The sequence below is a fragment of the Burkholderia sp. BCC0322 genome, assembly GCF_902833045.1.
Lineage (GTDB): Bacteria > Pseudomonadota > Gammaproteobacteria > Burkholderiales > Burkholderiaceae > Burkholderia.
Genome location: NZ_CADFDU010000013.1, coordinates 1 through 112,660, shown reverse-complemented (window position 1 = coordinate 112,660; position 112,660 = coordinate 1). Strand labels below are relative to the sequence as shown.

The window sequence follows — 112,660 nt, the reverse complement described above, 5'->3', positions numbered from 1 at the left end:
TAAGGAGCGCGGCGCCGCGGCGAAATACACGAAGGTCTGGAAGATTTGCCTATTCCTCTCTAACTGCGTGCAAACAGCCGTCAAAACGCGTTCAAGGTGCTACATTGCGAGCCAGATTCTCTTGCCGGACAGGACCACGCAGATGAGCTTCGAGCCCCTTTTCGCCGACATGGGCGACCGCGTGCAGCGCCGCATGGTCGAGCTGCATACGCGCCTCGCGCCGAACGAGGGCGAAACGTTCGCGGCGCTCGACGGCGTGCGCTTCATCCGCGTGAGCCGTCCGGGGCCGCGCATGCCGGTGTTGTACGAACCGAGCATCGTCGTCGTGTGCCAGGGGCGCAAGCTCGGCTATCTTGGCGAGCGCTCGTTCGTGTACGACGCGCGGCAGTATCTCGTGCTGTCGGTGCCGCTGCCGTTCGAATGCGAGACTTTCGCGAGCCAGGACGAACCGTTTCTCGCGATCTCGATCCGCGTCGATCTCGCCGTGATCGCCGAGCTCGCGATCCTGCTCGACGAGACGCTCGGTGCGGCCGTCAGCGAACCGGTCGGCGTGGATTCGACGCCGCTCGACGCGCCGCTGGCCGACGCGGTCGTGCGGCTGCTCGAAGCGCTCGCGTCGCCGCACGACACGCGCGTGCTGGGCCCCGCGATCATGCGCGAGATCGCGTATCGGGTGCTGACGGGCGAGCGGGGCGACGCGATCCGCGCGGCGCTCGTGCAGCGACATCACTTCGGCCGCATCGCGAAGGCTCTGCGGCGCATCCACGCGGATCTGAAGGCCGATCTCGACGTCGAGACGCTCGCGCGCGAGGCCGGGATGAGCCTCGCGGTGTTCCATGCGCAGTTCAAGCACGTGACGGCGACGTCGCCGATGCAGTACGTGAAGGCCGCGCGGCTGCACCAGGCGCGGCTGATGATGGTGCAGGACGGGGTCGGCGCCGGCGCGGCGGCCGCGCGCGTCGGCTATGCGAGCGCGTCGCAGTTCAGCCGCGAATTCAAGCGGCTGTTCGGCCGCAGCCCGGGTGACGAGGTGCGCTGGATGCGCGAAAGCGGCGCCCGGCCGGTCGCGGCGGACGTGGATGCGTAGGGCTGCATGGCGATCGGCCGTGCGTGGCGCTCAGCGCCGCACGACCTTGCGACGCTGCGCGCTGATGCCCGCGTAGTCGGGCAGCGCGTCGACGCGCTTGCCCACCGCCTTCGCGTATAGCGGCATGAGATCCGGCAGGCGGTTCAGCAGATCCTGTCGGCGGGCGTTGCTGTACGGGTGCGTATAGATGAAGCCGGTCGCCTTGTTCCCGCGTGTCGCGACCGCGAGCTTGTCCCACAGCGTGATCGCCGCGCGCGGGTCGAAGCCCGCGCGTGCGGCGATGTCGCCGCCGATCACGTCGGCTTCGGTCTCGTCGGTCGCGTTGTAGTGGAGCGCCTGCAGGCGTTCGCCGAGGTTCAGTGCCTGCGGCAGCGGCTCACCGACGCCGAACAGCGGCGGCAGCGCGGCCGCGCGCAGCGACGTCTGCGAGGTCGCGCTGAAGTTGCTGCGCGCGTGTTCGCGCAGCGCATGCGCGATGCCGTGCGCGAGCAGCACGCCGAGTTCGTCGTCGTTCAGGCGGACGCGATCGAGCAGGCCGCCGTACACGAGCACCTTGCCGCCCGGCAGGCAGGTCAGGCGAATGTCGCGCGAGCGAATCGCGTTGACGTCCCACGCCCAACTCTTCACGCGGTCGTTCCATTTCACCGAATACGGCGCGAGCTTCGCGACGATCGCGCGCAGGCGCTTCACGCGCGGCTGGTTCGCCGGCAGCAGGCGGTTGCTATCGGCGGCCGCCTGCACGATCTGCGCGTATTCGTTCGCGGTGAGCTGCTCGAGCAGCGGCGACGGAATCAGCGTGCGGAAGGCAATGGCGTCGCCGTAACGGACCTGCTGCGGCGTCTGCGCATAAGCCTTCGTCGACGCGGCGGCGCCGGTCGGTTGCGCAGGCTCGGCGGCGGCAGCCGGCTGGGCGGGGGCGGCGGGAGCCGAAGTCGCCGGCGGCGAAGCCGGCGCAGCGGCCGGCGCGGAACCCGCGGCGGTGGCAGCGGGCGCGCCGGCGTCGGTCGCATGGGCGAACCCCGCGGCGAGCGCCGCGGCGCCGACGCTCAACGAAGCCGCAACGCGCGCGAGGCGGTGCAGGCCGTTACTGCGCACGGCTGGCCTCGCCGTTGCGTGCGGTGCCGTTCCACGGTGCGATCTTGAACAGCAGCAGCATGCCGGGAATCGCGAGCGCGGTGCACACGATGAAGTAGTCGAACCAGCCGATCTTCGCGACGATGAAGCCGCTCGCGGCCGACGCGAGCGTGCGCGGCACCGACGCGAGGCTCGTGAACAGCGCGAACTGCGTAGCCGTATAGCGCGGGTCGGTCGTGCTGGCGATGTACGCGACGAACGCGGCCATCGTCAGGCCGGTGGTGAACGTTTCGGCGCCGTAGACGATCGCGAGCGCGACGGTCATCGGGCTGAATTGCGGCGCGACGGCAATGCCGAACACCGACAGCGCCGTGGCGATCGCATGGCTCGTCGACACGGTGAAGTCGTAGAGCATCGCGAGCACGGGCGAACCGGGGCCGAGCTGCGCGAGCCACGCGAAGCCGAGCGTCGACACCATCTGCAGCGCGCCGAAGATCCACAGCCCGCGGCCGATGCCGATCTTCACGAGCCAGACGCCGCCGATGATGCCGCCGGCGACGCTCGCGACGAGCGCGGTGGTTTTCGCGACGATGCCGATCTCGGTGCGCGAGAAGCCGATGTCGAGGAAGAACGACGTCGACAGCGTGGTGGCCATCGTGTCGCCGATCTTGAACAGGAAGATGAACGCGATGACGAGCAGCGCGCCGGCCCAGCCGTCGCGCTGGATGAATTCGCGGAACGGCAGCACGATCGCGTCGCGCAGGTTGCGCGGCGGCGCGCCGACCACCTCGGGTTCGCGCACGACGAGCGTCATCAGGATGCCCGGCAGCATGAACGCGCCGGTGATCGCGAACACGACGTCCCACGGCAGGTGGTCGGACAGGATCAGTGCCAGCGAGCCGGGGATCAGCGCGGCGAGCTTGTACGCGTTCACGTGGATCGCGTTGCCGAGGCCCTGTTCGGTGTCGCGCAGCAGTTCGCGACGGTAGGCGTCGATCACGATGTCGGCGCTCGCGCCGAAGAACGCGACGAGCGTGGTGAGCGCGGCGACCGTCCAGATCGAGTCGCGCGGCGACACGAAGCCGAGCGCGGCGATCGCGCCCGCGACCAGCACCTGCGTGAGCAGCAGCCAGCCGCGTCGGCGCCCCGGCCGCCAGCCGGGCAGGCGCGGGATGTAGCGGTCCATCAGCGGCGCCCACAGGAACTTCCACGTGTACGGGAACTGGATCAGCGCAAACAGGCCGATTTCCTTCAGGTTCACGCCTTCGGAGCGCAGCCATGCCTGCACGAGGTAGACGAGCGTGAAGAGGGGCAGACCCGACGTGAAGCCCAGGAACACGCAGATCAGCATGTGCGTGTTCAGGTAGGCGCGCCAGCCGGGGTGATCCTCGTGAGCGGTGAGTGCGGGCGCCTCGTGTGGCGTTTTCGACATGGACTGGAACTGGATAGCGTTGACTGATTGCGGCGACAGCGCAGGCGGCGGCGCGGGTAGCGCAGCGGCGCGGCCGCACATGCGTGCGGGCCGTCGGCGTTCGTCAACGGCTTCCCGGCTCAGCTGCGCTTGACGCGGTAGACAGCAAGACTACCACGCCAGTTCGCTCCCCATCGAATCGGCTGGCCTTCGTGCAGCACCACGCGGTCGAGGATCGTCACGCCGACTTCGGGCGCGAGCGCCTCGAAATCCTCGATCGTCAGCACCCGGACGTTCGGCGTGTTGTGCCACTGGTAAGGCAGCGACTTCGACACCGGCATCCGGCCGTTCAGCACCGACAGCCGGTGCGGCCAGTAGCCGAAATTCGGGAACGACACGATGCATTCGCGCCCGACCCGCGCGGTTTCGCGCAGGATCGCGGCCGTCTGGTGAATCGTCTGCAAAGTCTGCGACAGGATCGCGATGTCGAAGCTGTGGTCCTCGAACAGGCGCAGGCCGTCCTCCAGGTTCTGCTGGATCACGTTGATGCCGTTCTTCGCGCTCGCGAGCACGCCCGCGTCGTTCAGCTCGATCCCGTAGCCGGTCACGTCCAGTTCTTCCATCAGCAGCGCGAGCAGCGAGCCGTCGCCGCAGCCGAGGTCGAGCACCGTCGAGCGCGGCTCGACCCAGCGCGCGATCGTGCGGAAGTCCGCGCGCGCGGATAGGGAATTCAGCGCTTGCTGGTTCATGCACCCACCTCGTTGGCGATTCGTTCGTAATACGCGCGGATCAGGTTGTGATAGCGCGCGTCGTCGAGCAGGAACGCGTCGTGACCGTGCGGCGCATCGATTTCCGCGTAGCTGACCGTGCGCTTGTTGTCGAGCAGCGCCTTCACGATCTCGCGCGAGCGTGCCGGCGCGAAACGCCAGTCGGTCGAGAAGCTCGCGATCAGGTATTTCGCCTGCGTGTGCGCGAGCGCGGCGCTCAGGTTGCCGTCGAAGGCCTTCGCCGGGTCGAAGTAGTCGAGCGCGCGCGTGATCAGCAGATAGGTGTTCGCGTCGAAGTAGTCGGCGAACTTGTCGCCCTGGTAGCGCAGGTACGACTCGACCTCGAATTCGACGTCGAAGCTGAAGTTGTACGCGTCGAGCGCGCCGTCGGCGCGGCGCAGCGCACGGCCGAATTTCTCGGCCATGTCGTCGTCGGACAGGTACGTGATGTGGCCGATCATCCGCGCGACGCGCAACCCGCGCTTCGGCTTCACGCCGTGCGCGTAGTAGTCGCCGCCGTGGAAATCGGGATCGGACAGGATCGCCGAGCGCGCGACCTCGTTGAACGCGATGTTCTGCGCGGACAGCTTCGGTGTCGATGCGATGTCGATGCAGTGTGCGACGCGCTCCGGATACATCAGGCTCCACGCGAGCGCCTGCATCCCGCCGAGGCTGCCGCCCATCACGGCGGCGAAGCGCTCGATGCCGAATGCGTCGGCGACGCGCGCCTGCGCGTGCACCCAGTCCTCGACGGTGACGACCGGAAAGCTCGCGCCGTAAGGTTTGCCGGTCGACGGGTCGATGCTCATCGGGCCGGTCGAGCCGAAGCATGAGCCGAGGTTGTTCACGCCGATCACGAAGAAGCGGTTGGTGTCGAGCGGCTTGCCCGGCCCGACCATGTTGTCCCACCAGCCGGTGCTGCGCGGATCGTCCGCGTAGACGCCGGCGACGTGATGCGACGCGTTGAGCGCGTGGCAGACGAGCACCGCGTTCGAGCGCGCGGCGTTGAGTTCGCCGTATGTCTCGACGACGAGCTGATAGTTGCCGAGCGCGCTGCCGCTTTGCAAGCGCAGCGGTTCGGCGAAGTGCATGGTCTGTGGAGCGACGATGCCGATCGATTCCATTCGTTCCGCCTTATGACTGGGCAGCTAAATGGTGTCGGCGAGGCGCGGAGTCGGAGATGCGCGGCTGACGACCTCTTTAGCCGCATTTGTAGTGAACCGCCGGGACAAGGACACAACATCCACACCCCGGCCGGTTCGCGCGCCCGCAATCGAGTCAGCAAATCGGCGCGCTTCCGACCTGCCGCCAACGAGGCGGCAAGTCGGCAAAGTATAGCGGAAATTGCGGGGCGCGGATTCGGGCGCACACGGAGAGGCGCCGGCCGGCCCGGCAGACGCGCCGAGCCGGCCGGCACGGCCCGCGCGGAACCGAAGGCGCAGGCCGTGCCGCATCACCAGCGGTACTTTGCCGCCAGTTCGCCCTTGACTACCGCATAGTCGGACAGGTTCGCTTCCAGCCCCAAGCCGGCCGATATCACGAAGCGCTTCGACAATTGACCCGTCGCGCCGATCCGGAACGCCGCGCGATCGCGCGGCACGCTGAACGAGAACGCATTGCGGTCGAGCGTCAGCGACCGCGATCCGGGGCCATGCCACCAGTTCGCTTCGACGAACGGCCGCAGCTCGCGTCCGGACGGCATCGCGGTCACACCATGCACGCGCACGCCGAGACGGGTCAGCACGTCGGTCGAGCCTTGCCCGTCGATGCGGCCGCCAGGTGCATCGTGCGCGGCTGCGCGATAGTCGGACACGACGAGTTGCGCCTCGGGTTCGACGAAGAACCGCGTATCGCCGCGCTCGTAGAAGCGGATCGAATAGCCGGTCTCGACCGATCCCGTCACGGTGCGCGAGCGGTACGAATCGCCGGCGAGGCTGCCGCCGACGCTGTTCGCGTATGCGCCATACATGAACCACGCATCGACGTAGGGTCCGGACAGGATGTCGCGAGTGCCGTACCAAGTGCCGTACAGCCCGACGTTGTAGCCCGCGACGCTGCCGCGCGCGGTGGCGTCGGCCATGCGCTGTTCGACCGCGTTCCACAACGGGCGCGTCGACCAGTTCGTCTGGCTGCCATACATGCCCATCGCGCCGACCCGGACGCTGCCGCCGCGCCCGTCGTCGAAACGGAACAGGTCGGCGCCCGCGTGGATCAGGCGGCCGTTGCCCGATACGCTGCGATTGCCGCCCGACATCGACGTGAACTGGCCCTCGGCGCGTAGCCAGACGGCGCCGTCGAGCGGAGGTGTCACGCCGGAAGCTTCGCGCAGCGAACGGTCCTCGCGCTGATGCAGCGTATGGATCGCCATCGCGGCGGCGGCATCGGCGTTGGCCAGGTACGCATCCGGCTCCGGCGCGGCAGCGCGCGGCGGGGCCGGCGGGACGGTTTCCGGACTGACGGGCGGGGCGGGATCGAGGGGGCCGGGACCGGGGGCGGGTGCCGGCGGCTCGGGGTTGGCTGCCGAGACGAGGTACCAGTTCTCCTCGTGGCCGCCGGTGCCGCCGCGCTTGAGCATGTAGTCGTAACCGCCCGCCGACAGCGTGCCGAAGCCGTTTCGGTAGCCGTCCGATGCGGCGTCGAGCGCGAATGCCGACGCGTCGGTCGTCCCTCCGTGACGTGTCTCGACGATCGGAATGCCGAGTGTCGTCTGCGCGCCGTTGCCGCTCGTGCGCTTCACGACGATTCCCGTGTTGCCCGACGCATGACCGCCGTCGATCACGAGCCGGTCGGTGGGCGACGCGTCGTCTTGCAGCACCGTATGGATCACCAGCCGGCCATTGCGGGCCGCGTAGTCGCCGTTGACGACGAGTGTGCGCGGCGCGGGCGGTGTGCCGCTGTCCGGCGCGGCGAATGCGATCGTCGAGTCGTTCAGTGCGATGGAGCCGACTGACGAATCGGCGGTGACGGTCCAGCGGCTGCCCGTGTCGAGCGACAGCGTGCGCACCGCGTCCGTTGCGCCGGTCCAGACGGACGCGCCGGACAGCGCGACATCGGTCACGGCGGATGTCGGGCTGCCGTCGTCGGCCGGCTGGTTCACGATGTCGCCCGCCGCTTGCGCGCCGGTGTCGAGCGTCAGGCGCACGGGCGCGCCCGACTGGGCACGGATCGACAGCAGCGTGCCGGTGCCGCTGGCGGCGCGGGCGCCGTTCTGCAGCGTGATGTCGGCGTCGGACGCGTCGATGGCCGCATGCCGTTCGCTGAAGAGCGAGCCGCCGTCGGCCGTCAGCCTGCCGCCGTGGACGCTCGCGGCAGGCGCGGCGTCGCCGGTCGCGCGGGCATCGGTGCGCAGCAGGTCGATGCGGCCGCCGGCGCTTGCATGGAGCGCTGCGGCCTCGTTGCCGCGCGTCTCGACGGTTGCGTCGACGAGCGACGCAACCGACCCCGTGCCGGAGGACATCGCACCGCGCGCGCGCTCGCCGGTCGTCACGATGCCGCCGTGTGTCATCGTGACCCGGCCGCCGAGCCGGGCCAGTGCGCCGACCGAACGGGCGCCGGTGGTTGTCACCTGCGTATCGATCGCGTCGATGGTCGGCGTGTGGGTGTATTCCATCGATGCGTACAGCCCGTGTGCGCTGCGGCCGTGCGTGACGACTTTCGTGCGCGCGAGCTCGACGCGCCCTTCGCGGGTGTCCACGCCGAGCGCGTAATCGCCACCGGTTTCGAGGCCGCTGTCGCCGAATGCGACCGCCGACGCGTTCGGCAGGTACAGCGCCGACGCGTAGTCGCCATCGGTCCGGATACCCGTGTGATTCAGCGTCGCACGGACGCCGTCGTAGCTGATGGCCACGCCATGGGCAAACAGGCCGCTGGTGCGAATCAGCGTGTCGGCGACGTCGATGACGCCGCCAGGCACGTAGTTCGCCAGGATGCCATACGCCTCCTTGCCCCGCGTGACGATGACGCTGTCGGCGATGCGGAGCCGGCTGCCGGCGCTGTAGACGGACGCGCCGTGCGAATAATCGCCGTCGGTATCGATCGAGATGCGTTCCGCGCTCGCGCTGCCGCCGTATCGGATGTCGATGCCGGCACTGGAGCCGCCGCGGGTGCGGATTTCCGTATCGCTCAGCCTGACGCTCGAGCCGGCGCCTAGCGCGGCCGCGCCCGCCGCGGAATAGGCGGTGGAGAACACGCGCGTCTTGTCGGTCGTCACCAGCGTGCCGCCAGCGACGGCGGAAAGCACGGCCCTGCCCGGTTGAGTCGTCGAATATTCGCCCGGCTCGATTTCAAGCACGACACCGTCCGCCTGTTGCGGCCCGCCGTTGGTCACCTGCGCGGCCGACGGCCATGGCATTGCCGCCCCCGCGAGCAATGCCGAATGGGCGAGGCGTCGGGCTGCCCTCATCCGGGAATGTCGGAATCTGCGATTCACCATTTCACCTGAATTTATCTGCAATTAGATAAACCTAACCCGAAAGGCGATGGGGTGAAATTGGACGAGTTCGAATTCGCGGGGGGGGGGCATTCGCCGCCGGCGGAAGCAGGCGGGAATGTGCGAGCCGATGCGGCGGAGCGGCCGCACCGTCCGTCGTCGAATGCGCGAAACCGGTGTGCGTTGCCGGACAGGGGCCGGCGCGGCGTTACTGCAGGATCAGCCGCAAATGCGCGTCGGCCTGCTCGCCGGGCGATTTCTGGAACCCGCCTTTCGCGAAGCGGTGCCACCTGCCGATCACGTAGCTGACGAGCAGGCTCGCCCGTGCAGCCGGATCGTAATCGGCCGGCAGCGCGAACGGCGCCGCGCCGTCCGGCGGCGCATTTGCCTCCGTGCGCGCGACCCGCAGGCACTGCTTGACGGTCGCCTCGATGCGATCGAGCAACTGGTTCACGCGCTCGGTGAGGCGCTCGTCCTCGCCGACCAGCGCCTCGCCAGTCAGCACGCGCGTCATCCCCGGGTTCTTCGCGGCGAAATTGAGCATCGTCAGCGCGATCGTGCGGGCCTGCTGCACGCCGTTCGGCTCCTTCGCGACGATCTGGTTGACGAGGCCGAACAGCGACTGCTCGATGAATTCGATCAGCCCTTCGTACATCTTCGCCTTGCTCGGGAAATGGCGGTACAGCGCCGCTTCCGACACGTCGAGCCGGGCCGCGAGCGCGGCCGTCGTGATCTTCTCGCGCTTCGGTACCTCGAGCATCGATGCGAGCGTCTGCAGGATCATCACGCGGCGCTCGCCCGGCTTCGGGCGCGGGCGGGACGGCGTGGCCTGGTCTTCCGTTACGGCGTGGTCCTGCGGGTGAGTCGGCTGCATTTCTGTCGCCCCGATCGAGTGCCCAGTCGAAGCGATTTTAACGAACGAATCCGCTGATCGACGTAATGCGGGCGGCCGGTACCCGGTAGGTGGCCGGGAAGATGGCCGGTAATCCAGACCGTGCCGATGCCGAGACGCTTGTAGCGCTTCAGGTGGCCGCGCGTGTCCTCGACGAGGATCGCGTCGGTCATCCGCGCATGCACGGCGCGCAGCGTTCGGCGCAGCATCATGTGATCAGGCTTCGCGCGCCACGTGCGGCGGTCGCGCATGTGCTCGATCGCGATCACGCGCTCGAACAGCCGCTCGATGCGCAACTCGCGCAGCACCGCGCGCGCATAGTTCTCCGGCGCGTTGGTCAGCACGAACTTGCGGCCCGGCAGCGCGGCGATGATGTGCGCGAGGCCGCGCTCGGCGCGTACCATCGCGGGGAGATCGGCGAACGTATGGACCGCGCGCAGGAAGTCGTGCGGATCGATCGGGTGATGGCGCGTGAGGCCGAGGAGCGCGGCGCCGTAGCGCTCGGTATAGCCGTTGCGCAGGCGGTCGGCTTCGGCGCGCTCGACCTTGAGCGCATCGATGATGTATTGCGTCATCGCACGGTTGATCTCGGGAAAGATCGCGTGCGACGCGTGGTGCAGCGTGTTGTCGAGATCGAACAGCCAGACGGGCGCGCCGGCACGCGGCCGGCTGCGCGAGATGCGCCGGCGCCGCAGCGGGGCCGGCAGGTCGGGGCTGGCGGTCTTGCGGCGCGCGCTCAATGCGAGCGGATCATCGTGCCGAACGGCTGCTCGGTCAGAATTTCCAGCAGCACCGAGTGCTCGATCCGGCCGTCGACGATGTGCACCGACTTCACGCCGCTCTTCGCCGCGTCGAGCGCCGACGAGATCTTCGGCAGCATGCCGCCGGAGATCGTGCCGTCCTCGAACAGCGCGTCGATCTCGCGCGCGGACAAATCGGTCAGCAGGTTGCCGTCCTTGTCCATCACGCCCGGGATGTTGGTCATCATCAGCAGCTTCTCGGCGTTCAGCACCGTGGCGAGCTTGCCCGCGACGAGGTCGGCGTTGATGTTGTACGACAGGCCGTCTTCGCCGAAGCCGATCGGCGAGATCACCGGGATGAATGCGTCGTCCTGCAGTGCCTTCACGACCGCCGGGTTGATCGCCTCGACTTCGCCGACCTGGCCGATGTCGATGGTCTGGCCCGGGTTGTCGCGATCCGGCATCAGCAGCTTGCGTGCGTGGATCAGGCCGCCGTCCTTGCCCGTCAGGCCCACCGCGTGGCCGCCGAAGTGGTTGATCAGCGTCACGATGTCCTGCTGCACTTCGCCGCCCAGCACCCATTCGACGACTTCCATCGTCTCTTCGTCGGTGACGCGCATGCCCTGGATGAAGGTGCCGGCCTTGCCGATCTTCTTCAGCGCCTGATCGATCTGCGGACCGCCGCCGTGGACGATCACCGGGTTGATGCCGACCAGTTTCAGCAGGATCACGTCGCGCGCGAAGCCTTGCTTGAGCCGCTCTTCCGTCATCGCGTTGCCGCCGTATTTGATGACCACGGTCTTGCCGTGGTAACGGCGAATGTACGGCAGCGCCTCGGCGAGGATTTCTGCTTTCAGCGTAGGGGCGATCTGCGAGAGGTCGATGGGCTCGGACATGGCGGCGGCTCTGGCTGGGAACGGTTGAAACACGGCGAATTGTACAGGAGTGGCGCAGCGCAGCATCGGGTTTTTGGGCGGGCCGGAACACTGGCGGCGCGGCCCGGGCGCCGCACGCGGCGGCCCGCCGGCTATGGCGCGGCGCGATGTGCGCCGCGATACGGGCAGGGGTGCGGGCAGCGGTGCGACGGTAGTGGAGGCGGGGTGGTTCGCGAGCATTCGCGATGGCCATCGGCCGAACGGCCGGCGTGCAAAATCCGTTCGCCGCGCTATGCTTGTCGCGTAGGGCGGCTTCCCGCCCGCTCGAGCGCTTTAGCCATGACCGATTCTGCCGCCGACGCCTGTTCCGCCGCGCGCCGCGCGCGGTGCCCGCACTGCGGGCGCAGCTTCGACTGCGGCGCCCGCACGCAGCCGTTCGAATGCTGGTGCGCGTCGATGCCGGTCTTGCCCGGCGGCACACCGCGCGCCGTCGGCGCGCGTTGCCGGTGCCCCGAGTGCCTGGCCGACGAAATCGCGCAGCGGATGGCCGGCGCGGCCGGCTGACGGCATCGGCCGCGCACGCGGGGCGCCCCGTTCGCCGCGCGCCGATCCGGCCCCGCTAGAGGCGCCGCCCGCTAAACGGGTAAACTGCTTGGATGCAACGAATCACCACCACCGGGCGCGTCAACCTCAGTCACCTGTTCTGGCTCCGCAATCTCGCGATCATCGGCCAGCTGGTGACGATCGGCGTCGTGCAGACCTATTTCGGCGTGCATCTGCCGTTGCCGGCGATGCTGATGGTCATCGCGCTCGAAATCGTTTTCAACGCGCTGACCTGGGTGCGCGTGCTGCGTGCGCGGCCCGAGACCAATTTCGAGCTGCTCGGCCAGCTGTGGGTCGACCTCGGTGCGCTGTCCGCGCTGCTGTTCCTGTCGGGCGGCACGACCAATCCGTTCGTGTCGCTGTACCTGCCTTCGCTCGCGATCGCGGCGGCCGTGCTGCCGTGGCACCTGATGATCTGGCTCGCGGCGTTCGCGGTCGCGTGCTACGCGGCGCTCGGTTTCGACTCGGTGCCGCTCAACATGGACAATCCCGCGAACCTGTTCGACTACTACCGTACCGGGATGTGGGCGAACTTCATGGTCAGCGTCGGACTGATCGCCTGGTTCGTCGCGCGCATGTCGAATGCGCTGCGCCAGCGCGATGCGGCGCTCGGCGAAGCGCAGCAGCACCTGCTGCGCGACGAGCGGGCGGTCGCGCTCGGCGTGCAGGCCGCGACCGTCGCGCACGAGATGGGCACGCCGCTGTCGAAGATCGCGATGCTCGCCGAAGAGCTGCGCGACGCTGCACGCGCCGATCCGGGGCTGGCCCGCTATGAAGCCGACCTGAAGGTGCTCGAGGAACAGATGACGCTCTGCACCTCGGCGCTCGCGCGCCTGCGCAGCCGTGCGAGCGCGCCCGCAAGCCGCCAGCCGGTGGACGACTGGCTCGACACGTTCGTCGAGCACTGGCGCCTGCGACATCCGCACGTGCAGTTCGAGCTGCTCGGCGCGCGCCCGGCGGGCGTCGCGCTCGACGACACGGTCGCGGCCGGCCAGATCCTGACGATCCTGCTCGACAACGCCGCGCGCGCGAGCCCGCAGCGCGTGACGCTGGCCGCGAAGGTCGCGCACGTCGGCGCGGCCGACGAGATCGAATTCGAGGTATGCGACGACGGGCCCGGCATTCCGGCCTCGTTGCGTGAATCGCTCGGCGCGATGCCGGTCGACAGCACGCAGGGCGGGCACGGGGTCGGCCTGTATCTCGCGTTCAGCGCGGCCGCGCGGCTCGGCGGCGAGATCGAGCTGTCCGATGTCGTGCCGCGCGCGGCGGGCGGCAACGGGCGGGCCGGCGGTGCGGCGAATGGTCACGCCGCGGCAGGATCGGCACAGCGCGCGGGCCAGCGCCCGGCCGAACGGTCAACCGGCGCGCCGGACAGCCGCCCGGCCGGCACGGCCGCCGCGCGCGGCACGCGGGCCGTGCTGCGGCTGCCGGCCGTGCGCGTCGCGGCGTCGGCCGCCTCAACCAACACGTAGACGGAGAAACCACATGAGCGAGAACAATTTCCTGGTGATCGACGACAACGAGGTGTTCGCGGGCACGCTCGCGCGCGGCCTCGAGCGCCGCGGTTATGCGGTCCAGCAGGCGCACGACAAGGAGGCGGCGCTCCGGCTCGCCGCAGGCGGCAAGTTCCAGTTCATCACCGTCGACCTACATCTCGGCGAGGACTCGGGCCTGAGCCTGATCGCGCCGCTGTGCGACCTGCAGCCCGACGCGCGGATCCTGGTGCTGACCGGCTACGCGAGCATCGCGACGGCCGTGCAGGCGGTGAAGGAAGGCGCCGACAACTATCTCGCGAAGCCCGCGAACGTCGAGTCGATCCTGGCCGCGCTGCAGACCAACGCGACCGAAGTGCAGGCCGACGAAGCGCTGGAGAATCCGGTCGTGCTGTCGGTCGACCGGCTCGAATGGGAGCACATCCAGCGCGTGCTGGCCGAGAACAACAACAACATTTCGGCGACGGCGCGCGCGCTGAACATGCACCGCCGTACGCTGCAGCGCAAGCTCGCGAAGAAGCCGGTGCGGCAGTAAGCGGCGCGCCGCGGCCGTCGCGGCGGGAGTCGATGCGGCACGACGGGCGTGGCGGGGGGCGACGGGTGATCGGTATGCGGGCAGCCCGTGCCCGGCTGTCCGCCGGACGCACCAACGAAAACGGGCGACCCGTCGGGTCGCCCGTTTCGCATTCGCCGCCGTGCGCGTTACAGCACGTAGCGCGACAGGTCTTCGTCCTGCGACACTTCGCCGAGCGCCCGGTCGACATACTTCGCGTCGATCGTCACGCGCTCGCCGGCGTGATTGCCGGCCGAGAACGACACTTCCTCGAGCAGTTTCTCGATCACCGTGTACAGCCGGCGCGCACCGATGTTCTCGGTCTTCTCGTTGACCGCATACGCGATCTCCGCGAGACGGCGGATGCCGTCCTGGGCGAATTCGAGCTGCACGTCCTCGGTCGCGAGCAGCGCCTGGTACTGCTTGACGAGGCTTGCGTCGGTCGCGTCGAGGATCGCCTCGAAGTCTTCCACCGATAGCGAGTCGAGCTCGACGCGGATCGGAAAGCGCCCCTGCAGTTCGGGAATCAGGTCGCTCGGCTTCGCGAGGTGGAACGCGCCGCTCGCGATGAATAGGATGTGATCGGTCTTCACCATCCCGTACTTCGTGTTGACCGTCGTGCCTTCGACGAGCGGCAGCAGGTCGCGCTGCACGCCCTGGCGCGACACTTCGCCGCCGCTGCCTTCGTTGTTGCGCGACGTGATCTTGTCGATCTCGTCGAGGAACACGATGCCGTTCTGCTCGACGTTCTGCACGGCCTTCGTCTTCACTTCCTCGTCGTTGAGCATCTTCGCCGCTTCCTCGTCGGTCAGCAGCTTCAGCGCTTCCTTGATCTTCACCTTGCGGCGCTGCTTCTTGCCGCTGCCGAGGTTCGAGAACATCGAGCGGATCTGCTCGGTCATCTCTTCCATGCCCGGCGGCGCCATGATGTCCATGCCGGCCGACGGCTGCTCGAGGTCGAGCTCGACTTCCTTGTCGTCGAGCTGGCCTTCGCGCAGGCGCTTGCGGAACGTCTGGCGCGTCGCGTTGTTGTCGTCGTTCGCGTGTTCGGCATTGCCGCCGAAGCCCACCGCGCGCGGTTGCGGCAGCAGGATGTCGAGGATGCGGTCTTCCGCCTGGTCGGTCGCCTTGCTGCGCACCTTGCGCATCTCGGATTCGCGCGTCTGCTTGACCGAGATCTCGATCAGGTCGCGCACGATGCTGTCGACGTCGCGGCCGACGTAGCCGACTTCGGTGAATTTGGTCGCTTCGATCTTGATGAACGGCGCGTCGGCGAGCTTCGCGAGGCGGCGCGCGATTTCGGTCTTGCCGACACCCGTCGGCCCGATCATCAGGATGTTCTTCGGCGTGATTTCCTGGCGCAGCGGGTCGGCGACCTGCTGGCGGCGCCAGCGGTTGCGCAGCGCCACCGCGACGGCCTTCTTCGCCTTCGCCTGGCCGATGATGTGCTTGTCGAGTTCCGAGACGATCTCGGCAGGGGTCATGGTGCTCATGGTGCGGTCCTTACTCGATCGTTTCGATGATGCGGTTGTGGTTCGTATAGATGCACATGTCGCCGGCAATCTCGAGCGACTTCTCGACGATCTCGCGCGGCGACAGCTCGGTGTTCTCCGCGAGTGCTCGGGCCGCGGCCTGCGCATAGGCGCCGCCCGAGCCGATCGCGCAGATGCCGCCCTCGGGGTCGAGCACGTCGCCGTTGCCGGTGATCACGAGCGTGGTGGTGGCATCGGCCGTAATCAGCATCGCCTCGAGGCGGCGCAGCATCCGGTCGGTGCGCCAGTCCTTCGCGAGCTCGACGGCCGCGCGGGTCAGGTTGCCCTGGTGCTTTTCGAGCTTCGCCTCGAAGCGGTCGAGCAGCGAGAACGCATCGGCGGTGCCGCCCGCGAATCCGACCAGCACCTGGTTGTTGTAGATCCGCCGCACTTTCCGCGCGCCACCCTTCATGACGATGTTGCCGAGGGTTACCTGGCCGTCGCCGCCGAGCGCGACCTTGTCGCCGCGCCGGACCGAAACGATGGTCGTGCCGTGAAATTGCTCCATCTGCGTTCCTTGAGAAAAACGGGGAAGAGTCAGGCGGCGCGAGGCGCCGCTGCGTAACTCGCAGTGCGCCGGGAAGCGGCCCGGCGCGCGTCCGGTTCATTTTAGGGCGGGCGCCGGTATATCAAGAGGCGGGAGGCAAATCGGCGGACCGGGAACCGGTGCCGGAAAAACAAAAAGCGCGCGGCAGGCCGCGCGCTTTCGGGAAGCAGCGTGTCTGAGCGGAACGCCCGCTCGATCAGTCGCCGAACAGCTTCTGGCGCAACTCGCGGCGCTCTTGCGCCTCGAGCGACAGCGTGGCGGTCGGACGCGCGAGCAGGCGCGGAATGCCGATCGGCTCGCCGGTTTCCTCGCACCAGCCGTAATCGCCGGAATCGATGCGGGCGAGCGACTGTTGAACCTTCTTGAGGAGCTTGCGTTCGCGATCGCGCGTGCGCAGCTCGAGCGCGTGCTCTTCCTCGATCGTCGCGCGATCGGCAGGGTCGGGCACGATCACCGTCTCGCGCAGGTTCTCGGTCGTCTGGCCTGCATTCTTGAGGATGTCCGCCTGCAACTGTTCGAGCCGATTTTTGAAGAAGGCGAGCTGATCCTCATTCATGTAATCCTTGTCGCTCATCTTCAGGATTTCGGCTTCGGTCAAGAGTTTCTTCGTCATCTGCTTGCTTCTTCAATGTGCGGCAAATCAAGAGATATTGCCTGCACTTTGGGATTACCCGCAACCGCGTTTGCATTCATTTGCGATTTGCCGCCGCGGGGCCGAAAGCCTCTGGAAAACCGGTTCTCAAATACCAGGATAGGCCTGGCGCGGAGTTGTGCGCGCTGCGAACCGGTGTGCTGCGCGGCACATCGCATCGGCCGCGGCCGGGAGGCGGATTGGCGATCCGGCGCGGTTGCGATGCCCGGAAAACTGGTTCAGCAAGAACCGGGCCTGTTTGTTGCCGTACTCCAGCGGGCACGTATTGTAACTGAATCGCAAGCGGGCGCCGTATCGGGTCGATCCCCGTCGGCAGCGCCAATATCTAGAAAATATAACGCGCAAATCGCGAAAAAGCGATGACGGCGAAACCCTGCCCGAAAAGGGCGCTCCGCTGCCGCCGCAGCCGCCTGCGAGGCGGCCGCGCGGCGGCGTGTGCGGCGGTTGCCCGCGCGCGTCAGGCGAGGCAGGCGTCGAGGCCGTCGGTGATCAGGTCCTGCGGCAGATCGACGCCGATGAACACCATCTTGTTGGTCTTCTTCTCGACCGGCAGCCACTTCGCCGCGAGGTCGCTGCCCATCATCTGGTGCACGCCCTGGAACACGACCTTGCGGTCGACGCCCTTCATGTACAGCACGCCCTTGTAGCGCAGCATCCGCTCGCCGTAGATCTGCAGGATGCCGCCGAGGAAGTCTTCCAGCTTGTTCGGGTCGAACGGGCGGTCGTTGCGGTACACGAACGACTTGATCTTGTCGTCGTGGTGCGCGTGATGATGGTGGTGGCCGTGGTCGTGATCGTGCGCGCATTGACCGTGATCGTGGTGGTGGTGCGCGTGATCGTCCTCGGCGAGGAAGTCGGGGTCGATCTCGAGCTTCGCGTTCAGGTTGAAGCCGCGCAGGTCGAAGATTTCCTTGATGTCCGCTTCGCCGAAGTTCACGACCTTGATCGCGGCCTTCGGGTTCATGTGCATCAGGCGATGCTTGAGGCCGGCCACCGTCTGGTCGTCGACCAGGTCCGACTTCGTGATGAACAGGCGATCGGCGAAGCCGACCTGACGCTGCACGACTTCGTGCTCGTCGAGCTGCGCGTTCGCGTGCTTCGCGTCGACGAGCGTGATGACCGCGTCGAGCAGGAAGTCGTCGGCGATTTCGCTGTCGATGAAGAAGGTTTGCGCGACGGGGCCCGGGTTCGCGAGGCCGGTCGTCTCGATCACGATGCGGTCGAAGTCGAGCTTGCCTTCGCGCTTCTTCGCGGCGAGATCGCCAAGCGCGCGTGCGAGGTCGCCGCGGATCGTGCAGCAGATGCAGCCGTTGCTCATCTGGATGATCTGCTCGTTCGAATCCTGCACCAGGATTTCGTTGTCGATGTTCTCTTCGCCGAACTCGTTCTCGATCACGGCGATCTTCATGCCGTGCTGTTCGTTCAGGATGCGCTTGAGCAGCGTCGTCTTGCCGCTGCCGAGGAAGCCGGTGAGGATGGTGACGGGAGTGGCCATGTCAATCGCCTGTGGTTCGTGAATCGGGGTCAAAACCGGGATGTGCGTCGCGCCCGTGGCGTTGCCAGCCGGGGCGCACAACCATCCATTGAAACATACCTGTCAAGCTCTCGCCCGTCGTCCGAACGACAGGCGGGAGCGCGGATCCGCCGGGCGCGGGGCCGCGGCCGGAGGACGGTTGCGCGCGTAGATCGGGGCGATCAGACGATTTGCAACAGCAGGCCCTTCAGATATTCGCCTTCCGGGAAGGCCGCGAGCAGCGGGTGATCGACACCCGCGCCGAGACGCTTCAGGATGCGCGCGTCGACCTTCGCGTCGGCGGCCGCACCCGCGACGATCTTCTGGAACAGGTCCATGTCGATCGCGCCCGAGCACGAGTACGTGAACAGCAGGCCGCCCGGACGCAGCAGCTTGAAGCCGCTCAGGTTGATGTCCTTGTACGCGCGCGCCGCGCGGTCGACGCTGTCGCGCGTCGGCGCGAACTTCGGCGGATCGAGCACGATCAGGTCGAATCGCTCGCCTTCGTCGGCGAGGCGGCGCAGCGTCTTGAATGCGTCGGCGTCGAGCCAGGTCGCGCGTTCGGCGTCGAAGCCGTTGGCGACGACGTTCTGCTGCGCGAGCGCGAGTGCGTCGCCCGACGAATCGATCGACACGACGCGCTTCGCGCCGCCCTTGAGCGCCGCGAGCGAGAAGCCGCCCGTGTAGCAGAAGCAGTTCAGCACGTCGCGATCGGCCGCGTACTGCGCAACCAGCGCGCGGTTGTCGCGCTGGTCGACGTAGAAGCCCGTCTTGTGGCCGTTCGGCACGTCGACGTGATAGCGCACGCCGTTTTCGTTCGCGATCAGCGTCGCGGGCGGCGCGTCGCCGGCCAGCACGCCGGTCGTTTGTTCGAGCCCCTCCTTGTCGCGGATCGAGACGTCCGAGCGCTCGTAGACGTTCGGGCAGCCCGTGGCGCCGACGAGCGCCTTCACGATCGCGTCCTTCCATGCGTCGACACCCGCGGCCATGAACTGGCAGACGAGCTGGCCGCGCGGTGCGGCACCGGCTTCGGCGGTGTCCGCGACGTAGTAGTCGACGATCAGCCCCGGCAGCCCGTCGGCTTCGCCGAACACGAGCCGCACCGCGCCCGTGCCCGACACCATCGTCGTGCGGTGCGCGACCGCGCGCTGCACGCGGCGCTTGAAGAACGCGTGGTCGATCGGCTCGTTCTCGTCGAAGCTCCACACGCGCACGCGGATCTGCGATTGCGGGCTGTACGCGCCGCGCGCGAGGAAGCGGCCGTCGTGCGAGCGCACGATGACGGTCGCGCCGGGCGCGGGCTTGCCGTCGACGCGGTCGATCGCATTGGCGTAGATCCACGGATGGCGGCGCAGCAGCGATTTGTCTTTGGACGGCTTGAGTGTGACGGTTTGCATGATGAGATCGAAATGGGCCGTGCGCGAAGCCGACCGTGGCCGGTCGCCGCGCGCGGCGGGTAACACGGGAAGTGCGTCAGTCGCGCTTCTTCGCGCGCGGATGCGCGCTGTCGTAAATCTTCGCGAGATGCTGGAAGTCGAGCGACGTGTAGACCTGCGTCGCGGAGACGCTCGCGTGGCCGAGCAGTTCCTGCACTGCGCGCAGGTCGCCGCTCGACTGCAGCACGTGCGTCGCGAACGAGTGGCGCAGCACGTGCGGATGGACGTTGGCGGGGATGCCCGCGGTGAGCGCCGCGCGCTTCACGCGCTCGCGCACGACGCCCGGCGACATCCGATTGCCGCGCACGGACAGGAACAGCGGATGCGGATCGTGCTTCACGAATTCGCCGCGCACCGCGAGCCATGCGTTCAGCGCATCGATCGCCTTGCGGCCGACCGGCACCTTGCGCTCCTTGTTGCCCTTGCCGCGCACGGTGACTTCGGCTTCCGCGAGGTCGAGCCAGCCGGCCGAACGGTAGCCGTCGGCCTGCGTGTACATCACGTCGAGCCCGATCAGCTCGGCGAGGCGCAGCCCCGACGAATAGAACAGCTCGAGGATCGCGTGATCGCGGATGCCTTCGGTCGTGTTGGCGAGCGGCGCGTCCATCAGCGCCGATGCATCGTCGACCGACAGCGCTTTCGGCAAGGTCTTCGCGCGTTTCGGCGCGCGCACCGCGGCGACCGGGTTCGCGGGCATCTCGATGCGCTGCGCGAGCCAGCGGTAGAACGCGCGCCATGCGGACAGCCGGTGCGAGATCGACCGCGCCGACAGCCCGCCCGCGTGCGCGCGCGCAACCGCGCCGCGCATGTCGGCGGCCGTCAGCGCTTCGAGCGGCCGGCCGTTCGCGAGCTTCTTCAGCTCGTCGAGTTCGTGCGTGTACGCGCGCAGCGTGTGTTCCGACAGCTGCCTGACGTGCTTCAGGTTCGACAGGTAGGCGGCGATCGGATCGTCTGTCATCGCGTGCGGAAGGCTCAGTGCGGCAGCAGGCGCGTGAGCGCGGCGCTCGCGAGCGTCGCGATCTGCGCGAGGAAGTCGGTGGCCATCCCGTCGTGGAAGCGGCGCGGGTCGGGCGAGCCGAGTACGAGCAGGCCGAACGCGGGCGCATCGGCGCCGGCGAGCGGCGCGCGCAGTGCGAGCAGCGCGACCGACGCGGCCGACGGCGCGGCTTCAACGTCTTCCGCCGCATTCGCGGTCGCGGCGGCGACCGCGGGCGCCAGCCACTGCGCGGCTTCGAAGCCCGTGTTCGCACCGCAGTAAGGCGTCGACAGCCCGCTCGTGAACAGGCGCACTTCCTCGCCGACCTGGCGCGCGAAATCGGCCTGCGAGTAGGTGTCGGCGACGTCCCATACGCGCAGCGCCGTCTGCGGCACGTCGAATACTTCGGCGATGCCGTCGGCGATCGTGCGCGGCAGCGCGTACGGATCGCGTTCCGCGATCACGCGCGCGGTCCAGCGGCTGAACTTCGCGGACAGGCTGTCGTTCTCGTGGCCGTAGCGCACGAGTTCGGCGAGCCGGCGCTCGAGATGCTTGTTCTTGTCGCGCAGCATCTCCATCTGCCGCTCCTGCAGCGAGATCGCGGCCTTGCCGTGCGGGTTCGCGAGGCGGATCGTCGCGAGCAGTTCGGCGTGCTGCGCGAAGAATTCGGGATTGGCGAGCAGGTAGTCGGCGACTTCGCGATCGTTCATGTGGCTGGCGCGTTCAGTTATCAAGGACGTTGCAGGGTCAGGCGGCCAGGTCGATCTCGCCTTCGAACACGGTCGTGGCGGGCCCGGCCATCATCAGCGCGGCGGTTTCGTCGCGCGCGCCGTCCCAGCTGATCGTCAGCGTGCCGCCGTGCGTGTGCACGGTCACGGGCGAATCGAGCAGGCCGCGCCGGATGCCGGCCGCGACCGCCGCGCATGCGCCGGTGCCGCACGCGAGCGTCTCGCCCGCCGCGCGTTCGTACACGCGCAGCTTCACTTCGCTGCGCGACACGATCTGCATGAAGCCGGCGTTCACGCGCTCCGGGAAGCGCGCGTGGCGCTCGATCAGCGGGCCTTCTTCGAGCACGGGATACGCTTCGGCGTCGTCGACGACCTGCACCGCGTGCGGGTTGCCCATCGTCACCGTCGAGATCCAGCGCGTCGCACCGCCGACGTCGAGCGGCCACAGCGTGTCGCGGCCCTCGGTGCGGCCGTCGAGGCCCGCCGCGTCGAACGGCACCTGCGCCGGCACGAACACGGGCGCGCCCATGTCGACGACGACTTCGCCGTTGTCCTGCATCGTCAGCGTGATCAGGCCCTTCATCACCTGCACGCGCACGCTGCGCTTGTCGGTCAGGCCGCGGTCGCTGACGAATTTCACGAAGCAGCGCGCGCCGTTACCGCAGTGTTCGACCTCGCCGCCGTCGCAATTGAAGATCCGGTACTTGAAATCCACGCCGTCGACGGTCGGTTTTTCGACGAGCAGCAGCTGGTCGGCGCCGATGCCGAAGTGGCGGTTGGCGAGCGCACGCACCTGCGCTTCGGTGAGCGGCGGCAACGCGCGCGAATAGCCGTCGAGCACGACGAAGTCGTTGCCCGCGCCGTGCATCTTGGTGAACGAGAGTTTCACTGGGTCCGGATTTCCATGGCGAACAAGGCGGTCAGCGCGGCGCGCGCGACGCCGCGCCATGTCGGGCGGCCTCGTTCGTCGTGCTGATCTCAACCGCAAATGATACATGCAGCCGACAGGGGCGTCCTGCGCGGGCGCGGGCGATCGATGGCTCGCGCGGCAGGTTGCGTTCGATCGGGGGCGGGCATGCGCGAAAGGCGCGCCGAAGGGGGCGAGCGCGCAGGCACGCGCGACGGCGCGCCCGCGGGTTGCGTGCGGCAGGGTCAGTAGAGGCTCGGCTCGCCGGGCGGGCGCGTCTTGAAGCGCTTGTGGACCCAGTAATACTGTTCGGGCATCAGCGGAATCTGCTCCTCGAGGAATGCGTTCATCCGCCGCGCGTCGAGATCGTCGTCGCCGGTCGGGTAGTGATCCCACGGCTTGAATACCTTCAGACGGTAACCCTTGTAGTTCGGCAGCACCTCGCCGATGAACGGCACGACCTGCGCGCGGCCCGTCTTCGCGAGCCGGCCGACCGCCGTCAGCGTGCAGGCAGGCACGCCGAAGAACGGGACGAACGTCGAATTGCGCAGCCCGTAGTCCATGTCGGCGCCGAGCATCACCGGCTTGCGGTCGCGCAGCCAGCGCAGCACGACGCGCGCGCTGTCCGCGCGCCCGACCATCTCGGCGTCGAAACGCCCGCGCGCCTGCTTCGCCGCTTCCTCGAGCACCGCGTTCGAGAACGGCTGGTAGAGCGACCCGCAGCGGCGGTGCAGCGAACGGTTCAGCCAGATCGAGCCGGCCTCGATGCCGACGAAATGCAGGCCGAGGAACAGCGTCGGCGGAAGGTCCGGATCGTCGAGGTCGACCGCGCTGTCGACCTGGATCAGCTTCGCGAGTTTTTTCTCCGAGCCGAACCACTGCACGCTGCGCTCGACGTAGCTGCGGATCGCATGGCGGAAATGCTGCCCGGCGACTTCCTCGCGGCGTTCGTCGCTCCAATCCGGGAAGCAGAGTTTCAGATTGGTGTGTACGATGCGCTTTCGCCGGCTGGGGATCTTGTAGAGCAGCCAGCCGAGACCATCGCCGAACCGTGCGGTCAGGCCGTACGGCAACAGGGCGAGCAGTTTCAGCAAGCCAATGGCGAGGTGCGTGGCTAGACGACCTAGCATGCGAAACCTCCGTGGGACCGGCTGGCCGGCGCTTTGCGAACAGGGTGGTGAAACAGCGGAAGATGCAGCACGGGCGGCGCTCTGTGACAATTCAGGAAAGCCGCTATAATACGGGCTTCGCCGAGTTAACTGACAACTTGCGGGGCGAAGCTGGTTAGCGTGACACGCGCTGTCCGGTCCTGGTAATCCGCTAAAGCGTCGCCGCTTCAGGCCCAACGAAGCTGGCTACGTGAAACCAACCGTAACCACACAGGAGCCTGAAAAAGTGGCAAACGATTATCTCTTCACGTCCGAATCCGTCTCCGAAGGCCATCCGGACAAAGTCGCGGACCAAATCTCGGACGCGATTCTCGACGCCATCCTCGAGCAAGACAAGTATTCCCGCGTCGCGGCGGAAACGCTGTGCAATACGGGTCTCGTCGTCCTGGCCGGTGAAATCACCACGACGGCCAACATCGACTACATCCAGATCGCGCGCGACACCATCAAGCGCATCGGCTACGACAACACCGACTACGGCATCGACTACAAGGGTTGCGCGGTGCTCGTCGCGTACGACAAGCAGTCGCCGGACATCGCCCAGGGCGTCGATCGTGCACACGACGACAACCTCGACCAAGGCGCGGGCGACCAGGGTCTGATGTTCGGTTACGCGTGCGATGAAACGCCGGAACTGATGCCGCTGCCGATCTACCTGTCGCACCGCCTCGTCGAGCGCCAGGCCAGCCTGCGCCGCGACGGCCGCCTGCAATGGCTGCGCCCGGACGCGAAGTCGCAGGTGACGGTCCGCTACGTCGACGGCAAGCCGCATTCGATCGACACCGTCGTGCTGTCGACGCAGCACGCGCCGGACATCGAGTTGCCCGCGCTGCGCGAAGCCGTGATCGAGGAAATCATCAAGCCGACGCTGCCGGCCGACCTGATCAAGGGCGACATCAAGTTCCTGGTGAACCCGACCGGCCGGTTCGTGATCGGCGGCCCGCAGGGCGACTGCGGCCTGACCGGCCGCAAGATCATCGTCGACACGTACGGCGGTGCCGCACCGCACGGCGGCGGCGCGTTCTCGGGCAAGGATCCGTCGAAGGTCGACCGTTCGGCTGCGTATGCAGGCCGCTACGTCGCGAAGAACATCGTCGCCGCCGGCCTCGCGTCGCGCGCGCTGATCCAGGTGTCGTACGCGATCGGCGTCGCCGAGCCGACCTCGGTGATGGTCAACACGTTCGGCACGGGCCGCGTGTCGGATGCGGTGATCACGAAGCTCGTGCGCGAGCATTTCGACCTGCGTCCGAAGGGCATCATCAAGATGCTCGACCTGCTGCGCCCGATCTACGAGAAGACCGCTGCTTACGGCCACTTCGGCCGCGAAGAGCCGGAATTCTCGTGGGAAGCGACCGACAAGGCGCTCGCCCTGGCCGAAGCGGCCGGCGTCGAGCCGACGGCACGCGTCGCGTAAGCGTCGTTCGCCTCAAATGAAAAACCCCGGCTTAGCCGGGGTTTTTTTATGGGTTCCGATCGCCGGGGCAATGGGACAATCGGGCCGCAGCGCGACGGCGAGCGTCGCGCACAGTGCCCGCCGGCGTGCGCTCAGCGTGCGCCGAACCCGAACCAGCCGTTGCTGGCCGCGAGGCGGCGCGGGCGGTTGATGCGGCGCTGCGGGCCGAGCGTGCGGCGCAGCGCGAGCGCGCGCAGCGACGACGGCTTCTGCAGCAGCGAGCGCAGGCCGGCGCGGCGCGAGAACGCCTGCGCGCTCATCATCGAGAAAAATGCGTGGAACCACGCACGGATACCGTCCAGCCGGCTATGTGCGGGCGCACGCTCGGCCAGCGCCCGCGTGCGTGCGCGGTGATGGCGCAGCGAGCGGGCAGGAGCGGGCGGCACAACGCGCTTCGCAGCGCGGCTGAGACGGGAAGTCAGACGGAATGGCATGTGAACGATGCTTCGCTTGTATGGATGGCGCCCTTGAGAGCGCACTGGTATGAACGGCCTCGGATGGCGCAACGGATCTTACCGAAACTCGCTGCGCGCCGCGCCCGCCAGAATTGACAGGCCGCGACAGGCTACAGGGGATTCATGACGGGCAAAAGTCGCGAGAAACCCTTGTGCCGCAAGGCGTGTGCCGCATACCGCCTGTCGGTGAGGCCGGCGCCGCGCCGCACAGTTCCCTTGAGCCGGATCAAATCTACGATTGGCATGCCCCTGCGCACGACAATGGCGCTGTTCGCGGCATCCGGCGCCGATTTACAATCGTCACATTCACACAATAAACGTCTGGCATCCCATGTCGTCTCCATTGCAGTCGGAATCGATCCGCGCGCAAGTCGCGGAATTGCGCGAGCGCGGCTTCGTCGTCGCGCGTGGCCTCGTCGGCGAGGCGCAGTGCGCGGCGCTCAGGCAGGTCGCGGAGCGCCAACTGCGGGAGGCGGCCGAACCGATCGAGTTCGAGGCGGACCTGCGCTACCCGGGCGCGCCCGAGTCCAAGCATGCGCCGGGCGGGCATACGGTGCGGCGGTTGCTCGATGCGTATTCGCGCGACCCGGGCTTTGCCGAGCGCGCGATCGCACCCGAAATCGGTGCGTGGATGCGGGCGTATTTCGGTGAAGAGCCGGTGCTGTCGCGCGCGCATCACAACTGCATGATGACGAAGCATCCCGCGTACGGCAGCCTGACCGGCTGGCATCGCGATTTCCGCTACTGGTCGTTCGAGCGCCCGGACATGGTGTCGGTGTGGCTCGCGCTCGGGCCGGAAACGAACGAGAACGGCGCACTGTGGCTCGTACCGGGGTCGCACACGGCCGAATTCGGGCCCGAAGCGTTCGACGACGCGAAGTTTTTCCGCGGCGACCTGCCGGAGAACCGGAAGATGATTGACGCGGCCACGTGCCCGTCGCTGCAGACGGGCGACGTCGTGTTCTTCCACTGCAACACGCTGCATTCGGCCGGGCAGAACCGTTCCGACCAGGTGAAGTTTTCGCTCGTGTATACGTACCACGGCGCGAGCAACCGGCCGGTGCCGGGCACGCGTTCGGCGTCGAAGCCGGAAGTGCAGTTCTAGGTTCGGATCGGACGGGCGGCGACACCGCCGCGGTCGCGCGATGCGGCGCATCGCGGGCGTTTGAAGCAACGGGCGGCCTGGCCGCCCGTTTCGTTTGACGTGCCCGATCGTGAACGCGGGCCATGCGTGCATCGCGCGGCTGCGCGTTCAGCGCTTGCCGCCCGGCATCGCGAGGCCGATCAGGCCGATGAACGATGCGACGGCGCCGCCCACGATCAGCAGGATCGTCTTCGTCGCGGGCGAACCGGTGAAGAAGCGCGACACGTTGTCGTTGATCGAATGGAACGACTGGCCGCCGAAATACAGCAGCACGACGCCGCCGACGAGCAGCGCAACCGAGATGACCCGGGACATACCAACCTCGCTGAAACGGTGATTCGAGACGCCGCAGTGTAGGCGACGGCCGCGGCTGCGTCCATCGCCGTCCCGCCGAGCGCGTTCCGGCCGCTTTCGCTACCATAGTCGTCGTATGACTCCTTCGCCGCCGCCGCGTCGTGTGCGCGGCCGGCGCGCGTCCCCACTCCCGATCTCCTGACGGAACCGACTCATGGCCTACGAAGCAGCTCCCGAACGTTATGCCGACATGCAATACCGCACCTGCGGCAAATCCGGGCTCAAACTGCCCGCGCTGTCGCTCGGCCTGTGGCACAACTTCGGCGACTCGACGCCGATCGCGATACAGCGCGACATCCTGCGCACCGCGTTCGACCTCGGCATCAACCACTTCGATCTCGCGAACAACTACGGGCCGCCGTACGGCAGCGCGGAAACCAACTTCGGCCGGCTGCTGAAGGAGGATTTCCGGCTGTATCGCGACGAGCTGCTGATTTCGACGAAGGCCGGCTGGGACATGTGGCCGGGGCCGTACGGCAGCGGCGGCGGCTCGCGCAAGTACGTGCTCGCGAGCCTCGACCAGAGCCTGCAGCGAATGGGGCTCGACTATGTCGACATCTTCTATTCGCACCGCTTCGACGCGCATACGCCGCTCGAGGAAACGGCGGGCGCGCTCGCGTCGGCCGTGCAGCAGGGCAAGGCGCTGTACATCGGCATTTCGTCGTACTCGGCGGCGAAGACGCGCGAGATGGCCGAGCTGCTAGCGCAGTACAAGGTGCCGCTGCTGATCCACCAGCCGTCGTACAACCTGCTGAACCGCTGGGTCGAAACCGAACTGCTCGGCACGCTCGACGAGATCGGCACGGGCAGCATTGCGTTCACGCCGCTCGCGCAGGGGCTGCTCACGTCGAAGTACCTGAACGGCGTGCCGGCCGATGCGCGCGTGAACAAGCCGGGCGGCGGTTCGCTGAAACAGGATCACCTGAGCGCGGACAACCTCGACCATGTGCGCAAGCTCAACGCGATCGCCGAACGGCGCGGGCAGAGCCTCGCGCAGATGGCGCTCGCATGGGTATTGCGCAACGGCCGCGTGACGTCCGCGCTGATCGGCGCGAGCCGTGCGGAGCAGGTGCGTGAAAACGTCGGCGCACTGAAGAACCTCGAATTCTCGGCGGAGGAACTCGCCGAGATCGATCGTCACGCGACGGAAGGCGGCATCAATCTGTGGGAAAAGCCGTCCACCGATCAGGCGATCTGACCGGCAGTCGATACGGCATGCGAAACATCGCGTGCCGTATCGATGGTTTGCCCGCAGCACATCGCATCGCTGCAATGCAGCGATGCACGCCGCGCATGGGTGGTGCGCCGCTAGATCAGCGCAGGCAGGCCTTCGACGAGCAATACCGCGACACCGACGCCGAGGATGACGCCCAGCACGCGCAGCAGGTTGTGGCGGAATTCGGTTGCGCACGGCACCGCGCCGAGAAACAGCGCTCCGGCCAGCGCCATCGGAATCAACAGGATGAAGTCGCCGATCGTGAAGTAGGTCGTCATGCGTGTCTCCAAGGTCGGCCGGAGTGGGCGCTTGGGCGCTTGCTCCGGCCCCATGCCGGGTGTTTCTAGTATGGATCCGACCCGATTGCGAGCGGGGCGGTCAATTCGAGTATAGGTAACCGGCAGCGCTTTTCGCTATCCGAACCATTAAAAAAACAGCGGAAAGCCCCGAGAATCGCGCATTTTTCCCGCAAGTTAGACGAACACCTTGCGCATAGCTTTCCTATGTCTTTCGATTTCCGCGGAATCGTCGTATGTGTCCGGTACGTGCCCCCGCACCCGCAGGCGCGGCGGCACGCACGCTCAAGCGCGGTCGGGTTGCACGCGGGCGGCCGGCGCGCGGAACACGAGCGCGAGCCCCGCGATGATCGCGCCCATGCCGGCGAGCGCGAGCGGCTCGGGCCGGTTGCCGAGCCACACGGCATCCATCAACGTGGTGACGACGGGCACGAGATAGAACAGGCTCGTCACGTTGACGAGATCGCCGCGCTGCATCAACCGGTAGAACAGCAGTTGCGCGATCACCGAAATCACGATGCCGAGCCACAGCAGCGAGATCGCGAGTGTCCAGCTGATGTCGAACGACACCGGCCGGAACGGCACGATCGCCACGCACAGCGCGAGGCCGATCGCATTCTGCAGCGGCAGCACGTCGGCGGGCGCCGCACGGATGCGCTTTTGCAGCAGCGAGCCGGCGGTCAGCGCGACGAGTGCGGCGAGCGCGCACGCGATGCCCGCGAGCGACAGGCCGCCGTCCCCTGCGCCGCGGAACACGACGAGCGCGAGGCCGGCCAGCGACAGCGCGAGCCCCGCGACACGTACGGGTTGCCAGCGCCGCTCGACGATCGCGAGCGTGACGATCGGCTGAACACCGAGGATCGTCGCGAGCACGCCCGGCGCGATCCCGCGTTCGAGCGCGAGCAGGTAGAAGATCGAATAGCCGCCCATCATCAGCAAGCCGGTCAGCACGGCCATGCGCCGCTCGCCGCGCGGCGGCAGCCAGCGTTTGCGCAGGAAGGCCAGCCCGACCAGCACGAGCGATGCCAGTGCGAAACGCGCGGTGAGAAAGACGAACGCGGATGCGTGACGCAGACCGAGTTCAGCGAAGATCGCGCCGCTGCTCCACAGCAGCACGAAGAGCGACGTCGCTCCATGCGCGGCGAGCGCGCGTTTGAACGAAACCATGTGAATCCACCTGTCGAACGGATCGGAACGTTCCATCCGCGCACGCTGCAACGCGCCGTGCGTCACGACGCACGAATGCAGGGCTGAGAGCGAATGGAAGACGAAATGGAAGCCGGCGGGTCAGCCGGCGCGTGCCGCCGCAGGGGGCGGCGCGGCGCCGACGAGCGGCGGTGCGACAGGAGGCGGAAGAACCGACGGATGTGCGCACGCCTGCGGCCGCGAGTCGAACTGCGGCCGGGATTTTGCGAGGGCGGACGTGAGCGGATGCATCGTGTCGGAATGCGCTTGAACGCGAATGAGCATTCAAGGTACCGCAAGGCCGGTATCGGACGCAACACCTGTCGGCGGCATCGGACGACGAAGGGCGGAGGGCGGAGGGCGGTGCGTGCGCAACGGTCGCCGCGCTGGCTGCGTTCGAGGCAGGGGGAACACGATGACGGCGACGCGTGATTCGGCAACCGCAGTCGCACGACATTGCCAGTTGGCGCAGCACCGGACCCGCGATGCGCGCAGCGTGTGCGTCACGTGCGCGCCGCGGTGATGCCGGGGATTCGGCGGGCGGTCACATTCGACAGGGTATGATGGGGGTAACCGGGCGGGCAAGCGCTTGCCCGGCGCAGTGGTTGATTGGAGACATTCGACGAATTCGCGGCACTTCGCCTGCTTCTTCTTCTTTTCGCGCTTCGATAAACCGTGAACAATGGGATCACGCGCAACGCTCCGACGAGAGCGCGCGGATCGCGCATTTGCCGGCTCGCCAGCGAGCCGGGTTTCAAGATTCAAGAGTGGGGAACCATCATGCATGTCGGGTCGATTGTCTGCACTACCCATATCGCGGTGCCGAAGGGCGCGCGCGGCATCGTCCAGCGCATCCTGGGCGACATGGCCATGGTGACCTGGTACGCGGGCGTACCGGGCGAGTCGAAGGAACTCAACACCGAGCCGTTCTTTCTCGAGGATCTGATCGACACCGGCGAATCCGTGCTGCCGGCCGGCGCGGCGCTTCACTGAGCGCGTCCATCACACCGGGCGCTCGTCTTTCGGCCTGGCTGGCGGCACAATGCTCGGCATGAAAGACGTCACTTCCGCTCCCGCTTCTCCCGCCGGCCCGCCGTTCGCCGGACTCACGCCCGAGTGCGTGCTCGACGCGCTCGACAGCGTGCTGATACCGGCCGGCCTGCGCACCGACGGGCGCCTGCTCGCGCTCAACAGCTACGAAAACCGCGTCTATCAGGTTGGCATCGAAGACGGCCCGCCGGTCGTCGCGAAGTTCTACCGTCCGGCTCGCTGGTCGGACGAAGCGATCCTCGAAGAGCACGCGTTCGTCGCCGAACTCGCCGCACGCGAGATTCCGGTGGTGGCGGCGCGTGCATTCGATGGCCGCACGCTGCACGCGTTCGACGGCTTCCGCTTGTCGATCTTCGAGCGGCGCGGCGGCCGCGCGCCCGATCTCGATCGCAGCGACACGCTCGAATGGCTCGGCCGCTTCATCGGCCGGATCCATGCGGTCGGCGCGACGCAGCCGTATGTCGCGCGCCCCGTGCTCGACATCAATACGTTCGGCTACGAGCCGCGCGACTACCTGCTGGCGCATGATTTCATTCCGGGCGATGTGCGGCCCGCGTACGAGACGGCCGTGACGCTCGCGCTCGAAGGCGTCGAGGCGGCGTTCGAGCGGGCGGGCGAACTCCGCCTGCTGCGCACGCACGGTGACTGTCATCCGAGCAACGTGCTGTGGACCGATGCCGGCCCGCACTTCGTCGACTTCGACGACAGCCGGATGGCGCCCGCGATCCAGGATCTGTGGCTGTTGCTGCCGGGCGATCGCGAAGGCGCGTCGCGTGCGCTGGCGGACCTGCTGGCCGGCTACGAGGATTTCTGCGAATTCGAGCCGCGCGAGCTGCATCTCGTCGAAGCGCTGCGCACGTTGCGGCTGATCCACTACGCGGCATGGCTCGCGCGACGCTGGGACGATCCCGCATTTCCGGCCGCGTTCCCGTGGTTCAACACGCATCGTTACTGGGAAGCACGCGTGCTCGAGTTGCGCGAGCAGATCGGCGCGATGCAGGAAGGGCCGCTCTGGCCCGTGTGATGGCGCGCGCGGCGTCCTCGCCGCGCGGCAGGCTTGCGCGGGCCGCGGCGCGATGCGCACGGCCCGTTCCACTCAGAACTTCAGCATCAGCTTGATCAGCGCGGCGAAGCGCTTGCCGTACGGCGGCGCGAGCAGGTTGCGCGCGTTCAGGCGCGCCTGCGTGAGCACCGGCTTCATCTTCGAGAACGTCACGAAGCCGTCGTAGCCGTGATAGGCGCCCATGCCGCTCGCACCGACACCCCCGAACGGCAAACTGCCGCACGCGATGTGCATCAGCGTTTCGTTGATCGACACGCCGCCCGAGATCGTTTCGCGCATCACGCGGTCGATCGTGCCGCCGTCCTCGTCGAACAGGTAGAGCGCGAGCGGACGCGGGCGTGCATTCACGTAGGCGATTGCTTCGTCGAGCCGTTCGTACGGCACGAGCGGCAGCAGCGGCCCGAAGATTTCCTCCTGCATCAGTTGCGATGCGGCCGGCACCTGCGTGACCGCGCACGGCACGAAGCGGCGCGACGCGGGATCCGATTGTGCGTCGGACAGCGGATGCAGCTGCGCGCCGGCCGCCTGCGCATCGCTCGCGAGCTGCTGGAGCCGCGCGTAGTGGCGCGGCGACACGATCGTCGTGTAGTCGCCGTTGGCCGACAGGTCGGGATACATCTTCGCGAATCGTGCGCGCGCGCGCTCGATGAACGCGGCTTCCATCCCGCGCGGCAGCAGCACGTAGTCGGGCGCGATGCAGGTTTGGCCTGCGTTCAGCGTCTTGCCCGCGACGATCGCGTCGACGGCTGCATCGAAGCGCGCGTTCGGGCCGACGATCGCCGGCGACTTGCCGCCGAGTTCGAGCGTGACGGGCGTGAGGTTGTCGGCGGCCGCGCGCATCACGTGGCGGCCGACGTGCGTCGAGCCGGTGAACAGCAGATGATCGAACGGCAGCCCGCTGAACGCGGCGCCCACTTCGGCATCGCCGTTCACGACCGCGACGTGGTCGCGTGTAAAGGTCCTGGCAATGAGCTGCTCGAACAGCGCCGACGTGCGCGGCGTCAGTTCGGACATCTTGATGATCGCGCGATTGCCGGCCGCGAGCGCGCAGATCAGCGGGCCGGCCGCGAGCAGCACCGGGTAGTTCCATGGCACGACGATGCCGACCACGCCGAGCGGCTGCGGAATCACCTTCGCGCGCGCCGGGCGCAGCCACTTGTTCATCGGTTTGCGGATCGGCTTCATCCAGCGCTTGCCGTGCTTGAGCGCGTCGTCGATCTCTTCCTTCGCCATCCAGATTTCCGACAGCAGCACTTCCTGCTTCGCGCGATGACCGAAATCGGCACTGATCGCTTCGGCGAGTGCGTCCGCATGGTCGATCAGCATCGTGCGCAGCGCGCGCAGGTGCTGCACGCGCGTTTCCCATGCCGGATACGGCGCGCGCAGGTAGGCCGTGCGCTGGTCGCGCAGCAGCGACGTCAGCGCGTCCATCGACGGCAGTGCTTGCGGGGCGAGTTCGGGCAGGTCGTTTTTCATGTCGTCTCCTCCAGTTGGGCCTGGCTGGTCGGCCGGCCGTCACGCCGCACGCGCACGCTCGGCGAGCGCGGCGACGCGGATCGGGGTGGTGCGTGTCGCGCGGCGCGGAGCCGGATGCGACGTGTGCTCGTAAACCGGTTGAAGCGTGCAGCGGGCGTCGCATCCACGCGACGGTGCGCGCATCCGGAAACCGCTCTGTGGCGCATGCGCGTCCGGCACGATGTGGCCGCCGACAGGCACGCGTCGCTGCACCACGCGCGCCGGCCGGTGGACCGAAGCAGGGCGGCGCGACGTGTCCGCCAAAGCGTGCCGCAGCGCATCGTGCCGCCGCGGCGACAAACCGTCCAAACGGTCGGCGACGACATGTGCCGTTCGATTCCGGTCGACTGCGCGCATGACGCCGAGCCTCTCCGCGCGGGCAGCCGTTTGAAATGAAATGCGGGCTGCGCGCAGCGCATCCGGACAACCCGGTCGGCACGCGGCCTGCAGAACCTGGCGCTGCATCGTCGACACTCCCGTTTCGCGACGGATCGGCTTCTCGTGGCCGGTGCATCGCGCAAAGCGAATCAGTACATCTTAAATTTAGTTCACGCGGGCGTTTAGAGGAATCGCTCTTGAATCCGCACGCCGCGCGCGCAACGGCCATTCCTACAATGCCCGAACACTTGGGGCTGTTTACAGATGGAACGCGCATGCGTTGCCCCGAGAAGGGCCGCTCGCGAGGCGCGCGATGCCGCGAACACCGACGTATCGCCAAGGAGCGAGACGTGGCAAGCGGCCCTTCTCGGGGCAACCCCAAATTAAAGCGTTCATGTCACGGGAATGCCCGAAATCGCCCGTATGGCGGCGTCGCTCGTTGCTTGTCCCCTTGGGGGGCGAGCGATTTCGGGCGTTCGCATGTGCGTTCCCGATGTAAACAGACCCTATAAGAGGAGACGCGGTCGCGCGGCGGTGCCGGGCGGCTTCCATGACACGACGGAGACGTGACATGCAATACGACTACATCATCGTCGGCGGCGGTTCGGGCGGGTCGAGCCTGGCAGGCCGTCTCGCCGATGCCTGCCCCGATGCGACGATCGCGCTGATCGAGGCCGGCTCGCACACGGAGCGCAACCTGCTCGTCAACATGCCGGTCGGCATCGCGGCGCTGGTGCCGTTCAAGCTCGGCACGAACTACGGCTACGAGACGGTGCCGCAGCCGGGCCTCGGCGGGCGGCGCGGTTACCAGCCGCGCGGGCGCGGGATGGGCGGCTCGAGCGCGATCAACGCGATGATCTACACGCGCGGCCACCCGGGCGACTACGACGAATGGGCGCAGCTCGGCGCGACCGGCTGGGGCTGGCAGGACGTGCTGCCGTATTTCCGCCGTGCGGAAGGCAACGCGCGCGGCGCCGATGCGTGGCATGGCGCGGACGGCCCGCTCACGGTGTCGGATCTGCGCTTTCGCAATCCGTTCTCCGAACGATTCATCCAGGCCGCGCATGCGGCCGGCTATCCGCTGAACGACGACTTCAACGGCGCGACGCAGGAAGGCGTCGGCTTCTATCAGGTCACGCACCGCGACGGCTCGCGCTGCAGCGTCGCCCGCGCGTATATCTACGGCCGCAACCGGCCGAACCTGCACGTGATCACCGATGCGACGGTGCTGCGCGTCACGTTCGACGGCAAGCGTGCGGCCGGCGTCGCGGTGGCGCGCAACGGGCGCGTCGAGACGCTCGACGCGCGCGCGGAAGTGATCCTGTCGGCCGGCGCGTTCAATTCGCCGCAACTGCTGATGTGTTCGGGGATCGGCCCGGCGGAGCAACTGCGCCGGCACGGGATCGCGGTCGTGCAGGATGCGCCGGACGTCGGCGCGAACCTGATCGACCATATCGACTTCATCATCAATACGCGCGTGAATTCATCGGAGCTGGTCGGCATCTGCCTGCGCGGGATCGCGAAGATGACGCCCGCGCTCGCGCGCTATTTCTCGAGCCGCACCGGGATGATGACGAGCAACGTCGCGGAGGCCGGCGGCTTCATCAAGAGCGATCCGTCGCTCGAGCGTCCCGACCTGCAACTGCATTTCTGCACCGCGCTCGTGGACGACCACAACCGCAAGATGCACTGGGGCTTCGGCTATTCGCTGCACGTGTGCGCGCTGCGGCCGTTCAGCCGCGGCACGGTGGCGCTCGCGAGCGGCGATGCGCGCGACGCGCCGCTGATCGATCCGCGCTTCTTCAGCGATTCGCGCGATCTCGACCTGCTCGTGCGCGGCACGCAGGCGATGCGCAAGATCCTGTCGCAGGCGCCGCTCGCGTCGCAGGGCGGGCGCGAGCTGTACACGCGGGCCGACCAGAGCGAGGCGGAGCTGCGCAAGACGATCGTCGAGCATGCGGACACGATCTACCACCCGGTCGGCACCTGCCGGATGGGTTCGGACGCGCGCGCGGTCGTCGATCCGCAACTGCGCGTGCGCGGCGTCGAAGGGTTGCGCGTGGTGGATGCGTCGGTGATGCCGACGCTGGTCGGCGGGAACACGAATGCGCCGTCGGTGATGATCGGCGAACGCGCGGCGGACTTCATCGTCGCCACGCGCAAGGGCGCGGCGCCGCGCGGCGAGGTCGCCGCGGCGGTGCACGGCCGCTGAGCGGCGTGCACCGGGTCATGCTCAGGCAAACGTATCGACGAGGCCGGCGCGGCTCACGCTTGCGGCGGCCGGTGCGGATTGCACAACGTCGACCGGTGCATCGGCGGCTGACGATCCGCCGTTCCCGCGCCGGGACGACTGGCCGCCGGCGAAGGTCTGTTGCGGGTTCTGCTGCTGCGAAGCGAAGCCGCCGTCGCTGACGGTTGCGCTGCCGAGCCCGAGCCCGCCCGCTTCCATGGCCTCGCGCAGCTTCGGCAGCGCGGCTTCGACCGCTTCGCGCACCTGCGCGTGCTGCGACACGAACAGCGCGTGCGCGTTGTTGTCCGCGACGCGCAGCACGACCTGCAGCGGCCCGAGATCGGCCGGATTGAGCGTCAGCTCGGCGCTCTGCTGGTGCGCATTCGACAGGAACACGACCTTCTGACTGAGCGCGTCCGTCCAGTCCGGCGTGCCGACGTGCGGCGCGAGCACGTGTGCGTTTGCCGCGGCGATCGCACTCGCGGCCGGCGACAGCTGCAGGTTCGCCTGGGCTGCGGCCGCAGCCGTGGCGCCGGCCGCGAGCGTCGCGCTGGCGGCCGGGTCCGCCGCGTCGCCGGCTGCCGCGAGCGCGTGCTGCTCACCCGACTGCGCGTTCACGTTGGCCTGCAGCGCTTGCGCGGTGGCTTGCACCGGCGTTTGCTGGGGGGCGAGCGCGCCCTTCGCGTCGGCGAGCGTGCGCTCGAAAGTCGGCACCTTCGGTGTCAGCGGCACGGCGGTGCCGGTCGCAGCGGTCGAGGCGGTCGCTGCAGTCGAGGCGGTCGCTGCAGTCGAGGCGGGAGCCGACGCCGTCGTGCCGGTCGCGGGCATGGCGATCGCACCCGAGCCACCCGTCAGCTTGGCGAGTGCTTCCTGCAGCGCATCGCGGCTCGATGCGGGCGTGGCCGGCTGGGTGGCCGCGTGATCCGCCAGCGTAGCCGTGGCATCGGGTTGACCGGACACGGCCGTCTTTTGCGCGGCGGCCGCGGCGACTGCCGCATCGGCCGGCGCCGCGTTGTCCGTGCGCGCCCGCAGTTGCGCCTGCACGGCCACGGCAGCCGCGAGCGCGGCGGCGTCAGGGTTGGTGGCGGCGTTCGTGGTCGTATCGTCGGTCGCGTCGTCGTCATCGTTAGCGGACGGCTTCGTGCCGGCGGCCAGCTTCGACGAAGCCGGGTTCGTCGAAGCGTCCGGCACGCCGGTATCCGACGCATCGCGACGGGCGGTGACGCTTTGCTTCAGCGTCTGTGCGAACGGCGCGGCGGTCGTGGCGTTCGCGGCATCGTTGCCGGCGGCGCTGGACGGACCCGAGCCGCGGGCAGCCTTGAGTGCGGTACCGGCGGTGTCGAGCAGCGCGCCGAGCAGGGGCAGGGGAGGCATGACGGTTCTCTCGTTCGAATGCGGTGGTCGGTTACGACGAACGGGCCGCATCGGCCCGCATGCGCAGGATCTTCGCGGCGTGTTCGTCGGCATCGCGCTGTTCGCGCCGGGCGTCGCGCTTCGCTTCCTGCGCGACGCCGCGCGCCTGCAGGATTTCAAACGAACCGACGGTGCGTTTCTTCTGTTGCCAGTTCGGGCGCGCCTCGTCGATGCGGATTTCGGCCGCGGCCAGCACGCTGCGCTGCTGCGCGATCGCGGCGTCGAGGGTGTCGATGAACGCCTGGAAATTGCGCCAGTTGCCGGCCGGCATCCCGTGCTGCGCGGATTGCGAGAAGCGCGCGTGGTATTCGTCGCGGTAGCGCAGCAGCGCGTCGAGCTGCTCGGCGGCCGCGGTGCGGTCGCGCTGCGCGGTGCCGAGCTGCTTCGCGGCGGAGTCGAGATCTTCCTGCGCGCGGTCGAGCAGCAACTGAAGGGGAAAGCCGTGTGCCATCTGGATCAGCCTCCGTAAGCGTCGAACAGTGCATCGAGCCCGGCAAGGCTCGACGCGAACGGCGCGCATTCGCGAAAGCCCTGCTGCAGGAACGCCTCGATGCGCGGATAGAGCGCGATCGCGCGGTCGAGCTGCGCGTCGCGGCCGGGCGCGTACGCGCCGACCGCGATCAGGTCGCGATTGCGCTGGTAGCGCGACAGCATCTGCTTGAACTGCCGGACGTGGTCGAGATGTGTTTCGTCGATCAGTGCGGTCATCGCACGGCTGATCGACGCCTCGATGTCGATCGCCGGGTAGTGGCCGGCCTCGGCGAGCGTGCGTGACAGCACGATGTGGCCGTCGAGGATCGCGCGCGCCGAATCGGCGATCGGGTCCTGCTGGTCGTCGCCTTCGGTCAGCACCGTGTAGAACGCGGTGATCGAGCCGCCGCCTTCCGGCCCGTTGCCGGTGCGCTCGACGAGCGCGGGCAGCTTCGCGAACACCGACGGCGGGTAGCCCTTCGTCGCGGGCGGCTCGCCGATCGCCAGCGCGATCTCGCGCTGCGCCATCGCGTAGCGCGTGAGCGAATCCATCAGCAGCAGCACGTGCTTGCCCTGGTCGCGGAAATACTCGGCGAGCGACGTCGCGTAGGCCGCGCCCTGCATCCGCAGCAGCGGCGACACGTCGGCCGGCGCCGCGACGACGACCGAGCGCGCGAGGCCGTCCTCGCCGAGGATCTGTTCGATGAATTCCTTCACTTCGCGGCCGCGTTCGCCGATCAGCCCGATCACGATCACTTCCGCGCTCGTGTAGCGCGCCATCGTGCCGAGCAGCACCGACTTGCCGACGCCCGAGCCCGCGAACAGGCCCATCCGCTGCCCGCGGCCGACGGTGAGCAGCGCGTTGATCGCGCGCACGCCGACGTCGAGCACGTGGTGGATCGGTTCGCGCTCGAGCGGGTTGATCGACGGCGCCGACAGCGGCGCGTCGACCTTCGATGCGAGCGGGCCGAGGCCGTCGAGCGGGCGGCCGGACGCGTCGACGACGCGCCCGAGCATCTCCCAGCCGACCGGCAGCCGCTTCGCGCCCGCGAGCGGATCGGCGACGGGCGCGCTTTCGAGCGGCCACACGCGCGCGCCGGGCAGCACGCCCGCGACGTCGGTGGTCGGCATCAGGAACAGGCGATCGCCGGCGAAGCCGACGACTTCGGCTTGCGCGTGCGGCAGCGTGCTGCCGGGCGGCAGTTCGATCGTGCATTCGGCGCCGACCGACAGGCGCAGCCCGATCGCCTCGAGCACGAGGCCGGCTGCGCGCGTCAGGCGCCCGCACGGCCGCAGCGGCAACGCGCGGTGGCTGCGCGCGGCGAGCCCGTTCAGGTGGCTGCGCCAGTGCGCGAGATGCGGGTTGTGCGGTGCGCGCGGTGCGGCGCCGGGGGTATCGGCCGCTGCAGCGGTGGCGTGCGACGGGGTGTCTTGTGCGGTGTCCGGCGCGGCGTCGTGCGCATGCGGGCCGAACGACGCGAGCGCGAGTTCGCGCTCCAGCGGCGTCATGCCGTCGTGCGCGAGCGCCTCGGGCGGCCGCGTCACCACGTGCTCACCTTGCCGATCGCGGCGGCGACGCGCTGCCAGCGCGTGGGCAGCGTCGCGTCGACCTCGCCGGTCGCGGCGTGCGCGCGGCAGCCGCCGCGCTCGATCGACGCGTCGGTGCGCACGTTCCAGCCGAGCGCATCGAGATCGTCCTGCAGATAGGCTTCGACGACGGGCAGGTCGGCCGGGTTCACCGCGAGATGCGGCGCGCCGGACAGCGCGGGTTCGGCGGCGAGCACGTCGCGCACGGCGGCAACCAGCGCGGCCGGGTCGTGCTTCACGTGCTGGCGCACGACCTGCTGCGCGATGTCGAGCGCGAGCTGCGCGATGTCGGCGGCAAGATCGTGTTCGACGGTCGACACGGCCTCGCGGAACGACGCGGCGAGCGCCGCGAGCTGCGCGGCCTGTTCGCGTGCGTCGGCCTGGCCGGCCTCGAAACCCTGTGCGCGGCCCTGCTCGAAACCGGCCTGGTAGCCGAGCGCCTGGCCTTCGACGTGGCCGGCCGCATGGCCTTCGGCATGTGCGGCGTCGCGCACGCGCTGCAGTTCCTCGGCGAGCGCGGCGGCGGCGGCCGCCGCGTCGTCGGGCGGCGGCGGGGGCGGCGGCGGGTCGAACGACGCCATCTCCCACCGCTGGTACGCGGTGAGGGTGCCCGCGCGATCGCTCGCCGAATCAGACATACGCGTCTTCCGCCTTGCCGCCGATCGCGATCGCGCCGCTCTCGGCCAGGTTGCGCACGATCTGCAGGATGCGGCGCTGCTGCGTCTCGACGTCGGACACGCGTACCGGGCCGCGCGCGTCGAGATCCTCGGCGAGCAGTTCGGCCGCGCGCTGCGACATGTTCGCGAGGAACTTCTGGCGCAGCGCCGGCGGCGCGCCCTTCAGCGCGATGATCAGCGTTTCCGACTCGACTTCCTTGAGCACCATCTGGATCGCGCGGTCCTCGAGGTCGAGCAGGTTCTCGAACACGAACATCTGGTCGATGATCTTCTGCGCGAGTTCGGCGTCGTACTGGCGCACGCTTTCGAGCACGCCTTCCTCATGCACGCTCGTCATGAAGTTCAGGATCTCGGCCGCGGTGCGGATGCCGCCCATCGGGCTGCGCTTCAGGTTGTCGCTGCCGGACAGCAGGCCCGTCAGCACGTCGTCGAGCTCGCGCAGCGCGGCCGGCTGGATGCCGTCGAGCGTCGCGATCCGCAGGATCACGTCGTTACGCAGCCGCTCGGTGAAGCACGACGCGATTTCCGACGCCTGGTCGCGGTCGAGGTGCACGAGGATCGTCGCGATGATCTGCGGATGCTCGTTCTTGATCAGCTCGGCCACGGCGCCGGAATCCATCCACTTCAGGCCCTCGATGCCGCTCGTGTCGCTGCCCTGCAGGATACGGTCGATCAGCACGCCGGCCTTGTCCTCGCCGAGCGCCTTGGTCAGCACCGAGCGGATGTAGTCGCTCGAATCGAGCGACAGCGCGGTGTGCTGCTCCGCTTCCTTCGCGAATTCGTGCAGCACGTCCTCGACCTGCTCGCGCGTGACGTTCTTCAGCGCGGCCATCGCGGCGCCGATCTTCTGGACCTCGCGCGGCGCGAGGAACTTGAATACCTGCGCGGCCTCTTCCTCGCCGATCGACATCAGCAGGAGCGCGCTCTTGGTCAAGCCTTCAGCGTTCATCGGACACCCAGTTCTTCACGACGGTGGCGACGATCTTCGGATCCTGGCGGGCGATCGTGCGCGCGTAGTCGAGGTTGCGTTCGTAACGGTTCTTCTCGCTCTCGAACCCGAGCAGCAGCGAGTCGGGTTCCTCGGCCTTTTCCGGCGCCGGCAGGCCGTCGAGCGCGACCGGATCTTCCGGCGCGGCGAGCGCCTGTGCGACCGGCTCGGGCGGCGGGAACGCGCGGCGCATCGCCGGGCGCACGAACATGAAGTAGAGCGCCGCCGCGGCCGCCGCGATGCCGAGCCACTTCGCCGCTTCCTTCGCCATCGCGATCATGTCCGGCTGGCGCCACCACGGCAGGTCGGCGTACGGGTCGCTCGCGGTCGAGAACGCGCTGTTCACGACGTTCACCGAGTCGCCGCGCTTCGCGTCGTAGCCCATCGCGTCCTTCACGAGCTGTTCGACCTGCGCGAGCTTCGCGGGCGGCAGCGGCTGCATCGTCACGTGGCCCTTCGCGTCGGCGACCGGCTGGTAGTTGACGACGACCGCGACCGACAGCCGCTTCACGCTGCCCATCGGCTGCTCGAGATGGCGGATCGTCTTGTCGAGCTCGTAGTTGGTCGTCTGGTCCTTGCGGTCGCTCACCGGCGTCGCCTGCGGCGCGTTCGAGCCGTTGCCGGCGACGATCGGCGCGGAAGCCGGTTGCGGCGGCGTGTTCGACAGCGCGCCCGGCACGCCCGACGCGCCGCCCTGCGCGAGCTCGGTCGAGCTGCTGGTCTGCTGGCTGCGGATCGCGGCCTGCTGCGGCACGCCGTTCGGGCCGTAGCTTTCCGACGTCTGCTCGACCTTCGAGAAATCGAGATCCGCGCTGACCTGCGAGCGCGCGTTGCCGGCGCCGAAGATCGGCGCGAGGATCGCGTCGATGCGCTTCTGCGTGTTGTGCTCGACCTGCTGCACGTACTTGAGCTGGCTCGCGTCGAGGCCGGATGCCGATGCGGTCTGGGTCAGCAGGTTGCCGTCCTGGTCGACGATCGTCACGTTCTTCGCGGGCATGTCGGGCACGCCGGACGACACCATTCGCGTGATTGCCTGAACCTGGCCCTCGTCGAGTACGCGGCCCGGGTAGAGGTCGACGAACACCGACGCGCTCGGCGCTTCCTTGTCACGCACGAACACCGACGGCTTCGGGATCGCGAGATGCACGCGCGCGCCGCGCACGGCGTTGATCGATTCGATGGTGCGCTGCAGCTCGCCTTCGAGCGCGCGCTGGTAGTTGATCTGTTCGGCGAACTGGCTGATGCCGAATTTCTGGTTGTCCATCAGCTCGAAGCCGACCGAGCCGCCCTTGGGCAGCCCCATCGCGGCAAGCTTCAGGCGCGTTTCATGCACCTGGTTCGACGGCACGAGGATCGCGCCGCCGGCATCGGCGAACTTGTAGGGAACGTTTGCCTGCTGGAGCGCCGCGATGATCGCACCGCCGTCGCGATCCGACAGGTTGCTGTACAGCACGCGGTAGTCGGGCGCGCGGCTCCACAGCACGAGCGCGGTGATGACGGCGACCGCGAACGCGACGGCGATCAGGAACGGCAGCTTCGGGTTGCCCTTCATCCGCGAGATGCCGGGGATGCGTTCCGCGAAGCCGCCAAGCCCGAAGTCCGCGCCTGCGCCACCCGCGCCCGGCAACGCGGCGGCCGCGGCGGCGCCGGGCGCCGGGCTGGCGAGGCCCGCGCGGGCATCTGGGTTGATCAGCGAGTTGGCCTGCGAATCCATGCGTCGAGTTTCTCCGGAGCGGGACGACTGAGCTCGCTCGGACGAGCGGGCGGACAATGACACGATGCGATTATCGTGACCCGGGCCGTCCTCCGATCGACCGAAAAGAGCGGGGTTTCCCCCGTACTTTCTCGGCTTTGACGCGCGGCGCGCTGCTATCCTTTTTCGGAATCCGGCATGGTGCGCGTGGCGCGGCGCCGGCGGATCTCCCGGTGCGTCCGGGTCTCTTCTCTCAGTTTTGGGGACAGCATGACTGCGAACGTCAGCGGAATCGGTTCGGTGTTGCAACAGATGCAGTCGATGGCCGCGCAAGCGTCCGGCGGCGTCGCGAGCCCGACGGCGGCACTGGCCGGCTCGGGCGCGGCGACGGCCAGCACGTTCGCGAGCGCGATGAAGGCGTCGCTCGACAAGATCAGCGGCGACCAGCAGCATGCGCTCGGCGAGGCGCAGGCGTTCGAGGTCGGCGCGCCGAACGTGTCGCTGAACGACGTGATGGTCGACATGCAGAAAGCCAACATCGGCTTTCAGTTCGGGCTCCAGGTCCGCAACAAGCTAGTGAGCGCTTACAACGACATCATGCAGATGTCGATCTGACAGGACGGCTGGTCTGACAGGACGGCTATCCGGGGAGAGCGCCCCGCGCACGGCCATCCGGGCGGGGTCCGCTGGGCGAACCTGCCGCGCGATGCGGCATGGGCCGCTTGCCTAAAGCTTTCCAAATCCCTTCCGATAACTCCGGTGAAGGCCGCGTCGTGCGATGCACGGCGGCGGTTCCCGTATAGCCAACGCACAACAAGGAGAAGCGCATGTTTTCCCCAGGACACGCTGGAGCCAGTGCATACGCGCGTGTCGGCGTCGAGACGGGGGTGATGGGCGCCTCCCCGCACCGGTTGATCGCGATGCTGTACCAGGGCGCGCGGCAGGCGGTTGCGCTGGCGCGCATGCATTTGCAGCAGGGCAATGTATCCGCGCGCGGTGAAGCGATCAGCAAGGCGATCCGGATCGTCGACAGCGGGCTGAAGGCGTCGCTGAACCTCGACGCGGGCGGCGAGATCGCGGAACGGCTGGACGCGCTGTACGCGTATATCGGCCGGCGTCTGCTCGAGGCCAACGCGCAGGCGAGCGACGCGATGCTGGTCGAGGTCGACAGGCTGCTCGCGACGCTCGAGGAAGCATGGACGGGAATCGCCCCGGAAGTCGCGCGGATGGCCGCGCAACAGGCAGTGGAAGCATCAAGATGAATCGCAAGGCCGAATACTTCGAACTTTACGAGGCGCTTGCCGCCGTCTCGGGCCGGATGCTGGGTGCCGCCCGCAGCGCCGACTGGAGCGCGTTGCCGGGGTTGCAGGCCGAATTCATGCAGCTGGTCGACGGGCTGAAGGAAGCCGATCCGGGCGTCGTGCTCGACGAATCGGACCTCGGCCGCAAGCTCGACCTGATCCGCCGCATCCTGGCCGACGACGCCGCGATCCGCGATCTCGCGAGCCCGGACGTCGCGCGGCTGTCCGCGCTGTTCGAGGCGCGGCGCTCGACCAAGGTATTGACCGATCTCTACCGCGCGCGCGGGTAGGGCCCGTTTCCGGGGAAACGGGCGCGGGGTGCACGAGCCCGTTGCGGCAGACGCGCAGTTCCCGCGGACGGCACCGGTGTGTCGTTCCCGGATTCGCCACGATGTGGCTGAGGTGACCAGGCTCCGATCATGACCGGTATCGACCCCGTTGCGGCCGCACTGCTCGCGAGCCGCCTCGACAGCTTGCTGACCGGCACCGTGTCGGCGCCCGCCGGCGGTGGCGCGACCTCACAGGTCGGCACGCCGGGCACCGGTGCGTCGTCCACGCCTTCGGCCGGCAGTCCGCCTGCCGCGCCGCCCGCTTCCACCCAGACTGCGCTGTCCGATGTCGGGCGCGTGCTCGACGCGATCTCGCGCGCGGGCGGCGACTCGACGCCGGCCATTGCCGGGCGCGCGCCGCTGCTGGCCGACCCCACCGTGCTGCTGACCGACGCGGCCGCGCCGGCCGCCTCCGATCCGGCTGCGTCTTCCACGCCCGCTTCCGCCGCGGCGTCGCCGGCTGCCGCTGCGGCGTCGTCGGCCGCCGCGGTGCGCGAAGCGGCTGCGACTTTGCCGGTTGCCGCGCTGCGCGCAGCGCTCGCGCAGGCGGTGAGCGAAAGCGGCCTCTTCTATGAATCCCATCTCGCGCAGTGGCTGGCTGGCCAGCGTCCGCTCGCGGCGCTGATGCGCGAGCCGCAGGCACGCCTCGCGGCCGCGCTCGTGCCGGCTGACCCGGATGCCGTACAGCACGGCTCGACCGACCCGCTCGACGAGCTGCTCGCGCAGCGTCCGCCGTTACCGGCGAGCGCGCGCGCAACGGCGCAGCCGGGCACGCCGGCGCAGGGCGGCGCGGCGGCTCGCGATCCCGCGCCGGCCCTGCCGTCGGGCGCGCGGCAGGGGGCGTCGCTGCCGCCCGATACGGCCGATCTGCTCGGCGATCGGCCCGATGCGCGCTGGACGCCCGCGCGAGCCGAACTGGCTGCCGCATCGTCCGATTCCCAGGCGCAGACGCTTGCGCCCGTGCATCCGGCCGCGGTGCCGCTCGTCAGGCAGCAGCTCGACGCGCTCGCGACCGACCAGTTTCGCTGGGCCGGCGAGGCATGGCCCGGCGCGCGGCTCGACTGGACGATCGAGCCCGACGATCCGGGCAGCCGGGCGCCGCGCGGCGACGGCGGCGACTCGGGCGACGGCATCGCCTGGCGCACGCGCCTCACGCTGACGTTGCCGTCGCTCGGCACGGTCGACGCGGAGCTGGTGCTGAACGGCACGCAGCTCGTCGCGCGGCTGCGTGCGAACCAGACGGGGGCCGACCGTCTCACCCGGCACGAGGCGGCACTGCGGCAGCGGCTCGAAGTGTCGGGGCTCAAGGTGGGCGGGCTGTCGATCCGCGCGGTCGACGACGGCCCGGACGGCTTCGACCTGTTTGCGGCCCAGGCGGCCGCGGCCGCGTATGCGCGCGGTTCAGCCTCGGCCGGCGGCCCGACGACGCGTGCGCCGGATACCGACGAGGCGCTGCAATGAGCATGACGTCCCGCAAGCGCGCCGCCGCGCTCGTCTACGATCCGAAGGGCGGTGATGCGGCGCCGCGCGTGGTCGCGAAGGGCTACGGTGCGCTCGCCGAGATGATCGTCGCGCGCGCGCACGACGCGGGGTTGTACGTGCATACGGCGCCGGAGATGGTGTCCCTGCTGATGCAGGTCGACCTCGACGACCGGATTCCGCCGCAGCTCTACCAGGCGGTCGCGGATCTGCTCGCGTGGCTGTACGCGCTCGACCGTACCGAACCCGCGCCGGACGCCGCCGCACCGCGCTTTCCGCTGCCGCCGCTGCGTTGAACGGCTCGGTATCGTGCGATTTCTTACGAAATGCCGTCTCGATTCCGAAAAGTCATTCTGTCGATATTCCTCCCCGATCTTCCCGCATCATGAAGCAATGTGTCTGCTTCGTTTGAGTTCCCTCTGTCGCGGGGCTCGCCGCCATGCAGCCGGGCGGATTGAGCCGGCTATCGATTTGTGTAATGATATCCATTCTCATTTTCATGCCGCTCGGGCGGCGCGCACGCTCTGCGCGCCGCCCGTTGTTTTGAACGAATGGACCCTTTCGCGTGAACGCGCCCGAAACGATCAATCCGCCCCAGACGGGTACTTCCCGCGCGGGTGTCACCGTGCTGCACCCGGCGGCCCGCCCGCTGGGTGACGACGAACTGGCTGCGCGCCGCCAGCGTTCGCGTCGCGCGACCTTCATCAAGTGGCTGCGCAAGGTGCATGGCTGGGTCGGCCTGTGGGGCGCGGTGCTCGGGCTGCTGTTCGGCGTGACGGGCGTGCTGCTCAACCACCGCGCACCGCCGCTGAAGATTTCGACCGGCGAGCCGCAGGTCGAGGAGATGCAGATCGCGCTGCCTGATCCGGCGCCGAAGACGCCCGCCGCGATGACGAAGTGGCTGCAGCACGAACTGCATTTCGACGGCAAGCCGGGCCGCATGCGCAAGGAACCCGCGCAGCCCGTCGCGTGGGGCGACAAACGCGTGATGCAGCCGGAGCACTGGCAGATGGGCCTGTTCGGCCCGCACCAGAACCTGCAGGCCGAATACTGGGTCGGCAACGGCTACGTCGCGGTGAAGCGCACGGGCAACACGTTCCTGACCACGCTGAACAATCTGCATCGCGGCGTCGGGATGAATCTCGGCTGGGTGCTGCTGATGGACACGATTGCAGGCTCGCTGATCCTGCTGTCGCTGACCGGCGTGCTGCTGTGGACCGAGCTGAACAAGCGCCGCACGGTGGGCGTCGTGCTGGTGGTCGGTTCGGTCGCCGCGGCGCTGGCCGCCGGGCTGACCTGATCGGCGGCACGTGTCGGCCTGGCGCCGGCGCGTGCCGTTTCGTTGGTTTCGTCCGCTTTGCTCGTCGCGAAGCCGTGCCCGGCGCGACCGCGCGCCGGCGCCGTTAGCGATCAGAGGCCGCAGGCCGCGCCGCTGTTCGCCGCGATTTCGCGCGCGGCCTTCGCACCCTCGACCTGCAGGATCGTCGGCAGCGACACGTTGTTCTTCGCGGCGGTGATCTCGGCGAGGATCGAGATCGCGATTTCCGGCGGCGTCCGGCTGCCGATGTAAATGCCTGCCGGCCCGTGCAGCCGGCCCAGTTCTGCTTCGCTCAGGTCGAATTCGCGCAGCCGCTCGCGCCGCGCCGCGTTGTTGCGCCGCGAACCGAGCGCGCCCACGTAGAACGCGGGCGTCTTCAGCGCTTCCATCAGCGCGAGATCGTCGAGCTTCGGATCGTGCGTGAGCGCGATCACGGCCGAACGTGCGTCGAGATTCATGTCGAGCACCGTATCGTCGGGCATCGTGTGCACGACACGCGTACCCGGCACGTCCCATGCATCCGTGTATTCCTCGCGCGGATCGCACACCGTCACCTGGTAGTCGAGCCCGACCGCGATCTGGCACAAATAGCGCGACAACTGGCCGGCGCCGATCACGAGCATTCGATAGCGCGGCCCGTGGATCGTCACGAGCCGCTCGCCGTCGAACGCGAGCCCGTCGGCCGCCTGCGCGGGCGACAGCGATGCGCGGCCCGTCGCGAGCGTCATCGTGCGCGTGACGAGACGGCCGGCCTCGACTTCCGCGCACAGCGCGGCAATCCCGCTGTCGCGCGTGAGCGGCTCGAGCACGAGCTGGATCGTGCCGCCGCACGGCAGCCCGAAGCGGTGCGCTTCCTCGGCCGTCACGCCGTACTTGAGCGCTTCCGGGCGCGCGTCGGCCGCGATCCCGCTCGCGTGCACGCGGGCGATCAGGTCGTCCTCGATACACCCGCCGGACACGGAGCCGACCACGAGTCCGTCCTCGCGCACCGCGAGCATCGCGCCTTCGGGGCGGGGCGACGAGCCCCACGTCTTCACGACCGTCACCAACAGCACGCGGCGCCCTTCTTCGAGCCAGCGCGCGCTGGATTTCAATACATCGAGATCGACGCTTTCCATCATCTCCTTCCTGTTGCCGGGCGACACCGCCGATGCGGGCCGCCGTTCGATGGCGCGATTATGAACCGGCCGCGGCAAGCGTGCAGGCGACGGGGAACGGGCAAAACGGGGAAGGGGGAGACTGAGCAGCGAGGAAGGCGGGCAGGGCGGCCCTGGACGGGCCGCCGGCAGGCCGCCGGGCGGATACATCCACCCGGCGGGGTGCTCCGTCAGAGCGAGCCCAGGTACTGCGTCAGGGCGCGGATGTTGTTGTCATACGCGTTCGACGTGCCAAGCTCGACGCCGCCGCTGCGCACGTAGTACTCGAACGGCACGGAGCGGGTGCCGAAGAACGGCAGGAAATTGTCCGGTTGCAGCGTCGTGCCGTTCAGGCCGATCGCCCAGTTCCTCGACTTGTACAGCTCGAGCTCGCGGATCGTCGCCTGGACCTGGTTCGTCTCCGACGCACGAATCGCGGCGATGTGCTGCGTCAGCGTCTCGATGTTCGCCTGGTATGCGCTCGGCTCGCCGACCGAGACGCCACGTGCGCGCACGTAGTAGCTGAACGGCAGGTTGCGCTCGGTGAAGAACGTCAGGAAACCGTCCGGCGCCAGCGTATCCCCGTTCAGCCCGATCGCCCAGTTCTTGCTTTGATAATCCCTGAGCCCCGCGATCGTCTGGTTGGCCGCGTTGATTTCGACCTTTGCCGTGACGTTGACCAATGTATTGCTCATGACAGACCTCTCTGGTTCTTGTTGAACTTCTGACAGGTGCAGCGACATGCCTCCGGACGGAGGCAATGCAATACCGGCAACCGGATTATCCGGTTTTAATTGTAATTAATTAAAAAGATGCTGAAAATTGGTTTATGAATACGCGATGAATTTCTGTTTAATGGAAATGCGTTTCGATGAAGCCGATTGCATCGCGCGGCGCTCATGCTGCGTCGCAATCCCGGGCTGGTATGGGCTGGGCGGGTTCGCGCGGTCGACCGACTGAATGCTAGTTTGGCGGATGCAAGAGTTCAATGCCGGTCACGCAATTATTTTGTGCTATTCATATTCAATTCAATCGCATTACGTTTTCAATCGATTAATGCGCTGATCTGAAGCGAATATGCCGGCATTCGAAAAACAGCCAATGGGAACGGGAATTGACGCACGGATCGTTGCAGGAATGGCAACGTGGCGGCGTGACGCGTGAAGGCAGGGCGGGGAGGGGAGGGGGGCGGGGCCGGTATCCGGCCCCGCGGGTGCGCACCGTGCCGCGTGCGGCACGGCGGCGCTCAGTGCGCGTCGTGGTGACCGTGCGCGAGCTTCGAGTGGTGGCGCGAGTACAGGAAGTAGATCACGAGGCCGATTACGAGCCAGATGCCGAACGCGGCCCAGGTGACGGGTTGCAGGTTCAGCATCAGGAACAGGCACGACGCGACCGCGAGGATCGGCACTACGGGCACGCCGGGGCAGCGGAACGCCCGCGGCAGGTCGGGGTGCGTGCGACGCAGCACGAGCACGGCGATCGACACCATCGAGAACGCCGCGAGCGTGCCGATGTTGATCAGTTCGGCGAGTACGTTGAGCGGCACGAGCGCGGCGATCAGCCCGAAGAACAGGCCGACGAGCCAGGTCGTCAGGAACGGCGTCGCGTAGCGCGGGTGCACGCGCGACAGCGTCGCGGGCAGCAGCCCGTCGCGCGACATCGCGAAGATCACGCGCGTCTGGCCGTAGCTCATCACGAGGATCACGGTCAGCATGCCGAGCACCGCGCCGAGATCGATGAAGCCCGCGACCCACGTCTCGCCGGCCATCTGCAGCGCGTACGAGATCGGGTGCGAGATGTTCGCGTACTGGGCCGATGGCACGATGCCGGTCGCGACCGCGGCGACCGTCACGTACAGCACCGCGCACACCGCGAGCGACGCGATGATGCCGATCGGCAGGTCGCGTTTCGGATTCTTCACTTCCTCGGCGGCCGACGACACCGCGTCGAAGCCGATGAACGCGAAGAACATCACGGCCGCCGCGCCGAACACGCCGTTCCAGCCGTGCGGCATGAAAGGCTTCCAGTTCGCGGGCGTCACGTGGAACAGGCCGACCGCGATCACGAGCAGCACGACCGACACCTTGATGAACACCATGATGTTGTTGATGCGGGTCGACTCGCGGATGCCGATCGACAGCAGCGTCGTGATCACGATCATCACGAGGAACGCGGGCAGGTTGAACCACGTGACGACGCCCGGCACCGCGCCGGGCGCCGCCGTCAGCACGGTGGGCAGCGACAGCCCGAAGCCCTGCAGCAGCGACTGCAGGTAGCCCGACCAGCCGACCGACACGGCCGACGACGCGAGGCCGTATTCGAGCATCAGGTCCCAGCCGATGATCCACGCGACGACCTCGCCGAGGGTGGCATACGAATACGTGTAGATCGAGCCGGCGACGGGGATCGTCGACGCGAATTCCGCGTACGACAGCGCCGCGAGGCCGCACGCGATCGCGGCGATCACGAACGACAGCATCAGCGCGGGGCCGGCCTGCACGGCGCCGGTGCCGGTCAGCACGAAGATGCCGGTGCCGATGATCGCGCCGATGCCGAGGAAGGTGAGGTCGATCGCGCCGAGCGCTTTCTTGAGCCCGGCGGCATGCGCGCCGGCGATCATGCGATCGACGTTTTTCTTGCGGAAGAGTGACATTGCGGATGAATCGCCAGCGCGCGCGGGCGCGATAGCGCTGACTGAGTGAAAACCCGCAATTTTAGCCGATTTGGCGCACAAGACCCGCTGCGGCGCAGCGGCGCCTCGAGAAATCGTCCGATAAAACAAACGCTTGCGCGCCAGGCGGGCGGCCGCGGGCGGCGGCGCGGCATGCGCCGCGTCGCCGGGCCGGACGCATCGGGCAGGGCGGCGAAATCAGGCGCCGGCCGTGGGCGCCATGTCGACGAGCTGGTTGCTCATCACGTAGAACGTGAGCTCCGCATTGTTCGACAGCCGCATCTTCTCGAGCAGCCGCGACCGGTACACGCTCACCGTCTTCACGGACAGCGACAGCGTGTTCGCGATGTCGGTGAGCCGCTTGCCCGACGCGAGCATGCAGAGCGTCTGGTATTCGCGGTCGGACAGCTTCTCGTGCGGCAGCGGCTCGTTCTCGAACGACACGTATTCGGCGAGCGCCTCGGCCATCGCGGGGCTCACGTACTTGCGGCCGGCCGCGACCTGCTGGATCGCGCCGATCATCTGCGCGGCGTTGACCGTCTTCGACAGATAGCCGGCGGCGCCGGCCTTCAGCGCGCGTACCGCGTACTGATCCTCGCGGTACATCGAGAACATCAGCACCGGCGTGCGCGGCAGCTTGCGCTTGAGGCGCTTGAGCACTTCGATGCCGTTCGTGTCCGGCAGCGAGATGTCGAGCAGGATCACGTCGAACTCCTGCTTGTCGACGGCGGCCATGGCGTCGCCGCCGTTCTCGGCCTCGGTGACGTCGCGTGCGACGCCACGGTCGATCAGCAACTGGCGGATCCCTTGCCGGACGATCGCGTGATCGTCCACGAGCAGGATGTTCAGGCTCATGACGACCTCACGAAAGCGACGCGCGGCGGGCCGCGACGGGCACCGCGAGCAGCGAATCCCAAGCGAAGCGCGCAGTGACGCGCGTGCCGTGGCCGGTTTCCGGCGTGGCCGTCTCGAAGCTGCCGCCGAACGCCTCGCAGCGGGCGCGCATGCCGGCGAGACCGTAGCCGGGGCGGCGGCGCCGGGAGAAACCGGTCCCATCGTCGGAGACAATCAGTGACAGATGCGTGCCGTCGGTGGCGATCCGCACGTCGACCGACGTCGCGCGTGCGTGCTTCGCGACGTTCGACAACGCTTCCTGCGCGACACGGAACACCGCGAGCGCGCTGGCGCCGGCGATCTGCGTCAGGCGCGCGTCGGCCGCACAGACGAAGCTGGTGTGCAGGCCCGTGCGTGCCGCGTGGGTGTCGGCCCACGACGAGAGCGCGCCGACCAAGCCTGCGTCGAGCGCCGGCGTGTCGCGCTCGTCGATCAGCCGGCGATTCGCGTCGGTCGCGGCGTCGAGCGCCTGCTGCGCAAGCGCCAGCGCGCGCAGGCAACCATCCGGCGCATCGGCCGGCAGCCACGCTTGAACGTTTGCGAGCGCGAATCGCGCAGCGGTGAGTTCGGCGCCGAGCCCGTCGTGCAACTCGCCGGCCAGGTGACGGCGGGCCGCTTCGTCGGCGGCGAGCAACTGGGCAGACAGCGCTGCGATCCGCGCGGCGCGGGCGTCGCGTTTCGACGCGGCGTCGGTAACGGGCGGAGTCGCGACGCAGCCTGGCATGCGCTGTTGCGACGGGAACGGGGCGTGGGCGCCCAAGGGCGCGTTAAGCGACGTATCCATGACTCTCCCTGCTGTCAGAAGCGGTTCAGACACCGGCTGGCTGCGTGGATCGGCTGCCGTTTCGATGACGGTCGCCGCCAGAGAATTGCCCCCTGCCGAGGTAACAAAAGTTACGTCTTGTAACACTTGCATCCGACCCTTTCACTGTCATCCGAACGGCAACCACGCGCGGCGAATAATATCTCAAAATTTCTGAAAAGGTCATGTCGGGCGGACATTTAAGGGTAAATGTGAGTAATCCGGGTGAACGTGTTGTAGGAAAAACACTGACACCCGAGCACCGGACGATGACGTATCCAAATGTAACTATTTGAGATTAGATCATCCCAATTTGTTACGAATTCGCCAAGTAGGGACGAAAAAAAACCGGAGCTTTCGCTCCGGTTCTTGATGGCGCGCAAATTTGGGGATCGATCAGTCCACGAACGCGCGCTCGATCACGTAGTGGCCCGGCGCGCTGTTCTTGCCTTCGACGAGGCCGGCCTGCTTCAGCAGGTCGGTCGTGTCCTTCAGCATCGCGGTGCTGCCGCACAGCATCACGCGGTCGTTTTCCGGCGAGAACGGCGGGACGCCGAGATCCGTGAACAGCTTGCCCGTTGCGATCAGGTCGGTGATCCGGCCTTCGTTGTCGAATGCTTCGCGCGTGACCGTAGGGTAGTAGACGAGCTTTTCCTTGATGATGTCGCCAAGGTACTCGTGGCCCGGCAGGTCATGCTTGATGTAGTCCATGTACGCGAGCTCGCCCTTCAGGCGGCACGTGTGCGTCAGGATCACCTTGTCGAAGCGCTCGTAGATGTCCGGATCGCGGATGATCGACATGAACGGCGCGAGGCCCGTGCCCGTCGACAGCATCCACAGCGTCTTGCCCGGCAGCAGGTTGTCGGCGACCAGCGTGCCCGTCGGCTTCTTGCCGATCAGCACCGTGTCGCCCACCTTCAGGTGCTGCAGGCGCGACGTCAGCGGGCCGTTCTGGACCTTGATGCTGAAGAATTCGAGATGCTCTTCGTAGTTCGGGCTGACGATCGAGTAGGCGCGCGCGAGCGGCTTGCCGTCGACCTCGAGGCCGACCATCGTGAATTCGCCGTTGTTGAAGCGCAGGCTCGCCTCACGGGTGCAGGTGAAGCTGAACAGCGTGTCGGTCCAGTGATGGACGGATTGGACGGTGGCGGTGTCGTATTTGCTCATGGCTTTGAAAACGGACGCGCGTAGCGAACGCGAGTAACGGGCCCAAAAACGGGCAAAAAACCGAGTGCGACGGCCCGATCACGGATCGGCCGGCCGGCGCGTCGGACACGCGCCTTCTCGATGACAGACGATTGAGGAACTCGTTATTTTACCCTGTTGACGCGGATCGCGGGCTTGACCCCCGTGGCCGCGCGGATTTGGCGCAACGAATCATTTCAATCAGCTTTCGGTTTTCAGCGCTCGGCCGCGAGTTTCGCGCCGAGGCCGACGAGCGCCACGCCGCACAGCGCGTCGAGCGGGCGCCGCACGCGCCGGTAGCCGCGTTGCGCGCGCGGGCTCGCGAACAGGCAGGCGACGCACGAATACCAGCCGGCCGACAGCCCGCCGATCGTCACCAGCACCGCGCCGTTGAACCACAGCGGCACGTGCGCGGGCAGCATCGCCGCGAACACGCTGGTCCAGAACGCGCAGGATTTCGGGTTCGTCAGGCACGTGAACAGCCCGCTGCGATACGCGCGCAGGTAGTCGCGCGTGTGCGGCGCGGCGAGCGGCGCGCGTTCGTCGGGCGCGTCGGCCGGCGCCGTATCGCGGCGCACGCCCGAGCGCAGCAGCTTGAAGCCGAAATACACGAGGTACACGGCGCCGCCGATCCGGATCGCCTCGTACAGCCATTCGACCTGGTGCAGCACGGCCGCGAGGCCGAGCATCGCGAGCGTCGCCCACGCGACCGACGCGGTGCCGACGCCGAGCGCCGATGCGGCGCCGAGGCTGCGCCGGCCCGCGAGCGACAGTTGCGAAATCATGAAGAAATTCGGGCCGGGGGTGATCGCCGCGACGAGATAGACGGCGGCGATTTGCAGCAGGATCGGCAGGTAGGTCATGGCGGCGCGGCCCGGCGGCGGGGCCTGGCGGAATGGGCAAGGCGTCAATGTAGCGCGCGCCGAGCGGCCGGGCTTTGGCGATGCGCAATCCGGCAGATCCCGGGCCGAGGCCGGGAACGTTATTGCGGATCGAGGCGCAGGCGCGCGATGTACGGCAGGTGGTCCGACAGCCACGCGGCCTCGCCGGACGGGGCGCGCCATTCGAGCGGCGTCAGCCCGCGCACGAACATCTTGTCGAGCGCGAGTGCCGGCGAGAACGCGGGGAACGTGCGGCCCGATTCGCCGAGCAGCGTCGCGACCTCGGACAGCCCGATCTCGCCGAACAGCGCGACCGAGTCGTTGCGCCAGTCGTTGAAGTCGCCGGCGAGCATCAGCGGGCCGTCGCCTGCGTTGCGCACGATCCAGTGCGCGATCCAGTGCATCTGGCGCAGCCGCGCGGCGCGCGTGAGCGCGAGGTGCGCGCACAGCAGCGTGACCGGGCGCGCGCCCGCGAGCGTCGCGCGCGCGACCAACAGCCCGCGCCGCTCGAAGCGGTGCGCGGAGATGTCCCAGCGGCCGCCGAGGTCGAGCGGGTGCGGCGACAGGATCGCATTGCCGTGCCGCCACGACGGCTTGAACACGTTCGGCCCGAGCGCGATCTGCCAGTCGAGCGCATGCGCGATCTCGGTGGCCTGGCAGTGCCAGACGTCGTCGACCGCGTCGTCCATCGGCGCGCCGAAGCCGGGGGCGAGCATCGGGCGCGGCATGCGGCGCGCCATCGCTTCCTGCAGGAAATACACGTCGGCGTGCGTCGACTGCATCCAGTTGCGCATCGCGTTCCACGCGGTGAAGCCGAGCGGCGAGCGGCCCTTGTGCAGGTTCCAGCTCACCGCGGTGATCTCGTCGGGTGCGGCGTGCGGTTCGGCGAACGGCAGGGACAGGGCGTCGGCGGACATGACGCTCAATCCTTCGCGACGTGCGCACGCACGCGGTACACGAGGTGCGGATGCTGTTCGACGAGCGTCCAGTCGGTCCACGCGTCGCCGCCGACCGTCAGGCCCGGGTGACTCGCGACGATTTGCCGCGGCGACGCGGGCACGCACGGATCGGCGGGCTTCGCGCCTTCGTCGTCGATCGTTTCCTGCACGTCGAGCGCGAGCGACACCGTGTTCGCGCCGGCATCGACGGTGAGCGGCGCGACCGTTACTGAGCGCGAGCGCTCGGTCGGCACGACGCGCGCGGCATTGCCGCAGCCGACCGGCACGGCGGACGGATAGCGATGGGTATCGGTACGGGCCTGACCCACGGTGGTGCGCTGCTGGAACGTATCGACGGTCTGGCCGTCGCGCACGACCTGGATTTCCCACGCGACGGAGTCCGGCGCGGGGCTCTGCGCATGGGCGGCGAGCGCGATGCTCGCGAGCAGGACGGCCAGGCCGTGTTTCAGCATGAAACGTCTCCGGAAACGCGGAATAGCGGGGAATGGACGCACATCTTACGCCCGATCGATTTCGATCGCGATGTGACAGGACGCGCCGCGGCAAGTTCGCCCAATGATGCGGTCCTGTTCGAAAGGTAGGGCCGCGTCATGCGTTTTCAAGCGAAAAAACGCGTGAACTCGGCGACCGGCGCGCGCTCGGTGACGAGGCGGTTCTCGATCGCGTCGGGGTCCGCATGGCCGAGCGACATGCCGCAGACCAGCTGTTCGTTGGCGGGAATGCCGAGGTGTTCGGTGACGATCCGGTGAAACGGCACGAACGCGGCCTGCGGGCAGGTATCGAGCCCGCGTGCGCGTGCGGCCGTCATCACGCCCTGCAGGAACATCCCGCAGTCGAGCCATGCGCCGTAGTTCATCACGCGGTCGAGCGTGAAGAACAGTGCGACCGGTGCATCGAAGAAGCGGAAGTTGCGTGCGTGCTGCGCATGCATGCGCGCCTTCTCGTCGCGGCCGATGTTCAACAGGCCGTACAGGTCCCAGCCGACCTTGCGGCGCCGGTCGATATAGGGCGACACCCATTCGCGCGGGTAGTAGTCGTACTCGGCCACATATTTTTCGTCGCGCGCGGGATCGTCGTGGGCCGCGGTGAGTGCGGCGGCGAGCGCATCGCGCGTGGCGCCCGTCGCGACGTACACGCGCCACGGCTGGATGTTGGTGCCCGACGGCGCGCGGCTCGCGGCTTCGAGGATCGCCTCGAGCGTGTCGCGCGGCACGGGCGTCGGCAGGAACGCACGGATCGCGCGGCGCGACGTGAGCGCCGCGTCGACGGCGCCGATCGCATCGGCATCGACGCGCGGGAAAGCAGTGGGGACGGACATCGGCATACCTTCGAGACGGAGCCGACGCGCCGCGCGGGCGCCGTCGGCAAGGCCGGTGCGGCGGGTGGGTGAACCGACGATGATACGCCGCGGCGCGCCGGCGTGCAGCGCGCGCGGGTGTTAGCAGCAGACGCGCGCGGCTGCTTGCTTGCGCGGGGATGTGGGATCGCTACACTGAAATCGTAAGGGTCTGATGATCATGTGACAGCAAGCGGCAGCGAGGTTGGTATGACGACGGCGATGGTGAAACAGGAACTGGCGGTGGCGTCCTTCAGCACGGTGTACGACCTCGAGCAGGTCGAGGCGGCGCTGAGCGACCTGAACGAGAGCGCGAGCGACGCACTGCGCGCCACCTACGAGAGGATGCTCAAGACGGGCAATCTGCGCTTCTGCGTGAAGCCGAACCGGATGCCGTCGTTCGACGCGCTCGGCGAGACATTGCCCAATTTCGCCGAGCCGCTCGACGACGTGCGCAAGCAGGTCGCGCTGTGCCTCGAAACGGACGACCGGCTCGAACTGATGCCGATCCTGCTGCTCGGGCCCCCGGGCATCGGCAAGACGCACTTCGCGAAGGCGCTCGCGCAACTGCTCGGCACCGCGTACCACTACGTACCGATGAGTTCGCTGACGGCCGGCTGGATCCTGTCGGGGGCATCGTCGCAATGGAAGAACGCGAAGCCCGGCAAGGTGTTCGATGCGCTCGTGAACGGCAGCTACGCGAACCCGGTGATCGCGGTCGACGAGATCGACAAGGCCGGCAGCGATGCGCAGTACGATCCGCTCGGCGCGCTGTACGCGTTGCTCGAGCACGACACCGCGCGTGCGTTCATCGACGAGTTCGCGGAAGTGCCGATCGATGCGGGCAACGTGATCTGGGTCGCGACCGCGAACGACGCACACGCGATTCCGGAGCCGCTGCTGAACCGGATGAACGTGTACGAGATCGAGCCGCCCGATGCGGCCGGCGCGCGCCGGATCGCGCAGACGATCTACGACGAGATCCGCACGTCGCATGCGTGGGGGCGGCGCTTCCCGGACATCCTCGGCGACGACGCGCTCGACGTGCTGGCCGCGACCCCGCCGCGCACGATGCGCCGCGCGCTGCTGCACGCATTCGGCGCCGCGCGGCTCGACGGCCGCGATGCAATCGGGCCGCGCGACATCCGTGCCGACGAGGGTGCCGCGAAGCGCCGGCCGATCGGCTTCTGAGCGAGCGGCGCGCGCACGGCGGCGGCAGGCGCGCGCCGTGCCGTGCGTCGTACGCCATGCACGGCGTCGTCGCGATACGCCGCACGACCTTCGGCAAGCGGGTGAACCGGGACGTACAATTCTCTTCTCTCCCCTCGACGCGCTAGCGGCGCGAAACGTCATGGAGCAGATGGATTGTGTCGTGATCGGCGCGGGTGTCGTCGGTCTTGCGATTGCGCGCGAACTGGCCGCGCGCGGGCGCGAAACGCTCGTGCTCGAGGCTGCCGATGCAATCGGCACCGGTACGAGTTCGCGCAACAGCGAAGTGATCCATGCGGGGCTCTACTATCCGCGCGGGTCGCTGAAGGCGACGTCGTGCGTGCACGGGCGCGACCTGCTGTACGAATTCTGCGAGACGCATCACGTGCCGCACCGGCGTGCGGGCAAGCTGCTCGTCGCCACGAGCGCCGCGCAGGTGAAGCAGTTGAAGGCAATCGCCGCACGCGCGGCCGAAAACGGCGTGCTCGACCTGATGCCGCTCACGCGCGCCGAGGCGCAGACGCTCGAGCCCGCGCTCGAATGCGTCGAGGCGCTGTTCTCGCCGTCCACCGGCATCGTCGACAGCCACCAGCTGATGCTCGCGCTGCTCGGCGACGCGCAGCGCGACGGCGTGGTGTGTGCGCTGAAATCCCCGGTCGAATCGATCGACGTGCTGCGCGGCGGGCGCTTCGTCGTGCGCACGGGCGGCGACGCGCCGACCGAGATCGAGGCCGCCTGCGTGATCAACAGCGCGGGCCTCGGTGCCCAGGCGCTGGCGCGCCGCACGCGCGGCCTCGACCCGCGCTGGGTGCCGCCGCTCTATCTCGCGCGCGGCAACTACTTCAGCCTGTCGGGGCGCGCACCGTTTTCGCACCTGATCTACCCGATGCCCGAGCGCGCCGGGCTCGGCGTGCACCTGACGCTCGATCTCGGCGGGCAGGCGCGCTTCGGCCCGGACGTCGAATGGGTCGATACGCTGCGCTACGAAGTCGATCCCGCGCGCGCGACCGCGTTCTACGCGTCGATTCGCGCATTCTGGCCGGGCTTGCCCGACGACGCGCTGCAGCCGGCATACGCGGGCATCCGGCCGAAAGTCGCGGGGCCCGGCGAGCCGCCGGCCGATTTCATCGTGCAGGGCGCCGCGCAGCATGGCGTGCGCGGTCTCGTGAACCTGTTCGGCATCGAGTCGCCGGGGCTCACCGCGTCGCTCGCGCTCGCGCAGCGCGTGGGAGACATGGCGGCCTACTGCTGACGCGGCGCGCACTCGCCCGGCGTGTCGAATTTCTTATCTATGACATTTCGGCGCGCACAACCATTCGCTTGAGCGTTATTCTGTCGAACGGCTGTCGCCAGAACAGCTTTCAAACCGATAACGTTGGAGCGAGTCCCCCATGAAAACATCCCGTCGGAGTTTCCTGATCACGAGCATTGGTGCCGTGTCCGCGCTGGCGCTGTCGCGCGAAGCGCTGGCTGATGCGCCGATGCTCACGGAGAGCGACCCGACCGCGACGGCACTCGGCTACAAGGCCGATGCCACGAAGGTCGACAAGGCGAAGTACCCGAAATACGCGGCAGGCCAGGATTGCGCAGCCTGCATGCTGTACCAGGGCAAGAAGGGCTCGGCTTCGGGCCCGTGCGGCGCCTTCCCCGGCAAGCAGGTGTCGGCGAAGGGCTGGTGCAGCGCCTTCTCGAAGATGGGTTGAGGGCCATGCGGCATCGTGCGATGCCGCATTGTGGCGAAAACCGCAAAACGCCCGCCGTCGATAGATGGCGGGCGTTTTTTTATTGCTTGAAAACGGTTCCGTCGCTTTCTACACTCGCTGCAAACCAGCGCGCCGCGGGCACCCCGCGTGCCGCGCAGCCCGACACGGCGAACTGACGAGAACGAGGCACGCATGGCGACGATTGCGAATTCAACGAAAACGATCCGGCCCGAGCGTGCGCTGAACCGGCGAGCGGTCGTGGCCGCCGTGATCGGCAACGCGCTCGAGTGGTACGACTTCACGGTGTTCGGCTTCATGACGGTCGTGATCGCCGAGCTGTTTTTCCCGACCTCCAGCGAATATTCGTCGCTGCTGCTGACCACCGCGACGTTCGGCGTCGCGTTCTTCATGCGCCCGATCGGCGGCATCGTGTTCGGGCTGTACGCGGATCGCGCCGGCCGCAAGGCCGCGCTGTCGCTCGTGATCCTCCTGATGACGGCCGGCATCTTCCTGCTCGCGGTCGCGCCGCCGTATGCGGCGATCGGCATCGGCGGCCCGATCCTGATCGTGCTCGGCCGTCTGCTGCAGGGCTTCTCCGCGGGCGGCGAATTCGGCAGCGCGACGGCGCTGCTGATCGAGGCTGCGCCATTCTCGAAACGCGGCTTCTACGGCAGCTGGCAGATGGCGAGCCAGGCGGCCGCGCTGCTGATCGGCGCGCTCGTCGGCGCGGCCGTCACGCGCGGGCTGTCGCACGACGCGCTGCGCAGCTGGGGCTGGCGCGTGCCGTTCATCCTCGGGCTCGTGATCGGCCCGATCGGTTTCTACATCCGCCGCCATCTCGCCGATTCCGAAGCGTTCCTGCATGCGCAGCAAAGCGCGCGCCGCGCGACGCTCGGCGAAGTGTTCACGCGCCACCCGCGCGAGGTGCTGTGCGGGCTCGGCTCGGTGATCGCGCTGACGGTGACGATCTACGTGCTGATCAGCTATCTGCCGACCTTCGCGGTGAAGCAGCTGAAGCTGCCCTACGCGGAATCGTTCTACGCGGTGATCGTCGGCAACCTGCTGCTGATGGTGCTGTCGCCGATCGCGGGCGCGTGGTCGGATCGCATCGGCCGCAAGGGGCTGTCGCTATGGTCGCTGGTGGTGACGCTCGTGCTGATGTATCCGCTGTTCGCGTGGCTCGACGCGGCGCCGAGCATCGCGCGACTGATCGCGGTGCAGGCCGTGCTGTCGGTCACGCTCGCGGGCTACTACGGGCCGTTCGGCGCGATGATCGCCGAGCTGTTTCCGGCCAACGTGCGCTCGACCGGGCTGTCGATCGCGTACAACGTCGCGGTGATGCTGTTCGGCGGCTTCGGGCAGTTCATCGTCACGTGGCTGATCAAGGCCACGGGCACGCCGCTCGCGCCGACCTACTATGTGATGGCCGGGATCGCGCTGTCGATCGTCGCGGTCGCGTTCGTGCCCGCGCGCAGCGCCGACCTCGACGCGCCGGCGTGACGACACGACGACGTGACGACATGACGATTTGAAGACGATCAACGGATCGTTTCGCAAAACGCAATGATGTGCTGCGGAACACGGGAAAACGGTGCCTCGAGCCTTCGTGTTCGCGCCCGAATTGTTTAGTTGTCGAACGAAACTTGCGCGAGATGACCGGATTTGCCGCTCGCGCGCGTTTTCGCATTTTTTACCCACACTAAACATCGGCAAAAACCCGTGCGGGGCATCTAGAAGAGTTTTTTCTCCAGCTTGTTGCCACATCGTTAGCTCAAGTAATATCCGCGTACACCGGCCCCGGGCGGCCGGTTCCGATCTGGAGACCTGGAGGAAACATGGAATACAACCGTCTGTTGCACACCCTGCGTGTTACCGCCATTGCAGGCGTGGCAGCGGCATCGCTCGGCGTCGCGGGTTCTGCATTCGCACAGATCCCGAACAAAACGCTCGTCTACTGCTCAGAAGGCAGCCCGGCGGGTTTCGATTCCGCGCAATTCACGACCGGCGTCGATTTCACCGCCGCCACGTTTACCGTTTACAACCGTCTCGTCGAATTCGAGCGCGGCGGCACGAAGGTCGAGCCGGGCCTCGCCGAGAAGTGGGATGTGTCGCCGGACGGCAAGGTGTACACGTTCCACCTGCGCCACGGCGTGAAGTTCCATACGACCGACTTCTTCAAGCCGACGCGTGAATTCAACGCGGACGACGTGCTGTTCACGTTCCAGCGCATGCTCGATCCGAACCAGGCGTTCCGCAAGGCGTACCCGGTGTCGTTCCCGTACTTCACCGACATGGGCCTCGACAAGCTGATCACGAAGATCGAGAAGGTCGATCCGTACACCGTGAAGTTCACGCTCGCCGAGCCGAATGCGCCGTTCATCCAGAACATGGCGATGGAATTCGCGTCGATCCTGTCGGCCGAATACGGCGACCAGCTGATGAAGGCAGGCAAGGCCGCCGACATCAACCAGAAGCCGGTCGGCACGGGCCCGTTCATCTTCCGCAGCTACACGAAGGACGCGACGATCCGATTCGATGGCAATCCTGATTACTGGAAGAAGGGCGAAGTGAAGATCTCGAAGCTGATCTTCTCGATCACGCCGGATCCGGGCGTGCGCGTGCAGAAGATCAAGCGCAACGAATGCCAGGTGATGAGCTATCCGCGTCCGGCCGACATCGCGACGCTGAAGGCCGATGCGGGCGTCGACATGCCGTCGCAGGCAGGCTTCAACCTCGGCTATCTCGCGTACAACGTCGAGCACAAGCCGGTCGACAAGCTCGAGGTGCGTCAGGCACTCGACATGGCGATCAACAAGAAGGCGATCCTCGAGTCCGTCTACCAGGGCGCCGGTCAGGCTGCTTCCGCGCCGATGCCGCCGACCCAATGGTCGTACGACAAGAACCTGAAGATGCCCGCGTACGACACCGAGAAGGCGAAGGCGCTGCTCGCGAAGGCAGGCTTCCCGAACGGTTTCGAGATCACGCTGTGGGCGATGCCGGTGCAGCGCGCGTACAACCCGAACGCCCGCCTGATGGCCGAGATGATCCAGGCCGACTGGGCGAAGATCGGCGTGAAGGCGAAGATCGTCACGTACGAGTGGGGCGAGTACATCAAGCGCGCGCACTCGGGCGAGCAGGACACGATGCTGATCGGCTGGACCGGCGACAACGGCGATCCGGACAACTGGCTCGGCACGCTGCTCGGCTGCGAAGCGATCAAGGGCAACAACTTCTCGCACTGGTGCTACAAGCCGTTCGACGAGCTGGTCCAGAAGGGCCGCACGACGACGGGCCAGGACGCGCGCACGAAGCTCTACACGCAGGCTCAGCAGATCTTCGCGCAACAGCTGCCGTTCTCGCCGATCGCGAACTCGACGGTCTACCAGCCGGTTCGCAAGAACGTGGTCGACATGCGTATCGAGCCGCTTGGCTATGCCCGCTTCGACGGTGTTAGCGTGAAGTAACACGCCTGTCGTAAGCTGTCGCGAAGACCGGCTAATTCATCCGGCGGCGGGAGGCCAAAAGCTTCCCGTCGCCGGTCGCACATTTCCCACAAGAAAATACGAGACGCATCATGTTCACATTCGTGTTGCGCCGCGTGGGCATGGTGATCCCGACTTTCATCGGTATCACCATCCTGGCGTTTGCGCTGATTCACCTGATACCGGGCGACCCCATCGAAGTGATGATGGGCGAGCGCGGCGTCGATCCCGCGATGCATGCGGAGGCGATGAAACGCCTCGGGCTCGACCAGCCGCTGCCCATGCAGTACCTCCACTACATCGGCCGGGCGCTGCATGGCGACCTCGGCACGTCGATCATCACCAACACGAGCGTGGCGGGCGAGTTCTTCGCGCGCTTCCCGGCGACCGTCGAGCTGTCGCTGTGCGCACTCGTGTTCGCGCTCGCGGTCGGGCTGCCGGCCGGCGTGATCGCCGCGTTGCGGCGCGGCTCGGTCGTGGACCATGGCGTGATGGGCACCGCGCTCACCGGCTACTCGATGCCGATCTTCTGGTGGGGGCTGATCCTCATCATGGTGTTTTCGTCATACCTCGGCTGGACCCCCGTGTCGGGGCGCATCGCCGTCGAATACGACTTCCCGCACCCGACGGGCTTCATGCTGATCGACGCGCTGCTCGCGCCGGACGAAGGCTCGTTCAAGTCGGCGGTCAGTCACCTGATCCTGCCCGCGATCGTGCTCGGCACGATCCCGCTCGCGGTGATCGCGCGGATGACGCGCTCGTCGATGCTCGAAGTGCTGCGCGAGGACTACATCCGCACCGCGCGCGCGAAGGGGCTGTCGCCCGCGCGCGTGGTCGTCGTGCATGCGCTGCGCAATGCGCTGATCCCGGTCGTCACCGTGATCGGCCTGCAGATCGGCACGCTGCTCGCGGGCGCCGTGCTGACCGAGACGCTCTTTTCGTGGCCCGGTGTCGGCAAGTGGCTGATCGATGCGATCGGCCGCCGCGACTATCCGGTCGTCCAGGGCGGCATCCTGCTGATCGCGACGCTCGTGATCGTCGTGAACCTGGTCGTCGACCTGCTGTACGGCGTGCTGAATCCGCGCATCCGCCACACGAGGTAATCCCATGAGCAATCTGCAAAATACCCTGCCGACCGAATCCGCGCCGGCCGGCGGCCGTGCGCTCGCGCTGCGCGAGTTCTGGGCCAACTTCTCGCGCAACCGCGGCGCCGTCGGCGCCGGCATCGTCGTGATCGTGCTGATCCTGGTCGCGCTGCTCGCCCCGCTGCTCGCGCCGCACAGCCCGGTCGAGCAATACCGCGACTTCGTGAAGATCCCGCCCGCGTGGCTCGAAGGCGGCAACTGGAAATTCATCCTCGGCACCGACGAAGCGGGCCGCGACATTCTTTCGCGCCTGATGTACGGCGCGCGGATGTCGTTCTGGATCGGCTTCGTGTCGGTCGTGCTCGCGCTGATCCCCGGCATCGTGCTCGGGCTCGTCGCCGCGTTCTTCCAGAAGTGGGCCGACACGCCCGTGATGCGCATCATGGACGTGCTGCTCGCGCTGCCGTCGCTGCTGCTCGCGGTCGCGGTCGTCGCGATCATCGGCCCGGGCCTCACCAACACGATGTTCGCGATCGCGATCGTCGCGCTGCCGGCCTATGTGCGCCTCACGCGCGCGTCGGCGCTCGGCGAGCTGCAGAAGGAATACGTGACGGCGTCGCGCGTGGCCGGCGCCGGCACGCTGCGCCTGATGTTCTCGCAGGTGCTGCCGAACTGCACGGCGCCGCTGATCGTGCAGGCGACGCTCGGCTTCTCGTCGGCGATCCTCGACGCGGCCGCGCTCGGCTTCCTCGGCCTCGGCGTGCAACCGCCGACCGCCGAGTGGGGCGCGATGCTGGCTTCCGCGCGCGACTATATCGACAACGCATGGTGGATCGTGACGATGCCGGGCCTGTCGATCCTGATTTCGGTGCTCGCGATCAACCTGCTCGGCGACGGGCTGCGTGACGCGCTCGACCCCAAACTGAAACGGATGGCGTAAACATGAGCCAAGATCTTCTGACCATCCGCAATCTCGCGGTGAACTTCAACGGCCTGCCCGCGGTCGACCGGATCAACCTGTCGATCGCGCCCGGCGAGGTGGTGGGCGTCGTCGGCGAATCGGGCTCGGGCAAGAGCGTGACGATGATGGCGCTGATGGGCCTGATCGACGCGCCGGGCAAGGTGACGGCCGACGAGGTCACGTTCAACGGTGTCGACCTGCTGAAGGCGTCGCCGAAAGCGCGCCGCAAGATCGTCGGCAAGGACATCGCGATGGTGTTCCAGGACGCGCTGACGAGCCTGAACCCGAGCTATACGGTCGGCTATCAGATCAAGGAAGTGCTGAGGCTGCACGAAGGCTTGCGCGGCGACGCGCTGCACCGGCGCGCGCTCGAGCTGCTCGACCAGGTCGGCATTCCCGATGCGAAGAACCGCATCGCGTCGTTCCCGCACCAGATGTCGGGCGGGATGAACCAGCGCGTGATGATCGCGATGGCGGTGGCGTGCAACCCGAAGCTCCTGATCGCCGACGAGCCGACCACCGCGCTCGACGTGACGATCCAGGCGCAGATCATGGACCTGCTCGTGAAGCTGCAGAAGGAGCGCGGGATGGCGCTCGTGCTGATCTCGCACGACCTGGCCGTGGTGTCCGAGGTCGCGCAGCGCGTGGCGGTGATGTACGCGGGCGAGGTGATCGAGACCAACCGCGTGCCCGACATCTTCCGCGCGCCGCATCATCCGTATACCGAAGCGCTGCTCGCCGCGATTCCCGAGCACAATAAGGGGGCGCGTCGCCTTGCCGCATTGCCCGGCATGGTGCCGGGCCGCGATGATCGCCCGTCCGGGTGCCTGTTCGCGCCGCGCTGCAAGTACGTCGTCGACGACTGCCGCAAGGCGCGGCCGGCGCTCGACACGCTGGTGTCCGGCAACGATGCGATGCGCGCACGCTGCATCAAGCCGCTCAACGTTTCCAACCTCGACCTGACGGGAGGCGCACGATGAATGCAGTCAATCAAACGCGTGCCACGCCGCACGACGAGGAAGCCGTGCTGGTGGCCGACGGCCTCGCGAAACACTATTCGGTGAAGCGCGGGATGTTCGGGCAGGGCACGGTGAAGGCGCTGAACGGCGTGTCGTTCTCGCTCAAGCGCGGCAAGACGCTCGCCGTCGTCGGCGAATCGGGCTGCGGGAAGTCGACGCTCGCCCGCCAGCTGACGATGATCGAAACGCCGACGTCGGGCAGTCTGGCGATCGACGGCAAGAACGTGGCCGGCGCAAGCCGCGAGACGGTTGCCGACCTGCGCCGCCGCGTGCAGATGGTGTTCCAGAACCCGTTCGCGTCGCTCAACCCGCGCAAGACCGTCGAACAGACGCTTTCCGAGCCGCTCGAGATCAACGCGAACCTGACGGCCGCCGAACGCGCGCAGCGCATCGCGCAGATCATGCGCACGGTCGGCCTGCGGCCCGAGCACGCGAAGCGTTATCCGCACATGTTCTCGGGCGGCCAGCGCCAGCGTGTCGCGATCGCGCGCGCGATGATCCTCGATCCGCGCATCGTCGTCGCCGACGAGCCGGTGTCCGCGCTCGACGTGTCGATCCAGGCGCAGATCCTGAACCTGTTCATGGATCTGCAGGAGCAGTTCAAGACGAGCTACGTGTTCATCTCGCACAACCTGTCGGTGGTCGAGCACGTGGCGGACGACGTGATGGTGATGTACTTCGGCAGCGTCGCGGAGCTGGGCGACAAGGCAACGATCTACGCCCGGCCGCGTCATCCGTACACGCGCGCGCTGATGTCGGCGACGCCGGCGATCTTCGAGGAAGACCGCCGCGTGCAGATCAAACTGCAGGGCGAACTGCCGTCGCCGCTCAATCCGCCGTCGGGCTGCGCGTTCCACCAGCGCTGCCCGTACGCGGTCGAGCGCTGCCGGGCGGAGGAGCCGCAGTTGCGCGAGGTCGACGGCCGGCGCGTAGCCTGCCATCGGGCCGAGGAGGTAGGGGAGGCGAATGCCTGAAGCGTTGGCGGCGCGCGCGTCCGGCGTGCGCCGTGCGGGGGCCGGCAGTGCACGCGTGATGCGCGCGTGCCGCTACGCGCGGCGCTGGAGCGTGCGTACCGTCACGGGCGCGGCGCTGGCCGGCGCGTGCGTGGCGGCCAGCCTCGTGGTTCCTGTCGAATCCGCGCGCGCCGAAGGGCGCGCGCCGGCCACTTCACCGATCCATCCGTCGCAAGTCCCGCCGCCCGGCATGAGCCTGCCGGGCTTCCACGCGCCCGCCGTGTCGGACGGCACGGTGTCGCGCGGCACCGTGCGCGTGCAGCCCGCGCGCATGCCGTTTTACGTGGCAACCAAGGGCAAGGTCACGCTCTACGTGCTCGGCACGCTGCACACGGGCGACCCGTCCGATTACCCGAGCGCGCAGCCGTTCCGGCCGCGCATCCTCGCCGCGCTCGCCGCGTCGCCGACGCTCGCGCTCGAGCTGTCGCCCGACGATCTGCTCGAATCGCAGGACGACGTGTCGAAGTACGGTGTATGCCGCTACCCGTGCCTGCAGCGCCTGCTGCCCGAGCCGCTGTGGCAGCGGCTCGCGGCGCGCCTGCGCGGCAATCCGGCCGCGCTCGCCGAGATCCGCAAGATGCGGCCATGGCTCGCGGCGCTCGTCGTCGAGACCTACGATTCGCTGTCGGCCGGCCTGCAGACCGAATACGGCACCGAGGCGCAGTTGCAGAACGTGTTCCTGAAGAAGAAGGGCGGCCGCGTGATCGGGCTCGAGACGCTCGCCGAACAGATGCGTGCGTTCACCGGGCTGACGCTTGCCGAGCAGCGCGAGATGCTCGCGCAGGACATGGTGCAGACGCCCGCGCAGAACGCCGACGACATCAAGTCGCTGCACCGACTGTGGCGAATTGGCGACGCCGATGCGATCTCGGCGTGGGCGGTCGCGAAGAGCGAACGGCTCGCGCGTTCGAAGGCGTTGTCGGCGTCGATCGACAACAAGATCGTGTACGAGCGCAACCGCCGCTTCGTTGCACGAATGACGGCAATCGCCGCACCGAACCGGCCGCTGTTCGTCGCGATCGGCGCGCTGCACCTGGGCGGCCCGCGCGGCGTGCTCGAATTGTTGCGTCAACAAGGTTACAGCGTCGACGCGAACTGATCGCCGCCGCCGCGCCCGAACCGATCTTCCCCTGTTTGATTGACGTCGTGCGCCCGGCTCAAACGCCTGTATGGGCACGCTGTTCGATAAGGAAAACCCTCAAATCGTCAGAAAATAGCGTTTCAAACGATTGACATCCCGATCTGCCAATATCTATTCTTCGATCCACAAGTTGAAAAAATGAAAAGAATAGAAAAAGTTCTACGGGGTAGCAGAAAATAAAGCGCGGGGTTAGCGCGTTGCCGGCACGTGATGCACGTGCCGGCCGCGGAAGTGTCTGCATGTACGGCGGGGCCAATCATCGTCGGACAACAACAAGGCATGCAGGCCGACTTGCGGGATAATCGACGTTCCGTCGTCCCACCGGGGAAAGGCAGTAATCGGGCGGCGGCGGACGTTTTTTAATCCGGAATGTTTTTCCGGTCACCGTCGCAAGACGGTTTCGGGGGGCGAATCGACAGACGGCGAAGCCGCAGCGATTGCGCCAACGGAAAAGCGCCACGAGGGCGCTTTTTTCTTTTGTACGACGGATGGTGCGCCCGCTTGCGCGATCGGCCGGATCACGCGCGTTCGTCGGCCTGCAGCATGCCGGGTGCGACCACGTCGACACCCACCGCCTCGAGCGCGGCGCGAATCCGTTTCGCGAATACCAGCGCGTGCGGCCCGTCACCGTGCAGGCAGACGGTCTGCGCATTGAGCATCACCCATTCGCCGTCGATCGCACGCACCTGCCGGCTGCGCACCATGTCCAGCGTGCGCGCGATCATCGTGTCCTCGTCGTCGATCAGTGCGCCGGGCTGGTTGCGCGGCACGAGCGAGCCGTCCGCGCGGTAGCCGCGATCGGCGAACACTTCCTCCACCGCGGCGAGCCCCGCGTGCCGCGCGGCCGCGACGAACACGCTGTTCGCGAGCCCGAACACCGCGAGCGACGGATCGAAATCGCGGATCGCGGACACCACCGCATCGGCGATCATCGGGTCGCGCGCGGCCTGGTTGTACAGCGCGCCGTGCGGTTTCACGTGCGCGATGCGCCCGCCTTCGGCCTGCGCGATCGCCGACAGCGCACCGAGCTGGTACAGCACGCCCGCGTAGATGTCGCTGGCCGGCAGTTGCATTTCCTTGCGGCCGAAATTCTCCGGATCGTGAAAGCTCGGGTGCGCGCCGATCGCCACGCCTTTCTGCACGGCCCAGCGCACGCAATCGCGCATCGCGTTCGCCCCGCCCGCATGCCACCCGCATGCGATGTTCGCGGACGTCACGAGGTCGAGCAGCGCCTCGTCCGAACCGCATCCTTCGCCGAGATCGGCATTCAGATCGATTTCCATGATGTTCCTCGTCCACGGATTGCGTGGCCCGTCTTCTCTACTGCTACTGCGTTCGGTATCGCTACCGCTATTGTCACGCCGCACGCGACTGGGCGCGGCGGCGCGCTTCCTCGCGCATGTCGATCGCCACGTCGATCTGCCGCAGATAGGCACGTTCCGCGGCCAGCGCGGCGCGCGCGGCATCGGGTGTCGTGCGCACGAAGCGGATCGGCAGGTTGAGCCGCGCCTGCGCGAGTTTCCACAGATCCGCACGGATCACCGTGCCGATCTTCGGGTAGCCGCCGGTGGTCTGCGCATCGTGCATCAGCACGATCGGCTGGCCGTTCGGCGGCACCTGGATCGTGCCGGGCAGCACCGCGTGCGACAGCAACTCGGCCGGCCGCTCGCGCACGAGTTCGACGCCGGCAAGCCGATAGCCCATGCGGTTGCTGTTGGCCGTGACAAGCCATTCCTCGTCCCAGAACGCCTGCTGCGAATCGGCGGCGAACGACGCGTAGTCGGGGCCCGGCAGCACGCGCACGGGCATCGCCCACGGCGCATGCGCAGGGCGGTGACGGCGCGGCGGCTCGTCGACGCGCACGAACGCGCACCACGCCGGCGCCTTGACGCCGAATTCGGGCGCGTCGGCCGCGAGGCAGCCCATCCCGGCCGGAAGCACGCCGACCGGGAGGCGATCGCCGTCGCGCAGCGCGCGGCCGCCGAGGCCCCCGAAGCGCGATGCGAGATCGGTGCTGCGCGAGCCGAGCATCGGCAGTACGTCGATGCCGCCGGCGATGCACAGGTAGCCGCGCATCCCGCGTTTCGCGGCGGGCAGCACGAGCGTCTGCCCGGCCTCGACCGGCAGGCTCCACCATGAATATACGCGCCGGCCGTCGAGCGTTGCACCGAACTCGGTGCCGGTGATCGCGATGCGGGACGCGCGCGTGAAGCGGAAGGCGGCCGGACCGATCGTGATCTCGATGGCCGCCGCATCGGGGCGGTTGCCGACCAGCCGGTTGCCGACTTCGAGCGCGAGGCCGTCGAGCGCGCCACCCTGCGCGACGCCGAGATGGCGCGCGCCGCGGCGCCCGAGATCCTGCACGGTGGTCAGCGGGCCGGCTCGCACCACCTCGATGGTGCCCGGTGCGTTGCTCTGGGTCATCGTGCGTCGACTCCCGCAATGGTGAAGCGGACCCGGTCGCCGGGCAGCAGCAGCGTCGGCTGCGGCCGCGCCGGATCGAACAGCACGTGCGTCGTGCGGCCGATCAGCTGCCAGCCGCCGGGCGACGTGGCCGGGTAGATGCCCGTCTGCGCACCGCCGATGCCGACCGAGCCGGCCGGCACCTCGAGGCGCGGCGCCGCGCGGCGCGGCATGTGCAGCGCCGCGTCGAGCCCGCCGAGATACGCGAAGCCCGGCTGGAAACCGACGAAGAACACGACGTAGGCGCCGGCCGCGTGGCGCGCGACGACCTCGTCGACCGACAGGCCGGTATGGGCGGCGACGGCCGGCAGATCGGGGCCGGCGGCGCCGCCGTACTCGACCGGAATCTCGACCTCGCGGCCGTCCGCGTGTTCGACGTCGGCGGTCTCCCACGCGTCGCGCAGCGCCGGCGTGAGCGACTCGGCCGTCGTGGCGAGCGGGTCGAACACGATCGTCAGGTTGTTCATGCCGGGCACGACGTCGATCACGTCAGGCCACGCGCGCGCGGCCTCGGCAACGGCCCAGACGCGGCGCTGGCAATCGAGCGTGGCGGGCGGCGGCACCTCGCAGACGAGGGCGGCATCGCCGAGCGGATAAATGCGGGGTTGCGTCATCGGACTGGCACGGTTCGGACGGCAATGTTAGCGCACATTGTCAATAAAATATCGACAACTTCCCAATAAGCGTTTTCGCCTAGCCCGTATGCCGGGGCTTCTGGCGTACACTCGGCACACCCTGTCAACCGGCTTGCTCCGCCTTTCCATGAAGCGTCCTGCGACCAAGATCGTGTCATCCGAACACCTCGTTTCCGATTCGAGCGCGGAGCTGTCGGAGCTCGAATACGGGCTCATCATGGCAGGCAACGCGTTCAACCGGTGGATGGTGCGCTGCATGTCGGCGGCCGGCGCGAAGGACATGACGGCGGTCGAGGTGTCGCTGCTGCATCACGTCAGCCATCGCGAACGCAAGAAGAAGCTCGCCGACATCTGCTTCGTGCTCAACATCGAGGATACGCACGTCGCGACCTATGCGCTGAAAAAACTGATCGCCCGCGGCTATGTGAAGAGCGAGAAGAGCGGCAAGGAAGTGTTCTTCTTCGCGACCGACGCGGGCCGCGACCTGTGCCTGAAGTACCGCGAGGTGCGCGAGCACTGCCTGATCGAGACGCTGAAGGACAGCGGGCTCACCAACGCGCAGATCGGCGACGCGGCGCAGTTGCTGCGCAACGCATCGGGCCTGTACGACACGGCCGCGCGCGCGGCGGCGTCGCTGTAAACGGTTGCGCCGGAGGGCGCGCGGCGGTGCGCGGACGGGCGGTGCGACGACCGGTGCGGTGCCGCCCGCCGTATCATCCGGCGGCCGGGTACAGCGCGCCGTCGGTCACGATCCAGCGCAGCGCGAGATCGTGCGCTTCGGCCGGCAGCGCCTCGACCCGGCACGCTTCATAGGCGATGCCGACCGTCACGGGCGGCTCGCTGCCCGGCCATGCGGCGAGCGTGCGGTCGTAGTAGCCGCCGCCGTAGCCGAGCCGGTAGCGCTGCAGATCGAATCCCAAGCAGGGAATCAGCAAAAGGTCGGGCACGACGACGATTCCCGACGCCGGTTCCGGAATCCGGTGATGACCTTCGCGCATCGGCGTGTGCGCGTCCCACGCATGGAACTCGAGCGGCGTGTGCCGCTCGTCGATCACGGGCAGCGCGGCCTGCCTGCCGGCCCCGGCCGCGCACCACGCGAGCACCGCATCGCGCGCATCGAATTCGCCCGGCAGCGGCCAGTAGAACCCGACCGTGCGCGGCGCGAGCCGTTCGAGCAGCGTGCGCAGCCGCGCGTCGAGCGCGGCGTTCGCGGCGGGTTGCGACGCGGCGTCGCGCCGCGCGCCGGACAGCGTTTTGCGTAGCGCAACCTTCGGGTTGGGCACAGGGTTGCGTGCTATGCTTTCGCTCACTTCGTGCTCCATTCAAAACGATGTCGAACAGCCTTTTCCGAGTATATCGCGCGGTCGCGCTGACGCTTTCGGCCACCGCGCTCGTCGCGGGCACGGCCGCGTGCGCCGCGCCGAACGACGATACGGTCGCCGGGGACGACCAGACCTTCGTGCAGCTTCGTGAAGCCGCGCGTCGCAACGACGCTGCGAAAGCCGCGCAGCTCGCGTCGATGATCCCGAACTATCCGGTACCGTCCTACGTCGAGTATTTCCAGATCAAGCCGCAGCTGTTCGATTCGACGGGCCGTGCGCGCGTGGACGCGCCGGACGCGCCCGTGCAGTCGTTCCTGCAGCGCTACGACGGCCAGGCGATCGCCGACCGCCTGCGCAACGACTACCTGCTCGTGCTCGGCGCGCGCCACGACTGGCGCAACTTCGACGAGCAATACAAGCGCTTCGTGCTCGACGACGACACGCAGGTCAAGTGCTATGCGCTCGAATCGCGCGCGGCGCGCGGCGAGAACGTCGCCGATGCGGCACGCGCGCTGCTCGTCGAGCCGAAGAATTACGGCGACGCGTGCGTCGACCTGATCACCGCGCTGACGGTCAACCAGCAGTTCACGAGCGACGACGTGTGGCAGCAGGCGCGCCTCGCGTACGAGCAGAACTACACGACGCTCGGCGGCAAGATCGTCGATGCGCTCGGCCCGCGCCCGGTCGGCTTCGACCAGGCGACGAGCGCGCCGCCGCTGTACCTCGCGCGCGGCGTCGGCCCCGACGCGACCTCGCACCAGCTCGCGCTGATCGCGCTCGGCCGCATGGCGCGCAACGATCCGGACGCGGCAGCCGGGATGCTGACGTCGGTCGCCGCGTCGCTGACCAAGCAGGAGCAGGCGATCGCGTGGGGTGCGATCGGCTACCAGGGCGCGATCAAGCGCTCGCCGCTCGCATCGGTCTGGTATGCGAAATCCACGAACGCGCCGCTGTCGAACCCGGGCTACGAATGGCGCACGCGCGCCGCGCTGCTCGCCGGCAACTGGCCGATGGTGCGCTGGTCGATCGAGCAGATGCCGCCGTCGCTGCGTGACGATCCGGCCTGGATCTACTGGCATGCGCGCGCGCTCAAGCAGAGCGGCGACACGCTGCAGGCGAACCAGGAATTCGAGCAGGTTGCGGGCCAGTTCAACTTCTACGGGCAGCTTGCCGGCGAAGAGCTCGGCCAGCGCACGACGATCCCGCCGCGCACGAAGGTGAGCGACGCCGAGATCGACGCGATGAGCAAGATTCCGGGCTTCGCGCTTGCGCAGCGTTTCTATGCGCTGAACCTGCGCCTCGAAGGCAACCGGGAATGGAACTGGCCGCTGCGCGGGATGACCGATCGCCAGTTGCTGGCCGCGGCCGAATACGGCAAGCGCGTCGACCTGCTCGACCGCACGGTCAACACGGCCGACCGCACGAAAGCCGAGCACGACTTCACGCTGCGCTACCCGTCGCCGTACCGCAATATCGTCGAACGCTACGCGCAGTCGACGGGCCTCGACACCGAATGGGCGTACGGGCTGATCCGCCAGGAGTCGCGCTTCATCACGAGCGCGCGTTCGTCGGTGGGCGCGGGCGGCCTGATGCAGCTGATGCCGGCCACCGCGCAGATGGTCGCGAAAAAGCTCGGGCTGGGCACGATCTCGCGCACGCAGATGCACGACATCGATACCAACATCCAGCTCGGCACCTGGTATCTGGCGGACATCTACAACAACTTCGACAGCTCGCCGGTGCTCGCCACGGCCGGCTACAACGCGGGCCCGGGCCGGCCGCGCCAGTGGCGCCAGGTGTTGACGCAGCCGGTCGAAGGCGCGATCTTCGCGGAAACGATTCCGTTCAACGAGACGCGCGACTACGTGAAGAACGTGCTGTCGAACACCGTGTACTACGCGGCGCTCTTCGAGGGCAAGCCGCAGTCGTTGAAGAAACGTCTAGGCATGATCTCGCCCTGATACGCAACTTCACACTGCCGCGCGAGACGCGGCAGTGTTCTTTCGAGGCCTCGAACATGGATCGCCAGACCGTCGCGCTGCTGGGCGGCACCGGCTTCATCGGCAGCCGGCTCGTCAATGCGCTGATCGAATCCGGCAAGCAGGTACGGATCGGCACGCGCCGGCGCGACCACGCACGCCACCTGCAGATGCTGCCGGTCGAAATCGTCGAGCTCGAAGCGCTCGACACGCGCACGCTCGCGCGCTTCGTCGCCGGCGCGCACGCGGCGATCAACCTGGTCGGCGTGCTGCACGGCGGCCGCGGCACGCCGTACGGGCCCGGCTTCGAGCGCGCGCACGTCACGCTGCCGGCCGCGCTCGCGACCGCCTGCACCGAGGCGGGCGTGCGGCGCGTGCTGCACATGAGCGCGCTCGGCGCCGATTCGCACGGCCCGAGCATGTACCAGCGCTCGAAGGGCGACGGCGAGGCCGCGCTGCATGCGATCGCGGCGACCGACTCGCTCGCGCTGACGATCTTCCGCCCGTCGGTCGTGTTCGGCCCCGGCGATGCGTTCCTCAACACGTTCGCGAACCTGCAGCGCAGCGTGCCCGTGCTGCCGCTCGCGATGCCGGACGCGCGCTTCCAGCCCGTCTTCGTCGGCGATGTCGTGCGCGCGTTCGTCAACGCGCTCGATCTCGCGGCCGCACACGGCAAGACCTACGAACTCGGCGGCCCGACCGTCTACACGCTCGAGCAACTGGTGCGCTATTGCGGCACGCTGGTCGGCCGGCAGGCCCGCATCGTACGGCTGCCCGACGCGCTCGCGCGGCTGCAGGCGAGCGTGTTCGAATGCCTGCCCGGCGAGCCCGTGCTCACGCGCGACAACCTCGCGACGATGTCGGTGCCGAACGTGCTGTCGGGGCCGCTCGCGCCGGAGCTCGGGATCTCGCCCGCGAGTCTCGAAAGCATCGCGCCCGCGTATCTCGGCCATGCCGCGCAGCGCTCCCGGTTCGACTGGTTCCGCTCGCGCCGCTAGCCCGGCAGCGTCTTCCTTTCCATCTTCGCGTTATCCGGAACACCGTCATGAAACTCGTCATTGGAGACAAGAACTACTCGTCGTGGTCGATGCGCCCGTGGCTGCTGCTCGCGCATTTCGGCATTCCGTTCGACGAGATCGCGATCGAGCTGCGCCGCGATGACACGGCCGCACGCATCCGCGAGTATTCGCCGTCCGGCAAGGTGCCGTGCCTGGTCGACGACCACGGCGTCGCGATCTGGGATTCGCTCGCGATCGCCGAGACGCTCGCCGAACGTTATCCGCAGTTTCCGATGTGGCCGGCCGATCCGCTCGAGCGCGCGCATGCGCGCTGCATCGCGGCCGAGATGCATTCGGGTTTTGCGGCGCTGCGCACGCAGATGGGCATGAACGTGCGCGCGTCGATGCCGGGGCGCGGTGCGACGCCCGACGCGCTCGCCGATGTCGCACGCATCGATGCGCTGTGGAGCGCGTGTCTCGAGGCGTCGGGCGGGCCGTTCCTGTTCGGCGAATTCGGGATCGCCGATGCCATGTACGCGCCCGTCGTGATGCGCTTCAATACGTACGCGCCGGGCCTGTCGCCGGAAGCGGCCGGTTATGCGGCCCGCGTGACGGCGCTGCCGGCCGTCCAGCGCTGGATCGACGCCGCGCGCCGCGAAACGAACGTGATTGCCGAGTACGAGCCGACGCCATGAACATCTACGCAGTAGGCGGCGCCATCCGCGACGCATTGCTCGGCATGCCCGTGCAGGACCGCGACTACGTGGTGGTGGGCGCGACCCCCGAGCAGATGGCCGCGCAGGGGTTCCGGCCGGTCGGCAAGGATTTCCCGGTATTCCTGCATCCGCGGACGCAGGAGGAGTACGCGCTCGCGCGCACCGAGCGCAAGACGGCGGCCGGCTATCACGGCTTCCAGTTCCACTACGCGCCGGACGTGACGCTCGACGAGGATCTCGCGCGGCGCGACCTGACGATCAACGCGATGGCGCGCGAGGTGAGCCCGGAGGGCGAACTGGTCGGGCCCGTGATCGATCCGTTCGACGGGCAGGCCGACCTGCGCGCGCGCGTGTTCCGGCATGTGAGCGATGCGTTCGTCGAGGATCCGGTGCGGATCCTGCGCATCGCGCGCTTCGCCGCGCGGTTCGCGGATTTCACGGTCGCGGACGAAACGCTCGCGCTGATGCGGCGAATGGTCGACGCGGGCGAGGTCGACGCGCTCGTGCCCGAGCGCGTGTGGCAGGAAATCGCCCGCGGGCTGATGGAGGCGAAGCCGTCGCGGATGTTCGCGGTGCTGCGCGCATGCGGCGCGCTCGCGCGCGTGCTGCCCGAAGTCGATGCGTTGTGGGGCGTGCCGCAGCGCGCCGACTACCACCCGGAGGTCGACACCGGCGTGCACGTGATGATGGTGGTGGACTATGCGGCGAAGCAGGGTTATTCGCTGCCGGTGCGCTTCGCGGCGCTCACGCACGATCTCGGCAAGGCGACGACGCCTGCCGACGTGCTGCCGCGCCACATCGGCCACGAGGGCCGCAGCGTCGACCTGCTCAAGCCGTTGTGCGAGCGGCTGCGCGTGCCGAACGAATGCCGCGATCTCGCGCTCGTGGTCGCGCGCGAGCACGGCAACCTGCATCGCGTGATGGAGATGGGCGCGGCCGAGCTGGTGCGGCTGTTCGAGCGCAGTGACGCACTGCGCAAGCCGGCGCGTTTCGCCGAGATGCTGCAGGCATGCGAATCGGATGCGCGCGGTCGGCTCGGGCTCGAAGCCCAGCCGTATCCGCAGGCCGAGCGGCTGCGCGTCGCGCTCGCGGCCGCGCGCAGCGTCGATGCCGGCGCAATCGCGCGCGGCATCGGCAATGACACGGAGAAGATCAGGGACGCCGTGCATCGCGCACGGATCGAGGCCGTCGCGCAGGCGCTCGAGATCGGCGAATAGGGGGCGGGAAGGGGGCACGTCGCGCGCCTTCCTCACGCCAACCGTTTCGACTTCTTCTTGCGCGCCGGCTTGGCGGCCGCCGGACGTTTGCCGGCGGATACGCGCGGCTTGGCCGCCGCCTTCTTGTCTTTTCCATTCGCGCCGGCGTCGCGATCGCGCTCCGCCCGCCTGGGCGCCGGCCCGCGGCGGCTCGCGCGCGGTTCGCCCGGCGTCGCGCGCGCGGCGGGCGCCGGTTCCCTGGGATCCATCGTCGCGGACACGAACCCGGCGCCACGGTCGTCGAACAGCGGCAGCGTGCCGACCGCGATCACCTCGGCCGGCCCGTCACCCACGTTGGCGACCCGATGCCGCTTGCGCGCGTCGAAGTGCAGCGAGTCGCCGGGCGACAGCGGGTAATCCTTCTTGCCGACCGTGAAGCAGATCCGGCCGGCCAGCACGTACACGAATTCGTCGCCGCCGTGCGCGACCCATTCCGATCGGTAGCCTTCCATCATCCGCACCTTGAGCGCGTTGATCTGGCTGCCGTCGAACGTGGTGGAGAGGCGTTCGTACCACTGCGACGACGCGTCGAGCGCGTACGGCCTGCGGCGGCCCGCGTGCGAATTGGGCTGCGCCTGGCGCGGCTGCTCGATCAGCGCGCCGAGCGGCACGTCGAGTGCCTTCGCGACGTTGACGAGCGACGACAGCGAGATGCCCGTGAGGTGGCGCTCGACCTGGGACAGGAACCCGACCGAGAGTTTCGCTTCGGTCGCGACTTCCAGCAGCGTCTTCTTCGCTTCCCGGCGCAGGCGGCGAATGCGCTGGCCGATACGCATGATGTCTGAATCCATGAATCTCTTTCGTGACAACGAGTCGGGAGGCGGGCGGACGGGCGGTGCAGTCGCCGGACGGTGATTTCCGCGCATCGCACGAAGCACGGCCGTCGGGACGGCGGTGCCGGCGAATTGTACCGCGCGGTGTCGCCGGGTGAATGCTCGTTGTGCCGGGATGCGCGGGCGCCGCGCCGATTTTAGCCCTACGAAAATTTTAGCTTGACCTCAATTTCGGCGTGCTCTAGATTCTGTCGCGAGTATCAAAAAAAGTTAAGTGAGACGAAATATTTTTAAAGGCCTGCTGCCGGAACGGCATGGCGGCACGGCACCGCGCCGGGCCGAGCGTCCACCCGCAGCGGCGCCGTGCCGCGCCAGGCCTGCCTCGGGTCTGCACCCCGCCGCGTCACCGCCGGCCGCCGACAACAATGCATAACGGGCTTCCGATGATCGATCGACTGAAATACAGCTTCTCCGGCCTTCCACCGTACGACGCATCCGTCGTCGACACGCAGGCGGGCTTGTCGCGCCTGCTCGATGCCGCGCGGCTCGACGCGGTGCTGGTCACGTCGCAGGACGAATACGTGACCGAGTACCTGCCGCTCGCCAACAATCCGCGCTACGCAGTATCGGGTTTCGACGGCTCGGCCGGTTGCGGGATCTTCCTGAGCACGGCAACCGCGCAGGCGCTCGATCTGCCCCCGTTCGTGCTGTTCGTCGACGGCCGCTATCACCTGCAGGCGGAACGGCAGTGCGATCCGGCGCGCGTGCGTATCGAGAAGCTCGGGATGAACGTGACGATCTGGCAGGCGATGGCCGACTGGCTGCTCGCGCACGGCAGCCGGCTCGCCCGGGTCGGCTACGACGCGCGGCGGATCAGCGTCGCGCAGCGCGATCGTCTGTTCGAACAGACGCAGGCCGCGTCGCTCGACTGGACGAGCCTCGCCGACCGGGAAATCGATCGTGCGATCGCATTGCCGGGCTGGGTCGTCGAGCGGCCGATCTTCGAAGTGCCGGAATCGGCGACCGGCCTGAGCGTCGCGCAGAACCTCGACACGCTGAACCGCAAGCTCGCCGCGCATACCGGCGCGCCGGACGGCAAGACCGCGTTCTTCACCTGCGCGTCGGACGATCTTGCGTATCTGCTGAACAGCCGCGGCTATCACATCCCGAATGCATCGTCGCATCTCGGTTTCCTGTTCGCGGTCGGCGCCGAGGTGGCGTTGTTCCTGCCGGAAGGCTGCGACCGCTGCGAGGTCGCACTCGAGTCGTATCCGGCGCTGCACGTGATCCGGCGCGACGTCGCGGCGCTCGAGCGCTTCCTTGCCCGGTTCGACGTCGAGCACGTGTGCTACGGCTTCGAATCGGTGAACTGCGCGCTCGTCGACGCGGTGAAGCGGGTGTGGCCGCACGCGCGGCATGCCGACTTCAACCCGGTCGAGGCGATGCGGGCCGGCAAGACGCCGGCGGTGCTCGACCGGTTCCGCGACGCGTTCGCGCGCAGTTCCGCGGCGATCGCCGAGACGATGCGCTGGGCGAAGGCCGGCGAGCCGGGCGCACGCCATACCGAATACGACCTGGCGCGCACGATCAACGACGCGTATGGCGCGCGTTCGGCGGTCGCGCTGACGTTTCCGTCGATCGCGGCGAACGGCGCGAACAGCGCGTTCGCGCATTACACGGCGGCGAGCGCCGACGTCGAGCTGACGGAAGGCGAACTCGTGCTGCTCGACAGCGGCGCCTACTACGAAGCCGGTTTCGCGACGGACTGCACGCGCGTGGTGCTGCGCCGGACCCGGCCGGATACGGTCGCGCAGCCGTGGCAGCGCGAGATCTACACGGTCGCGCTGAAGGCCTGCATCAAGGGGCTCGTCACGCGCTTCCCGAGCACCGCAACCGGCGGCGACGTCGATGCGCTCGTGCGGCAGGTGTGCCGCGACCACGGCCACGATTTCGGCCACGGCACCGGGCACGGCGTCGGGATTCACGTGCACGAGGGCGGCGTGCGGTTCGCGCCGGGCGCGAAGTACGGGCTCGTGCCGAATGCGGTGATTTCGATCGAGCCCGGCATCTACGTGCCGGGCAAGGGCGGCGTGCGGATCGAGAACATCGTGATCATCCGCCAGGACGACGCGCAGCCGGATACCGTCACGTTCGAGAACATCGTGACGGTCGGCTACGACTGGGACCTGATCGATCTCGACCTGCTCGACGACGACGAGCGCGCGTACCTGCGCGACTACGAGCGGCTGTGCGTGGCGCGCGGCACGCAGGTCACCGCGTGTCCGCTGCTGTAAGCGCCGCCGCGCGCGCCCGTCAGTTCAGCAGGCGTGCACGCACGAACGGCGCGATCCGCTCGGCGAGCCACGCATGCGTGCGCGTGGTCGGGTGCAGCGTGTCCCAGAACACGAAGCGCGCCGGATCGCGGCAGTCCGCACGCGGGGTCTGGGCGCTCAGGTAGGTGAGCGACGACGGCTTCGGGATGTCGAGGCACGAACGCTTCGCGTCGTCGAAGCCGTACTGGGCCGGATGGCTCAGCAGGTCGTCGAACAGCGCGGACGCATCGAATACCTCGAGCCGCAGCGTCGCGCCGTAGCGGGCGCGCAGCGCGGCGGCCGCGTCGGCGAGGCGCTGGTTGTAGTCCTTGACCTGCGCGGCGACACTCGCGGTGTCGGTGCGGGTCGCAAACACAGGCGCGCGCGACACGTCCGGCAGCGTGACGAGCAGGATCCGCGTCGCGCCGGCCGCGGCGAGCCGCTCGAGGCTGTCGCGCACCGCATTCGCCGCCTGCTCGGGGGAACGCCCGTAGTTCACCAGGTCGTTGCCGCCCGCGAACACCGCGAACAGCGTGTTGGCGGGCCGGTAGTCCGGCGCGCGATCCATGTATTCGCGCCACGAATCGACCTGCTGCACGAGGCCCGGCACGACGAGGTACTGGTCGGTCGCCGCGCCACCGATCGCCCAGTTGTAGAACGGCAGCCGCAGCGCGTTCGCGAGATATTCGGCCCACACCGGGCCGTTGCTGAAGCGTCCCGCCTGCCAGCTCGTGCCGTTCGGCAGCTTCCACTGGCTCGCGCTGAACATGTTCTGCGTGTCGGACAGGCTGTCGCCGAACACGATCAGCTTGTTGACGCGCGTGTCCTGCTGCGCGGCGTCGATGGTCCACACCGTGTAGTTGAACGACAGCGCGTTGTTGGCCGCGACCGCCTGCACGAGGTCGGTCCTGATGCCTTTCGCGGAGAGCGTCTTGCGGCACACGTCGGCGAGCGTGTCCTGCGTCGTCGTGCTGTAGAACATGTTCTTCCACTGCGTGATGCCGTCCGCCCACCAGTAGCCGGACACGCGATACCAGTCGCCGCCGGCGGGGTTGCGCGCCCATTCGTAGGTCGCGGCCGGCTTCAGCGGATCGGCGTCGATCCGGTACCAGCAGCGCAAGTACGTGTAGGTGTCGGAGCCGCGGCGCGATGCGCGCGGCGTGGCGCCCGGCGGGCTCGATGCGGCCGGCGGCGCGATGTCGGGGCCGGCCGGCGACAGCGACATGTCGCCCGTCGGCGTGGGCAGCGGCGCGGGCCCGGCGGCCTGCGCGGCGGGGAGCGTCAATGCGGCGCCGAGTGCCGCGACGGCGGAGGCGGTGGCGACGCGGGACGAAAACGGAATGCGGAAAACTGGCATGCGGCCCTCTTCTGATTGTCGTGACGGGACGGCGGCGCGGCTGCGCGGCCGTGTATCGGAAGGGACCGTGAGTGCCGGGCTCGGGCCCGGTCTGTCGAAACGTGCGAGGCCGCGCATGGCGGCGAGAGGCGGAACGTACGGTGGCGGCGCTGCCGCCGGTCAGTCAGTGCTTCAGCGCGTGAGTGCCGACACGCGCCCGTCGGGGCCGTAGACGCCGGCCGGCGCGGGGGCCGAGCGAAGTACCGCGAGCGCGCGCTCGTTGTAGTCCATCCGGATCCGGATCAGCATCCCGTTGTTCGCATTGGCCTGGCGCGCGCGTTCGGCGGACTGCTGCAGCAACTGCCAGCGGCCGGCGAGGCGGGCATCGCGCTCGGCGGCCTGGTCCATCCCCTTCTTGCCGGCCGGAAAACCGAGTGCGGAAAGCTGCGTGTCGCGCGTGCGTTCGAGCTGCGCGAGCCGGTCGATCAGCTCGCTTTTCTTCTCGACGATCCCGGGCAGCATCTCGAGCGGCTGGGCCATCGTCAGCGCCTTTTCCTCGTACGCGAGCAGGGACGCGAACGCCTCGACCGTCGCGTGTTCGTCGTTGACCGTGGCCAGCAGCTCTTCTTTCATCGCGTCATGCTCGTCGCGCCGGCGCGGGTAGGCGCGCCGGCAAACCGGGGGGCCGACCTAGCGAGGCCGGCTTCAGTTGCCCGGGCGCTGCTGCTGCAGCAGCTCTCGGGCGGTATTCAATACGCCGTCGGCGATCTTGTTCGCGTCGATCGTCAGCGTGCCGTTGTTCAGCGCGTCCTTGATCGACTGGACCAGGCCCGTGTCGATATCGCCGTTGCCGGACGCGGATACCGAGCGCAACTGGCCGGACAGACCCGACAGGTTCACGCTCGTGTCATCGCCGGTCGACCCCGCATCGGCCGCCTGCGCGGACGAAGACGAGGCCGTGCCGGATTGCGCACGGGTCGCGCCGTTGCCGGTCGGCGCCAGGGGGCTCGGGTTCGGAGTGGAATCGATCTTCACGATGGGTTTCCTGTTCGGTTTGACCCAGATAACGGCCGGGTCGGCCCGAACTTTAGCATCGCGAGCCCGAAATGCCCCGAATAAACAATTCTTTACATTCTTGCCATGAGATCCGTCCCTATAACGGAATTTCCACGGTGCCGGCGTCCTTGACGATTGCCGTGACGATCTGGCCCGCCGCCATCCGCACCCGCACCGACTGGCCGGGCGCCGCATTCGCCAGCGCGCTGCCCTCGGCCGAAATCGTGAAGCCGGGCCCGGCCGCGACCACCCGCACCGTCTGGCCGGCCGACACCGACGCCGCGCTCTTCAGCAGGTCCTGCCGCAGCGGCAGCCCGGCCGAGATGCGCGCGAGCGCGGTCGCGCCGATCGCCTGCGCCGGATCGGTGATCACCGCGAGCGGCAGCACCGTCAGGTCGCCGTCGCGGGCGACCAGGTCGGCCGCGGAAAGCGGCTCGCCGGGCGCGATCTGGCGCGCGGCGACGTAGTAGGTGGCCTGCACGGTGACTTTCGCCTGCAGGTAGACGGTCCACGGCCGCTCGCCCGCGCAGCGCACGCCGACCGTCGTGCGGCCCCACAGGCGCGCGCCGGTCGGCATGAACGGTTCGAGCGTGGTGCACGCGGCGAGCCCGCGCGGAAACGCGGTCGTGACCGTGGCGGTGGCCTTGCCGGGCAGGCCCGCGATCTGCTGCTGCAGGAACGCGAGGGCCGCGCGGCGGATCGACTCGGGATCCTGCTGGCCGGGCGGCGTCGCGGGCTGGGCCGCGTTGGCGGCATTGGCCGCCGGGGCCGGGTTCGCGGAAACCGGGACGGCGCGCGCGGCCGACGCGGCGCGGGCCGCCGCCAGGCGCGCGGCCATGGCCGGCTGTGGGGCCGGCCTTACGGAATTCGACGCGGGTTCGGCCGTGCCGGCGACGACCGTCGCGATCGCGTTCGGATCGGCGGCGCGCGGCGCGCCATATCCGGTTCCGGCGTTCATGCGGGCGGCTGCGTAGACAGGGCGAGGCGCTGGCGCAGGAGCCGGCGGTGGGACGGTCGTCACGACCATCGTGCCCGCCGGTTGCGCTGCGTAGCCGGTGCCGGACGCGCCGGCGGCGACACCCGCGCTCCCACCCGCGCCGCTCGCCGCGCGCCCCGTGTCCGGCGCCAGTCCCGAACCCGGCGCCAGTCCCGAACCCGGCGCCATCGCCGCATTCCCGCCGAACTGCCCGCCGCTCGCCGCATTGGCGTGCGCGAGCGCGGTTTCGGCCGTCTCGCCGCCCCCGGGAATCACGATCATCGCGTCGTCCGCGTGCGCGGCGGGGGTGGCGATCCACAGCGCCGCGGCGAGCGCAAACGCACGCCGGACGTGCGTGAGCCGCCCGTTCCTTTCGCGAAGTGCGCTGCCAGTCATCGCCGTATCCCCGATCCGTTGCTCCGCTTCGCATTCTAGGGAGCGGGGCGGTCGCGCAAACGATGAATAGAGGGGGCCTTTGCCGCGTTATTCGCCCGATTGCCGGTTGCGTCCGACGCCTACCATCGCTGTCATGGAAAAAAGCCTCTCGAGTCGCCATCCGGCGCGAGGGGCGTGCAGCGCTTCATACGGAGAGACGCACACATGCTGGACAAACTCGATGCGGAATTCGCGTTCGGCCGCCAGGCGCTGGACGTGCGCGCCTACCGGCAGGAACTGCTGTCGTCGAACATCGCGAACTCCGACACGCCCGGCTACCAGGCCCGCGACGTCGATTTCGCATCGACGCTCGCGCGCTCGCTGAAGCAGGCGGGCGGCGGCCTCGCGCCGAGCAACGCGGCGCAATTGCCGATGGCGCAGCCGGCCGGCGTGACGAGCGGGATGTCGATGGTGTCGACGGCGGCGGGCCACATGGCCGGCACCGCGAAGCTGATCCCGACGGGCGGCCCGTCGGACGACTACGGCCGTGCGCAATACCGGATGCCGCTGCAGCCGGCGCTCGACGGCAACACGGTCGATCTCGACGTCGAGCGCGTGCAGTTCGCGAACAACGCGTTGCACTACCAGACCGGGATGACCGTGATGACCCAGCAGATCAAGGCGATGATCGCCGCGATCACGTCGAACCAGTGACGGCGCGCACCGCGTCCGAATCCGAGCAAAAGGAGCTTCCATGCCTTCGTTGATGAACATCTTCGGCGTCGCCGGCTCGGCGCTGTCCGCGCAGTCGCAGCGCCTGAACGTCACCGCGTCGAACCTGGCGAACGCCGACAGCGCGACCGGCCCCGACGGCAAGCCGTACAAGGCCAAGCAGGTCGTGTTCGCGACCGACCCGATCGGCGGCGCGCGCACCGCGTCCGGCCAGGGCGTGGGCGGCGTGCGCGTGACGAAGGTGATGGACGACCCGTCGCCGATGAAGTCGACCTACGACCCGTCGAACCCGGCCGCCGATTCGAACGGCTACGTGCAGATGCCGAACGTCGATCCGGTGCAGGAGATGGTGAACATGATCTCGGCATCGCGCTCGTACCAGGCCAACGTCGAGACGCTGAACACCGCGAAGACGCTGATGCTCAAGACGCTGACGATCGGCTCGTAAGCCGCGCGCCGACCGACCTTACAGACTCGACAGTTCCGACAGAAGGCCACCCAGGATGACTTCCTCCAGCACGACGATCGGCAGCAACGGCACCAACGTGTCGAACCTGCCGACCGACACGATGAACACCAACAACGTGTCGAACACCAACGGCACGTCGGCGAGCGACCTGCAGGCGACGTTCCTGAAGCTGCTCGTCACGCAGCTGCAGAACCAGGATCCGACCAGCCCGGTCGACAGCTCGCAGATGACGTCGCAGCTCGCGCAGATCAACACGGTGAGCGGCATCGCGCAGCTGAACACGTCGCTCACGTCGCTGTCTTCGCAGCTCACGGCGGGCCAGCAGACGCAGGCCGCGCTGTTGATCGGCACGAACGTGCTCGCGCCGGGCAACGCGGTCGCGGTGAAGAGCGGCGCGGCGTCGCCGTTCGGCGTGTCGCTCGCGAGTTCGGTGTCGAACCTGACGATCACCGTGAAGAACGCGGCGGGCACCGTGGTGAACACGATCAACGCGGGCGCGCAGTCGGCCGGCACCGTGCCGTTCAACTGGACGCCGACCGACGCGGCGGGCAACGCACTGCCGGACGGCAAGTACACCGTCAGCGCGTCGTACACCGACAGCAACGGCACGCCGCAGCCGGCCACGACGCTCGCGGCGTCGACCGTGCAGAGCGTGATCAAGCAGGCGGACGGCACGGCGGGGCTCGTGCTGTCGAACGGCGCGACCGTGGGGCTGACCCAGGTTGCGTCGATTTTCCCGAATACCACGTCGTCCGCGTCGAATTCGTCCGGCAGCGGCACCCCCTCCAACTGATACTGATCGAGCAATCTCGAAACGGAGACCGAAATGGGTTATCAACAGGGTCTGAGCGGCCTGTCGGGTGCATCGAACGCGCTCGACGTGATCGGCAACAACATCGCGAACGCGAACACGGTCGGCTTCAAGTCGAGCACCGCGCAGTTCGCCGACATGTATGCGAACTCGGTCGCGACGTCGACCAACACGCAGATCGGCATCGGCACGTCGCTGAACGCGGTGGCGCAGAATTTCGGCCAGGGCACGATCAACACGACGAGCTCGTCGCTCGACGTCGCGATCAACGGCAACGGCTTCTTCCAGATGTCGAACAACGGCGTGACGACGTACTCGCGCGACGGCACGTTCCAGCGCGACAAGAACGGCTTCATCGTCGACTCGCAAGGCCGTAACCTGATGGGCTACGCAGCCAACAACGGCGGCGTGATCAACACCGCGCAGACCGTGCCGCTGCAGGCGCCGACGACCAACATCGCGCCGACCGCGACGACCAAGATCTCCGCGCAGTTCAACCTGAACTCGCAGGACGCGGTGCCGGCCAAGACGCCGTTCAGCGCGACCGACAACACGACCTACAACTACTCGACGTCGATCCAGGTGTACGACTCGCTCGGCGGTTCGCAGGCGGTCAACATGTACTTCGTGAAGTCGGCGGCCGGCACGTGGGAAGCGTACGCGGGCGTGCAGGGCGGCGCCACGACCGATCTCGGCACGGTCAACTTCAATTCGTCGGGCGCGATCCAGAGCACGACCACGGGCACGCCGCCCACGCCGACCACGTCGGTCGGCCAGTTCCAGTTCACGGTGCCGAACACCGACGGCTCGGCGACGCCGCAGAGCCTCACGCTCGACCTGACCGGCACGACGCAGTACGGCGGCAAGGACGGCGTGAACAACCTCGCGCAGGACGGCTACGCGAGCGGCACGCTGACGACCTACACGATCGGCACCGACGGCAAGCTGACCGGCAACTACTCGAACGGCCAGACCGCCGTGCTCGGCCAGATCGCGCTTGCGAACTTCAACAACCCGAACGGGCTGGTGAACCTCGGCGGCAACCAGTACGCGGAAAGCTCCGCGTCGGGCGTGCCGCAGATCTCGGCGCCGGGCAGCACGAACCACGGCAAGCTGCAGGGCAGCGCGCTGGAAAACTCGAACGTCGACCTGACGTCGCAGCTCGTCAACCTGATCACCGCGCAGCGCAACTACCAGGCGAACGCGCAGACGATCAAGACGCAGCAGACCGTCGACCAGACGCTCATCAACCTGTAAGCGCGGATAACGGGCAGCCATGGACCGACTGATCTACACGGCGATGACGGGTGCGTCGCAGTCGCTCGACCAGCAGGCGATCGTCGCGAACAACCTCGCGAACGCGTCGACGACGGGCTTTCGCGCGCAACTCGCGACGTATCGCGCGGTGCCGATGAATTTCGGCGACGGCAGCGCGATCGACCCGACGACGACGCGCACCTACGTGCTCGCGTCGACGCCCGGCGCCGACTACGCGCCGGGTCCGATCACGCGCACCGGCAACCCGCTCGACGTCGCCGTGCAGGGCGCGGGCTGGCTGGCGGTGCAGGCGGCCGACGGCAGCGAGGCGTACACGCGCGCCGGCAACCTGCACGTCGACGAGAACGGCCAGTTGGTCAACGCGAGCAACCTGCCGGTGGTCGGCAATGGCGGCCCGATCTCGGTGCCGCCGAACGCGGAAGTGACGATCGGCAAGGACGGCACGATTTCCGCGCTGATGCCGGGCGACCCGCCGACGGCGGTCGCGATCGTCGACCAGATGAAGCTCGTCAATCCCGATCCGGCCACGCTCACGCGCGGCAACGACGGGTTGTTCCGCACCGCCGACGGCAATCCGGCCGATGCCGACCCGAACGTGGTCGTCACGCCGAATTCGCTCGAAGGCAGCAACGTCAACCCGGTGACCGCGATGGTCGCGATGATCGACAACGCGCGCGCGTTCCAGCTTCAGTCGAAGCTGATCCAGACGGCCGACCAGAACGAGCAGTCGGCGAACCAGCTGCTCAACTTCAGCTGAGCGCCCGCGCCAGCCAACGCAGGAGACCTGACAAGTGAACCGTTCGCTCTACATCGCCGCCACCGGCATGAATGCGCAGCAGGCGCAGATGGACGTGATTTCGAACAACCTCGCGAACACCAGCACGAACGGCTTCAAGGCGTCGCGCGCGGTGTTCGAGGATTTGCTGTACCAGACCATCCGCCAGCCGGGCGCGAACTCGACGCAGCAGACCGAGCTGCCGTCGGGCCTGCAGCTCGGCACCGGCGTGCAGCAGGTCGCCACCGAGCGCCTGTACACGCAGGGCGGCCTCACGCAGACCGGCAACTCGAAGGACGTCGCGATCAACGGCGCGGGCTTCTTCCAGGTGCTGATGCCGGACGGCACGAACGCATACACGCGCGACGGCTCGTTCCAGACCAACGCGCAGGGCCAGCTCGTCACGTCGAGCGGCTACCAGATCCTGCCGGCGATCACGATCCCGCAGAACGCGACGTCGCTGACGATCGGCAAGGACGGCGTCGTGACGATCACGCAGGCCGGCTCGACCAATTCGGTGCAGATCGGCTCGCTGCAGGTCGCGACCTTCATCAACCCGGCCGGTCTCGAAGCGCGCGGCGAGAACCTGTTCTCCGAGACGACCTCGTCGGGTGCGCCGAACGTGTCGCAGCCGGGCCTGAACGGCGCGGGCACGCTCAGCCAGAACTACGTCGAATCGTCGAACGTGAACGTCGTGCAGGAGCTCGTCAACATGATCCAGACGCAGCGTGCCTACGAGATCAACAGCAAGGCCGTGACGACGTCCGACCAGATGCTGCAGACCGTCACGCAGATGAAGAGCTAACCGGAACACCCGTCGTCGCCATGAAGCAGGTTCGCCTCCTCCCGTCAGCCACCGTCCGCGCCGCATGCGCGGTCGCGGTGGCGGCGTTCGCCGCCGGTTGCGCGCAGATTCCGCGCGATCCGATCATCCAGCAGCCGATGACGGCGCAGCCGCCGATGCCGATGTCGATGCAGGCGCCCGGCTCGATCTACAACCCCGGCTACGCGGGGCGGCCGCTGTTCGAGGATCAGCGGCCGCGCAACGTCGGCGACATCCTGACGATCATGATCGCGGAGAACATCAACGCGACCAAGTCGTCGGGCGCGAACACGAACCGGCAGGGCAACACCGACTTCAACGTGCCGACGGCCGGCTTCCTCGGCGGGCTGTTCGCGAAGGCGAACCTGTCGGCGACCGGCAACAACAAGTTCGCGGCGACCGGCGGCGCGAGCGCGGCGAACACGTTCAACGGCACGATCACGGTGACCGTCACCAACGTGCTGCCGAACGGCAATCTCGTGGTCAGCGGCGAGAAGCAGATGCTGATCAACCAGGGCAACGAATTCGTGCGCTTCTCGGGGGTCGTCAACCCGAACACGATCTCGGGCGCGAACTCCGTCTACTCGACGCAGGTCGCCGACGCGAAGATCGAATACTCGTCGAAGGGCTACATCAACGAAGCCGAGACGATGGGCTGGCTGCAGCGCTTCTTCCTCAACATCGCGCCGTGGTGATGACGATGCAGAAGACCCCGTTCAACCGCCCGTCGTTCCGCGCGCAAGCCTTCGCGCGGTTCGCCGTCGCGTTGGTGGCCGCGGCGTGCGTGTTCGGCGCCGCGCCCGCGCACGCGGAACGCCTGAAGGATCTCGCGCAGATCCAGGGCGTGCGCGACAACCCGCTGATCGGCTATGGCCTCGTCGTCGGCCTCGACGGCACGGGCGACCAGACGATGCAGACCCCGTTCACGACGCAGACGCTCGCGAACATGCTCGCGAACCTCGGCATCTCGATCAACAACGGCTCGGCCAACGGCGGCGCGTCGCAACTGAGCAACATGCAGCTGAAGAACGTCGCGGCCGTGATGGTGACCGCCACGCTGCCGCCGTTCGCGCGGCCGGGCGAGGCGCTCGACGTCACCGTGTCGTCGCTCGGCAACGCGAAGAGCCTGCGCGGCGGCACGCTGCTGCTGACGCCGCTGAAAGGCGCGGACGGCCAGGTCTATGCGCTCGCGCAGGGCAACATGGCGGTCGGCGGTGCCGGCGCCAGCGCGAACGGCAGCCGCGTGCAGGTGAACCAGCTCGCGGCCGGCCGGATCGTCGGCGGCGCGATCGTCGAGCGTTCGGTGCCGAACGCGATCGCGCAGATGAACGGCGTGCTGCAGCTGCAACTGAACGACATGGACTACGGCACCGCGCAGCGGATCGTGTCCGCGGTCAATTCGAGCTTCGGACCGGGCACCGCGACGGCGCTCGACGGCCGCACGATCCAGCTCGCCGCGCCGGCCGATTCGGCGCAGCAGGTCGCGTTCATGGCGCGGCTGCAGAACCTCGACGTCAGCCCGGACAAGGCTGCGGCGAAGGTGATCCTGAACGCGCGCACCGGCTCGATCGTGATGAACCAGATGGTGACGCTGCAGAGCTGCGCGGTCGCGCACGGCAACCTGTCGGTCGTCGTCAACACGCAGCCGGTGGTGTCGCAGCCGGGCCCGTTCTCGAACGGACAGACGGTGGTGGCGCAGCAGTCGCAGATCCAGCTGAAGCAGGACAACGGCGCGCTGAAGATGGTGACGGCCGGCGCGAATCTCGCCGACGTCGTGAAGGCGCTGAACACGCTCGGCGCAACGCCCGCGGACCTGATGTCGATCCTGCAGGCGATGAAGGCCGCCGGCGCGCTGCGCGCCGACCTGGAGATCATCTAAATGGCAGCCAGTCTCCCGAACGCGAACGACCTCACGCAGCGCTTTGCGCTCGACGTGCAGGGTTTCGATGCACTGCGCGCGCAGGCAAGGCAGTCGCCGCAGGCTGGCGCGAAGGCGGTCGCCGGCCAGTTCGACGCGATGTTCACGCAGATGATGCTCAAGAGCATGCGCGACGCGTCGCCCGACGGCGGGCTGTTCGACTCGCATACGTCGAAGATGTACACGTCGATGCTCGACCAGCAGCTCGCGCAGCAGATGTCGACGCGCGGGATCGGCGTCGCCGACGCGCTGATGAAGCAGCTGCTGCGCAACGCGGGGCAGGGCGCGGGCAGCGACACGGCGGCCGACGTCGGCGCGGCCGGGCTGGGCGCGGACGGCTTCGGCGCGTCCGGCAACGAAGGCGGCCTCGCCGCGATGAACGCGATGGCGAAGGCCTACGCGAACGCGGCGAACAACGGCGGGCTCGCCGGCACGCAAGGCTATTCGGCCGGCAGCGCGCTGACGCCGCCGCTGAAGGGCGCGAGCGGCGTGCAGGACGCCGACGCGTTCGTCGACCGGCTCGCGGGCCCCGCGCAGGCGGCCAGCGCGTCGACCGGCATCCCGGCGCGCTTCATCGTCGGCCAGGCCGCGCTCGAATCGGGCTGGGGCAAGCGCGAGATCCGCGCGGGCGACGGCTCGACGAGCTACAACGTGTTCGGCATCAAGGCGACCAAGGGCTGGACCGGCCGCACGGTGTCCGCGCTGACGACGGAATACGTGAACGGCACGCCGCGCCGCGTGGTCGCGAAGTTCCGCGCGTACGATTCGTACGAGCACGCGATGACCGATTACGCGAACCTGCTGAAGAACAATCCGCGCTACGCGGGCGTGCTGAGCGCGAGCCGCAGCGTCGAAGGCTTCGCGCACGGGATGCAGAAGGCCGGCTACGCGACCGACCCGAACTACGCGAAGAAGCTGATTTCGATCATGCAGCAGATCGGCTGACCGACCCGTCGGCGACCGCCGTCGTACCCTCTGGACCGCGCCCGGCAGCCCGCCGCGCGCGGTTTCAACGTTTGCGCGAAAAAAATCCCCAATTCGATCTAAACTTTCGGTCAGCACTGCCGCTAAGTGTGAGAGACCTGCGACCGGGCCCCCGTTCTGGCCCGGTTTTATTGCGCACCGGTTGTCCGGGCGCCCATGAGAAGACAGACCGGCTAGCCATGAATATCGAAACGTCGACGGACCCCAGCCTGGATGCAGGCCACTCCGGGCCCGACTATGCCCGCCGCAATCCGCTGGAAATCGGCGTGCAGCTGCGCAACCTCGTCAATCGCGGCGATTTCCTGACCGTCCAGTATCCGGGCGGCCAGCTCGTCACGCGCCTGCTCGAGGTGGATGTCGGTGCGCGGACGTTTACGTTCGACTGGGGTGCGCTGTCGGAGCAGAACGCCGGCATCCTCGGCGCGTCGCACTGCACGTTCGCGGCCGCGCCGGAGGGCGTGCGCGTCGAATTCTCCACGGGCACGCCGCGCGAGACGCGCTTCGAGGGGCTGCCCGCGTTCGTCGCCGATTTCCCCGACGTGCTGATGTGCATCCAGCGCCGCGAATATTTCCGCGTCGATGCGCCGATCGTCGATCCGTTCCTGTGCCGCGGCAAGCTGCCGGACGGCGAGAGCTTCCTGTTCGAGGTGCATAACCTGTCGCTCGGCGGCGTGGGGCTGCGCACGGCCGACGAACGCGTCGAGGCGCTCGAGGTCGGCACGCTGCTGCCCGACGTCGAGCTCGACCTGACCGGCCATGGCAAGCTGTCGCTCGACCTGCAGCTCGTGTCGCAGCGTTCGACGCAGATGCCGAACGGGTCGCGGCGCTACCAGCTCGGCTTCCGCTACATGTCGCTGCCGGGCAGCGCGGAGAACACGCTGCAGCGGCTGATCACGCAGCTCGAGATGAAGCGCCGCTCGCTCGCGCGGGCCTGACGCGCAAGCGCCGGCCGGCCCCGCCCGGGGCGGCCCGCGCGGCGTTCGCGGCACCCTCGGCCGCACGCTTGAACCGGCGTCGCGCGCATGCGCGTCGCGCGTGCATTTTTTCCTCAATTTTCTGAAATCGCGGCCGTTATACCGGGAGTCACGCAACCCGGCGGCCGCAGCGCGGCCGGCTCATCAGGATCGCGCATGTCCAACACACTCATGAACCTCGGCGTCAGCGGCCTGAATGCCGCGCTCTGGGGCCTCACGACGACCGGCAACAACATCAGCAATGCGGCGACGCCCGGCTATTCGGTCGAGCGGCCCGTGTATGCGGAAGCGAGCGGCCAATACTCGGGCAGCGGTTACATGCCGCAAGGCGTGAACACCGTCACCGTGCAGCGGCAGTACAGCCAGTACCTGAGCGACCAGCTGAACACCGCGCAGACGCAGGGCGGCGCGCTGTCGACGTGGTACACGCTCGTCGCGCAGCTGAACAACTACATCGGCAGCCCGACGGCCGGGGTCTCGACCGGGATCACGAACTACTTCACCGGGCTGCAGAACGTCGCGAACAACGCGTCCGACCCGTCGGTGCGGCAGACCGCGATCAGCAACGCGCAGACGCTGGCCAACCAGCTCAACGCGGCCGGCCAGCAGTACGACGCGCTGCGCCAGAGCGTGAACACGCAGCTCACCAGCACCGTGTCGCAGATCAACACGTACACCGCGCAGATCGCGCAGCTGAACCAGCAGATCGCGGCGGCGAGCAGCCAAGGGCAGCCGCCGAACCAGCTGCTGGATCAGCGCGACCTCGCGGTGTCGAACCTGTCGGGCCTGACCGGTATCCAGGTCGTGCGCAACGACAGCGGTTACAGCGTGTTCATGTCGGGTGGCCAACCTCTCGTCGTCGCCGACAAGAGCTACCAGCTTGCGGCCGTCACGTCGACGTCGGATCCGAGCGAACTGACCGTCGTGTCGCAGGGGATCGCCGGCGCGAAGCCGCAGGGGCCGAACCAGGCGTTGCCCGATTCGTCGCTGTCGGGCGGCACGCTTGGCGGCCTGCTCGCGTTCCGCAGCCAGACGCTCGACCCCGCACAGGCCCAGCTCGGCGCGATCGCGACCAGCTTCGCCGCGCAGGTCAACGCGCAGAACGCACTCGGCATCGACCTGTCGGGCAACAAGGGCGGCAACCTGTTCGCGACGCCGTCGCCGACCGTGTACGCGAACCAGGGCAATACCGGCAACGCGTCGCTGTCCGTGTCGTTCGCGAACGCGTCGCAGCCGACGACAAGCGACTACACGCTGTCCTACGACGGCGCGAAGTACACGCTGACCGACCGCGCGAGCGGCGCGGTGGTCGACCAGAAGGCGGGGCCGATGCCTGTTTCGCTCGGCGGCCTGAATTTCTCGATCCCGTCGGGCTCGATGAGTGCCGGTGACAAGTTCACCGTGCTGCCGACGCGCGGCGCGCTGAACGGCTTCGGCCTCGCCACGACGAGCGCGTTGGCGATCGCGGCAGCATCGCCGGCCGTCACGTCGGCGGCGAGCACCAACACCGGCACGGGCAAGATCACGCTGGGCGGCGTAACCGCGGGCTATCAAGTGCCGACGACCAAGCTGACCTATGACGCGACGGCGAAGACGCTGACGGGTTTCCCGGTCGGCACCACGGTGACGATCGGCACCACGCCGCCGACGTCGGTCACGATCAACAGCCCCACGGACACCGTCCCGTACGATCCGGCGGCCGGCGCGACGATGACGATGTCGGGAACGGCCGCGGGCGCGCTCAACGGCGTGAGCGTCACGCTGTCCGGCGCACCGGCGACCGGCGACTCGTTCACGATCGGGCCGTATGCGGGCGGCACCAGCGACGGCTCCAACGCGCTCGCGCTGTCGAAGCTGGTCAACGCGAAGGCGTTCGGCAACGGCACGACGACGCTCACGGGCGCGTATGCGAGCTACGTGAACGGCATCGGCAACACGACGACCCAGTTGAAGTCGTCGAGCGCCGCGCAGACCGGGCTGATCGGCCAGATCACCACGGCGCAGCAGTCGGTGTCGGGCGTGAGCACCAACGAGGAAGCGGCCAACCTGATGCAGTACCAGCAGTTCTACCAGGCGAACGCGAAGGTGATCCAGACGGCGGCGACGCTGTTCCAGACCGTGCTCGGCCTGTTCAATTGACCGGATTCGAGGGATAGAAGCGATGCGGATTTCCAGCGCCCAGTTCTTCCAGCTGAACGTTTCACAAATGAACGATCAGCAGGCCCAGCTTGCGCAGCTGTATCAGCAGATCTCGAGCGGTGTGAGCCTGCAGACGGCGGCGGACAATCCAGCCGGCGCGGCGCAGGCCGTGCAGCTGTCGATGACGTCGGCGACGCTGTCGCAGTACGCGACCAACCAGAGTGCGGCGCTCGCGTCACTGCAGGCCGAGGACCAGACGCTGCAGAACGTGAGCACCGTGCTGACGAACACGCAGTCGCTGCTCGTGCGCGCCGGCGACGGTTCGATGTCCGACAGCGACCGCTCGGCGCTCGCAACGCAGCTGCAGGGTTACCGCGACCAGTTGATGACGCTCGCGAACACCAACGACGGCGCGGGCAACTACCTGTTCGCCGGCACGAAGAATTCGGCGGCGCCGTTTTCGACGACGCCGAGCGGCAGCGTCGCCTATGTCGGCGACACCGGCACGCGCCAGGTGCAGATCGCCGATTCGAGCACCGTGTCGCAGGGCGACACGGGCGCGGCCGTCTTCATGTCGGTGCCGACGATCGGCAGCTCGCCGGTGCCGTCGGCCGGCGCGGGCAACACGGGCACCGGCACGATCGGCGCGGTCACGGTGACGAACCCGTCGTTCGCGACGAACGGCCATCAGTTCTCGATCAAATTTGGCGGCACGGCCGCCGCGCCGACCTACACCGTGACCGACAACTCGGTCAGCCCGCCGACCACCACGCCGGCGCAGGCCTATTCGTCGGGCTCGGCGATTTCGCTCGGCAGCGGCATGACGGTGGCGGTGTCGGGCACGCCGGCCGCCGGCGACACGTTTGCCGTTGAGCCGGCGCCGCAGGCGAGCGGCGGCTCGGACGTGTTCTCGACGCTCGACGCGATGGTCGCGGCGCTGAAGACGCCCGTGACGGGCAACCCGGTGGCGGCCGCGGCGCTGAAGAACGCGCTGATGACCGGCTCGACCAAGCTTGGCAACACGATGCGCAACGTCACGACGATTCAGGCATCGGTCGGTGGCCGCGAGCAGGAAGTCAAGGCGATGCAGGCCGTCAACCAGACCGCGTCGCTGCAGGTCACCAGCAACCTGTCCGACCTGACGAGCACCAACATGGTGACGACGATCAGCCAGTTCCTGCAGATGCAGAACGCGCTGACGGGCTCGCAGAAGGCTTACGCGCAGTTGCAGAACCTGTCGCTGTTCCAGTACATCAACCCCTGATGTCAGCGGCGCCGGCCGCGATGTGAGCGCACGCTTGCGTCGCGGCCGGCGTCGATCGCCGCCCGCGCATGGCCCCGCGCGGGCAGGCGCTACACCGGGTCGCGCCATCGCGCCGATTCATCGGGCCCCTTTCATCGTGCCCCGTTTCACCCGCGCGGCAAGCCGCGCTTCGGCCTTGCCGGCCCCGCTCGCCGGCCCGCGCATCGGCGTGCTTGCCAGTCCGCTTGCCAGCCCCATTTCCGCTCCGTAAACTCGCGCCAGATTCCAGACCGGCGCATCCTCCGCAGCCGGCGACCGACAGGAGCCCTTTTCCCCATGTCCGATTCCTACTTCCCGCGCTGGCGGGTGCAATCGACCGGCGCGGCCTCGCGCGTGGTCGGCCCCGACGAGCGCCTCGCGTGGCCGCAGATGGTCGCGATGGGCGTGCAGCACGTCGTCGCGATGTTCGGCTCGACCGTGCTCGCGCCGCTGCTGATGGGCTTCGATCCGAACCTGTGCATCTTCATGTCGGGGATCGGCACGCTGCTGTTCTTCGTGCTGGTCGGCGGCCGCGTGCCGAGCTACCTCGGCTCGAGCTTCGCGTTCATCGGCCTCGTGATCGCGGTGACCGGCTACGGCGGCAGCGGCCCGAACCCGAACATCCCGGTCGCACTCGGCGGGATCGTCGCGTGCGGCGTCGTGTACGTCGCGCTCGGCGCGCTGGTGCAGGCGATCGGCACGCGCTGGATCGAGACGCTGATGCCGCCGGTCGTGACCGGCGCGGTGGTCGCGGTGATCGGGCTGAACCTGGCGCCGATCGCGGTCAAGGGCGTGTCCGGGTCGACCTTCGAATCGGTGATGGCGCTCGTCACGGTGCTGTGCGTCGGCGGCGTCGCGGTGTTCTCGCGCGGGATGGTGCAACGCCTGCTGATCCTGGTCGGGCTGGTGATCGCCTACGCGATCTACGCGGTCGCGACCAACGGGATGGGGCTCGGCAAGCCGATCGATTTCTCGATCGTCGGGCAGGCAGGCTGGTTCGGGGTGCCGAGCTTCCGCGCGCCGGTGTTCGATCCGCACGCGATGCTGATGCTCGCGCCGATCGCGGTGATCCTGGTTGCGGAAAACCTCGGCCACATCAAGGCCGTCAGCGCGATGACGGGCGCGAGCCTCGATCGCTACGTGGGCCGCGCGTTCATCGGCGACGGGCTCGCGACGATCGTGTCGGGCAGCGTCGGCGGCACGGGCGTGACGACCTACGCGGAGAACATCGGCGTGATGGCCGTCACGCGGATCTACTCGACGCTCGTGTTCGCGGTCGCCGCGGTGATCGCGATCGTGCTCGGCTTCTCGCCGAAGTTCGGCGCGGTGATCCAGACGATTCCGGGCCCCGTGCTCGGCGGCGTGTCGATCGTCGTGTTCGGGCTGATCGCGGTGACGGGCGCGCGGATCTGGGTCGTCAACAAGGTCGACTTCTCCGACAACCGCAACCTGATCGTCGCGGCCGTCACGCTGGTGCTCGGCGCCGGCGACTTCTCGCTGAAGATCGGCGGCTTCGGGCTCGGCGGCATCGGCACCGCGACGTTCGGCGCGATCATCCTGTACGCGCTCCTGCGCAAGGAAAAGGAACCGGGCCCGGTGGTCTGAGCCTGCGGCGGGCGGTGTCTTGCCGCCCGCGTCATCTTTTGCGTCGAACGTCGACGCGCTACGCGCCGACGTTCGACTGCGTTTGCAGCCACGCGCAGAACTGCGCGACGAGCGGATCGTCCGCCGGCGCGCGCGGCGCGATCCACCAGTAGCTGCGCGTCGCGATGCGCGGCCCCTCCAGCGGCATCACGAGCCGGCCGCTCGCGAGCTCGTCGTCGATCAGCGGCAACGGGCCGAGCGCGACGCCGAGCCCGTCGACGGCCGCCTGCAGCGCCAGGTAGAAGTGGTCGAACGACTGCCGCTTGCGCCCCTTCATCGCCACGCCGGCCGCCGCGAACCAGTCGCGCCAGCCTTCCGGCCGCGTATCCGAATGCAGCAGCACATGGCGCGCGAGATCGTCCGCGCGCGCGATCGGCGCGCGCTTGAGCAGCGCGGGGCTGCAGACGGGAATCACGCTTTCGTCGAGGAAGTGGCCGCTCGTGCAGTTCGGCCAGTGGCCGGGGCCGCGGCGAATCGCGACATCGAAGCCGTCGAGCGTGTCGAGCGGCGCATTCGACGTCGACAGCTTCAGCTCGACGTTCGGCACGTCGCGCTGGAACCGCGACAGGCGCGGCAGCAGCCATTTCATCGCGAAGGTCGGCAGCGCATTGATGCGCAGCACGCGTGCCGCGCCCGTGTTGCGCAACTGCTCGGTCGCGAGCGCGATGCTGTCGAACGCCGCGCGCACGGTGTCCAGGTAGCGGCGGCCTTCGTCGGTGAGCTTCACGCGCTTGCCGTAGCGGTGGAACACCGGCTTGCCGAGCCAGGCCTCGAACCCGGCAATCTGCCGGCTGATGGCACCGTGAGTCACATGCAGCTCGTCGCCGGCGGCGCTGAAGCTTTCGTGTCGTGCCGCAGCTTCAAAGGCCCGAAGCGCGGAAAAGGGCGGGAGGTCGCGTGCCATCCTTGTGATTCTAGATCACAAGGACACGCCGATAAAATCGTTTTGCCGACATGCCGAACGGCGGTAACCTCGGGTCACCGTTTGATAAGGAACCCCATGCAATCCGCTTCTCCGCCGGCCGCACCGCCGCCGGCCGCTTCCCCCCGCAGCGTCGGCCTCGCCGAGCTGTTCATCGGTTTCCTGTCGCTTGGCCTCATGTCGTTCGGCGGCGCGCTGCCGTTCGCGCGGCGCACCATCGTGGAAGAGCGCAAGTGGCTTTCCGCCGATGAATTCACCGATCTGCTCGGGTTGTGCCAGTTCCTGCCGGGCGGCAACGTGATCAACCTGTCGGTGGCCGTCGGCATGCGCTTTCGCGGTGTCGCCGGCGCGTTCGCCGGCATTCTCGGGCTGATCGCGGGCCCGACGCTCGTCGTCGTCGCGCTCGGCGTGCTGTACGCGAAGACGCAGAACGATCCGCGCGTGCAGCACCTGTTCGCGGGGCTCGCCGCGGCGGCGGCCGGGCTGCTCGTCGCGATGGCCGTGAAGGTCTTGAAGCCGCTGCGGCACGCGCGTGCGGCGGCCGGCATCGCGGCGCTCGCGTTCGTCGCGATCGCGGTGCTGCGCATCCCGCTGCTGACCGCGATGCTCGTGCTGACGCCGCTCAGCATCGGGCTCGCGTCGCGGCGCCGCGACGCGGACACGCCGCAGCCGGCGCCGGCCGCGGCGCGCGACACGCAGCCAGGGGGGCGGCCATGAACGACACGCTGATCGCGATCGCGACGATCTTCAGCCAGTTGTCGCTGCTCGCGTTCGGCGGCGGCAACACGATCCTGCCGGAGATGCAGCGGCAGGTCGTCGACGTCCATCACTGGATGAGCGCGCACGAGTTCACCGCGCTGTTCGCGCTGGCGCAGGCGGCGCCCGGGCCGAACATGATGATCGTGTCGCTGGTCGGCTGGCATGTGGCCGGCTGGAGCGGGCTGCTGGTCGCGTCGCTCGCGAAGTTCGGGCCGTCGTCGATCGTCACCGTGCTCGCGCTGCATGCGTGGGAGCGCTTTCGCGACCGGCCGTGGCGCCGCTACGTGCAGCAGGGGATGATGCCCGTCACCGCCGGGCTCGTTGCGGCGAGCGCGGTGCTGATCTCCGAGGCGTCGAACCGCACGGCGATCCAGTGGGGCATCACGGCCGCGTGCGCGGTGCTCGCGTGGCGCACGCGCATCCATCCGCTGTGGCTGCTCGCGGGCGGCGCGCTGATCGGGCTCACGGGTATCGGGCAGTGACCGGCGCACACTGACCGCCCGTGCGCCATACTGGCGCGAATCTTCACGGGAGGCTCGATGGATCTCGACGGCGCCAGCCGCAATCTCACCGTCGCCGCGTTGCTGACGCTGTCCGGCGGCTACCTCGACGCGTACACGTATGTCGGCCACGGCCACGTGTTCGCGAACACGATGACCGGCAACGTCGCGCTGCTCGGCATCAACCTGTCGGCCGGCGAATGGGCCGCCGCGCTGCATCACGTACCGCCGCTCGTCGGCTTCGTGATCGCGGTATTCGTCGCGCACCTGCTCGGCCTCGCCGCGCAGCGCGGCTGGATGAAGCACACGGCGTTCGCGAGCCTGCTCGTCGAGATCGCCTTTCTCGGCGTCGCCGCGAGCGGCCTCGTCGGCGCGTCGAGCGCTTGGCTGATTCCGGGCATTTCGTTCGTCGCCACGTTGCAGACGCTGTCGTTCACCCATCTCGAGGAACTGTCGTACACGTCGGTGATGACCACCGGCAACCTGCGGCGCGCCGCGCAGAAGCTGTTCGTCGGGCTGATCCCGCGCTACGACGCCGGCGCGCTGCACGACTCGGCGCTGCTCGCGACGATCAGCTTCTGCTTTCTGGCCGGTGCGGTGGCGGGCGGCCTCGTGACGCGGCTCGCGCCGGAAGTCGCGCTGTGGGGCGCCGTGCTGCTGCTGGTTGGCGCATTCGCGGAAATCGTGCGGCGCGCATGGCGCCGGCACACGGCCGACGGCGGCCCGGCGGCGGCGTAGCCGCGCATTCCGCGTACGCCTTCCGCACGTGCGCCCCGAGCGGGCCTCCGATCCGCGGCGCGTGCCGCGCGATCCTTACAGGTCCGACGTGCCGCAGCCGCGCGAGCGGTCGCTGCGATGCGGCGCCTGCCGCCCGCCGCGCAAGCCCTGCGCGCGCGGCGTTGTGCGCGGGCGACAGTTCCGCCGTTACCGCGCATTTCAATTTCTTTCAGCGATTGCACTCGTCATATGATTCAGCCCACATCGCGCACGCCAAGAACGTGAGCGATCGCCACCCGGCTGCGCACGCGGCCGGCCATGAACGGAGACACCTACAAAAGGGAAAGCTCGTGAAGCAGACCATCCGACTCGCAGCCATCGCAGGGGGCGCCGCGCTCGCATTTGCGAGCCAGTACGCGGCCGCACAAAGTTCCGTGACGCTCTGGGGCGTCGCGGACGCCAGCATCCGCTACCTGACCAACGCCAACGCCAAGAACGACGGCCTGCTGTCGATGACCAACGGCGCGATCACGAACAGCCGCTTCGGCATCTACGGCACGGAAGACCTCGGCGGCGGCCTGAAGGCCGTGTTCAACCTCGAGAGCGGCGTGAACCTGCAGAACGGCGCATTCGCCGACAGCGGCCGCCTGTTCAACCGCGCAGCGTACGTCGGCCTGCAGAGCCCGTACGGCACGGTGACCCTGGGCCGCCAGAAGACGCCGCTGTTCGACCTGCTGTCGGACACCTACGATCCTCTGACGGTCGGCAACTACCTCGAAAACGCGTGGCTGCCGGTCGCACTCGGCGGCGGCCTGTATGCGGACAACCAGATCAAGTACACCGGCAAGTTCGACGGGCTGACCGCGAAGGCGATGTACTCGACCGGCACCAACTACGAATCGACCGGCGCCGGCGGCTTCTCGGGCCAGATCCCGGGTTCGCTCGGCAAGGGCAATGCGTGGGGCGTGTCGCTGTCGTACGTGATGGGCCCGCTCAGCATCGCGGCCGGCGCGCAGCAGAACAGCGACAACTCGGCACGCAAGCAGACGATCTACCACGCGAACGTCGTGTATGCGTTCAGCAAGGCGAAGATCTACGCGGGCTACCTGCGCTCGAAGGACGACACCGGCTTCGTCGACAGCCTGCTCGCGCAGCAGACGATTCCGGTCGCGAAGGGCACCGGCCGGATCGATGACGGTCCGTTCGCGGGCGTGAGCTGGCAGGTCAGCGCGCCGCTGACGCTGACGGGCGCGTTCTACTACGACCACATGCGCAATGCGATGACCACGAACGGCACGCTCGCGAGCGGCAACCGCTACGCGGTCGTCGGCATCGCCGAGTACGCACTCAGCAAGCGCACGGAAGTTTACGGCACCGTCGACTTCAACAAGACGAACGGCGCGGCGAACGTCGAGCTGCCGGGCCGCAGCAACCAGACCGGCATCGCGATCGGCCTGCGCAATATCTTCTGACGAACGTCGGAACGCATGCGCCGGCAGTCGTCCGGCAGGCATCGAAGGGGCGCCGCCAGGCGCCTTTTTTTTCGTCACGCGACCTTCATACGCGCGCACGACTATTCGGCAATCGCTTCATCACGGAATCCCCGCGCCGTAAGCGATCCGTCGGCATTCCAGAACATACTTTTACAGTACGCGCGAAGGCTTTCCGCTACGCTGCGTGCATTGCCCGCTGCGTGCCGTCGCGCACGCGCGTGCGTCGTTCCGGTGGCGCTCGTCGAGCGTGGCCGGCCTGGTGCGTAACTTGTGTATCCGGTGATGACAGACACGGTCTGCCGGTTTTTTTCGTGGGACGATCGGTCTCACGATTTTCTTGAAAGGGGATGACGATGGGTATCCTGAACACCGTGGGTGAAATCGCTGGCGCAGTCGCGGCTGTCGAAGGCGCGGAAAAGCTGGATCCGGATGCGGGCCTGCTGACCAAGGCGGCAGCTGCCGTCGCCGGCTTCAAGGGTGCGGAAGCGATCGAAGGCATGCTCGAGAAGAAGGAAGAGCAGCCGCAGCAGGCAGACGACACGCAGGCGACGGACGGCAGCGACACGTCGCAGGCATGAGCATGGCGGCTGGTCCGGCCGTGGGCGCGCCCTTCGCGCGCCCGGGCGGATCGGTGCCGCGCGGCCGGCAGGTCGGGCATGCGGTCGATCGGTGACGCATGACACACCCGGCAACCGGTTTGACCGGCGAGAGGCGACGTCTCTCGCCGTTTTTTATTGGGCGCGCGCATAGCGGCGCCGTGCGCCGCAAGAATTCCGGAATCTTGCTATCGTGCCTTGATCCGAACAGCGATGAGGGAATGCGATGGATTTCGATTACGACCTGTTCGTCATCGGCGCCGGCTCGGGCGGCGTGCGGCTTGCGCGCATGTCCGCGTCTTACGGCGCGCGTGTCGGCATAGCGGAACAGGAGCAGATCGGCGGCACCTGCGTGCTGCGCGGCTGCATTCCGAAGAAGCTGCTCGTCTACGCATCGCACTACCCGCATGAAGTCGAGGATGCGGAGGGCTTCGGCTGGACCTTCGGCACCGGCACGCTCGACTGGCCCGCACTGATCGCCGCGAAGGATCGCGAGATCAACCGGCTCAGCGACATCTACATCAACCTGCTGCAGCAATCGGGCGTCGCGATGCACGCGGGGCGCGCGACGCTCGTCGATGCGCACACGGTTGCGATCGGCGAACGCACGATCCGCGCGCGCCACATCGCGATCGCGACCGGTTCGCGCCCGTCGCTGCCGGCGCGGCCCGGCATCGAGCACGCGATCACGTCGCGCGAGGCGCTGTCGCTTGCCGCGTTGCCCAAACGCATCGCGGTGGTCGGCGGCGGTTATATCGCGGTCGAGTTCGCGGGCATCTTCAACGGCTTCGGCAGTCACGTCGACCTGTTCTATCGCGGCGAGAAGATCCTGCGCGGCTTCGACGACGACGTGCGCCAGTTCCTGACCGACGAGATGACGAAGCAGGGCGTCACGATCCACGCGCGCGCGGTGGTCGAGTCGATCGAGCGTGCGGACGACGGCACGCTGAGCGTGCGCGTCGGCGATGCGCGGCACGGGCCGTACGACGCCGTGCTTTATGCGACCGGCCGCGTGCCGAACGTCGACGGGCTCGGGCTCGAACGGGCGGGGGTGGCGCTCGATGCACGCGGCGCGATCGCCGTCGATGCGTATTCGGCGACGTCGGTGCCTTCGATCCATGCGATCGGCGACGTCACGTCGCGGCCGCAGCTCACGCCTGTCGCGACGCGCGACGGAGGACTGCTCGCGCGCACGTTGTTCGGCGGGTCGCGCGTCGCGGCCGATCACGAATGGGTGCCGTCGGCGGTGTTCAGCCAGCCCGAGGTCGCGACGGTCGGCCTCACCGAGTCGACCGCGCGCGACTTGTACGATGGCGACGTCGACATCTACCGTACGTCGTTCAAGGCGCTGCGCCATACGCTGTCGGGCCGCGACGAGCGCACGCTGATGAAGCTCGTCGTCGCGCGCGACAGCCAGCGCGTGGTCGGCGCGCACATGGTCGGCCGCGACGCGGGCGAGATCATCCAGGGGATCGCGATCGCGATTCGCGCGGGCGCGACGAAGGCGCAGTTCGACGACACGATCGGCATTCACCCGACCGCGGCCGAGGAGTTCGTGACGATGCGGCAGAAGGTGGCCGGCTAGCGCGAGCGGGCATGCGCGTCGAATGTGCGCCGGATTGCCGGATCGGGAATGAGCCGACGAGCCATTTTCTGGCGCAATAAAGCCGGATTATTCTCGATGATTGTTTTCAATGCATCGGCAATTCGGACGAGCGTCGCTGGCAATATGCGTTGATATTGTCGGGCCGGCGCGCGATGCGCCGTGGCAAAAGCGAGCAATCAAGATGCTCCGTTCCGATGTCGGAAAGGCATTGTCCGGCAAGGTCTCAGGGCGGAGTTGCAGGCGTTATTCATATAAATGTAAGAAAATCGTCAATTATTATCAAGACACCTCGTCTCGATAACAAGGCTTGATATGATCGCGAAAAATCACATCCGGGGCCGGCCATGCGCGATCAACAGCGCAGTAACCAGAATCAAGACATGACGCACGTACGCGAATCAGTCGCGTATCGCGTCGCCCATCCGCTTTGTGCCGCAACACGTCCGTTGCACGCACCTGCCTGTCACCTGACACGATCGCCAGCCCGGCGATGAACGCGCGCGCGCGTCGCACCGATGCGCGCATGCCCGTTCGCACCGTAGCCGTTTCGACCGCCGGATCGTCCGCGAGCCGGCGCGCCCGCTCAGGGCCATCTTTTCATGCAAGGAGACCAGCAGTGAACATTCAGACACGACGCACCGTTCTCGTGGCGGCAGCGGTCGTCGCAGCGCTGTCCGGCTGCGCGACCGAATCGTCGCGCACGCTCGACGTGCCGCCCGTCAGCAGCGCGCAGAAGCCGTATGCGGGCAAGCCTGTCGCGATCGCCGTCGGCAAGTTCGACAACCGCTCGAGCTACATGCGCGGCATCTTCTCGGACGGCATCGACCGCCTTGGCGGGCAGGCGAAGACGATCCTCGTCACGCGCCTGCAGCAGAGCCGGCGCTTCAGCGTGCTCGATCGCGAGAATCTCGACGAGATCAAGCAGGAAGCCGGCTTCATGAAGAAGGCGCAGGCCGTGAAGGGCGCGAACTACGTGGTGACGGGCGACGTGACCGAGTTCGGCCGCAAGGACGTCGGCGATCACCAGCTGTTCGGCATTCTCGGCCGCGGCAAGACGCAGGTCGCGTACGCGAAGGTCAACCTGAACATCGTCGACACGACGACGTCGGAAGTCATCGCATCGAGCCAGGGCGCGGGCGAATTCAGCCTGTCGAACCGCGAGGTGATCGGTTTCGGCGGCACGGCCGGCTACGACTCGACGCTGAACGGCAAGGTACTGGACCTCGCGATCCAGGAAGCCGTGAATCACCTTGTCGACCAGGTCGACGCCGGTGCGCTGAAGGCGGCGCAGTGAGTGCCGCGTGCGCCGGGGTCGGCGCACGGGCCGATCGATTCACCACGACATCAAACGAGACAAGACCATGAAACGGGGTAACTGGCTGCCGGCGACGGCCGCCGCATTGCTGCTCGCCGGCTGCGCGAGCTCCACGCCGCCGCTGTATCAGTGGACGGGCTATCAGCCGCAGGTGTACGAGTACTTCAAGGGGCAGAAGTCGCCGCAGGAACAGATCGACGCGCTCGAAAAGGCGCTGCAGGACATCCGCGGCAAGGGTCATACGCCGCCGCCGGGTTTCCATGCGCATCTGGGGATGCTGTACGCGAGCGTCGGCAACGAGCAGCAGGCCGAGCAGGAATTGCAGGCCGAGAAGCAGCTGTTCCCGGAATCCGCGACCTACATGGATTTCCTGCTGAAGAAGAAAACCGGTGCGCCGAAGGCGGCGGATCCGAAGGCCGCCGCGCAGCAGGGCGCCGGCCAGACGATCGCCGGCCAGAAGCATGCCGATCCGACCTCCGCCAAACAGTGACGCGCCCGCCATGTTCAAGACCCTCTCATTCAAGCTGATGTCCGTGCTGTCGCTCGTCGCGCTGCTGAGCGCGTGCGCGCAGCCGGTGAAACGCCCTGACTACACGGCGTTCAAGAAGAGCCAGCCGCGCTCGATCCTCGTGCTGCCGCCGGTCAACGAAACGTCCGAGGTCGGCGCGACCTACGGGATGCTGTCGCAGATGACGTTGCCGCTCGCCGAATCCGGCTATTACGTCGTGCCGGTCGCGGTGATGGACGAGACCTTCAAGCAGAACGGCCTGACCAACGCGGCCGAGATCCAGGAGACGCCGCCCGCGAAACTGCGCGAAATCTTCGGCGCGGATGCCGCGCTGTACACGAAGGTTTCGCAGTACGGCACCGTATACCGGATCATCGCGAGCGCGACGGTCGTGTCCGCGTCGACCAAGCTCGTCGACCTGCGCACCGGCGACGTGCTTTGGCAAGGCCAGGCCAGCGCGGCCAGCGACGAGGGCGGCAACAACGGCGGCAGCCTGATCGGCATGCTCGTGATGGCCGCGGTCAAGCAGGTCGCGAACACGCTGATGGACCAGAGTCACGACGTAGCGGCGTTCACGAGCGGCCGGCTGCTGACGGCGGGGCCGCCGACCGGCCTGCTGTACGGCCCGCACTCGCCGAAGTACGGCACCGACTGACGCGCGTCGCGCGCGCCATCAACGCAAAACGGCTGCGTCGATGCGCAGCCGTTTTGCATGGATACGGCGCCGGGAGGCCGGCGCACGCGTGACGGTTCAATGCACGCCGAACGCGTCGAGCAGCCGGTACCAGCTCATCGCGAGCACGAGCGCCGGCGTGCGCAATGCCTCGCCGCCCGGGAAGTCGCGATGGCGGATCTTGTCGAACAGGTCGAAGCGGCTCGCCTGCCCATCGATCGCCTCGGCGATCAGCTTGCCTGCGAGCGCGGTCGTGTTCACGCCGTGCCCCGAGAACCCCTGCGCGAAATACATCGTCGGCGCGATGCGGCCGAAGTGCGGCGCGCGATTCATCGTGATGTCGACGAAGCCGCCCCATGCGTAGTCGACCTTCACGTCCGCGAGCTGCGGGAACGTCTTCAGCATGTCCGCGCGCATCGCCGCCGCGAGATCGCGCGGCTTCCGCGTCGAATAGCTGACCTTGCCGCCCCACACGAGCCGCGTGTCGGGCGCCGGCCGGAAATAGTCGAGCACGAAGCGGCTGTCGCAGATCGCCGCGCGTGCGGGCATCAGCGCGGCGGCGCGTGCGTCGCCGAGCGGCTCGGTCGCGATCACATACGTGCCGACCGGCATGATCTTCTTCGACAGCGCGGGCGCAAGCGTGCCGACGAAGGTGTTACAGGCGAGCACGACGAAGCGTGCGCGCACGTTGCCGCCGCTCGTCTCGACGACATGGCCGCCCGCGACGTCGCGCACGCGCGTCACGCAGCTGTCCTCGTGAATGCGCACGCCCGCATCGACCGCCGCGCGGGCGAGGCCGAGCGTGTAGTTGAGCGGATGGAGGTGGCCGCTGTCCGGGTCGTACAGGCCGCCGCAATAGCGCTCGGACTGTACGTAGTCGCCGAGTTCGTCGGCTTCGACGAAGTGGAAGCGGTCGTAGCCGAAGCGCTTCGCGGCTTCGTCGCGCCAGCGTTTCAGCGCGTCGGCATCGCGTTCGGTGTTCGCGGCGGTCAGGTAGCCGGGCACCAGCGCGCAGTCGATGTGGTGCTGTGCGATGCGCGATTTCACGAGCGACAGCGTTTCGAGCCCCATGTCCCAGATCCGCTTCACGTCGGCTTCCGGCATGAATTGCCCGAACGTGTCGATGTCGCATGCAAACCCGCCGATCAACTGGCCGCCGTTGCGGCCGCTCGCCGCCCATCCGACCCGCGACGCTTCGAGCACGGTCACCGAATGGCCGCGCTCGGCGAGGTTGAGCGCGGCGGACAAGCCCGTGAGGCCCGCGCCGATCACGCACACGTCGGCATCGATCGTGCCGGCAAGCGGCGCGTGGCGGGTCGTATCGTTGGCGGTCGCCGCGTAGTAGGACGCGACGTGCGGCTGGTTGGCGAATGTCTGCATGATCAGGAGAACGGAGAAAGTGGGCTCAGAACAGCTCGCGCACGCGGTGGTACAACATCCCGAGTTCGAGCGCGGGTTGCCGCCATGCGGCGCCGCCGGGGAAGCGCCGGTGACGTATGCGCGCGAACAGGTCGAACGCGCGCGTGTCGCCCGCGATCGCGCCGGCGACCGCGCGTCCGGCGATGCCGGTGAGCGCGACGCCGTGGCCGCTGAAGCCCTGTACGTAGAAGAAGTTCGGGTCGAGCGCGCCGAAATCCGGCGCGCGATTGCGTGTGACGTCGACGAAGCCGCCCCACGCGTGGTCGACGCGCACGTCGCCGAGCTGCGGAAACACGCCGACCATGCGCCGCCGGATCGTTTCGGCGAGCGTGGCGGGCGAGGCGCCGGCCGAATTCGCGCGGCCGCCGAACAGCATCCGGTGGTCGGCCGACAGCCGGAAATAGTCGAGGAAGAAGTTGTTGTCGCACACGGCTTCGCGCCGCGTAATCAGCGCGTCGGCGCGCACCTGGCCGAGCGGTTCGGTCGCGATGATGTACGACGCGATCGGCGCGATGCGCGCCGCCGTCGCGGCCGGCAGCACACCGCCGGGGCCCGCGTTGCAGCACGACACGACGAAGCGGCAGCGCACCTCGCCCGACGGCGTGCGCACGACGGGCCGCGCGCCGCGCACGATGTCGAGCGCGGGCGTATGCGCATACAGCGCGACGCCTTCGCGCCGGGCGGCGTCGGCGAGGCCGAGGCAGTACTTGAGCGGATGCAGGTGGCCCGACAGCGGATCGTAGACCCCTGCGAGATAGCGGGTCGACGCGATGCGCGCGCGGATCTCGCCGGTGTCGAGCCATGACAGCGACGGATGGCCCCAGCGCCGGGTCGCGGCGTCCATCCAGGCGTGCAGGTCGTCGACGCGGCGCGGCTTTGTCGCGACCGTCAGGTAGCCGCGCGTGAAGTCGCAGTCGATCCCGTAGCGCGCGACCCGCTCGGCGATCAGTGCGACACCGTCGAGCGACAGCGACCACGCGGCGCGCGCGCCGTCGGCGCCGAGCTGCCGCTCGATCTCTTCGTCCTTCGCGAAGCCGGTGATCGCCTGGCCGCCGTTGCGGCCCGATGCGCCCCAGCCGGGCCGGTGCGCATCGATCACCGCGACGGACAGCCCGCGTGCGCGGCAGTCGAGCGCGGTCGACAGCCCCGCGAAGCCGGCGCCGATCACGCAGACGTCGACGTCGATCGTGGCGTCGAGCCCGGGGTCGTCATCCACGGGCCGCGTGGCCGTCGCTTCGTAGTACGAGTCGCGCGCGAGCGCGTCGGCGCGGTGGGTGAAAGACTGCGTCATGAAACCGACTCCCTCGAAAAGGCAACCACGGCACGCGACCTGCCGGCAGCCGCCCTTGAAAACGGCGCGGGACGCCGTGCGCACGGCACGGCGTCCCGCGCGCGCTGCGTCAGAACGAATAGATGAACTGCGTCGCGAGCAGGTCGTTGGACTTGCCGTACGAACCGTCGTTGCGCAGGAACACCTTGTTGTTCGCCCAGTCGTGCCGGTATTCGACCTTCACGGTGATCTGCTGGGTCGGATAGAACAGCAGGTCGAGCGCGACGTCCTGACGGATCGCGCCCTTGCACTCGAAGCCGAGGCCACCGCCGGCCCTCGACGTCGCGAGGCAATCCGAATCGACGCCGAAGCCGTTGTTCGGATCCATCCCGTTGCCGTTCAGCGCGATGCCGCCGCCGCCGCCGCCGTTCTTGCTGTTCACGAGTGCATCGTAGCGCAGCGTGACGCCCATGCGGCCGACCACCGGCGCGTTGAACTTGCGATGCGCGAGCAGCGACAGCCCGTACCACTGGGCAAGCCCGCCGTTGTATGCCGCATGCTGCTGCTGGCCGTAGTCGAGTTCGGCGTTGTACTGGATGTCGGCGAGCGTGTAGGTCGCGTCGGCTTCCGCGAAGAAGAACGTGCCATAGCCGCTCGGCGCGTTGCCGCCCGGGCCGTAGTGCACGACACCGTTCGAATCGATCGCGCTCGACAGCGTCTGGCGGCCGATGTTGAACGATCCGCCGATGTCGAGCGCGCTCGACCACGTGTAGTCCGCCCGCGCGGTGAAGGTCGGCACCTTGTTGCTGGTCGTGATCGGGTCGCCGAGCGCATTGGTGCCGGTCTGCGTGACCGAACCGTAGGTGCGGTACTGCTCGTTGCCGAGGAAGAACTTCCACGCCCAGTTGCCCTTCGTGTAGTTCGCGCCGACACCGACGTAGCTGCCCGGATCGGAGAAGTCGTACAGCAGGTTGTGCGTGAGCGTGAGCATCTGGTTCGACTGCTGCACCTCGTAGCCGCCGAAGCTCGGGATCAGGCCGGCGACCAGGGTCGCTTCGGCGGTGATCGGCACGTTGACGACCGCGGTGTTCAGCAGGTTGTCGGTGATCGAGCCGCGCGAGTTCTGCAGCAGCGTGATGCCGTTGCCGCGGTTCGGCATCAGCGTGATTTCCGCCGACGGCGCCATCGGGCCGACACCGAATGTCTTCTTGATGTCGAGGTACAGGTCGCCGAACGTGCTGTTGAAGTAGTTGTACGCGTTCTCGTGGTTCGCGAACAGGAACGACGACGTACCGGCCGCGCGGTTGTAGATGTAGGTCGGGTCGATGTAGCCCGTCACCGACAGGCCGGCGAGCGGGCCCGTATTGGCCGCGTCCGTCAGCGAGTCGACCTTCAGCTGCTGGTTCGCGATCTGCTGCTTCATCTCGCCGACCTCGTCGTTGGTCAGTGTGGCCTGCGCCTTGCCGTAGTCCGGCGAGCTCGGATCGACGGCCACGGCAACCGGCGCCGCGCCGGCGCCGGCCCCCGCCTTCGTGCCGGCCTGGAGGGGCGCGGTGCCGCCCTTCGCCGACAGCTGCGCCTGCATCGCCTTCATCTGTTTCTGCAACGCCGCGACCTGTGCCTGCAGCGCCTTGATCTCGGCGGATGTGGAACCGGCCAGCGCGATGCCCGGCAACGCGCCGGCCACCAGCAGGCAGATCAGTTTCTTCTTCATTGCGGATTCTCCTTGTCGTGGGCCTGTCAAATCGGAATCGAATCGCGCGCCCCCCCTGGGGCGGCGCATGGTGCTTGTCTGCAGTGCTTGTTATCCTTGAAGCAGGAGGGGCGTCACGCCACCGCGAACGCCGCCTTCATGTCCGCCACGCGGCGCCGTTCGCGCGCGATCATCATCCGGTTCACGACGATCACGCCGATCGTCACCGCCGTGATGAACAGCGTCGCCAGTGCGTTCATTTCCGGATTCAGCCCCAGCCGCACACGCGAGAACACCACCAGCGGCAGCGTCGTCGAGCCCGGCCCCGACAGGAACGCCGACAGCACCAGGTCGTCGATCGACAGCGTGAACGACAGCAGCCAGCCCGACAGCAGCGCCTGCGAGATCAGCGGCAGCGTCACCACGAAGAACACCTTCAGCGGCGTCGCCCCCAGATCCAGCGCCGCCTCCTCCAGCGACTTGTTCATCTCCTTCACGCGCGACTGCACGATGATCGCCACGTACGACACGCACAGCATCACGTGGCCGATCCAGATCGTCACCATCCCGCGCCCCTTTGGCCAGCCGAACATCTGCTCCAGCGCAACGAACAGCAACAGCAGCGAGATGCCCTGGATCACCTCCGGAATCACCAGCGGCGCGTTGATCATCCCCGTGTACAGCGTGAAACCCTTGAAGCGGCCGAA

At 68.1% G+C, this 112,660-nt stretch carries 108 protein-coding genes; 54 read left to right on the top strand and 54 right to left on the bottom strand.

Annotation, left to right across the window (positions count from 1 at the left end; genetic code table 11):
* Window positions 1–142 precede the first annotated feature (142 nt).
* A complete protein-coding gene (locus tag HWX39_RS28640; RefSeq protein ID WP_175971063.1) occupies window positions 143–1,087 on the top strand; it encodes an AraC family transcriptional regulator in 945 nt (314 codons plus the stop codon).
* A 30-nt stretch (window positions 1,088–1,117) separates the two neighbouring features.
* Here the strand turns inward: HWX39_RS28640 and HWX39_RS28635 are convergent, their stop codons facing one another.
* The 8 genes from HWX39_RS28635 to argB form a co-directional block, all read right to left on the bottom strand.
* Window positions 1,118–2,182 carry a M48 family metallopeptidase gene (locus HWX39_RS28635; RefSeq protein ID WP_175971062.1) on the bottom strand — a complete coding sequence of 355 codons (1,065 nt, stop codon included), beginning with the start codon at window positions 2,180–2,182 and terminating at the stop codon, window positions 1,118–1,120.
* Window positions 2,172–3,593 (bottom strand): AmpG family muropeptide MFS transporter, encoded by a 1,422-nt coding sequence (locus HWX39_RS28630; protein WP_175971061.1) that lies wholly within the window; start codon window positions 3,591–3,593, stop codon window positions 2,172–2,174. Before HWX39_RS28630 ends, HWX39_RS28635 begins: the two co-directional genes overlap by 11 nt.
* 119 nt (window positions 3,594–3,712) lie before the next feature.
* Complete coding sequence (gene metW / locus HWX39_RS28625) at window positions 3,713–4,321, bottom strand: methionine biosynthesis protein MetW (protein WP_006755281.1); 609 nt, start codon at window positions 4,319–4,321, stop codon at window positions 3,713–3,715.
* The gene (locus HWX39_RS28620) at window positions 4,318–5,463 is read right to left on the bottom strand and encodes a homoserine O-acetyltransferase (protein WP_175971060.1); all 1,146 of its coding nucleotides are present in this window, start codon (window positions 5,461–5,463) and stop codon (window positions 4,318–4,320) included. Before HWX39_RS28620 ends, metW begins: the two co-directional genes overlap by 4 nt.
* 329 nt (window positions 5,464–5,792) lie before the next feature.
* Window positions 5,793–8,690, bottom strand: coding sequence for an autotransporter outer membrane beta-barrel domain-containing protein (locus tag HWX39_RS28615; protein WP_244135116.1), 2,898 nt, complete (start codon window positions 8,688–8,690; stop codon window positions 5,793–5,795).
* A gap of 286 nt (window positions 8,691–8,976) precedes the next feature.
* Complete coding sequence (gene slmA / locus HWX39_RS28610; protein WP_175971058.1) at window positions 8,977–9,642, bottom strand: nucleoid occlusion factor SlmA; 666 nt, start codon at window positions 9,640–9,642, stop codon at window positions 8,977–8,979.
* The gene (locus HWX39_RS28605; protein WP_069257840.1) at window positions 9,609–10,400 is read right to left on the bottom strand and encodes a pyrimidine 5'-nucleotidase; all 792 of its coding nucleotides are present in this window, start codon (window positions 10,398–10,400) and stop codon (window positions 9,609–9,611) included. The genes slmA and HWX39_RS28605 overlap by 34 nt, the downstream gene beginning before the upstream one ends.
* On the bottom strand, window positions 10,397–11,296 hold the full coding sequence (gene argB, locus HWX39_RS28600) for an acetylglutamate kinase (protein WP_069257839.1): 900 nt from the start codon (window positions 11,294–11,296) through the stop codon (window positions 10,397–10,399). Before argB ends, HWX39_RS28605 begins: the two co-directional genes overlap by 4 nt.
* 318 nt (window positions 11,297–11,614) lie before the next feature.
* Here argB and HWX39_RS28595 point away from each other — a divergent pair, with 318 nt between their 5' ends.
* From HWX39_RS28595 to HWX39_RS28585, 3 genes are all read left to right on the top strand, one after another.
* A complete protein-coding gene (locus tag HWX39_RS28595) occupies window positions 11,615–11,839 on the top strand; it encodes a cysteine-rich CWC family protein (RefSeq protein ID WP_175971057.1) in 225 nt (74 codons plus the stop codon).
* Between the two features lie 92 nt (window positions 11,840–11,931).
* The gene (locus HWX39_RS28590) at window positions 11,932–13,350 is read left to right on the top strand and encodes an ATP-binding protein (protein ID WP_175971056.1); all 1,419 of its coding nucleotides are present in this window, start codon (window positions 11,932–11,934) and stop codon (window positions 13,348–13,350) included.
* A 13-nt stretch (window positions 13,351–13,363) separates the two neighbouring features.
* Window positions 13,364–13,906: a response regulator transcription factor gene (locus HWX39_RS28585; RefSeq protein ID WP_021156278.1), complete on the top strand. Its 543-nt coding sequence runs from the start codon at window positions 13,364–13,366 to the stop codon at window positions 13,904–13,906.
* Window positions 13,907–14,073: 167 nt separating this feature from the next.
* On the opposite strand, the gene hslU is transcribed toward HWX39_RS28585, so the two are convergent.
* The 9 genes from hslU to lpxL all read right to left on the bottom strand — a co-directional run bounded on the left by hslU (window position 14,074) and on the right by lpxL (window position 23,345).
* Complete coding sequence (hslU, locus tag HWX39_RS28580; protein WP_175951254.1) at window positions 14,074–15,417, bottom strand: ATP-dependent protease ATPase subunit HslU; 1,344 nt, start codon at window positions 15,415–15,417, stop codon at window positions 14,074–14,076.
* Between the two features lie 10 nt (window positions 15,418–15,427).
* Window positions 15,428–15,964: an ATP-dependent protease subunit HslV gene (gene hslV, locus HWX39_RS28575; protein ID WP_006760749.1), complete on the bottom strand. Its 537-nt coding sequence runs from the start codon at window positions 15,962–15,964 to the stop codon at window positions 15,428–15,430.
* A gap of 235 nt (window positions 15,965–16,199) precedes the next feature.
* Window positions 16,200–16,616: an RNA polymerase-binding protein DksA gene (gene dksA, locus HWX39_RS28570; protein ID WP_006477498.1), complete on the bottom strand. Its 417-nt coding sequence runs from the start codon at window positions 16,614–16,616 to the stop codon at window positions 16,200–16,202.
* Between the two features lie 496 nt (window positions 16,617–17,112).
* Window positions 17,113–18,150, bottom strand: a complete 1,038-nt coding sequence (locus HWX39_RS28565) for a GTP-binding protein (RefSeq protein WP_175971055.1) — start codon at window positions 18,148–18,150, stop codon at window positions 17,113–17,115.
* Window positions 18,151–18,350: 200 nt separating this feature from the next.
* Complete coding sequence (locus HWX39_RS28560; protein WP_175971054.1) at window positions 18,351–19,565, bottom strand: class I SAM-dependent rRNA methyltransferase; 1,215 nt, start codon at window positions 19,563–19,565, stop codon at window positions 18,351–18,353.
* 76 nt (window positions 19,566–19,641) lie between these two features.
* On the bottom strand, window positions 19,642–20,562 hold the full coding sequence (xerC, locus tag HWX39_RS28555; protein WP_175971053.1) for a tyrosine recombinase XerC: 921 nt from the start codon (window positions 20,560–20,562) through the stop codon (window positions 19,642–19,644).
* Between the two features lie 14 nt (window positions 20,563–20,576).
* Window positions 20,577–21,290, bottom strand: coding sequence for a DUF484 family protein (locus HWX39_RS28550; protein ID WP_175971052.1), 714 nt, complete (start codon window positions 21,288–21,290; stop codon window positions 20,577–20,579).
* 37 nt (window positions 21,291–21,327) lie between these two features.
* Window positions 21,328–22,197: a diaminopimelate epimerase gene (gene dapF, locus HWX39_RS28545; RefSeq protein ID WP_175971051.1), complete on the bottom strand. Its 870-nt coding sequence runs from the start codon at window positions 22,195–22,197 to the stop codon at window positions 21,328–21,330.
* A 263-nt stretch (window positions 22,198–22,460) separates the two neighbouring features.
* Window positions 22,461–23,345, bottom strand: a complete 885-nt coding sequence (gene lpxL / locus HWX39_RS28540) for a lauroyl acyltransferase LpxL (protein ID WP_175951260.1) — start codon at window positions 23,343–23,345, stop codon at window positions 22,461–22,463.
* Window positions 23,346–23,610: 265 nt separating this feature from the next.
* Between lpxL and metK the strand changes: the two genes are divergently transcribed.
* On the top strand, window positions 23,611–24,798 hold the full coding sequence (gene metK / locus HWX39_RS28535) for a methionine adenosyltransferase (protein WP_011353531.1): 1,188 nt from the start codon (window positions 23,611–23,613) through the stop codon (window positions 24,796–24,798).
* 131 nt (window positions 24,799–24,929) lie between these two features.
* On the opposite strand, the gene HWX39_RS28530 is transcribed toward metK, so the two are convergent.
* Window positions 24,930–25,271 (bottom strand): hypothetical protein, encoded by a 342-nt coding sequence (locus HWX39_RS28530; RefSeq protein WP_175951261.1) that lies wholly within the window; start codon window positions 25,269–25,271, stop codon window positions 24,930–24,932.
* A 352-nt stretch (window positions 25,272–25,623) separates the two neighbouring features.
* Here HWX39_RS28530 and HWX39_RS28525 point away from each other — a divergent pair, with 352 nt between their 5' ends.
* Window positions 25,624–26,397 carry a phytanoyl-CoA dioxygenase family protein gene (locus tag HWX39_RS28525; RefSeq protein WP_175971050.1) on the top strand — a complete coding sequence of 258 codons (774 nt, stop codon included), beginning with the start codon at window positions 25,624–25,626 and terminating at the stop codon, window positions 26,395–26,397.
* 147 nt (window positions 26,398–26,544) lie between these two features.
* Here the strand turns inward: HWX39_RS28525 and HWX39_RS28520 are convergent, their stop codons facing one another.
* The gene (locus HWX39_RS28520; RefSeq protein ID WP_011353528.1) at window positions 26,545–26,751 is read right to left on the bottom strand and encodes a DUF3185 family protein; all 207 of its coding nucleotides are present in this window, start codon (window positions 26,749–26,751) and stop codon (window positions 26,545–26,547) included.
* 193 nt (window positions 26,752–26,944) lie between these two features.
* Here HWX39_RS28520 and mgrA point away from each other — a divergent pair, with 193 nt between their 5' ends.
* On the top strand, window positions 26,945–27,988 hold the full coding sequence (gene mgrA / locus HWX39_RS28515; protein WP_175971049.1) for an L-glyceraldehyde 3-phosphate reductase: 1,044 nt from the start codon (window positions 26,945–26,947) through the stop codon (window positions 27,986–27,988).
* Between the two features lie 110 nt (window positions 27,989–28,098).
* On the opposite strand, the gene HWX39_RS28510 is transcribed toward mgrA, so the two are convergent.
* Together HWX39_RS28510 and HWX39_RS28505 are read right to left on the bottom strand one after the other, a co-directional pair.
* Window positions 28,099–28,284, bottom strand: a complete 186-nt coding sequence (locus HWX39_RS28510) for a hypothetical protein (RefSeq protein WP_011353526.1) — start codon at window positions 28,282–28,284, stop codon at window positions 28,099–28,101.
* Window positions 28,285–28,587: 303 nt separating this feature from the next.
* Window positions 28,588–29,469: a DMT family transporter gene (locus HWX39_RS28505; protein ID WP_175971048.1), complete on the bottom strand. Its 882-nt coding sequence runs from the start codon at window positions 29,467–29,469 to the stop codon at window positions 28,588–28,590.
* A 798-nt stretch (window positions 29,470–30,267) separates the two neighbouring features.
* Here HWX39_RS28505 and HWX39_RS28500 point away from each other — a divergent pair.
* Together HWX39_RS28500 and HWX39_RS28495 are read left to right on the top strand one after the other, a co-directional pair.
* A complete protein-coding gene (locus tag HWX39_RS28500) occupies window positions 30,268–30,480 on the top strand; it encodes a hypothetical protein (RefSeq protein WP_004198969.1) in 213 nt (70 codons plus the stop codon).
* A 49-nt stretch (window positions 30,481–30,529) separates the two neighbouring features.
* Window positions 30,530–31,561, top strand: a complete 1,032-nt coding sequence (locus tag HWX39_RS28495; protein ID WP_175971047.1) for a serine/threonine protein kinase — start codon at window positions 30,530–30,532, stop codon at window positions 31,559–31,561.
* A gap of 72 nt (window positions 31,562–31,633) precedes the next feature.
* Here the strand turns inward: HWX39_RS28495 and HWX39_RS28490 are convergent, their stop codons facing one another.
* Together HWX39_RS28490 and HWX39_RS28485 are read right to left on the bottom strand one after the other, a co-directional pair.
* Complete coding sequence (locus HWX39_RS28490; RefSeq protein WP_175971046.1) at window positions 31,634–33,076, bottom strand: coniferyl aldehyde dehydrogenase; 1,443 nt, start codon at window positions 33,074–33,076, stop codon at window positions 31,634–31,636.
* A gap of 39 nt (window positions 33,077–33,115) precedes the next feature.
* Window positions 33,116–33,589: a hypothetical protein gene (locus tag HWX39_RS28485; protein WP_175971045.1), complete on the bottom strand. Its 474-nt coding sequence runs from the start codon at window positions 33,587–33,589 to the stop codon at window positions 33,116–33,118.
* Window positions 33,590–34,064: 475 nt separating this feature from the next.
* Between HWX39_RS28485 and HWX39_RS28480 the strand changes: the two genes are divergently transcribed.
* The gene (locus HWX39_RS28480) at window positions 34,065–35,705 is read left to right on the top strand and encodes a GMC family oxidoreductase N-terminal domain-containing protein (RefSeq protein WP_175971044.1); all 1,641 of its coding nucleotides are present in this window, start codon (window positions 34,065–34,067) and stop codon (window positions 35,703–35,705) included.
* Window positions 35,706–35,726: 21 nt separating this feature from the next.
* Here HWX39_RS28480 and HWX39_RS28475 read toward each other — a convergent pair whose 3' ends face one another.
* From HWX39_RS28475 to fliF, 6 genes are read right to left on the bottom strand one after another with little or no spacing between them, the layout of a single operon-like run.
* The gene (locus tag HWX39_RS28475) at window positions 35,727–37,097 is read right to left on the bottom strand and encodes a flagellar hook-length control protein FliK (RefSeq protein WP_175971043.1); all 1,371 of its coding nucleotides are present in this window, start codon (window positions 37,095–37,097) and stop codon (window positions 35,727–35,729) included.
* A gap of 31 nt (window positions 37,098–37,128) precedes the next feature.
* The gene (gene fliJ, locus HWX39_RS28470; protein WP_175971042.1) at window positions 37,129–37,587 is read right to left on the bottom strand and encodes a flagellar export protein FliJ; all 459 of its coding nucleotides are present in this window, start codon (window positions 37,585–37,587) and stop codon (window positions 37,129–37,131) included.
* Window positions 37,588–37,592: 5 nt separating this feature from the next.
* Complete coding sequence (fliI, locus tag HWX39_RS28465; RefSeq protein ID WP_175971041.1) at window positions 37,593–39,155, bottom strand: flagellar protein export ATPase FliI; 1,563 nt, start codon at window positions 39,153–39,155, stop codon at window positions 37,593–37,595.
* Entirely contained in the window at window positions 39,149–39,832 is a 684-nt protein-coding gene (gene fliH, locus HWX39_RS28460; protein WP_175951271.1) for a flagellar assembly protein FliH, read from the bottom strand. Before fliH ends, fliI begins: the two co-directional genes overlap by 7 nt.
* Entirely contained in the window at window positions 39,825–40,820 is a 996-nt protein-coding gene (fliG, locus tag HWX39_RS28455; protein WP_011353514.1) for a flagellar motor switch protein FliG, read from the bottom strand. Before fliG ends, fliH begins: the two co-directional genes overlap by 8 nt.
* Window positions 40,810–42,573, bottom strand: coding sequence for a flagellar basal-body MS-ring/collar protein FliF (gene fliF, locus HWX39_RS28450; protein WP_175971040.1), 1,764 nt, complete (start codon window positions 42,571–42,573; stop codon window positions 40,810–40,812). The genes fliG and fliF overlap by 11 nt, the downstream gene beginning before the upstream one ends.
* A gap of 249 nt (window positions 42,574–42,822) precedes the next feature.
* On the opposite strand from fliF, the gene fliE reads away from it, so the two are divergent.
* From fliE to HWX39_RS28420, 6 genes are all read left to right on the top strand, one after another.
* Complete coding sequence (gene fliE / locus HWX39_RS28445) at window positions 42,823–43,167, top strand: flagellar hook-basal body complex protein FliE (RefSeq protein ID WP_175971039.1); 345 nt, start codon at window positions 42,823–42,825, stop codon at window positions 43,165–43,167.
* A gap of 212 nt (window positions 43,168–43,379) precedes the next feature.
* Window positions 43,380–43,814 (top strand): flagellar export chaperone FliS, encoded by a 435-nt coding sequence (fliS, locus tag HWX39_RS28440; protein WP_069249107.1) that lies wholly within the window; start codon window positions 43,380–43,382, stop codon window positions 43,812–43,814.
* The gene (locus HWX39_RS28435; protein WP_175971038.1) at window positions 43,811–44,143 is read left to right on the top strand and encodes a flagellar protein FliT; all 333 of its coding nucleotides are present in this window, start codon (window positions 43,811–43,813) and stop codon (window positions 44,141–44,143) included. The genes fliS and HWX39_RS28435 overlap by 4 nt, the downstream gene beginning before the upstream one ends.
* 129 nt (window positions 44,144–44,272) lie before the next feature.
* Window positions 44,273–45,643 (top strand): flagellar hook-length control protein FliK, encoded by a 1,371-nt coding sequence (locus HWX39_RS28430; RefSeq protein ID WP_175971037.1) that lies wholly within the window; start codon window positions 44,273–44,275, stop codon window positions 45,641–45,643.
* The gene (locus tag HWX39_RS28425) at window positions 45,640–45,957 is read left to right on the top strand and encodes an EscU/YscU/HrcU family type III secretion system export apparatus switch protein (RefSeq protein WP_175971036.1); all 318 of its coding nucleotides are present in this window, start codon (window positions 45,640–45,642) and stop codon (window positions 45,955–45,957) included. Before HWX39_RS28430 ends, HWX39_RS28425 begins: the two co-directional genes overlap by 4 nt.
* A gap of 269 nt (window positions 45,958–46,226) precedes the next feature.
* On the top strand, window positions 46,227–46,961 hold the full coding sequence (locus HWX39_RS28420) for a PepSY-associated TM helix domain-containing protein (RefSeq protein ID WP_175971035.1): 735 nt from the start codon (window positions 46,227–46,229) through the stop codon (window positions 46,959–46,961).
* A 110-nt stretch (window positions 46,962–47,071) separates the two neighbouring features.
* Here the strand turns inward: HWX39_RS28420 and HWX39_RS28415 are convergent, their stop codons facing one another.
* From HWX39_RS28415 to HWX39_RS28370, 10 genes are all read right to left on the bottom strand, one after another.
* Window positions 47,072–48,097 (bottom strand): XdhC family protein, encoded by a 1,026-nt coding sequence (locus HWX39_RS28415; protein ID WP_085041961.1) that lies wholly within the window; start codon window positions 48,095–48,097, stop codon window positions 47,072–47,074.
* 209 nt (window positions 48,098–48,306) lie between these two features.
* Window positions 48,307–48,810 (bottom strand): hypothetical protein, encoded by a 504-nt coding sequence (locus HWX39_RS28410; protein WP_175971034.1) that lies wholly within the window; start codon window positions 48,808–48,810, stop codon window positions 48,307–48,309.
* A 551-nt stretch (window positions 48,811–49,361) separates the two neighbouring features.
* Complete coding sequence (locus HWX39_RS28405) at window positions 49,362–50,768, bottom strand: amino acid permease (RefSeq protein WP_175971033.1); 1,407 nt, start codon at window positions 50,766–50,768, stop codon at window positions 49,362–49,364.
* A 216-nt stretch (window positions 50,769–50,984) separates the two neighbouring features.
* Window positions 50,985–51,641: a response regulator transcription factor RqpR gene (gene rqpR / locus HWX39_RS28400; protein WP_175971032.1), complete on the bottom strand. Its 657-nt coding sequence runs from the start codon at window positions 51,639–51,641 to the stop codon at window positions 50,985–50,987.
* 7 nt (window positions 51,642–51,648) lie between these two features.
* Window positions 51,649–52,464 carry a quorum system sensor histidine kinase RqpS gene (rqpS, locus tag HWX39_RS28395; RefSeq protein ID WP_175971031.1) on the bottom strand — a complete coding sequence of 272 codons (816 nt, stop codon included), beginning with the start codon at window positions 52,462–52,464 and terminating at the stop codon, window positions 51,649–51,651.
* A 414-nt stretch (window positions 52,465–52,878) separates the two neighbouring features.
* Window positions 52,879–53,649, bottom strand: coding sequence for a ferredoxin--NADP reductase (locus HWX39_RS28390; protein WP_059812432.1), 771 nt, complete (start codon window positions 53,647–53,649; stop codon window positions 52,879–52,881).
* Between the two features lie 233 nt (window positions 53,650–53,882).
* On the bottom strand, window positions 53,883–54,530 hold the full coding sequence (locus tag HWX39_RS28385) for a LysE family transporter (protein ID WP_175971030.1): 648 nt from the start codon (window positions 54,528–54,530) through the stop codon (window positions 53,883–53,885).
* Between the two features lie 119 nt (window positions 54,531–54,649).
* Window positions 54,650–55,465, bottom strand: coding sequence for an endonuclease/exonuclease/phosphatase family protein (locus HWX39_RS28380; RefSeq protein ID WP_175971029.1), 816 nt, complete (start codon window positions 55,463–55,465; stop codon window positions 54,650–54,652).
* A 5-nt stretch (window positions 55,466–55,470) separates the two neighbouring features.
* Entirely contained in the window at window positions 55,471–55,959 is a 489-nt protein-coding gene (locus tag HWX39_RS28375; RefSeq protein ID WP_175971028.1) for a hypothetical protein, read from the bottom strand.
* A 146-nt stretch (window positions 55,960–56,105) separates the two neighbouring features.
* Window positions 56,106–56,825, bottom strand: coding sequence for a nitroreductase (locus tag HWX39_RS28370; RefSeq protein WP_175971027.1), 720 nt, complete (start codon window positions 56,823–56,825; stop codon window positions 56,106–56,108).
* 228 nt (window positions 56,826–57,053) lie between these two features.
* Here HWX39_RS28370 and HWX39_RS28365 point away from each other — a divergent pair, with 228 nt between their 5' ends.
* From HWX39_RS28365 to HWX39_RS28320, 10 genes are all read left to right on the top strand, one after another.
* A complete protein-coding gene (locus tag HWX39_RS28365; protein WP_175971026.1) occupies window positions 57,054–58,034 on the top strand; it encodes an AAA family ATPase in 981 nt (326 codons plus the stop codon).
* Between the two features lie 160 nt (window positions 58,035–58,194).
* On the top strand, window positions 58,195–59,304 hold the full coding sequence (locus HWX39_RS28360) for an NAD(P)/FAD-dependent oxidoreductase (protein WP_175971025.1): 1,110 nt from the start codon (window positions 58,195–58,197) through the stop codon (window positions 59,302–59,304).
* A gap of 139 nt (window positions 59,305–59,443) precedes the next feature.
* The gene (locus HWX39_RS28355) at window positions 59,444–59,755 is read left to right on the top strand and encodes a high-potential iron-sulfur protein (RefSeq protein ID WP_175015387.1); all 312 of its coding nucleotides are present in this window, start codon (window positions 59,444–59,446) and stop codon (window positions 59,753–59,755) included.
* Window positions 59,756–59,947: 192 nt separating this feature from the next.
* Window positions 59,948–61,255 carry an MFS transporter gene (locus tag HWX39_RS28350; RefSeq protein WP_175971024.1) on the top strand — a complete coding sequence of 436 codons (1,308 nt, stop codon included), beginning with the start codon at window positions 59,948–59,950 and terminating at the stop codon, window positions 61,253–61,255.
* A 335-nt stretch (window positions 61,256–61,590) separates the two neighbouring features.
* Window positions 61,591–63,219, top strand: a complete 1,629-nt coding sequence (locus HWX39_RS28345) for an ABC transporter substrate-binding protein (protein ID WP_175971023.1) — start codon at window positions 61,591–61,593, stop codon at window positions 63,217–63,219.
* 110 nt (window positions 63,220–63,329) lie between these two features.
* Window positions 63,330–64,340 (top strand): ABC transporter permease subunit, encoded by a 1,011-nt coding sequence (locus tag HWX39_RS28340; RefSeq protein WP_011353491.1) that lies wholly within the window; start codon window positions 63,330–63,332, stop codon window positions 64,338–64,340.
* Window positions 64,341–64,344: 4 nt separating this feature from the next.
* Window positions 64,345–65,262: an ABC transporter permease subunit gene (locus HWX39_RS28335; protein WP_089441227.1), complete on the top strand. Its 918-nt coding sequence runs from the start codon at window positions 64,345–64,347 to the stop codon at window positions 65,260–65,262.
* A gap of 2 nt (window positions 65,263–65,264) precedes the next feature.
* Entirely contained in the window at window positions 65,265–66,263 is a 999-nt protein-coding gene (locus HWX39_RS28330) for an ABC transporter ATP-binding protein (protein ID WP_175971022.1), read from the top strand.
* A complete protein-coding gene (locus HWX39_RS28325) occupies window positions 66,260–67,276 on the top strand; it encodes a peptide ABC transporter ATP-binding protein (protein WP_175971021.1) in 1,017 nt (338 codons plus the stop codon). Before HWX39_RS28330 ends, HWX39_RS28325 begins: the two co-directional genes overlap by 4 nt.
* Complete coding sequence (locus HWX39_RS28320) at window positions 67,269–68,414, top strand: TraB/GumN family protein (protein WP_175971020.1); 1,146 nt, start codon at window positions 67,269–67,271, stop codon at window positions 68,412–68,414. Before HWX39_RS28325 ends, HWX39_RS28320 begins: the two co-directional genes overlap by 8 nt.
* A 560-nt stretch (window positions 68,415–68,974) precedes the next feature.
* Here the strand turns inward: HWX39_RS28320 and pxpA are convergent.
* From pxpA to pxpB, 3 genes are all read right to left on the bottom strand, one after another.
* Entirely contained in the window at window positions 68,975–69,739 is a 765-nt protein-coding gene (gene pxpA, locus HWX39_RS28315; protein WP_175971019.1) for a 5-oxoprolinase subunit PxpA, read from the bottom strand.
* 73 nt (window positions 69,740–69,812) lie between these two features.
* Window positions 69,813–70,880: a biotin-dependent carboxyltransferase family protein gene (locus HWX39_RS28310; RefSeq protein ID WP_175971018.1), complete on the bottom strand. Its 1,068-nt coding sequence runs from the start codon at window positions 70,878–70,880 to the stop codon at window positions 69,813–69,815.
* A complete protein-coding gene (gene pxpB, locus HWX39_RS28305) occupies window positions 70,877–71,533 on the bottom strand; it encodes a 5-oxoprolinase subunit PxpB (protein WP_175971017.1) in 657 nt (218 codons plus the stop codon). The genes HWX39_RS28310 and pxpB overlap by 4 nt, the downstream gene beginning before the upstream one ends.
* Before the next feature lie 148 nt (window positions 71,534–71,681).
* Between pxpB and HWX39_RS28300 the strand changes: the two genes are divergently transcribed.
* Window positions 71,682–72,194: a winged helix DNA-binding protein gene (locus tag HWX39_RS28300; RefSeq protein ID WP_175971016.1), complete on the top strand. Its 513-nt coding sequence runs from the start codon at window positions 71,682–71,684 to the stop codon at window positions 72,192–72,194.
* Between the two features lie 73 nt (window positions 72,195–72,267).
* Here the strand turns inward: HWX39_RS28300 and HWX39_RS28295 are convergent, their stop codons facing one another.
* Window positions 72,268–72,876, bottom strand: coding sequence for a 5-formyltetrahydrofolate cyclo-ligase (locus tag HWX39_RS28295; protein ID WP_175971015.1), 609 nt, complete (start codon window positions 72,874–72,876; stop codon window positions 72,268–72,270).
* Between the two features lie 8 nt (window positions 72,877–72,884).
* Between HWX39_RS28295 and HWX39_RS28290 the strand changes: the two genes are divergently transcribed.
* Genes HWX39_RS28290 through HWX39_RS28275 form a run of 4 tightly spaced genes read left to right on the top strand, consistent with a single transcriptional unit; the run spans window position 72,885 to window position 77,786 of the window.
* Window positions 72,885–74,837, top strand: coding sequence for a lytic transglycosylase domain-containing protein (locus tag HWX39_RS28290; RefSeq protein ID WP_175971014.1), 1,953 nt, complete (start codon window positions 72,885–72,887; stop codon window positions 74,835–74,837).
* A 56-nt stretch (window positions 74,838–74,893) separates the two neighbouring features.
* On the top strand, window positions 74,894–75,853 hold the full coding sequence (locus HWX39_RS28285) for a complex I NDUFA9 subunit family protein (RefSeq protein WP_175971013.1): 960 nt from the start codon (window positions 74,894–74,896) through the stop codon (window positions 75,851–75,853).
* A gap of 47 nt (window positions 75,854–75,900) precedes the next feature.
* Window positions 75,901–76,548 carry a glutathione S-transferase family protein gene (locus tag HWX39_RS28280; RefSeq protein ID WP_175971012.1) on the top strand — a complete coding sequence of 216 codons (648 nt, stop codon included), beginning with the start codon at window positions 75,901–75,903 and terminating at the stop codon, window positions 76,546–76,548.
* Complete coding sequence (locus tag HWX39_RS28275; protein WP_175971011.1) at window positions 76,545–77,786, top strand: multifunctional CCA addition/repair protein; 1,242 nt, start codon at window positions 76,545–76,547, stop codon at window positions 77,784–77,786. Before HWX39_RS28280 ends, HWX39_RS28275 begins: the two co-directional genes overlap by 4 nt.
* A gap of 32 nt (window positions 77,787–77,818) precedes the next feature.
* On the opposite strand, the gene HWX39_RS28270 is transcribed toward HWX39_RS28275, so the two are convergent.
* Window positions 77,819–78,616 carry an XRE family transcriptional regulator gene (locus HWX39_RS28270; protein WP_175971010.1) on the bottom strand — a complete coding sequence of 266 codons (798 nt, stop codon included), beginning with the start codon at window positions 78,614–78,616 and terminating at the stop codon, window positions 77,819–77,821.
* A gap of 425 nt (window positions 78,617–79,041) precedes the next feature.
* Here HWX39_RS28270 and HWX39_RS28265 point away from each other — a divergent pair, with 425 nt between their 5' ends.
* The gene (locus HWX39_RS28265) at window positions 79,042–80,892 is read left to right on the top strand and encodes a M24 family metallopeptidase (RefSeq protein ID WP_175971009.1); all 1,851 of its coding nucleotides are present in this window, start codon (window positions 79,042–79,044) and stop codon (window positions 80,890–80,892) included.
* Window positions 80,893–80,911: 19 nt separating this feature from the next.
* Here the strand turns inward: HWX39_RS28265 and HWX39_RS28260 are convergent, their stop codons facing one another.
* From HWX39_RS28260 to flgA, 4 genes are all read right to left on the bottom strand, one after another.
* A complete protein-coding gene (locus tag HWX39_RS28260) occupies window positions 80,912–82,267 on the bottom strand; it encodes an SGNH/GDSL hydrolase family protein (protein ID WP_175971008.1) in 1,356 nt (451 codons plus the stop codon).
* Between the two features lie 171 nt (window positions 82,268–82,438).
* On the bottom strand, window positions 82,439–82,879 hold the full coding sequence (locus tag HWX39_RS28255; protein WP_175971007.1) for a flagellar protein FlgN: 441 nt from the start codon (window positions 82,877–82,879) through the stop codon (window positions 82,439–82,441).
* A gap of 72 nt (window positions 82,880–82,951) precedes the next feature.
* Window positions 82,952–83,281: a flagellar biosynthesis anti-sigma factor FlgM gene (flgM, locus tag HWX39_RS28250; RefSeq protein WP_175971006.1), complete on the bottom strand. Its 330-nt coding sequence runs from the start codon at window positions 83,279–83,281 to the stop codon at window positions 82,952–82,954.
* A 118-nt stretch (window positions 83,282–83,399) separates the two neighbouring features.
* The gene (gene flgA / locus HWX39_RS28245; protein ID WP_175971005.1) at window positions 83,400–84,674 is read right to left on the bottom strand and encodes a flagellar basal body P-ring formation chaperone FlgA; all 1,275 of its coding nucleotides are present in this window, start codon (window positions 84,672–84,674) and stop codon (window positions 83,400–83,402) included.
* Between the two features lie 204 nt (window positions 84,675–84,878).
* Here flgA and flgB point away from each other — a divergent pair, with 204 nt between their 5' ends.
* The 13 genes from flgB (at window position 84,879) to HWX39_RS28180 (ending at window position 98,443) form a co-directional block, all read left to right on the top strand.
* Window positions 84,879–85,367 (top strand): flagellar basal body rod protein FlgB, encoded by a 489-nt coding sequence (gene flgB, locus HWX39_RS28240; protein ID WP_175971004.1) that lies wholly within the window; start codon window positions 84,879–84,881, stop codon window positions 85,365–85,367.
* 40 nt (window positions 85,368–85,407) lie between these two features.
* A complete protein-coding gene (flgC, locus tag HWX39_RS28235) occupies window positions 85,408–85,833 on the top strand; it encodes a flagellar basal body rod protein FlgC (protein ID WP_011353470.1) in 426 nt (141 codons plus the stop codon).
* Between the two features lie 55 nt (window positions 85,834–85,888).
* Window positions 85,889–86,647, top strand: a complete 759-nt coding sequence (locus HWX39_RS28230; protein WP_175971003.1) for a flagellar hook assembly protein FlgD — start codon at window positions 85,889–85,891, stop codon at window positions 86,645–86,647.
* Window positions 86,648–86,680: 33 nt separating this feature from the next.
* Complete coding sequence (gene flgE, locus HWX39_RS28225; RefSeq protein WP_175971002.1) at window positions 86,681–87,922, top strand: flagellar hook protein FlgE; 1,242 nt, start codon at window positions 86,681–86,683, stop codon at window positions 87,920–87,922.
* Between the two features lie 19 nt (window positions 87,923–87,941).
* The gene (flgF, locus tag HWX39_RS28220) at window positions 87,942–88,700 is read left to right on the top strand and encodes a flagellar basal-body rod protein FlgF (protein ID WP_175971001.1); all 759 of its coding nucleotides are present in this window, start codon (window positions 87,942–87,944) and stop codon (window positions 88,698–88,700) included.
* Between the two features lie 34 nt (window positions 88,701–88,734).
* The gene (gene flgG / locus HWX39_RS28215; protein WP_174953896.1) at window positions 88,735–89,523 is read left to right on the top strand and encodes a flagellar basal-body rod protein FlgG; all 789 of its coding nucleotides are present in this window, start codon (window positions 88,735–88,737) and stop codon (window positions 89,521–89,523) included.
* A 20-nt stretch (window positions 89,524–89,543) separates the two neighbouring features.
* Complete coding sequence (gene flgH, locus HWX39_RS28210) at window positions 89,544–90,236, top strand: flagellar basal body L-ring protein FlgH (protein ID WP_175971000.1); 693 nt, start codon at window positions 89,544–89,546, stop codon at window positions 90,234–90,236.
* A gap of 5 nt (window positions 90,237–90,241) precedes the next feature.
* Window positions 90,242–91,420, top strand: a complete 1,179-nt coding sequence (locus HWX39_RS28205) for a flagellar basal body P-ring protein FlgI (protein WP_244135115.1) — start codon at window positions 90,242–90,244, stop codon at window positions 91,418–91,420.
* Window positions 91,421–92,404 carry a flagellar assembly peptidoglycan hydrolase FlgJ gene (gene flgJ, locus HWX39_RS28200; RefSeq protein ID WP_175970999.1) on the top strand — a complete coding sequence of 328 codons (984 nt, stop codon included), beginning with the start codon at window positions 91,421–91,423 and terminating at the stop codon, window positions 92,402–92,404.
* 218 nt (window positions 92,405–92,622) lie between these two features.
* Window positions 92,623–93,378: a flagellar brake protein gene (locus HWX39_RS28195; RefSeq protein WP_175970998.1), complete on the top strand. Its 756-nt coding sequence runs from the start codon at window positions 92,623–92,625 to the stop codon at window positions 93,376–93,378.
* A 195-nt stretch (window positions 93,379–93,573) separates the two neighbouring features.
* Complete coding sequence (flgK, locus tag HWX39_RS28190; RefSeq protein WP_175970997.1) at window positions 93,574–95,556, top strand: flagellar hook-associated protein FlgK; 1,983 nt, start codon at window positions 93,574–93,576, stop codon at window positions 95,554–95,556.
* Between the two features lie 22 nt (window positions 95,557–95,578).
* Window positions 95,579–96,820, top strand: a complete 1,242-nt coding sequence (gene flgL, locus HWX39_RS28185) for a flagellar hook-associated protein FlgL (protein ID WP_175970996.1) — start codon at window positions 95,579–95,581, stop codon at window positions 96,818–96,820.
* A 315-nt stretch (window positions 96,821–97,135) separates the two neighbouring features.
* A complete protein-coding gene (locus tag HWX39_RS28180) occupies window positions 97,136–98,443 on the top strand; it encodes a solute carrier family 23 protein (RefSeq protein WP_175970995.1) in 1,308 nt (435 codons plus the stop codon).
* A 58-nt stretch (window positions 98,444–98,501) separates the two neighbouring features.
* On the opposite strand, the gene HWX39_RS28175 is transcribed toward HWX39_RS28180, so the two are convergent.
* A complete protein-coding gene (locus HWX39_RS28175) occupies window positions 98,502–99,386 on the bottom strand; it encodes a transcriptional regulator GcvA (RefSeq protein WP_069249062.1) in 885 nt (294 codons plus the stop codon).
* 96 nt (window positions 99,387–99,482) lie between these two features.
* On the opposite strand from HWX39_RS28175, the gene HWX39_RS28170 reads away from it, so the two are divergent.
* The 6 genes from HWX39_RS28170 to gor all read left to right on the top strand — a co-directional run bounded on the left by HWX39_RS28170 (window position 99,483) and on the right by gor (window position 105,054).
* On the top strand, window positions 99,483–100,121 hold the full coding sequence (locus tag HWX39_RS28170; protein ID WP_175970994.1) for a chromate transporter: 639 nt from the start codon (window positions 99,483–99,485) through the stop codon (window positions 100,119–100,121).
* A complete protein-coding gene (locus HWX39_RS28165; protein WP_043184629.1) occupies window positions 100,118–100,645 on the top strand; it encodes a chromate transporter in 528 nt (175 codons plus the stop codon). Before HWX39_RS28170 ends, HWX39_RS28165 begins: the two co-directional genes overlap by 4 nt.
* A 57-nt stretch (window positions 100,646–100,702) precedes the next feature.
* Entirely contained in the window at window positions 100,703–101,401 is a 699-nt protein-coding gene (locus HWX39_RS28160) for a YoaK family protein (RefSeq protein WP_175970993.1), read from the top strand.
* 329 nt (window positions 101,402–101,730) lie between these two features.
* Window positions 101,731–102,852 carry a porin gene (locus HWX39_RS28155; protein ID WP_175970992.1) on the top strand — a complete coding sequence of 374 codons (1,122 nt, stop codon included), beginning with the start codon at window positions 101,731–101,733 and terminating at the stop codon, window positions 102,850–102,852.
* A 374-nt stretch (window positions 102,853–103,226) separates the two neighbouring features.
* Complete coding sequence (locus HWX39_RS28150; RefSeq protein WP_043185162.1) at window positions 103,227–103,451, top strand: hypothetical protein; 225 nt, start codon at window positions 103,227–103,229, stop codon at window positions 103,449–103,451.
* A gap of 244 nt (window positions 103,452–103,695) precedes the next feature.
* A complete protein-coding gene (gene gor, locus HWX39_RS28145; protein ID WP_175970991.1) occupies window positions 103,696–105,054 on the top strand; it encodes a glutathione-disulfide reductase in 1,359 nt (452 codons plus the stop codon).
* Here gor and HWX39_RS28140 read toward each other — a convergent pair.
* Window positions 105,051–105,251 (bottom strand): hypothetical protein, encoded by a 201-nt coding sequence (locus tag HWX39_RS28140; RefSeq protein ID WP_175970990.1) that lies wholly within the window; start codon window positions 105,249–105,251, stop codon window positions 105,051–105,053. The two genes, gor and HWX39_RS28140, sit on opposite strands and share 4 nt — an antisense overlap.
* A gap of 440 nt (window positions 105,252–105,691) precedes the next feature.
* Here HWX39_RS28140 and HWX39_RS28135 point away from each other — a divergent pair, with 440 nt between their 5' ends.
* The 3 genes from HWX39_RS28135 (at window position 105,692) to HWX39_RS28125 (ending at window position 107,553) form a co-directional block, all read left to right on the top strand.
* Window positions 105,692–106,369, top strand: a complete 678-nt coding sequence (locus tag HWX39_RS28135; protein WP_175970989.1) for a CsgG/HfaB family protein — start codon at window positions 105,692–105,694, stop codon at window positions 106,367–106,369.
* A 67-nt stretch (window positions 106,370–106,436) separates the two neighbouring features.
* Window positions 106,437–106,880: a DUF4810 domain-containing protein gene (locus HWX39_RS28130; protein ID WP_175970988.1), complete on the top strand. Its 444-nt coding sequence runs from the start codon at window positions 106,437–106,439 to the stop codon at window positions 106,878–106,880.
* A 10-nt stretch (window positions 106,881–106,890) separates the two neighbouring features.
* A complete protein-coding gene (locus HWX39_RS28125; RefSeq protein ID WP_175970987.1) occupies window positions 106,891–107,553 on the top strand; it encodes a DUF799 domain-containing protein in 663 nt (220 codons plus the stop codon).
* 96 nt (window positions 107,554–107,649) lie between these two features.
* On the opposite strand, the gene HWX39_RS28120 is transcribed toward HWX39_RS28125, so the two are convergent.
* The 4 genes from HWX39_RS28120 to HWX39_RS28105 all read right to left on the bottom strand — a co-directional run.
* Window positions 107,650–108,951, bottom strand: a complete 1,302-nt coding sequence (locus HWX39_RS28120) for an FAD-binding oxidoreductase (protein WP_175970986.1) — start codon at window positions 108,949–108,951, stop codon at window positions 107,650–107,652.
* Between the two features lie 25 nt (window positions 108,952–108,976).
* Window positions 108,977–110,281 carry an FAD-binding oxidoreductase gene (locus HWX39_RS28115; protein ID WP_175970985.1) on the bottom strand — a complete coding sequence of 435 codons (1,305 nt, stop codon included), beginning with the start codon at window positions 110,279–110,281 and terminating at the stop codon, window positions 108,977–108,979.
* 109 nt (window positions 110,282–110,390) lie between these two features.
* A complete protein-coding gene (locus HWX39_RS28110) occupies window positions 110,391–111,974 on the bottom strand; it encodes a DUF3138 family protein (protein ID WP_175970984.1) in 1,584 nt (527 codons plus the stop codon).
* 113 nt (window positions 111,975–112,087) lie between these two features.
* Window positions 112,088–112,660 (bottom strand): ABC transporter permease subunit (locus tag HWX39_RS28105; RefSeq protein ID WP_175970983.1); only part of this gene is annotated, 573 nt, incomplete at its 5' end.

Excerpts from the sequence above, each read along its gene's own strand:
- HWX39_RS28230 (WP_175971003.1), top strand. The coding sequence starts at position 85,889 with ATGACTTCCTCCAGCACGACGATCGGCAGCAACGGCACCAACGTGTCG.
- HWX39_RS28615 (WP_244135116.1), bottom strand. The coding sequence starts at position 8,690 with ATGCCATGGCCGTCGGCCGCGCAGGTGACCAACGGCGGGCCGCAACAG.
- flgE (WP_175971002.1), top strand. The coding sequence starts at position 86,681 with ATGGGTTATCAACAGGGTCTGAGCGGCCTGTCGGGTGCATCGAACGCG.
- flgJ (WP_175970999.1), top strand. The coding sequence starts at position 91,421 with ATGGCAGCCAGTCTCCCGAACGCGAACGACCTCACGCAGCGCTTTGCG.
- HWX39_RS28125 (WP_175970987.1), top strand. The coding sequence starts at position 106,891 with ATGTTCAAGACCCTCTCATTCAAGCTGATGTCCGTGCTGTCGCTCGTC.
- HWX39_RS28180 (WP_175970995.1), top strand. The coding sequence starts at position 97,136 with ATGTCCGATTCCTACTTCCCGCGCTGGCGGGTGCAATCGACCGGCGCG.
- HWX39_RS28310 (WP_175971018.1), bottom strand. The coding sequence starts at position 70,880 with ATGACCCAGAGCAACGCACCGGGCACCATCGAGGTGGTGCGAGCCGGC.
- flgF (WP_175971001.1), top strand. The coding sequence starts at position 87,942 with ATGGACCGACTGATCTACACGGCGATGACGGGTGCGTCGCAGTCGCTC.
- fliF (WP_175971040.1), bottom strand. The coding sequence starts at position 42,573 with ATGGATTCGCAGGCCAACTCGCTGATCAACCCAGATGCCCGCGCGGGC.
- pxpB (WP_175971017.1), bottom strand. The coding sequence starts at position 71,533 with ATGACGCAACCCCGCATTTATCCGCTCGGCGATGCCGCCCTCGTCTGC.
- HWX39_RS28430 (WP_175971037.1), top strand. The coding sequence starts at position 44,273 with ATGACCGGTATCGACCCCGTTGCGGCCGCACTGCTCGCGAGCCGCCTC.
- flgC (WP_011353470.1), top strand. The coding sequence starts at position 85,408 with ATGCCTTCGTTGATGAACATCTTCGGCGTCGCCGGCTCGGCGCTGTCC.
- HWX39_RS28565 (WP_175971055.1), bottom strand. The coding sequence starts at position 18,150 with ATGGCCACTCCCGTCACCATCCTCACCGGCTTCCTCGGCAGCGGCAAG.
- HWX39_RS28115 (WP_175970985.1), bottom strand. The coding sequence starts at position 110,281 with ATGACGCAGTCTTTCACCCACCGCGCCGACGCGCTCGCGCGCGACTCG.
- fliH (WP_175951271.1), bottom strand. The coding sequence starts at position 39,832 with ATGTCTGATTCGGCGAGCGATCGCGCGGGCACCCTCACCGCGTACCAG.
- fliJ (WP_175971042.1), bottom strand. The coding sequence starts at position 37,587 with ATGGCACACGGCTTTCCCCTTCAGTTGCTGCTCGACCGCGCGCAGGAA.
- HWX39_RS28290 (WP_175971014.1), top strand. The coding sequence starts at position 72,885 with ATGTCGAACAGCCTTTTCCGAGTATATCGCGCGGTCGCGCTGACGCTT.
- hslU (WP_175951254.1), bottom strand. The coding sequence starts at position 15,417 with ATGAGCACCATGACCCCTGCCGAGATCGTCTCGGAACTCGACAAGCAC.
- HWX39_RS28410 (WP_175971034.1), bottom strand. The coding sequence starts at position 48,810 with ATGAGCAATACATTGGTCAACGTCACGGCAAAGGTCGAAATCAACGCG.
- fliG (WP_011353514.1), bottom strand. The coding sequence starts at position 40,820 with ATGAACGCTGAAGGCTTGACCAAGAGCGCGCTCCTGCTGATGTCGATC.
- HWX39_RS28205 (WP_244135115.1), top strand. The coding sequence starts at position 90,242 with ATGCAGAAGACCCCGTTCAACCGCCCGTCGTTCCGCGCGCAAGCCTTC.
- HWX39_RS28530 (WP_175951261.1), bottom strand. The coding sequence starts at position 25,271 with ATGCCATTCCGTCTGACTTCCCGTCTCAGCCGCGCTGCGAAGCGCGTT.
- gor (WP_175970991.1), top strand. The coding sequence starts at position 103,696 with ATGGATTTCGATTACGACCTGTTCGTCATCGGCGCCGGCTCGGGCGGC.
- HWX39_RS28165 (WP_043184629.1), top strand. The coding sequence starts at position 100,118 with ATGAACGACACGCTGATCGCGATCGCGACGATCTTCAGCCAGTTGTCG.
- HWX39_RS28585 (WP_021156278.1), top strand. The coding sequence starts at position 13,364 with ATGAGCGAGAACAATTTCCTGGTGATCGACGACAACGAGGTGTTCGCG.
- HWX39_RS28475 (WP_175971043.1), bottom strand. The coding sequence starts at position 37,097 with ATGCCTCCCCTGCCCCTGCTCGGCGCGCTGCTCGACACCGCCGGTACC.
- HWX39_RS28590 (WP_175971056.1), top strand. The coding sequence starts at position 11,932 with ATGCAACGAATCACCACCACCGGGCGCGTCAACCTCAGTCACCTGTTC.
- HWX39_RS28520 (WP_011353528.1), bottom strand. The coding sequence starts at position 26,751 with ATGTCCCGGGTCATCTCGGTTGCGCTGCTCGTCGGCGGCGTCGTGCTG.
- argB (WP_069257839.1), bottom strand. The coding sequence starts at position 11,296 with ATGTCCGAGCCCATCGACCTCTCGCAGATCGCCCCTACGCTGAAAGCA.
- HWX39_RS28500 (WP_004198969.1), top strand. The coding sequence starts at position 30,268 with ATGCATGTCGGGTCGATTGTCTGCACTACCCATATCGCGGTGCCGAAG.
- HWX39_RS28295 (WP_175971015.1), bottom strand. The coding sequence starts at position 72,876 with ATGGAGCACGAAGTGAGCGAAAGCATAGCACGCAACCCTGTGCCCAAC.
- HWX39_RS28265 (WP_175971009.1), top strand. The coding sequence starts at position 79,042 with ATGATCGATCGACTGAAATACAGCTTCTCCGGCCTTCCACCGTACGAC.
- HWX39_RS28390 (WP_059812432.1), bottom strand. The coding sequence starts at position 53,649 with ATGAGCAAATACGACACCGCCACCGTCCAATCCGTCCATCACTGGACC.
- HWX39_RS28370 (WP_175971027.1), bottom strand. The coding sequence starts at position 56,825 with ATGTCCGTCCCCACTGCTTTCCCGCGCGTCGATGCCGATGCGATCGGC.
- HWX39_RS28405 (WP_175971033.1), bottom strand. The coding sequence starts at position 50,768 with ATGTCACTCTTCCGCAAGAAAAACGTCGATCGCATGATCGCCGGCGCG.
- rqpR (WP_175971032.1), bottom strand. The coding sequence starts at position 51,641 with ATGAGCCTGAACATCCTGCTCGTGGACGATCACGCGATCGTCCGGCAA.
- dksA (WP_006477498.1), bottom strand. The coding sequence starts at position 16,616 with ATGACGAAGAAACTCTTGACCGAAGCCGAAATCCTGAAGATGAGCGAC.
- HWX39_RS28495 (WP_175971047.1), top strand. The coding sequence starts at position 30,530 with ATGCTCGGCATGAAAGACGTCACTTCCGCTCCCGCTTCTCCCGCCGGC.
- HWX39_RS28415 (WP_085041961.1), bottom strand. The coding sequence starts at position 48,097 with ATGGAAAGCGTCGATCTCGATGTATTGAAATCCAGCGCGCGCTGGCTC.
- HWX39_RS28385 (WP_175971030.1), bottom strand. The coding sequence starts at position 54,530 with ATGACCTACCTGCCGATCCTGCTGCAAATCGCCGCCGTCTATCTCGTC.
- HWX39_RS28505 (WP_175971048.1), bottom strand. The coding sequence starts at position 29,469 with ATGGTTTCGTTCAAACGCGCGCTCGCCGCGCATGGAGCGACGTCGCTC.
- metW (WP_006755281.1), bottom strand. The coding sequence starts at position 4,321 with ATGAACCAGCAAGCGCTGAATTCCCTATCCGCGCGCGCGGACTTCCGC.
- HWX39_RS28270 (WP_175971010.1), bottom strand. The coding sequence starts at position 78,616 with ATGGATTCAGACATCATGCGTATCGGCCAGCGCATTCGCCGCCTGCGC.
- HWX39_RS28285 (WP_175971013.1), top strand. The coding sequence starts at position 74,894 with ATGGATCGCCAGACCGTCGCGCTGCTGGGCGGCACCGGCTTCATCGGC.
- HWX39_RS28350 (WP_175971024.1), top strand. The coding sequence starts at position 59,948 with ATGGCGACGATTGCGAATTCAACGAAAACGATCCGGCCCGAGCGTGCG.
- xerC (WP_175971053.1), bottom strand. The coding sequence starts at position 20,562 with ATGACAGACGATCCGATCGCCGCCTACCTGTCGAACCTGAAGCACGTC.
- HWX39_RS28550 (WP_175971052.1), bottom strand. The coding sequence starts at position 21,290 with ATGAACGATCGCGAAGTCGCCGACTACCTGCTCGCCAATCCCGAATTC.
- HWX39_RS28175 (WP_069249062.1), bottom strand. The coding sequence starts at position 99,386 with ATGGCACGCGACCTCCCGCCCTTTTCCGCGCTTCGGGCCTTTGAAGCT.
- HWX39_RS28620 (WP_175971060.1), bottom strand. The coding sequence starts at position 5,463 with ATGGAATCGATCGGCATCGTCGCTCCACAGACCATGCACTTCGCCGAA.
- HWX39_RS28120 (WP_175970986.1), bottom strand. The coding sequence starts at position 108,951 with ATGCAGACATTCGCCAACCAGCCGCACGTCGCGTCCTACTACGCGGCG.
- HWX39_RS28345 (WP_175971023.1), top strand. The coding sequence starts at position 61,591 with ATGGAATACAACCGTCTGTTGCACACCCTGCGTGTTACCGCCATTGCA.
- slmA (WP_175971058.1), bottom strand. The coding sequence starts at position 9,642 with ATGCAGCCGACTCACCCGCAGGACCACGCCGTAACGGAAGACCAGGCC.
- HWX39_RS28480 (WP_175971044.1), top strand. The coding sequence starts at position 34,065 with ATGCAATACGACTACATCATCGTCGGCGGCGGTTCGGGCGGGTCGAGC.
- HWX39_RS28510 (WP_011353526.1), bottom strand. The coding sequence starts at position 28,284 with ATGACGACCTACTTCACGATCGGCGACTTCATCCTGTTGATTCCGATG.
- HWX39_RS28110 (WP_175970984.1), bottom strand. The coding sequence starts at position 111,974 with ATGAAGAAGAAACTGATCTGCCTGCTGGTGGCCGGCGCGTTGCCGGGC.
- flgL (WP_175970996.1), top strand. The coding sequence starts at position 95,579 with ATGCGGATTTCCAGCGCCCAGTTCTTCCAGCTGAACGTTTCACAAATG.
- HWX39_RS28320 (WP_175971020.1), top strand. The coding sequence starts at position 67,269 with ATGCCTGAAGCGTTGGCGGCGCGCGCGTCCGGCGTGCGCCGTGCGGGG.
- HWX39_RS28375 (WP_175971028.1), bottom strand. The coding sequence starts at position 55,959 with ATGCTGAAACACGGCCTGGCCGTCCTGCTCGCGAGCATCGCGCTCGCC.
- HWX39_RS28435 (WP_175971038.1), top strand. The coding sequence starts at position 43,811 with ATGAATCGCAAGGCCGAATACTTCGAACTTTACGAGGCGCTTGCCGCC.
- HWX39_RS28630 (WP_175971061.1), bottom strand. The coding sequence starts at position 3,593 with ATGTCGAAAACGCCACACGAGGCGCCCGCACTCACCGCTCACGAGGAT.
- HWX39_RS28335 (WP_089441227.1), top strand. The coding sequence starts at position 64,345 with ATGAGCAATCTGCAAAATACCCTGCCGACCGAATCCGCGCCGGCCGGC.
- mgrA (WP_175971049.1), top strand. The coding sequence starts at position 26,945 with ATGGCCTACGAAGCAGCTCCCGAACGTTATGCCGACATGCAATACCGC.
- HWX39_RS28195 (WP_175970998.1), top strand. The coding sequence starts at position 92,623 with ATGAATATCGAAACGTCGACGGACCCCAGCCTGGATGCAGGCCACTCC.
- flgB (WP_175971004.1), top strand. The coding sequence starts at position 84,879 with ATGCTGGACAAACTCGATGCGGAATTCGCGTTCGGCCGCCAGGCGCTG.
- HWX39_RS28130 (WP_175970988.1), top strand. The coding sequence starts at position 106,437 with ATGAAACGGGGTAACTGGCTGCCGGCGACGGCCGCCGCATTGCTGCTC.
- HWX39_RS28490 (WP_175971046.1), bottom strand. The coding sequence starts at position 33,076 with ATGAAAAACGACCTGCCCGAACTCGCCCCGCAAGCACTGCCGTCGATG.
- HWX39_RS28150 (WP_043185162.1), top strand. The coding sequence starts at position 103,227 with ATGGGTATCCTGAACACCGTGGGTGAAATCGCTGGCGCAGTCGCGGCT.
- fliS (WP_069249107.1), top strand. The coding sequence starts at position 43,380 with ATGTTTTCCCCAGGACACGCTGGAGCCAGTGCATACGCGCGTGTCGGC.
- HWX39_RS28355 (WP_175015387.1), top strand. The coding sequence starts at position 59,444 with ATGAAAACATCCCGTCGGAGTTTCCTGATCACGAGCATTGGTGCCGTG.
- HWX39_RS28360 (WP_175971025.1), top strand. The coding sequence starts at position 58,195 with ATGGAGCAGATGGATTGTGTCGTGATCGGCGCGGGTGTCGTCGGTCTT.
- lpxL (WP_175951260.1), bottom strand. The coding sequence starts at position 23,345 with ATGCTAGGTCGTCTAGCCACGCACCTCGCCATTGGCTTGCTGAAACTG.
- HWX39_RS28525 (WP_175971050.1), top strand. The coding sequence starts at position 25,624 with ATGTCGTCTCCATTGCAGTCGGAATCGATCCGCGCGCAAGTCGCGGAA.
- HWX39_RS28260 (WP_175971008.1), bottom strand. The coding sequence starts at position 82,267 with ATGCCAGTTTTCCGCATTCCGTTTTCGTCCCGCGTCGCCACCGCCTCC.
- flgA (WP_175971005.1), bottom strand. The coding sequence starts at position 84,674 with ATGACTGGCAGCGCACTTCGCGAAAGGAACGGGCGGCTCACGCACGTC.
- hslV (WP_006760749.1), bottom strand. The coding sequence starts at position 15,964 with ATGGAGCAATTTCACGGCACGACCATCGTTTCGGTCCGGCGCGGCGAC.
- HWX39_RS28275 (WP_175971011.1), top strand. The coding sequence starts at position 76,545 with ATGAACATCTACGCAGTAGGCGGCGCCATCCGCGACGCATTGCTCGGC.
- HWX39_RS28340 (WP_011353491.1), top strand. The coding sequence starts at position 63,330 with ATGTTCACATTCGTGTTGCGCCGCGTGGGCATGGTGATCCCGACTTTC.
- HWX39_RS28640 (WP_175971063.1), top strand. The coding sequence starts at position 143 with ATGAGCTTCGAGCCCCTTTTCGCCGACATGGGCGACCGCGTGCAGCGC.
- HWX39_RS28560 (WP_175971054.1), bottom strand. The coding sequence starts at position 19,565 with ATGCAAACCGTCACACTCAAGCCGTCCAAAGACAAATCGCTGCTGCGC.
- HWX39_RS28330 (WP_175971022.1), top strand. The coding sequence starts at position 65,265 with ATGAGCCAAGATCTTCTGACCATCCGCAATCTCGCGGTGAACTTCAAC.
- HWX39_RS28425 (WP_175971036.1), top strand. The coding sequence starts at position 45,640 with ATGAGCATGACGTCCCGCAAGCGCGCCGCCGCGCTCGTCTACGATCCG.
- HWX39_RS28170 (WP_175970994.1), top strand. The coding sequence starts at position 99,483 with ATGCAATCCGCTTCTCCGCCGGCCGCACCGCCGCCGGCCGCTTCCCCC.
- fliE (WP_175971039.1), top strand. The coding sequence starts at position 42,823 with ATGACTGCGAACGTCAGCGGAATCGGTTCGGTGTTGCAACAGATGCAG.
- HWX39_RS28280 (WP_175971012.1), top strand. The coding sequence starts at position 75,901 with ATGAAACTCGTCATTGGAGACAAGAACTACTCGTCGTGGTCGATGCGC.
- HWX39_RS28255 (WP_175971007.1), bottom strand. The coding sequence starts at position 82,879 with ATGAAAGAAGAGCTGCTGGCCACGGTCAACGACGAACACGCGACGGTC.
- flgK (WP_175970997.1), top strand. The coding sequence starts at position 93,574 with ATGTCCAACACACTCATGAACCTCGGCGTCAGCGGCCTGAATGCCGCG.
- HWX39_RS28595 (WP_175971057.1), top strand. The coding sequence starts at position 11,615 with ATGACCGATTCTGCCGCCGACGCCTGTTCCGCCGCGCGCCGCGCGCGG.
- HWX39_RS28365 (WP_175971026.1), top strand. The coding sequence starts at position 57,054 with ATGACGACGGCGATGGTGAAACAGGAACTGGCGGTGGCGTCCTTCAGC.
- rqpS (WP_175971031.1), bottom strand. The coding sequence starts at position 52,464 with ATGGATACGTCGCTTAACGCGCCCTTGGGCGCCCACGCCCCGTTCCCG.
- pxpA (WP_175971019.1), bottom strand. The coding sequence starts at position 69,739 with ATGGAAATCGATCTGAATGCCGATCTCGGCGAAGGATGCGGTTCGGAC.
- flgH (WP_175971000.1), top strand. The coding sequence starts at position 89,544 with ATGAAGCAGGTTCGCCTCCTCCCGTCAGCCACCGTCCGCGCCGCATGC.
- HWX39_RS28380 (WP_175971029.1), bottom strand. The coding sequence starts at position 55,465 with ATGTCCGCCGACGCCCTGTCCCTGCCGTTCGCCGAACCGCACGCCGCA.
- HWX39_RS28325 (WP_175971021.1), top strand. The coding sequence starts at position 66,260 with ATGAATGCAGTCAATCAAACGCGTGCCACGCCGCACGACGAGGAAGCC.
- HWX39_RS28160 (WP_175970993.1), top strand. The coding sequence starts at position 100,703 with ATGGATCTCGACGGCGCCAGCCGCAATCTCACCGTCGCCGCGTTGCTG.
- HWX39_RS28300 (WP_175971016.1), top strand. The coding sequence starts at position 71,682 with ATGAAGCGTCCTGCGACCAAGATCGTGTCATCCGAACACCTCGTTTCC.